General features: G+C 36.0%; 122 protein-coding genes and 2 tRNA genes (2 of these 124 cut by a window edge). 116 read left to right on the forward strand and 8 right to left on the reverse strand.

Features of this window, described 5'->3' with window-relative positions:
• The 19 genes from LY60_RS10440 to LY60_RS10525 form a co-directional block, all read left to right on the forward strand.
• Positions 1–452, forward strand: the 3' portion of a protein-coding gene (locus LY60_RS10440; protein WP_170226177.1) for a helix-hairpin-helix domain-containing protein. It extends 142 nt beyond the left edge of the window; the window shows 452 of its 594 coding nt (coding positions 143–594); the start codon falls outside the window, past its left edge; the stop codon is at positions 450–452.
• Between the two features lie 61 nt (positions 453–513).
• A complete protein-coding gene (gene selD, locus LY60_RS10445) occupies positions 514–1554 on the forward strand; it encodes a selenide, water dikinase SelD (protein WP_145083200.1) in 1041 nt (346 codons plus the stop codon).
• Between the two features lie 35 nt (positions 1555–1589).
• Entirely contained in the window at positions 1590–2990 is a 1401-nt protein-coding gene (selA, locus tag LY60_RS10450) for an L-seryl-tRNA(Sec) selenium transferase (RefSeq protein WP_145083203.1), read from the forward strand.
• Positions 2991–3001: 11 nt separating this feature from the next.
• Positions 3002–4903 carry a selenocysteine-specific translation elongation factor gene (gene selB / locus LY60_RS10455; protein WP_145083206.1) on the forward strand — a complete coding sequence of 634 codons (1902 nt, stop codon included), beginning with the start codon at positions 3002–3004 and terminating at the stop codon, positions 4901–4903.
• Between the two features lie 117 nt (positions 4904–5020).
• Complete coding sequence (locus LY60_RS10460) at positions 5021–5707, forward strand: response regulator transcription factor (protein ID WP_145083209.1); 687 nt, start codon at positions 5021–5023, stop codon at positions 5705–5707.
• 294 nt (positions 5708–6001) lie between these two features.
• Positions 6002–7075, forward strand: a complete 1074-nt coding sequence (gene carA / locus LY60_RS10465) for a glutamine-hydrolyzing carbamoyl-phosphate synthase small subunit (RefSeq protein ID WP_145083212.1) — start codon at positions 6002–6004, stop codon at positions 7073–7075.
• A complete protein-coding gene (carB, locus tag LY60_RS10470; RefSeq protein ID WP_145083215.1) occupies positions 7066–10272 on the forward strand; it encodes a carbamoyl-phosphate synthase large subunit in 3207 nt (1068 codons plus the stop codon). Before carA ends, carB begins: the two co-directional genes overlap by 10 nt.
• A 46-nt stretch (positions 10273–10318) precedes the next feature.
• Positions 10319–10416: transfer RNA gene (locus LY60_RS18050), tRNA-Sec, on the forward strand.
• 16 nt (positions 10417–10432) lie between these two features.
• Positions 10433–10801, forward strand: coding sequence for a universal stress protein (locus LY60_RS10475; RefSeq protein ID WP_246145418.1), 369 nt, complete (start codon positions 10433–10435; stop codon positions 10799–10801).
• Complete coding sequence (locus LY60_RS10480) at positions 10802–11104, forward strand: YkvA family protein (protein WP_019230231.1); 303 nt, start codon at positions 10802–10804, stop codon at positions 11102–11104.
• Positions 11105–11200: 96 nt separating this feature from the next.
• Positions 11201–12694: a hypothetical protein gene (locus LY60_RS10485; RefSeq protein ID WP_145083218.1), complete on the forward strand. Its 1494-nt coding sequence runs from the start codon at positions 11201–11203 to the stop codon at positions 12692–12694.
• Between the two features lie 164 nt (positions 12695–12858).
• Positions 12859–13560 (forward strand): ABC transporter ATP-binding protein, encoded by a 702-nt coding sequence (locus LY60_RS10490; protein WP_145083221.1) that lies wholly within the window; start codon positions 12859–12861, stop codon positions 13558–13560.
• Positions 13553–15352, forward strand: coding sequence for a permuted SH3 domain-containing protein (locus LY60_RS10495; RefSeq protein WP_145083224.1), 1800 nt, complete (start codon positions 13553–13555; stop codon positions 15350–15352). Before LY60_RS10490 ends, LY60_RS10495 begins: the two co-directional genes overlap by 8 nt.
• Before the next feature lie 14 nt (positions 15353–15366).
• Positions 15367–16710, forward strand: a complete 1344-nt coding sequence (locus tag LY60_RS10500) for an ABC transporter permease (RefSeq protein WP_145083227.1) — start codon at positions 15367–15369, stop codon at positions 16708–16710.
• Between the two features lie 92 nt (positions 16711–16802).
• Entirely contained in the window at positions 16803–17861 is a 1059-nt protein-coding gene (locus tag LY60_RS10505; RefSeq protein WP_145083229.1) for a mechanosensitive ion channel family protein, read from the forward strand.
• 20 nt (positions 17862–17881) lie between these two features.
• Positions 17882–18652 (forward strand): epoxyqueuosine reductase, encoded by a 771-nt coding sequence (locus tag LY60_RS10510; protein WP_145083232.1) that lies wholly within the window; start codon positions 17882–17884, stop codon positions 18650–18652.
• 15 nt (positions 18653–18667) lie between these two features.
• Positions 18668–19051 carry a thioesterase family protein gene (locus LY60_RS10515; RefSeq protein ID WP_145083235.1) on the forward strand — a complete coding sequence of 128 codons (384 nt, stop codon included), beginning with the start codon at positions 18668–18670 and terminating at the stop codon, positions 19049–19051.
• Positions 19052–19110: 59 nt separating this feature from the next.
• Complete coding sequence (gene nrdR / locus LY60_RS10520; protein WP_145083238.1) at positions 19111–19572, forward strand: transcriptional regulator NrdR; 462 nt, start codon at positions 19111–19113, stop codon at positions 19570–19572.
• Positions 19573–19587: 15 nt separating this feature from the next.
• Positions 19588–20220: a DUF4241 domain-containing protein gene (locus LY60_RS10525; protein WP_145083241.1), complete on the forward strand. Its 633-nt coding sequence runs from the start codon at positions 19588–19590 to the stop codon at positions 20218–20220.
• A gap of 79 nt (positions 20221–20299) precedes the next feature.
• Here the strand turns inward: LY60_RS10525 and LY60_RS10530 are convergent, their stop codons facing one another.
• The gene (locus LY60_RS10530) at positions 20300–21232 is read right to left on the reverse strand and encodes a magnesium transporter CorA family protein (RefSeq protein ID WP_145083244.1); all 933 of its coding nucleotides are present in this window, start codon (positions 21230–21232) and stop codon (positions 20300–20302) included.
• A 209-nt stretch (positions 21233–21441) separates the two neighbouring features.
• On the opposite strand from LY60_RS10530, the gene LY60_RS10535 reads away from it, so the two are divergent.
• From LY60_RS10535 to LY60_RS10600, 14 genes are all read left to right on the forward strand, one after another.
• Complete coding sequence (locus LY60_RS10535; RefSeq protein ID WP_019229411.1) at positions 21442–21837, forward strand: NusG domain II-containing protein; 396 nt, start codon at positions 21442–21444, stop codon at positions 21835–21837.
• 14 nt (positions 21838–21851) lie between these two features.
• Complete coding sequence (locus LY60_RS10540; RefSeq protein ID WP_019229410.1) at positions 21852–22370, forward strand: Gx transporter family protein; 519 nt, start codon at positions 21852–21854, stop codon at positions 22368–22370.
• Position 22371: 1 nt separating this feature from the next.
• Positions 22372–22614: a DUF4321 domain-containing protein gene (locus tag LY60_RS10545; RefSeq protein WP_145083247.1), complete on the forward strand. Its 243-nt coding sequence runs from the start codon at positions 22372–22374 to the stop codon at positions 22612–22614.
• A 9-nt stretch (positions 22615–22623) separates the two neighbouring features.
• The gene (locus LY60_RS10550; protein WP_145083250.1) at positions 22624–23202 is read left to right on the forward strand and encodes a Maf family protein; all 579 of its coding nucleotides are present in this window, start codon (positions 22624–22626) and stop codon (positions 23200–23202) included.
• A gap of 26 nt (positions 23203–23228) precedes the next feature.
• Complete coding sequence (radC, locus tag LY60_RS10555; protein ID WP_145083253.1) at positions 23229–23918, forward strand: RadC family protein; 690 nt, start codon at positions 23229–23231, stop codon at positions 23916–23918.
• 20 nt (positions 23919–23938) lie between these two features.
• Positions 23939–25000, forward strand: a complete 1062-nt coding sequence (gene mreB, locus LY60_RS10560) for a rod shape-determining protein (protein ID WP_145083256.1) — start codon at positions 23939–23941, stop codon at positions 24998–25000.
• Between the two features lie 9 nt (positions 25001–25009).
• Positions 25010–25849 carry a rod shape-determining protein MreC gene (gene mreC, locus LY60_RS10565; protein WP_145083259.1) on the forward strand — a complete coding sequence of 280 codons (840 nt, stop codon included), beginning with the start codon at positions 25010–25012 and terminating at the stop codon, positions 25847–25849.
• A gap of 28 nt (positions 25850–25877) precedes the next feature.
• Entirely contained in the window at positions 25878–26369 is a 492-nt protein-coding gene (gene mreD, locus LY60_RS10570; RefSeq protein WP_145083262.1) for a rod shape-determining protein MreD, read from the forward strand.
• Positions 26370–26387: 18 nt separating this feature from the next.
• Positions 26388–29816 (forward strand): penicillin-binding transpeptidase domain-containing protein, encoded by a 3429-nt coding sequence (locus LY60_RS10575; protein ID WP_145083265.1) that lies wholly within the window; start codon positions 26388–26390, stop codon positions 29814–29816.
• Between the two features lie 128 nt (positions 29817–29944).
• Positions 29945–30643, forward strand: coding sequence for an AAA family ATPase (locus LY60_RS10580; RefSeq protein WP_145083267.1), 699 nt, complete (start codon positions 29945–29947; stop codon positions 30641–30643).
• A 79-nt stretch (positions 30644–30722) separates the two neighbouring features.
• Entirely contained in the window at positions 30723–31355 is a 633-nt protein-coding gene (locus LY60_RS10585; protein WP_145083270.1) for a M23 family metallopeptidase, read from the forward strand.
• 12 nt (positions 31356–31367) lie between these two features.
• Complete coding sequence (locus LY60_RS10590) at positions 31368–31883, forward strand: zinc metalloprotease (protein ID WP_145083273.1); 516 nt, start codon at positions 31368–31370, stop codon at positions 31881–31883.
• A 9-nt stretch (positions 31884–31892) separates the two neighbouring features.
• Entirely contained in the window at positions 31893–32429 is a 537-nt protein-coding gene (locus LY60_RS10595) for a GNAT family N-acetyltransferase (RefSeq protein WP_145083276.1), read from the forward strand.
• 338 nt (positions 32430–32767) lie between these two features.
• Positions 32768–33505, forward strand: coding sequence for an N-acetylmuramoyl-L-alanine amidase (locus LY60_RS10600; RefSeq protein ID WP_145083279.1), 738 nt, complete (start codon positions 32768–32770; stop codon positions 33503–33505).
• A 44-nt stretch (positions 33506–33549) separates the two neighbouring features.
• Here the strand turns inward: LY60_RS10600 and LY60_RS10605 are convergent.
• Positions 33550–33635 (reverse strand) — tRNA-Leu (locus tag LY60_RS10605).
• Between the two features lie 181 nt (positions 33636–33816).
• Between LY60_RS10605 and LY60_RS10610 the strand changes: the two genes are divergently transcribed.
• The 15 genes from LY60_RS10610 to LY60_RS10680 all read left to right on the forward strand — a co-directional run bounded on the left by LY60_RS10610 (position 33817) and on the right by LY60_RS10680 (position 45934).
• On the forward strand, positions 33817–34692 hold the full coding sequence (locus tag LY60_RS10610) for a PhzF family phenazine biosynthesis protein (RefSeq protein WP_145083282.1): 876 nt from the start codon (positions 33817–33819) through the stop codon (positions 34690–34692).
• A gap of 13 nt (positions 34693–34705) precedes the next feature.
• Positions 34706–35059 (forward strand): DRTGG domain-containing protein, encoded by a 354-nt coding sequence (locus tag LY60_RS10615; protein WP_145083285.1) that lies wholly within the window; start codon positions 34706–34708, stop codon positions 35057–35059.
• Positions 35052–35477 (forward strand): ATP-binding protein, encoded by a 426-nt coding sequence (locus tag LY60_RS10620; protein WP_145083287.1) that lies wholly within the window; start codon positions 35052–35054, stop codon positions 35475–35477. The genes LY60_RS10615 and LY60_RS10620 overlap by 8 nt, the downstream gene beginning before the upstream one ends.
• Positions 35478–35486: 9 nt before the next feature.
• Positions 35487–36734, forward strand: coding sequence for a [Fe-Fe] hydrogenase large subunit C-terminal domain-containing protein (locus LY60_RS10625; protein WP_145083290.1), 1248 nt, complete (start codon positions 35487–35489; stop codon positions 36732–36734).
• A 4-nt stretch (positions 36735–36738) separates the two neighbouring features.
• On the forward strand, positions 36739–37071 hold the full coding sequence (locus LY60_RS10630; protein WP_145083292.1) for a DRTGG domain-containing protein: 333 nt from the start codon (positions 36739–36741) through the stop codon (positions 37069–37071).
• The gene (locus LY60_RS10635) at positions 37068–37757 is read left to right on the forward strand and encodes a PHP domain-containing protein (protein WP_145083295.1); all 690 of its coding nucleotides are present in this window, start codon (positions 37068–37070) and stop codon (positions 37755–37757) included. The genes LY60_RS10630 and LY60_RS10635 overlap by 4 nt, the downstream gene beginning before the upstream one ends.
• A gap of 37 nt (positions 37758–37794) precedes the next feature.
• Positions 37795–38340: an ATP-binding protein gene (locus LY60_RS10640; protein WP_145083298.1), complete on the forward strand. Its 546-nt coding sequence runs from the start codon at positions 37795–37797 to the stop codon at positions 38338–38340.
• Positions 38341–38526: 186 nt separating this feature from the next.
• Entirely contained in the window at positions 38527–39858 is a 1332-nt protein-coding gene (gene rsxC / locus LY60_RS10645) for an electron transport complex subunit RsxC (protein ID WP_145083301.1), read from the forward strand.
• A 12-nt stretch (positions 39859–39870) separates the two neighbouring features.
• Positions 39871–40821, forward strand: a complete 951-nt coding sequence (locus tag LY60_RS10650) for an RnfABCDGE type electron transport complex subunit D (RefSeq protein ID WP_145083303.1) — start codon at positions 39871–39873, stop codon at positions 40819–40821.
• Positions 40811–41377: an RnfABCDGE type electron transport complex subunit G gene (locus LY60_RS10655; protein WP_019228548.1), complete on the forward strand. Its 567-nt coding sequence runs from the start codon at positions 40811–40813 to the stop codon at positions 41375–41377. The genes LY60_RS10650 and LY60_RS10655 overlap by 11 nt, the downstream gene beginning before the upstream one ends.
• Positions 41378–41386: 9 nt before the next feature.
• Positions 41387–41983, forward strand: a complete 597-nt coding sequence (gene rsxE / locus LY60_RS10660) for an electron transport complex subunit RsxE (RefSeq protein WP_019228547.1) — start codon at positions 41387–41389, stop codon at positions 41981–41983.
• Positions 41984–41995: 12 nt separating this feature from the next.
• Positions 41996–42571 (forward strand): electron transport complex subunit RsxA, encoded by a 576-nt coding sequence (rsxA, locus tag LY60_RS10665; RefSeq protein ID WP_145083306.1) that lies wholly within the window; start codon positions 41996–41998, stop codon positions 42569–42571.
• Positions 42572–42583: 12 nt separating this feature from the next.
• Positions 42584–43555, forward strand: a complete 972-nt coding sequence (locus LY60_RS10670; RefSeq protein ID WP_145083309.1) for an RnfABCDGE type electron transport complex subunit B — start codon at positions 42584–42586, stop codon at positions 43553–43555.
• A 272-nt stretch (positions 43556–43827) separates the two neighbouring features.
• On the forward strand, positions 43828–44466 hold the full coding sequence (locus tag LY60_RS10675; RefSeq protein WP_145083312.1) for a cysteine hydrolase family protein: 639 nt from the start codon (positions 43828–43830) through the stop codon (positions 44464–44466).
• A 10-nt stretch (positions 44467–44476) separates the two neighbouring features.
• Positions 44477–45934, forward strand: coding sequence for a nicotinate phosphoribosyltransferase (locus LY60_RS10680; protein WP_145083315.1), 1458 nt, complete (start codon positions 44477–44479; stop codon positions 45932–45934).
• Between the two features lie 72 nt (positions 45935–46006).
• Here the strand turns inward: LY60_RS10680 and LY60_RS10685 are convergent, their stop codons facing one another.
• Positions 46007–47197: a coenzyme F420-0:L-glutamate ligase gene (locus tag LY60_RS10685; RefSeq protein ID WP_145083318.1), complete on the reverse strand. Its 1191-nt coding sequence runs from the start codon at positions 47195–47197 to the stop codon at positions 46007–46009.
• 125 nt (positions 47198–47322) lie between these two features.
• Between LY60_RS10685 and LY60_RS10690 the strand changes: the two genes are divergently transcribed.
• The 23 genes from LY60_RS10690 (at position 47323) to LY60_RS10795 (ending at position 65790) form a co-directional block, all read left to right on the forward strand.
• Positions 47323–47976 carry an FUSC family protein gene (locus tag LY60_RS10690; protein ID WP_145083321.1) on the forward strand — a complete coding sequence of 218 codons (654 nt, stop codon included), beginning with the start codon at positions 47323–47325 and terminating at the stop codon, positions 47974–47976.
• A 159-nt stretch (positions 47977–48135) separates the two neighbouring features.
• On the forward strand, positions 48136–48402 hold the full coding sequence (locus LY60_RS10695) for a pro-sigmaK processing inhibitor BofA family protein (RefSeq protein ID WP_019228541.1): 267 nt from the start codon (positions 48136–48138) through the stop codon (positions 48400–48402).
• Positions 48403–48521: 119 nt separating this feature from the next.
• Positions 48522–48650: a hypothetical protein gene (locus LY60_RS18335; RefSeq protein WP_281291840.1), complete on the forward strand. Its 129-nt coding sequence runs from the start codon at positions 48522–48524 to the stop codon at positions 48648–48650.
• A 124-nt stretch (positions 48651–48774) separates the two neighbouring features.
• Positions 48775–50205 carry an aminotransferase class I/II-fold pyridoxal phosphate-dependent enzyme gene (locus LY60_RS10700; RefSeq protein ID WP_145083324.1) on the forward strand — a complete coding sequence of 477 codons (1431 nt, stop codon included), beginning with the start codon at positions 48775–48777 and terminating at the stop codon, positions 50203–50205.
• A complete protein-coding gene (gene tmk, locus LY60_RS10705; RefSeq protein ID WP_145083327.1) occupies positions 50202–50813 on the forward strand; it encodes a dTMP kinase in 612 nt (203 codons plus the stop codon). Before LY60_RS10700 ends, tmk begins: the two co-directional genes overlap by 4 nt.
• A 10-nt stretch (positions 50814–50823) precedes the next feature.
• Positions 50824–51156, forward strand: coding sequence for a cyclic-di-AMP receptor (locus LY60_RS10710; RefSeq protein ID WP_145083330.1), 333 nt, complete (start codon positions 50824–50826; stop codon positions 51154–51156).
• Between the two features lie 14 nt (positions 51157–51170).
• A complete protein-coding gene (holB, locus tag LY60_RS10715) occupies positions 51171–52151 on the forward strand; it encodes a DNA polymerase III subunit delta' (RefSeq protein ID WP_145083333.1) in 981 nt (326 codons plus the stop codon).
• On the forward strand, positions 52148–53029 hold the full coding sequence (locus tag LY60_RS10720) for a PSP1 domain-containing protein (protein ID WP_145083336.1): 882 nt from the start codon (positions 52148–52150) through the stop codon (positions 53027–53029). Before holB ends, LY60_RS10720 begins: the two co-directional genes overlap by 4 nt.
• A gap of 158 nt (positions 53030–53187) precedes the next feature.
• Positions 53188–53412: a DUF362 domain-containing protein gene (locus tag LY60_RS10725; RefSeq protein WP_376752529.1), complete on the forward strand. Its 225-nt coding sequence runs from the start codon at positions 53188–53190 to the stop codon at positions 53410–53412.
• Between the two features lie 150 nt (positions 53413–53562).
• Entirely contained in the window at positions 53563–54858 is a 1296-nt protein-coding gene (locus tag LY60_RS10730; protein ID WP_145083339.1) for a DUF512 domain-containing protein, read from the forward strand.
• Positions 54859–54869: 11 nt separating this feature from the next.
• Positions 54870–56195, forward strand: a complete 1326-nt coding sequence (gene der / locus LY60_RS10735) for a ribosome biogenesis GTPase Der (RefSeq protein WP_145083342.1) — start codon at positions 54870–54872, stop codon at positions 56193–56195.
• A gap of 62 nt (positions 56196–56257) precedes the next feature.
• A complete protein-coding gene (gene plsY / locus LY60_RS10740; protein WP_145083345.1) occupies positions 56258–56836 on the forward strand; it encodes a glycerol-3-phosphate 1-O-acyltransferase PlsY in 579 nt (192 codons plus the stop codon).
• Positions 56837–56847: 11 nt separating this feature from the next.
• Complete coding sequence (locus LY60_RS10745) at positions 56848–57846, forward strand: NAD(P)H-dependent glycerol-3-phosphate dehydrogenase (protein WP_145083348.1); 999 nt, start codon at positions 56848–56850, stop codon at positions 57844–57846.
• A 190-nt stretch (positions 57847–58036) separates the two neighbouring features.
• Complete coding sequence (spoIVA, locus tag LY60_RS10750) at positions 58037–59551, forward strand: stage IV sporulation protein A (RefSeq protein WP_232233043.1); 1515 nt, start codon at positions 58037–58039, stop codon at positions 59549–59551.
• A 417-nt stretch (positions 59552–59968) separates the two neighbouring features.
• Positions 59969–61228, forward strand: a complete 1260-nt coding sequence (locus tag LY60_RS10755; protein ID WP_145083351.1) for a biotin/lipoyl attachment domain-containing protein — start codon at positions 59969–59971, stop codon at positions 61226–61228.
• Between the two features lie 9 nt (positions 61229–61237).
• A complete protein-coding gene (locus tag LY60_RS10760) occupies positions 61238–61942 on the forward strand; it encodes a YggS family pyridoxal phosphate-dependent enzyme (RefSeq protein WP_145083354.1) in 705 nt (234 codons plus the stop codon).
• Positions 61943–62380, forward strand: a complete 438-nt coding sequence (locus LY60_RS10765) for a cell division protein SepF (protein ID WP_019228526.1) — start codon at positions 61943–61945, stop codon at positions 62378–62380. It abuts the gene before it with no gap.
• Positions 62381–62393: 13 nt separating this feature from the next.
• Positions 62394–62654, forward strand: coding sequence for a YggT family protein (locus LY60_RS10770; protein WP_019228525.1), 261 nt, complete (start codon positions 62394–62396; stop codon positions 62652–62654).
• Between the two features lie 8 nt (positions 62655–62662).
• Positions 62663–63448 (forward strand): YlmH family RNA-binding protein, encoded by a 786-nt coding sequence (locus LY60_RS10775; protein ID WP_145083357.1) that lies wholly within the window; start codon positions 62663–62665, stop codon positions 63446–63448.
• Positions 63449–63460: 12 nt separating this feature from the next.
• Positions 63461–63937 carry a signal peptidase II gene (gene lspA / locus LY60_RS10780; protein WP_145083360.1) on the forward strand — a complete coding sequence of 159 codons (477 nt, stop codon included), beginning with the start codon at positions 63461–63463 and terminating at the stop codon, positions 63935–63937.
• On the forward strand, positions 63930–64886 hold the full coding sequence (locus tag LY60_RS10785; protein ID WP_145083363.1) for an RluA family pseudouridine synthase: 957 nt from the start codon (positions 63930–63932) through the stop codon (positions 64884–64886). Before lspA ends, LY60_RS10785 begins: the two co-directional genes overlap by 8 nt.
• Positions 64887–64905: 19 nt before the next feature.
• The gene (gene pyrR / locus LY60_RS10790; RefSeq protein ID WP_145083366.1) at positions 64906–65436 is read left to right on the forward strand and encodes a bifunctional pyr operon transcriptional regulator/uracil phosphoribosyltransferase PyrR; all 531 of its coding nucleotides are present in this window, start codon (positions 64906–64908) and stop codon (positions 65434–65436) included.
• A 27-nt stretch (positions 65437–65463) separates the two neighbouring features.
• Positions 65464–65790, forward strand: coding sequence for a hypothetical protein (locus tag LY60_RS10795; RefSeq protein ID WP_145083369.1), 327 nt, complete (start codon positions 65464–65466; stop codon positions 65788–65790).
• Between the two features lie 203 nt (positions 65791–65993).
• Here the strand turns inward: LY60_RS10795 and LY60_RS10800 are convergent, their stop codons facing one another.
• Positions 65994–67745 carry an Rqc2 family fibronectin-binding protein gene (locus tag LY60_RS10800; RefSeq protein ID WP_145083372.1) on the reverse strand — a complete coding sequence of 584 codons (1752 nt, stop codon included), beginning with the start codon at positions 67743–67745 and terminating at the stop codon, positions 65994–65996.
• A 269-nt stretch (positions 67746–68014) separates the two neighbouring features.
• Here LY60_RS10800 and LY60_RS10805 point away from each other — a divergent pair, with 269 nt between their 5' ends.
• From LY60_RS10805 to LY60_RS10880, 16 genes are all read left to right on the forward strand, one after another.
• A complete protein-coding gene (locus tag LY60_RS10805; protein WP_145083375.1) occupies positions 68015–68902 on the forward strand; it encodes a YicC/YloC family endoribonuclease in 888 nt (295 codons plus the stop codon).
• Between the two features lie 8 nt (positions 68903–68910).
• Positions 68911–69168, forward strand: coding sequence for a DUF370 domain-containing protein (locus LY60_RS10810; protein WP_019228517.1), 258 nt, complete (start codon positions 68911–68913; stop codon positions 69166–69168).
• Positions 69169–69180: 12 nt separating this feature from the next.
• Positions 69181–69786, forward strand: a complete 606-nt coding sequence (gene gmk / locus LY60_RS10815) for a guanylate kinase (protein WP_145083378.1) — start codon at positions 69181–69183, stop codon at positions 69784–69786.
• Between the two features lies 1 nt (position 69787).
• Entirely contained in the window at positions 69788–70087 is a 300-nt protein-coding gene (gene rpoZ, locus LY60_RS10820; RefSeq protein ID WP_145083381.1) for a DNA-directed RNA polymerase subunit omega, read from the forward strand.
• A 54-nt stretch (positions 70088–70141) separates the two neighbouring features.
• Positions 70142–72562: a primosomal protein N' gene (gene priA, locus LY60_RS10825; protein ID WP_170226178.1), complete on the forward strand. Its 2421-nt coding sequence runs from the start codon at positions 70142–70144 to the stop codon at positions 72560–72562.
• An 8-nt stretch (positions 72563–72570) separates the two neighbouring features.
• On the forward strand, positions 72571–73014 hold the full coding sequence (gene def / locus LY60_RS10830) for a peptide deformylase (protein ID WP_145083387.1): 444 nt from the start codon (positions 72571–72573) through the stop codon (positions 73012–73014).
• Positions 73015–73022: 8 nt separating this feature from the next.
• On the forward strand, positions 73023–73952 hold the full coding sequence (fmt, locus tag LY60_RS10835; RefSeq protein WP_145083390.1) for a methionyl-tRNA formyltransferase: 930 nt from the start codon (positions 73023–73025) through the stop codon (positions 73950–73952).
• 28 nt (positions 73953–73980) lie between these two features.
• Entirely contained in the window at positions 73981–75309 is a 1329-nt protein-coding gene (gene rsmB / locus LY60_RS10840) for a 16S rRNA (cytosine(967)-C(5))-methyltransferase RsmB (RefSeq protein WP_145083393.1), read from the forward strand.
• A gap of 44 nt (positions 75310–75353) precedes the next feature.
• Entirely contained in the window at positions 75354–76382 is a 1029-nt protein-coding gene (rlmN, locus tag LY60_RS10845) for a dual-specificity RNA methyltransferase RlmN (RefSeq protein ID WP_145083396.1), read from the forward strand.
• A gap of 8 nt (positions 76383–76390) precedes the next feature.
• The gene (locus LY60_RS10850; RefSeq protein ID WP_170226179.1) at positions 76391–77143 is read left to right on the forward strand and encodes a Stp1/IreP family PP2C-type Ser/Thr phosphatase; all 753 of its coding nucleotides are present in this window, start codon (positions 76391–76393) and stop codon (positions 77141–77143) included.
• Positions 77133–79181 carry a Stk1 family PASTA domain-containing Ser/Thr kinase gene (pknB, locus tag LY60_RS10855; RefSeq protein ID WP_145083401.1) on the forward strand — a complete coding sequence of 683 codons (2049 nt, stop codon included), beginning with the start codon at positions 77133–77135 and terminating at the stop codon, positions 79179–79181. Before LY60_RS10850 ends, pknB begins: the two co-directional genes overlap by 11 nt.
• Before the next feature lie 8 nt (positions 79182–79189).
• On the forward strand, positions 79190–80071 hold the full coding sequence (gene rsgA / locus LY60_RS10860) for a ribosome small subunit-dependent GTPase A (protein ID WP_145083403.1): 882 nt from the start codon (positions 79190–79192) through the stop codon (positions 80069–80071).
• An 8-nt stretch (positions 80072–80079) separates the two neighbouring features.
• Entirely contained in the window at positions 80080–80739 is a 660-nt protein-coding gene (rpe, locus tag LY60_RS10865; RefSeq protein ID WP_145083406.1) for a ribulose-phosphate 3-epimerase, read from the forward strand.
• The gene (locus LY60_RS10870) at positions 80739–81374 is read left to right on the forward strand and encodes a thiamine diphosphokinase (protein ID WP_145083409.1); all 636 of its coding nucleotides are present in this window, start codon (positions 80739–80741) and stop codon (positions 81372–81374) included. Before rpe ends, LY60_RS10870 begins: the two co-directional genes overlap by 1 nt.
• 21 nt (positions 81375–81395) lie before the next feature.
• A complete protein-coding gene (asnS, locus tag LY60_RS10875; RefSeq protein WP_145083412.1) occupies positions 81396–82784 on the forward strand; it encodes an asparagine--tRNA ligase in 1389 nt (462 codons plus the stop codon).
• Positions 82785–82931: 147 nt separating this feature from the next.
• Positions 82932–83123 (forward strand): hypothetical protein, encoded by a 192-nt coding sequence (locus LY60_RS10880; protein WP_145083415.1) that lies wholly within the window; start codon positions 82932–82934, stop codon positions 83121–83123.
• A 65-nt stretch (positions 83124–83188) separates the two neighbouring features.
• Here LY60_RS10880 and rpmB read toward each other — a convergent pair whose 3' ends face one another.
• The gene (rpmB, locus tag LY60_RS10885) at positions 83189–83380 is read right to left on the reverse strand and encodes a 50S ribosomal protein L28 (RefSeq protein WP_019228502.1); all 192 of its coding nucleotides are present in this window, start codon (positions 83378–83380) and stop codon (positions 83189–83191) included.
• 270 nt (positions 83381–83650) lie between these two features.
• Here rpmB and LY60_RS10890 point away from each other — a divergent pair, with 270 nt between their 5' ends.
• The 6 genes from LY60_RS10890 (at position 83651) to LY60_RS10915 (ending at position 89365) form a co-directional block, all read left to right on the forward strand.
• Positions 83651–84007, forward strand: coding sequence for an Asp23/Gls24 family envelope stress response protein (locus LY60_RS10890; RefSeq protein ID WP_019228501.1), 357 nt, complete (start codon positions 83651–83653; stop codon positions 84005–84007).
• Between the two features lie 13 nt (positions 84008–84020).
• The gene (locus LY60_RS10895) at positions 84021–85637 is read left to right on the forward strand and encodes a DAK2 domain-containing protein (protein WP_145083418.1); all 1617 of its coding nucleotides are present in this window, start codon (positions 84021–84023) and stop codon (positions 85635–85637) included.
• A gap of 156 nt (positions 85638–85793) precedes the next feature.
• Complete coding sequence (recG, locus tag LY60_RS10900) at positions 85794–87848, forward strand: ATP-dependent DNA helicase RecG (RefSeq protein WP_145083420.1); 2055 nt, start codon at positions 85794–85796, stop codon at positions 87846–87848.
• Between the two features lie 30 nt (positions 87849–87878).
• Entirely contained in the window at positions 87879–88439 is a 561-nt protein-coding gene (rsmD, locus tag LY60_RS10905; protein ID WP_145083423.1) for a 16S rRNA (guanine(966)-N(2))-methyltransferase RsmD, read from the forward strand.
• On the forward strand, positions 88440–88916 hold the full coding sequence (gene coaD / locus LY60_RS10910; protein ID WP_145083426.1) for a pantetheine-phosphate adenylyltransferase: 477 nt from the start codon (positions 88440–88442) through the stop codon (positions 88914–88916).
• A 2-nt stretch (positions 88917–88918) separates the two neighbouring features.
• A complete protein-coding gene (locus LY60_RS10915; protein WP_145083429.1) occupies positions 88919–89365 on the forward strand; it encodes an ATPase in 447 nt (148 codons plus the stop codon).
• A 103-nt stretch (positions 89366–89468) separates the two neighbouring features.
• On the opposite strand, the gene LY60_RS10920 is transcribed toward LY60_RS10915, so the two are convergent.
• Complete coding sequence (locus LY60_RS10920) at positions 89469–90209, reverse strand: beta/alpha barrel domain-containing protein (protein WP_019228495.1); 741 nt, start codon at positions 90207–90209, stop codon at positions 89469–89471.
• Between the two features lie 189 nt (positions 90210–90398).
• On the opposite strand from LY60_RS10920, the gene LY60_RS10925 reads away from it, so the two are divergent.
• The 16 genes from LY60_RS10925 to LY60_RS10995 all read left to right on the forward strand — a co-directional run bounded on the left by LY60_RS10925 (position 90399) and on the right by LY60_RS10995 (position 107481).
• Positions 90399–90992: a GNAT family N-acetyltransferase gene (locus LY60_RS10925; RefSeq protein ID WP_170226180.1), complete on the forward strand. Its 594-nt coding sequence runs from the start codon at positions 90399–90401 to the stop codon at positions 90990–90992.
• Positions 90993–91148: 156 nt separating this feature from the next.
• Positions 91149–92489 (forward strand): trigger factor, encoded by a 1341-nt coding sequence (gene tig / locus LY60_RS10930; RefSeq protein WP_145083435.1) that lies wholly within the window; start codon positions 91149–91151, stop codon positions 92487–92489.
• Between the two features lie 77 nt (positions 92490–92566).
• Positions 92567–93151 carry an ATP-dependent Clp endopeptidase proteolytic subunit ClpP gene (clpP, locus tag LY60_RS10935; protein WP_019228492.1) on the forward strand — a complete coding sequence of 195 codons (585 nt, stop codon included), beginning with the start codon at positions 92567–92569 and terminating at the stop codon, positions 93149–93151.
• Between the two features lie 11 nt (positions 93152–93162).
• Entirely contained in the window at positions 93163–94419 is a 1257-nt protein-coding gene (clpX, locus tag LY60_RS10940; RefSeq protein ID WP_019228491.1) for an ATP-dependent protease ATP-binding subunit ClpX, read from the forward strand.
• A gap of 42 nt (positions 94420–94461) precedes the next feature.
• Positions 94462–96789, forward strand: coding sequence for an endopeptidase La (gene lon, locus LY60_RS10945; RefSeq protein WP_145083437.1), 2328 nt, complete (start codon positions 94462–94464; stop codon positions 96787–96789).
• Between the two features lie 121 nt (positions 96790–96910).
• Positions 96911–97507 (forward strand): ribosome biogenesis GTP-binding protein YihA/YsxC, encoded by a 597-nt coding sequence (gene yihA / locus LY60_RS10950; protein ID WP_145083440.1) that lies wholly within the window; start codon positions 96911–96913, stop codon positions 97505–97507.
• Between the two features lie 79 nt (positions 97508–97586).
• Positions 97587–97976, forward strand: coding sequence for an ATP-binding protein (locus LY60_RS10955; protein ID WP_019228488.1), 390 nt, complete (start codon positions 97587–97589; stop codon positions 97974–97976).
• 75 nt (positions 97977–98051) lie between these two features.
• On the forward strand, positions 98052–100388 hold the full coding sequence (locus tag LY60_RS10960) for an ATP-dependent DNA helicase (protein ID WP_145083442.1): 2337 nt from the start codon (positions 98052–98054) through the stop codon (positions 100386–100388).
• Positions 100385–101188 carry an aminotransferase class IV gene (locus LY60_RS10965; protein WP_145083445.1) on the forward strand — a complete coding sequence of 268 codons (804 nt, stop codon included), beginning with the start codon at positions 100385–100387 and terminating at the stop codon, positions 101186–101188. Before LY60_RS10960 ends, LY60_RS10965 begins: the two co-directional genes overlap by 4 nt.
• 329 nt (positions 101189–101517) lie before the next feature.
• Positions 101518–102666: a cysteine desulfurase family protein gene (locus LY60_RS10970; protein ID WP_145083448.1), complete on the forward strand. Its 1149-nt coding sequence runs from the start codon at positions 101518–101520 to the stop codon at positions 102664–102666.
• A 13-nt stretch (positions 102667–102679) separates the two neighbouring features.
• Positions 102680–103840 carry a tRNA uracil 4-sulfurtransferase ThiI gene (thiI, locus tag LY60_RS10975; protein ID WP_145083451.1) on the forward strand — a complete coding sequence of 387 codons (1161 nt, stop codon included), beginning with the start codon at positions 102680–102682 and terminating at the stop codon, positions 103838–103840.
• 91 nt (positions 103841–103931) lie between these two features.
• Positions 103932–104084: a hypothetical protein gene (locus tag LY60_RS18055; protein ID WP_019228483.1), complete on the forward strand. Its 153-nt coding sequence runs from the start codon at positions 103932–103934 to the stop codon at positions 104082–104084.
• Positions 104085–104230: 146 nt separating this feature from the next.
• Positions 104231–105427, forward strand: coding sequence for a 3-phosphoglycerate dehydrogenase family protein (locus LY60_RS10980; protein ID WP_212633477.1), 1197 nt, complete (start codon positions 104231–104233; stop codon positions 105425–105427).
• A 30-nt stretch (positions 105428–105457) separates the two neighbouring features.
• Positions 105458–105898, forward strand: a complete 441-nt coding sequence (gene rnhA / locus LY60_RS10985) for a ribonuclease HI (RefSeq protein ID WP_145083457.1) — start codon at positions 105458–105460, stop codon at positions 105896–105898.
• A 69-nt stretch (positions 105899–105967) separates the two neighbouring features.
• Entirely contained in the window at positions 105968–106672 is a 705-nt protein-coding gene (locus LY60_RS10990) for a LysM peptidoglycan-binding domain-containing protein (RefSeq protein WP_145083460.1), read from the forward strand.
• 20 nt (positions 106673–106692) lie between these two features.
• Positions 106693–107481, forward strand: coding sequence for a patatin-like phospholipase family protein (locus tag LY60_RS10995; protein ID WP_145083463.1), 789 nt, complete (start codon positions 106693–106695; stop codon positions 107479–107481).
• Between the two features lie 53 nt (positions 107482–107534).
• Here the strand turns inward: LY60_RS10995 and LY60_RS11000 are convergent, their stop codons facing one another.
• Positions 107535–108047, reverse strand: coding sequence for a ferritin (locus tag LY60_RS11000; protein WP_019228478.1), 513 nt, complete (start codon positions 108045–108047; stop codon positions 107535–107537).
• A 124-nt stretch (positions 108048–108171) separates the two neighbouring features.
• On the opposite strand from LY60_RS11000, the gene LY60_RS11005 reads away from it, so the two are divergent.
• Positions 108172–109062, forward strand: coding sequence for a YncE family protein (locus tag LY60_RS11005; protein WP_145083466.1), 891 nt, complete (start codon positions 108172–108174; stop codon positions 109060–109062).
• Here the strand turns inward: LY60_RS11005 and LY60_RS11010 are convergent.
• On the reverse strand, positions 109055–109585 hold the full coding sequence (locus LY60_RS11010) for a DUF4364 family protein (RefSeq protein WP_019228476.1): 531 nt from the start codon (positions 109583–109585) through the stop codon (positions 109055–109057). The genes LY60_RS11005 and LY60_RS11010 overlap by 8 nt on opposite strands.
• 139 nt (positions 109586–109724) lie before the next feature.
• On the opposite strand from LY60_RS11010, the gene LY60_RS11015 reads away from it, so the two are divergent.
• From LY60_RS11015 to LY60_RS11040, 6 genes are all read left to right on the forward strand, one after another.
• Complete coding sequence (locus LY60_RS11015) at positions 109725–110834, forward strand: polysaccharide deacetylase family protein (RefSeq protein ID WP_145083469.1); 1110 nt, start codon at positions 109725–109727, stop codon at positions 110832–110834.
• 105 nt (positions 110835–110939) lie between these two features.
• Positions 110940–111848 carry a GNAT family N-acetyltransferase gene (locus LY60_RS11020; RefSeq protein ID WP_246145419.1) on the forward strand — a complete coding sequence of 303 codons (909 nt, stop codon included), beginning with the start codon at positions 110940–110942 and terminating at the stop codon, positions 111846–111848.
• On the forward strand, positions 111841–112059 hold the full coding sequence (locus LY60_RS11025; RefSeq protein WP_145083475.1) for a (2Fe-2S)-binding protein: 219 nt from the start codon (positions 111841–111843) through the stop codon (positions 112057–112059). Before LY60_RS11020 ends, LY60_RS11025 begins: the two co-directional genes overlap by 8 nt.
• Positions 112056–112757, forward strand: a complete 702-nt coding sequence (locus LY60_RS11030) for an NAD-dependent protein deacylase (protein ID WP_145083478.1) — start codon at positions 112056–112058, stop codon at positions 112755–112757. The genes LY60_RS11025 and LY60_RS11030 overlap by 4 nt, the downstream gene beginning before the upstream one ends.
• Positions 112758–112774: 17 nt before the next feature.
• Complete coding sequence (locus LY60_RS11035) at positions 112775–114760, forward strand: transporter substrate-binding domain-containing protein (protein WP_145083481.1); 1986 nt, start codon at positions 112775–112777, stop codon at positions 114758–114760.
• Positions 114741–115343 carry the beginning of a sigma-54-dependent transcriptional regulator gene (locus LY60_RS11040; RefSeq protein WP_342783532.1) on the forward strand. 762 nt of this gene lie beyond the right edge of the window, so only the first 603 of its 1365 coding nucleotides appear in the window; it begins with the start codon at positions 114741–114743; the stop codon falls past the right edge of the window. Before LY60_RS11035 ends, LY60_RS11040 begins: the two co-directional genes overlap by 20 nt.

A 115343-nucleotide genomic window follows, 5' to 3' on the forward strand; every position in this document is an offset into this window, starting at 1 on the left:
CGGTCTTAGATAATGCGGAAGAAGAATTGTCATGTATTTATGTGGACATTGACGGTGCCGTGAACAATCCCGGCGTATATGAATTTACAAAAGGAGACAGGGTCATTGATGCCATTGATAAAGCAGGAGGCCTGAAAGACACCGCATACACAAAAAACATAAATAAGGCCAGAAAATTAGTTGACGGTGAAAAGATATACATTTTTGATGAAGGGGAAAATATTGTTCCTCTGAACTTGTATAATGATGGCAGTGAAGGTAAAATAAATATAAACACAGCAACGAAGGACAATCTCATGTCACTGCCGGGTATCGGAGAGGTTTATGCACAAAGAATCATAGATTACCGAAACGGCAAACTTTTTTCTTCTATTGAAGAAATCAAGGAAGTACAGGGTATAGGCGATAAAATATTTGAAAAAATAAAAGATTCCATAACAATAAATAATTAGCAAAGGAACCGGTATTGTATCGGGCATTACAATTTATAATATGTGAAAATGAGGTGATTATATGTCAGTTGAAGAAATAAAATTAACACAAATGACTAAGGCATCCGGCTGAGCAGCCAAAATAGGTCCTGAGACCCTTGCTCAAGTTTTGAGCAAGCTGCCAAAATTTAAAAACGATAAATTAATTGTAGGATTAGAAACATCAGATGATGCCTGTGTATATAAAATTAATGAAAATTTGGCAATGATTCAGACGGTGGATTTTTTTACTCCCGTTGTTGATGATCCGTACACATTCGGGCAAATTGCAGCAGCAAATTCACTAAGCGACATATATGCCATGGGAGGAGAACCTGCCATAGCTCTTAATATCATTGGATTTCCCAACTGTCTGAGCCCAGACATCATGGCTGAGATATTAAAGGGAGGAGCATCAAAAGTAATAGAAGCAGGTGCGACAATTGCAGGAGGCCACTCCATTGAAGATGACGAACCAAAGTACGGCATGTGTGTTACAGGTTTCATTGAACCTTCAAAGGTTTTGAAAAACTACGGTGCAAAAAAAGGAGATGTTCTCATAGTTACAAAGCCCTTGGGAACTGGAATTATTAATACTGCCTTTAAGGCAGGAATGTGTTCAGAAAAAGATGAAGAAGAAGCTATACATGTAATGGCACAGCTTAACAAGAAAGCAAAGATGGTAATTGAAAATTATCCAGTGAACTGCTGTACGGACATTACAGGATTTGGACTTGCAGGACACGCTGCAGAAATGGCTGAAGCAAGCAATGTCACATTTGAAATAAATGTGAAAAGTCTTCCGTTTATAGGAGATGTGTTTGAATATGCCCAGATGGGGCTGGTACCTGAAGGATCTTACAGAAACAGAAAGCATTTTTCAAACAAAGTTGAAACAAACAACATTGAAGAAGATTACATAGACTTGTCATTTGATCCTCAGACTTCAGGAGGACTCATGTTTTCTGTACCTGAAAAATATGCTGATGAAATAATGCTTAAACTAAAAGAAAATCTTGACACAACCTTTGCCTTAATAGGATATGTAACAGAGAAGAAAGACAAATTCATCAACTTGATTTAAAATTTGTTGAAGATATAAATATAACGGGGAGAATTATGGATAAAAACAAATATTACAGAAGCATTCCCAAAGTCGATATGCTTATGGAAACTGATGAAATAAAAGTATTGTTTGAAAGCTGCAGCAGAGAATACGTTCTTGAATCCGTAAGGAATAAAACCGACCAGCTAAGGGAATTTATAAACAACTCCATGAGCGAAAACGAAATAGAAAATAAAATTAGTCTCTTGACGGACGACATAATCAATGATGTTGAAAAGCTTACATCTCTTAACATGAAAAAAGTCATAAACGGAACAGGAACAATTCTTCACACAAATCTTGGAAGAGCAGTTATAAATGAAGAAACAGCAGAAAGAATAAAAAATCTTGTAACTGGATATTCAAACCTGGAATATGATTTGGAGGAAGGCGCAAGGGGCTCAAGATATTCACATTTTGAAAAAATCATAACAAAAATAACCGGAGCAGAAGCAGCTATGGCAGTCAACAACAATGCAGCTGCAGTACTTCTTATTTTATCTGCCATGGCAAAGGATAAGGAAGTTATAGTTTCAAGGGGAGAACTGGTGGAAATAGGAGGCTCTTTCAGAGTTCCTGATGTCATGATGCAAAGCGGCGGAAAACTCATAGAGGTGGGAACGACAAACAAAACTCATCTTTATGATTATGAAAATGCCATTACAGAAAACACAGCGGCACTTTTGAAAGTTCACACAAGCAATTATAAAATTGTAGGTTTCACTGAGTCTGTTCCTGTATGTGAAATTGCAGAGCTTGCACATAAACACAGCATTCCGGTAATAGAAGACATAGGAAGCGGTGTTCTAGTAGACCTTGCCAAGTATGGATTAGGCCACGAGCCAACAGTGCAGGAATCTGTTCAGGCAGGGGCAGACATTGTATGCTTCAGCGGCGACAAGCTTTTAGGAGGCCCTCAGGCAGGAATAATAGTCGGAAAAAAACATCTTATTGATAAAATAAAAAAACACCCTCTTACAAGGGCTTTGAGGATAGACAAGTTTACTGCCATAGCACTTGAATCCGTGTTCCACGAATATATTGACGAAGAAAATGCAGTGAAAAACGTTCCTGTATTAAAATTGATAAACAGAAACATTCAAGAAATAAAATTAGAAGCCGAAAAGCTTTATGAAAAGCTCATTCCTGAAATTGGAAAAAGCTGCCTGATGAATATAGAAGAATGTCAGTCTCAAATAGGAGGAGGGTCTCTTCCTCTTGAGAGAATAAAAAGCTTTGCTGTTTCATTTAAACCGCTTACAATGACAACATCTCATCTTGAAAAACAACTGAGAAAATTAAAAACACCCATAATAGGAAGAGTTGTAAATGATCTGTTCATCATAGACATGCGCACGGTGCTTGAAGGCGAAGCAGATCAAATATTTGAAACTTTCATAAACATTTTTAACTAACTGGAGGCACAATGAACATAATAATAGGAACGGCAGGACACATAGACCACGGCAAAACAACACTGATAAAGGCCTTGACCGGAAGGGACACAGACAGATGGGAAGAGGAAAAAAGAAGAGGAATAACCATAGATCTGGGCTTCACATATTTTGACCTGCCCGACGGCAATCAGGCAGGCATTATTGACGTGCCCGGACATGAAAAATTCATAAAGAACATGCTTGCCGGTGTAATAGGAATGGACCTGGTACTTTTAGTAATTGCCGCAGACGAAGGAATAATGCCCCAGACAACTGAACATTTGAACATTTTAAACCTGCTTGGGTTGAAAAAAGGAATTGTAGTTCTTACAAAGTATGACTTAATTGATGCTGAATGGCTTGAACTTGTAAAGGAAGACATTAAGGAAGCTCTTAAAGACACTTTCCTTGAAAATGCTCCTATGGTTGAAGTTTCTTCCAAGACAGGTTACGGAATCGACAATCTTGTAAATGTAATATGCAAGACAACTGAAACTGAAGTTGAGCAAAGAGACTTAAGCACCATACCAAGGCTTCCCATAGACCGCGTGTTTTCAATTACAGGATTTGGAACTGTAATCACAGGTACCCTCATATCAGGGACGTTAAAAAAGGGTGATGAAGTTGAAATATATCCCGTAAACAAAATAAGCAAGGTAAGAAATATTCAAGTTCATTCCCATGATGCTGAAAAAGCATATGCCGGGCAAAGAACTGCAATAAATCTTTCCAATGTAAAAAAGACAGACCTTTACAGAGGATGCGTCATCGCTCCTGTGAATGCCATGAAAAATACCATGATGCTTGACGTTAAGCTTAATCTTTTAAAAAGTTCAAGACGAATAGTTGAAAATCGCTCAAGGCTTCATCTGTATACAGGAACAAGCGAGATTCTGTGCAGAGTTGTGCTGTTAGACTGCGACGAACTGTCACCGGGGGAATCATGTTATGCCCAATTAAGGCTCGAGCAGGAAATTGCCGTGAGAAGAGGCGACAAATTCATAATTAGGTTTTATTCTCCCATGGAGACCATTGGAGGCGGAGAAATCATTGAGCCAGTTCCTCTTAAAAAGAAAAGATTTGACGACAAGCTCATTGAAGAGCTTAAGGTTAAGGAAAAAGGCTCAGGCACAGATGTAATTGAAAAAATAATAAGAGAAAATTCTAAAAATGTTCCTTCGATTTCAGAACTGGCAAAACTCACGGCTCTTCGGGAAGATGAAATTAAAAATAGTATTGAAGTTCTTGAGGACGAAGAAAAGATTACCACATTCAGGCTTAAAAACGATATTTATCTGTGGCACAAAAGTTTTGAAAGAGAAATAGAAGAAGGAATTGAAAAATACCTTTTTGATTTTCATGAAAAAAACAAATATCAAAAAGGAGCAAAAAAATCAGAAGTTAAAAGCAAATTCCTGCCTGCTATAAAACAAAACGTCTTTGATTTGGCAATTATGTCTTTTGTTCAAAAAGGAATGCTTAAAATGGATGGTGAATTTGTTTCATTAGCATATTTCAGCATTCAGCACGACGAAGCATATGAAAAAACTGCAGTGGCTGCGGAAAAAATACTTGAAGAAGCAAAATTTGAGTTTTTAAAACAGGATGAGCTGATTCAACGATTGAACTTACATAAATCCGAAGAAATCATCTCTCTTCTCATTGATGAAAAGAAGCTGGTTAAAATAGGAGAGCTTGGCATAACAAAAATGGAAATTTATGATGAAGCAAAAAATATATTAGTAAACTTTATTACAAAAAATCAAAAAATTACTGCAGCGGAATACAGAGATCTCCTCAACTCGAACCGCAAGGTGGCCATAGGCCTTCTGGAGCATTTCGACATCATAAAGGTAACGAGAAGGGTTGGAAATGACAGGGTTTTATTCTAGAATTTACAATGAACATTTTACTTTAATTTAATATTTTTCTTGACAATTTTTGCGTTTCAATGTAATATTAATAAAAAGTTTAATTTTTGTAACAAACTAATTTAAGGAGCGTAACAAATGAAGGTGTTGATTGTAGATGACGAGCTTTTGTTGATTAAAGGACTCAAATTTAGTCTGGAACAAGATAATTATGAAGTCGATTCGGCCCTGGACGGGAACGAGGCATTAAGAAAAATTGCATTGACCGAGTATGATATAATCATACTTGATTTGATTCTGCCTGAGGTAGATGGACTTGAAGTTTGTCAAAAAATCAGAGAAATAACAAATGCTCCTCTTTTAATATTAACAGCCAACAATGAAGACATGAACAAAATCCTTAGTCTTGAGTACGGTGCTGATGATTATGTAACCAAACCTTTTAATATTTTGGAGCTTAAGGCAAGACTTAAGGCAATATTAAGAAGAACAAAAGGAGTTACACAAAAACCAAACGAACAGACAATCATCGTTGATGATTTTATAATCAATGCGCTGGGAAGGAAAGTAAGCCTTCATGGGCAGGAAATAAACCTTACTGCAAAGGAATTTGACCTATTGCTCCTCCTTGCAACTAACCCCGGAAAAGTTTTTTCAAGAGAAGAACTTCTTGAAATAATTTGGGGCTATGAATACTTCGGGGATTTGAGAACCGTTGATGTGCACGTGAGAAGACTTAGAGAAAAAATTGAAAACAAAGAAAAAAATTATGAATATATTCTCACAAAATGGGGTGTGGGATATTATTTCAGAAACAAACATTAGGGCAATTGTTTGCCTCGGAAGTATTTTTTGTTTTTTGCAGAATTTAAAAATATTCTTAAAATATTTTAAAAATTCATATTGACAAAGGCGCCGACTTATGATATTTTTTTATAAATAAAAAAATAGAGGTGCAAAAATGAACTGCAAAAAGAGCAAATTAATCTGTAAGAAAAAAAATTTAATATATATAACGAATTATTTAGATTTTATGGATAGCTGTTTTCACTTTTAAATTGTGAAGCAGCTATTTTTTTGCATATACAGGTTTTTAATAAATATATATTGGAGGGAAATATGAAAGGAAAGTTAATACTGGAAAACAAGACTGTATTTGAAGGCGTATGCTTTGGCAAGATATCCGAGACAGTGGGGGAAGTAGTTTTTAATACTGGAATGACAGGGTATCAGGAAATTTTAACAGATCCGTCTTATTACGGTCAAATAGTTACCATGACATATCCGCTCATAGGAAATTATGGAACAAATCTTGAAGATTCTCAATCATCATCACCGAAAGTAAAAGGCTTCATAGTGAGAGAAGCTTGCAGAGTACCAAACAATTTCAGATGTGAAATTGATCTTGATGTATATCTCAAGCAAAACAACATAATGGGCATTGAAGGAATTGACACAAGAGAGCTTACAAAAATATTAAGAAATGCCGGCACAATGAAAGGAATAATAACTACAAAAGAATTAAGCGAGGCAGAAATTCAGGAAAGATTTGATTCTTTTTCAAATACAGATGCAGTGGACAAAGTTACTCCAAAAGAAATAAAAACAATTGGTGATGGAGATCTTCACATAGGGGTTTTAGACTGCGGAATTAAATCAAACATTTTAAATTCCTTTGTAAACAAGGGATGTAAACTCACAATTTTTCCGGCCCACACATCAAAAGAAGAAATAATGAAATATAATTTTGACGGCATATTTCTTTCAAACGGACCTGGCGACCCAACGGACCTTCCTGATGTCATAGATACAGTGAAATCTCTAATAGGAGTTATACCTGTGACAGGAATATGCCTCGGTGTTCAGATTATTGCTCTTGCCATGGGAGCCGAAACAGAAAAAATGAAATTCGGCCACAGAGGCTGCAATCATCCTGTGAAGAATCTCATGACGGGAAAGGTAACAATAACTTCTCAAAACCACGGTTACATGGTTAAAAGAGATTCCCTTCCTGAAGAACTTGAAATAACCCATGTGAACATTAACGACAACACTGTGGAGGGTGTAAGGCACAAGACTCTTCCAGTCATGGGTGTTCAATATCATCCGGAAGCATGCCCGGGTCCTCACGACTCAAACATAATTTTTGACGATTTCATAAAAATATATAAAGGAGAACAAATATGGGTTTAGATAAAAGCATAAAAAAAGTACTGGTTATAGGCTCTGGACCTATTATAATCGGTCAGGCAGCAGAATTTGACTATTCAGGAACCCAGGCCTGCAGAGCCTTACGAGAAGAAGGAATAGAAACTGTTCTCGTAAATTCTAATCCTGCAACAATTATGACTGATGCAGAAATTGCCGACAAGGTTTATATAGAACCGCTTACAGTGGAATATGTTGAAAAAATCATTGCAAAGGAAAGACCTGACAGCGTAATTGCAGGAATGGGAGGACAAACAGGCCTTAACCTTACGGTTGAATTATACGACAAGGGAATTCTTGACAAATACAACGTAAGAGTTATAGGAACAAGCGTTCAGTCCATCAAGTACGGTGAAGACAGAGAACTTTTCAAGGAAATGATGAACAAGATAGGCGAGCCCATAGTTGACTCTGCAATTGTAACAGATCTTGAAACTGGCAAAAAAGTTGCTTTAAGAATCGGCTATCCTATTATAGTAAGGCCTGCCTACACTCTCGGGGGAACAGGAGGAGGAATTGCAAACAATGAGGATGAAATGACAGAAATTTTATCTGCAGGTCTGCAGCTAAGTATGAACGGACAGGTTCTCATTGAAAAAAGCATCAAGGGATGGAAAGAAATAGAATATGAAGTTATGCGCGACAAAAACGGAACATGCATAACAATCTGCAACATGGAAAACTTTGACCCTGTGGGAGTTCACACAGGAGACAGCATAGTTGTGGCTCCTTCACAAACTCTTTCAGATGTTGAATACCAAATGCTTCGTACGGCTTCCATAAAAATAATAGACGCCATAGGAATTGAAGGAGGATGCAACGTACAGCTTGCACTTAATCCAAACAGCTTTGAATATGCCGTAATAGAAATCAATCCAAGGGTCAGCCGTTCTTCGGCGCTTGCTTCAAAGGCTACAGGATATCCAATAGCAAAGGTTGCAACTAAAATTGCGCTGGGATACAATCTGGATGAAATTGTTAATGCAGTAACCGGAAAAACTTATGCAGCGTTTGAGCCTACTCTCGACTATGTGGTTCTTAAAATTCCAAAGTGGCCTTTTGACAAGTTCTTCAAGGCGAAAAGAAGTCTTGGAACAAAAATGATGGCAACAGGAGAAGTTATGGCCATTGGAAACAGCTTTGAAGCTGCTCTTCTTAAAGCTGTTCGTTCTCTTGAAATAAAACAGTACAGCCTTTACAGCAAAAAAGCCGCAGAAAAGAGTCTGGTGGAGCTTAAGGCAAGGATACAGACTCCGGATGATGAAAGACTGTTTTATCTTTCAGAACTTATAAGAAGAGGATACAGAATAGGAAAAATTGCCGAGCTTACAGGAGTGGACAAATTCTTCCTCCACAAAATTTACAACATAATTGAAGAAGAAGAACTGTTAAGAAATGCATCATTTGATGAGCTGGATGCAACATGGCTTAAAAAGCTTAAGAAAATGGGATTTTCTGACAAGGGAATAGCAGATCTTATAAAGGCTGAGCCCGGGGATATTTACAATCTGAGAATGAAAAACAACATAAAGGCAGTTTACAAGATGGTTGACACATGCGGCGGAGAATTTGAAGCCGTATCTCCATATTATTATTCAACCTATGATGAATATGATGAAGTTGTAACTTCAGACAAGAAAAAAATTCTTGTAATAGGTTCAGGACCTATAAGAATAGGACAGGGCGTTGAATTTGACTACTGTTCGGTGCACAGCATATTTGCACTTGAAAAATCTGGAATTGAAACAATAATAGTAAACAACAATCCTGAAACCGTGAGCACGGATTTTGACATAGCAGATAAATTGTACTTCGAGCCATTGACTGAAGAAGATGTTTTAAATATTGTAGAAAAAGAAAATCCTGACGGAGTGGTGCTGCAGTTTGGAGGACAGACTGCCATAAAGCTTGCAAACTTCTTTAAGGAAAAAAACATACCCATACTGGGTACTGACCCTGAACAAATAGATATGGCAGAAGACAGGGAAAAATTTGATGAAATACTGGAATCCTTGGGTATTAAAAGACCAAAGGGAAAAGCTGTAATGAATATAGAAGACGGCAAAAAAGCAGCAGCAGCCGTGGGATATCCTGTACTAGTAAGACCTTCCTATGTCCTTGGAGGACAGGGTATGGAAATAACATACTCAGAAGAAGATCTTGTGACTTACCTGCAGGGAGCCTTTGACATGAGCACGAAAAATCCTGTCCTCATAGACAAATATCTTGTGGGAAGAGAAATTGAAGTTGATGCCATATGCGACGGAGAAGACATTTTGATTCCGGGAATAATGGAGCACTTAGAAAGAGCCGGCATTCACTCAGGAGACAGCATATCCATTTATCCTCCTATAAATTTAAGCAATGAAATAAAAGAAAAGCTTGCAGTCATAACAAAAAATATTGCAAGGGCACTTAAGACCGTGGGCATGGTTAACATTCAGTTCATTGAGTTTGAAAATGATCTTTACATCATAGAAGTAAATCCTCGTTCGAGCAGGACTGTTCCTTACATCAGCAAGGTTACGAAAATTCCTATGATTGAAATTGCCACAAGGGTAATGCTTGGAGAAAAACTTAAAGACATGGAATACGGCACGGGTCTGTACAAGGAATCTGAGCTTGTTGCAGTGAAAGTTCCTGTTTTCTCAACTCAAAAGTTAGACGGCGTTGATGTGAGTCTCGGACCTGAAATGAAATCAACGGGAGAGGTGCTGGGTGTAGGAAAAGACTACAAAGAAGCCCTTTACAAAGGATTTATTGCTGCAGGAGTAAAGATGCCGGAGAAGGACAAAATGATATTGGCTACTATAAGAAACAGAGATAAAGAAAGCTTTAAGCCTATTGCGTTAAAATTGAATAAAATGGGATTTGATTTTGTAGCAACGGAAAACACAGCTAAATATCTAAATGATAACGGAATCCATGCTCAAACAGTCAAGAAGGTAAGAGAAACCAAACCAAACATAATAGATTTAATAAGAAGCGGAAGCATTGGATTTGTTGTTGACATACCTACAAAAGCAAATGATGTTAACACAGACGGCTTCAGAATCAGAAGAACTTCTGTTGAGGCTTCAATCAATGTTTTCACTTCTCTAGATACGGTTTCTGCACTGACTGACATAATGGAAACAGGCATTTCAGGAGAGAACGTGGACGTTTACAATATTTCAAGATAAAATAAGCTTGAAATTTTTTAGAAATTATGTTATCATTATTTCCGATGGGGATAGATAGGTGCTGGTGTGCCTCCTGGTCTTCAAAATCAGTCGCGGGGCGTTAGTAGCGTCCTGGGTGGGTTCAATTCCCACATATTCCCGCCATTTAAGGAGAATAGCGATGCATAAAAATGTATTGGTATGTGTAACGCAGCAAAAGACATGTGAAAATCTCATAGAGCATGGCGTTGAGTTGTCCAGGGACGAAGGAAGCCAGCTTTATGTCATACATGTGGTCAATGAAAATGATAAGCTTTTATACAATTTAAGCGATGGAGATGCATTAGAGTATTTGTTTGAAATTACAAAAGATGTTGGAGCTAATCTAGTAGTGAAAAGATCAAAAGATGTTGCAAAAGCAATAGTGGATTTCGCTGTGGAAAAAGATATTACCCACATTGTTTTAGGTAATTCTAAAACAATAGACACAGCCAACAATTTCTCCATGAAGCTTCAGAAAAAATTGCCGGATGTAGTGTTTGTTTCATAGATGAACAGATTTTATATTATCATAAAATTCCTTTTAGACAAATCAATACCTTTAAAGGAAAAATGGTGGGTTATCATTCCTTTGATATATATAGTAAGTCCGGCGGATTTAATACCGGCTCCGGTCCTTGGTTTTTCAATTATTGATGATGCAGTGGTGCTTGCGTTTCTTTTAAGCATTGCATCGGGGAAAACCAAAAAATATTACAATGAACACGGTGCTGAGTATAAAGGCAAAGAAAAAGAAGACATTAAAAATGTTGTTGAAGATGTAGAATATGAAATAAAAAAGGATGAGGATTGAGCCTCATCTTTTTAATTGCAAAAAATTACAAAAATGTCTTTATTTTTGTCGAAATTATTGTTAATATAATATTAAGAAATATTCGGAGGTAGGCTTATGAACAACAACTATAAGATTGTCCGCACTATTTTTGAAAATGTGTTCCAAAGAGTTTTGGAATGCAAGGACAATGATTCGGGCGAAATATTTTACAGCAATGTAATAACTAGCCAGAAGGTTATTAATCTTATTAATATAGAAGAATTAAGAGCGATTCCATCCAACATATTGGAAAGCTATAATACCGAAGACCGCATATATATTTACACAAAGCCTTTGAAGACCGAATACACCGGATTAAGAGAATATTCGGCGAAAAACCTGACTCTCAAGCATCAGTTCAATCTGGCTGAAAAAGTTATTGAACTTGCTCAAAACATTTTCAACATGACAGATGTGGTGCAGCAAAAAATTCTTGACCTGGACAGGTTGTATGTGGATGAAAACGATAAAGTGGTTGTGGACTGCAATCTTGTTTTCGAACAGGAATATGACATAGCAGACAATGAAACTTTTAAAAGGCTTGGAAACATGATTCACTACATATTTTCCGGAACAGAAATTGTCGATTACAACATATCCGACACCATACCGCCGGATATATTAAAAATAATTGTAAGATGTCTAACAAGAGAGTACATCTTTCCAAGAGATGTTCTTGCAGAACTTAAGGGTTCGCCCATATTTGCCATGATATTCGGCACTGAAACTATAGCTCCAAACAAGACTGCTTTAAAGGCAATTATACAGGATGAAGAGACAAAGCCTTCTGACAGCAGCACAGAGGCATTTGAACATGCCTCACAAGAACAGACACCGGATGACAAATCAATCTTCGATATTTATGTAAATGACAATAATCCTAAATCAAGAAAAAAAATCAAGACGTCAGGAATTGTTCTTGGCAAGGAAATAAAAAGGGCTGTTCTTTCCATAGCAATAGTTGTGTTGGTGTTGCTTCTGGGAAACATGATTATAAAAAAATTAAGCAATACACAGGAAGTTTCAGCCGGTGGAAATGGTGACACTGCCGGTGAACAAGGAAAAACCCCAGGTACAGAATCTCCCGAACAAAACAATACAGATGATTCAGCTTCTTCCATAGCTGATTCCACTGAAATGTATTTTAACGACAAGCTCATTGAAAAAATAGGTTATACAGGAGAAAAAGTAAAAATTGACAGCGACATTTACGTCGAAGGAAAAAATTCACTTGTTGCAGAAAATACTGGAGACGGAAAACTTAAAAGCTTATTTGCAGTTGTTGATTTTACGGATGAGAAGTTCAGTTACATGCTTAAAAAACAAATTGGAATTTCTGCGAAGACAAAATCAGAAAAGGATGTTGAGGCTCTCATAGTTCTTGAGGCTTACAAAGGCGGAGTTCTCACTTCAAATTTTCACACATCTGTCAAAGTGTATGACGACATGTGGTCTCAGGTGACAGTTCCAATAAATGTAACTGATGCAGACTCCCTAAACATATACATAGAATACCAGGGACAAAACAAGGTTTGGATAGATTCCGTATTCATAGATGTTATAAAGTAAATCTCAAGATTGCAAAAGATCGTATTCCGGTCTTTTGTTTTTGTAAATTACGAAATCTTTTTTAAAAATAACAACCAAAATTTTTAAAAATTACAAAATTATGCGAACTTTTTATATTCGTATACGTCTAAATATTAGTACCAACATGAGAAAAGAGGTGAAATATGGAAATCATTAAAATGGAGAATATCTCCAAGCTTTATAAATCAGGACAAATTCAAGTGGAAGCACTTAAGGACATTTCTTTTACAATACTTGAAAAAGAATTTGTTTCTATAATGGGGCCTTCAGGTTCCGGAAAATCTACACTGCTTAATTTAGTTGGGTGTCTTGATCATTCAACCAGCGGAACTTATGAACTATCGGGAACAATGGTAGATAGACTGAGCGATTCTAAAATGTCAGATATCAGGAATATGTTCATAGGGTTTGTGTTTCAAAACTTTCATCTTCTGCCAAGGATGAATGCCATAAAAAATGTGGAAATTCCTTTGATATACAGAGGCATGAACACAAAAATGAGAAAAGAGCTAGCTGAAAATGCTCTTGAATTGGTAGGCCTCAAGGAAAGGATGCATCATCTTCCAAGTCAGCTTTCAGGTGGTCAGCAGCAGCGTGTTGCAATAGCAAGAGCCATAGTCGGAAATCCTGCAATAATTCTTGCAGATGAGCCGACAGGAGCTCTGGATACAAAGACCGGTGACATGATTATGGAATTGTTTGTAGAGTTAAATGAAAAAAAATCAATGACAATTGTTCAAGTAACACATGAGGAAGAAATTGCAGAATACGGAAGCCGCATAATAAGGCTGGTGGACGGAGAAATAGTATCTGATGTAAGCAGTGGAGGGAAATCAAATGTATAAAAAAATTATTTCTATAGCACTAATTTTAGCTATTGTATTTTTGGGAGGGTATATTACAGCAAAGCAGCTCATTCCTGATGCTTCTGAAGTGTCCACTGGCCCAAGATATGCTACAAAGCCAGTGGAAAGAGGAGACATAAAGCAGGGCGTGAACATAACAGGTCAGCTGAACGGAAACTGGGGAGGGTCCATAACAGCTCCAAAGCCTGAAGGAATAACAGATTCAAATGGATCCAGCGTGTCAGTTACATACACAATTGAAGAAGTCTTTGTAGAGCCTAACCAGATGATTAAAAAAGGCGATAATCTTATACGTCTGTCAGCAGCAAACCTTGGGGAAATAATAGAGGATTTAACTGACAGCATTCAAAAAAAGCAAGATGAAATAAGGGAAATAAATGAAACAATAGAAGGAAAAATTGATGATCTTGAAGATAAATTAAATCAGGACATTACAGACATCGGACAGATTAATCCATATGACGGAATAGTTATCACTGCTCCCATTAAGGGTCGTCTTTCTGAGTTTACAGTGGAAGAAGGAGACAAGGTAGAAGATGCCCACATTGCCACTATAGTTGACGACAGCAAGCTTAAAATATCTTTCAAAGTAAATACATATGAATATTCAAGCCTTAAGGTAGGACAGAAAGTTCTTCTTCAGTACAGAAGAAAGCTTGAAAACGGCGGAACACAGACAGCATTTGATGGTTTCTACACAGGAACAATCAAAAAACTTAACTCAAATGCTGTACCAGGCGAAAATTCAATGACATATGTGCATATGGGAGAAATAGAAGCAGACAATCCGGGCCTTGTTCAGCCGGGAATGGTAACAGCCATCTACACTGAAAACAACGGCATACCTGTTACAGGCCTTTCATACAACGGAACAGTTGTTTCATATGTAAACGAAAAGAAAGTTTATTCAACACTTTATTCAGACAGCGACAAAACAACAATCATAGCAACAGATGTTCCTGTAAATTCCAACGAGTTTGTGGAAAAGGGACAGATTCTTGTGAGAATTGCCGGAGCTGATGTTACAAAAATGATTCAAAGTGATGTTGAAAGCATTATGAATGAATATAAAAAAATAAATGATATCAATGATGACATCGAAAATATTTACAAAAAAATTGACAAGGTTTCGCTTCTCACAACAAAGATGATGGTAACTGCACCTTCTGACGGAATGGTATCCTATGTGAACTACAGAGTTGGAGACACCATAGTTGCATCTGAATCAAGCGATCAGTGGTCACTGCAGCTCATGGATATGTACAACACTGATGAAATGTACATTTACACAACAGTAAGCGACCTTGATGTATTGTACATAAGCCAGGATGCTCCTGTTACGGTAACTGTTGATGCCCTTCCGGGAGAAAAATTTGAAGGAAGCGTTATGAGCCTCAACCAGTACACAGACAGAGACGGAAAGACTGTTTACAATGTTCAGATAAGAGTTATGGGAAGAGAAGGGCTAAGACCTGGAATGAATACAAACTGCTTTGTTAATTCAGGAGAAGCTTTTGATACGCTTTTAGTTCCAATTGAAGCTGTATTTGAAGAAAATGGAATTCAAAAAGTTGAAATTATAAATGCACAGGGTCAGCCTGAAGTAGTTGAAATTGAAGCAGGCCTTATGAACGACATGTATGTTGAAGTTTTAAGCGGGCTTGAAGAGGGGCAGCAGGTTGTAACAGGAAGCACTAAAGACTTAATGCCAAGTGAGAGTGTTCCTGAGGACGATTCGTTTCTGCCGAGCAAAAATCAGGGAACTAATTAGTGAGGGGTGATGAAATGCAGGAAAGAGGAAAAATTTCTTCCATTCTTGTAAGGCTGAAATTTTCTGCAGTGATGGCATTTGACGGCATAACATCAAATCTTCTGAGGACTTTCTTGACGGTTCTTGGCATTTCGATAGGTGTTGCAGCTGTAATAAGTCTCATGGGCATAGGAGAAGGTGCAAGAAGATCTATTGTTTCTCAGTTTGAAAGCCTTGGGGAAAATGTAATAGTCATTAAATCAAATGCGGAAAATGTGACATTTGAAGCTGATGAAGCTGAAGATCTTCCACTGAGAGTAACGGGCGTTGATTATGCCACACCTGTTGTTTACACGGAAGAAACACCCATAAGGTGGAGAAGAGATGAAAGTAAAATGAACATTGTGGGTGTGAATCAAAATTATCCTGAAATAAAAGATCACAGAGTTGTTTCAGGAAATTTCTTCACATCGCTCCATGTTAAGCAAAGAGCCCCTGTTGCTGTTCTTGGATACAATGTAGCACAGAATCTTTTAAACGGAAGAAGCCCTGTGGGACAGACTTTAAAAATTGATGGAATAAATTACCGTATAGTAGGAGTGCTTGCTGAAAAGGGAGAAGGAAAAGGTGACGGCATAGACGACAAAATAGTTATTCCGTACACTTCTGCCATGAAAATTTCAAAAACAAAAGATATTCTGGAAATTTGGGCGAAGTCACCAAGCGCTGAAGAGGCTGAACTGGCCATGGTTCAGCTTGGAAGAATTTATAAAAGAAAAGTAGGTGTAGGCAGTAACATAACACCAGGAACAGGAGAGGGAGAAGCTCCTGTTGAAGGGGGAGGGGACATATCAGTTCCTGTTGAACCTGTTCCAGAGCCTGTGCCTGAACCAGAGGTGCCGGGTGAAGATAAAAATGTTTTTGAAAAAGGCGAAGAACCTCTTACAATTACAAGTCTTAACAACCTGGTAAAAGAAGCCGATCAGGCAAACAGGGTTATGACTGTACTTCTTGGAGGCATAGCTGCTGTATCACTTCTTGTTGGTGGTATTGGAATAATGAACATAATGCTTGTGGCTGTAACGGAAAGAACAAGCGAAATCGGTGTTAGAAGAGCCCTTGGAGCAAAGCAGGAGGACCTGCTCATTCAGTTTCTCCTTGAAGCAGTGTATGTAAGCATCATAGGCTGCATAACAGGAATAGTAATCGGAGCATGGGCGGTAAGCCTTGTGGCAAGCTATGGGCTTTCAGCAGTTGTAAGCTTCGATTCCATTAGAATAGCAGTGTTTGTTGCTCTTACATCAGGACTTTTGTTTGGTGTTTACCCTGCAATCAACGCTTCAAATCTTCCGCCTGTTGAAGCATTAAAAAGACAATAACAAATTTGAGGTTTTGATTTATCAAAACCTCTTTTAAATTTACACATTTTATTATATAATCTTAATAACAAGAAAATAAAGGAAGGAATATCATGGTCTTTATCAGAGAAATAGATGCTGCTCAAGTAGCAAAATCAGTTATGATTTTGTTCGCGGTCTTAATGTTCAGAAATATCATAGCAAACATAATCATTAAAGCTTTAAAAAAATTATCAGGAAAATATAATTTAAAAAACATTGTACTGGTCCTTGATTCCATTGAAAAACCGCTGGTAAACTTCTTTACATACACCGGACTTTATTTTGCACTGATTATTCTACCGTTTAATGCAGACATAAACATATTCCTGAACAGGGTATACAGGACTTTTGTTATAATAACCATAACCCAGGGACTTTTAAAAATTATATCTGCTTATGCTGAAGAACTTAACAATCAGTATTTGAACAAAGAAGAAAAAACAGAAAGAACTCAGATGTCAAAGACTGTTTTTCCTCTTCTTGCAAAGCTCATAAAAGCAATAATAATTATTATTGCAGTAGCTGCAATAGCAGTTGAATTCAACTTTGAACAGCTGTCGAGCATTCTTGCAGGACTTGGAATAGGAGGAGCTGCTCTTGCATTGGCTTCACAGGATCTCATAAAAAACTTCTTTGGAGGTTTTGTTATACTTGCAGATAAATCTTTCAGCGTCGGCGATTGGATCAAGGTTGACTCATTTGAAGGAACTGTTGAGGAACTGGGACTTCGCAGCACAAAGATACGAACAATTGACAAGGAGCTGGTGACGGTTCCCAATTCAAGGTTTGCAGACAGGGAACTCATAAATTTCAGCGCCAGGGCAAACAGAAGAGTTAATTTTACTGTGGGAGCCGTGTACGGCACAAGTTCTGAAAGCCTGAAGGCAGCAATTTCTAAAATAAAAGAAATGCTTGATCAAAATCCAATGGTTAAGAACGATTCAGCTCTTGTAAAGCTTGACAAGTTCGGGGCAAGTTCACTTGACATTGTTGTTCAGTACCTTACAACAACTGATTACACGGAATTCATGGCAATAAAAAATGATATAAACTTTAAAATAATAGACATATTCAATGAAGAAAAAATATCATTTGCATTCCCGAGCATGAGCGTGTACATGGAAAAATAAATCTAGCAATGGAGGAAATCATGAAAAATCAAATAAAGCAGATGATTATTGATTTCGTAAGAGAATACAAAAACAATAACAACACTTTTACCCAGTGGCAGGAACCATTAGTTGGTTTTGCAGACAGTGAAAATGCCCTTTTTTATCTGTACAGGGAAATGATTGATGAAAATCACCTCATTCCCAAAGACATTCTGCCTGGAGCAAAGACTGTGGTATCTTATTTCATCCCATTTACTGAAAAATTGGTGCGAACAAATTATAAAGGGGATGCTCCTTCCAGAGAATGGGCTGTTGCATATTCAGAAACCAACAAACTATTAAAGAGTCTTGGTGAATATTTAATAGAGAAGTTAGATAAAATAGGAGCAGGAGCAAACATGGCTAGATTTGATGATCCTGGCTTTGACACAAACAAGGTCATAAGCTATTGGTCACAGCGCCATATTGCATATGCAGCAGGACTTGGAACATTTGGACTGAACAACATGCTCATAACCGACAAGGGATGCTGCGGCAGATTTGGAAGTATTGTTACAGACATTGTAATTGAACCTGATGCGGTTATTACGAAAGAAAGATGTCTTTATAAATACAGCTCTACATGCAAAAAATGCGTTGAAGCGTGTCCTTCAAAGGCTCTTACTGTAAATGGATTTGACAGACACAAGTGCTATGAACTGCTGCTGGAATATGATAAATTGTTCAGCGATTTGGAACTTACGGAAGTATGCGGAAAATGTGTGGCCATGATTCCATGTTCATTCATAAATCCGCTAAAAAATAAATAATAATGAGGAGAAATTATGGAATTCAATTTAAATACAGGATTAAAAAACAAGGAAGAAAAAACAGTAACCATGAATGACACAGCGAAGGTTTTTGGAAGCGGTGCAGCCGAAGTATTTGCAACCCCAATGATGATAGGACTTATGGAAGGGGCTGCCATGAATACCGTAAGAAATTATCTTCCGGAAGGATATTCAACAGTTGGAACTATGATCAATGTAAAACACCTGAGCGCAACAGCAGTTGGCAAGAAAGTGTGGGCTGAGGCTGAACTTATAGAAGTTGACAGAAAAAGACTGTTTTTTAAAGTTGATGCATATGATGAAGATAAAAAAATCGGTGAAGGAACACACGAAAGATTCATAATTGAAGAAGCAAAATTCATGAGCAAATTGAAATAAATTAATAATTTCTTTACTTTGTGTTATATATTTAGTAAAATCAATTAGAGGAGATTAATATGAAATGTCCAAAATGTAGTTGTTCTGAAAGCAAAGTGGTGGATACAAGACCCACGGATGATGGTTTTAAAATAAGGCGTCGCAGAGAATGCATTGAATGCGGACATCGATTTACAACCTACGAAAAAATTGAAGAAACTCAAATTGTGGTAATTAAAAGAGACGGAACAAGGCAGGGCTACAACCGTGATAAAATAATAAACGGAATAATAAGAGCCTGTGACAAGCGTTCTGTCAGTCTAGAGCAAATAGAAGGTATAGCAGACAAGGTTGAAAAGCAGCTTATGAACAATTTTCAAAATGAAGTGTCAACTGAGGTAATCGGAGAACTGGTCATGAATGAACTTCAAAGCGTGGACGATGTTGCATATGTAAGGTTTGCTTCTGTATACAGGAAGTTTAAAGATATTAATACTTTTATGGATGAGTTGAAAAAAATTCTCGATGAAAGAAAAAAATAATCAAAGGAGCAATTTATGTATATAAATTTAGATGTGCTTAATATAACAAACGGCAATACCAGCATGATTGATACCGAATTTGGAAGAATGAATATTGAAAAAATTGAAGCAGGCAAAATAAAGCTTGCAACAGGTAAAATCATTGCAACTGATCCAATTTTGATGTATGATGACGAAAGCTATTCTGTGCATGTAAAACCGGGAGAATATCCTGTATTCATATATGTTGGGAAAACAGAAAATAGAAAAAAACAGACTGTTGTTGCAGAAATAAGGTTCAGCGACAACGATCCTGTAAAATGGGAAATGGCCTTGCTTGCCGGAGAATCTTCAAAAGGCTTCGGTCACGACGAATTCATGGGATATGAAGTTGAAAACGGTCTTGGATGTTTCATGGACGAATCTGTAATGGAAATTCTTGATGTAATGGATGAAGAAGAACTTGAAGAATATGAAAACAATATTAGAAATTCTGTAAGAAACAGCGAGTGTTCCTGTGCAAATGTAGTGATAGACAAGAAAAAGGGAAGCAACATAATTATATTTGCAAGCGGATGGAACGAAGGAACATTTCCTACATATTACGGATTTGACTCAAACAACAAACTTTCAAGGCTGGTTACAGATTTTATGGTAATTGAAGCATAATAAAAAATTGCAATGTATATTGCAATTTTTTTATGAAATTTATTATTAGATATCACTGTAACATAGACGGTTACCTAGATTACATTAACTTCTTTTTCTTGAAAAACCATATGCAGATAATAAAAACTGAAATGCTGAGGGCTATTACAAATGCATAGCCGTATTCCCAGTGAAGTTCCGGCATGGTTGAAAAATTCATTCCATACCAGCCCACTATTAGCGTAAGCGGAAGAAAGATTGCAGTTATTACTGTAAAAAGTTTCATTGTGTTGTTTAAATTAAGGTCCAGCTGAGCCTGGTAGGATTCTCTTATCTGAGTTACATAATCCCTTAAATTTCCTACTTTTCTGTTGAGACGCTCAATCCTGTTGAACAAAATAATAAAGTAAGTTGTAGATTTGTCGTCTAGAACATTGTTGCTGTTTTCTGTAATATCTTCTATAATGTCTAAAAGCGGCTCATAGTGTTTCTTTAAAAATAAGAGCTTTTTTTTTAGATTTACAATATCTGAAATATAGTCCTTTGTTTTGCCTTCAATTACATCGACCTCTACATCCTGAATTTCCGCTTCAAGGTCTGAAAGCATCTGATAGTCTTTAGCTGACATTTTGTCAAACAATGTGTACAATATTCTGTCCAGGCTTAAAATCATGGACCCTTTTGAATTCACATCTTTTATTACATCACCAATGATGCTTAAGTCTGTTTTAGTCACAAGGAGCAGACAATTTTTTGTTAAGTAAAAATCAAGTTCGTCAAAGGAATATGTATCTTGTGATGCATCTATTATGTTAAGAATTCCAAAACTGTAATTCTCGTAAATTTCAACTTTTGGAGTGTCATCATTGTGTATGCAGTCGTTAATTGTTTCATAGTTGAAATGGAAATGACCGTTTATATCCATAAGCTCATTGGGATTAAGAATAAAAAGAAATATACTTTCTTCGTCTCGGACAAAGCTTTCATAATCTATTTCTGAAAGTTTATTCTGATTTATTTTGAAAATTAACAAATTATCACCTCAATTTAAGATTTTATTATGGAAAATGAGTTATATTAGTTATTATCTTAGCAGTTTTATTGTTCGCTGTAAATTGGAATTTAATCATTAGTTAAATTTTTGTTCAGATACAAAAATGTTTATAAAATATATATACAATCTTGAAATAACTATTAATTGATGATAAAATGAATAATCTAAAAAATATTAAAGGGCGTAAAATGAAAACTAAAATTAACAGGTACGATATTGCACTGATTGCAGCAATAGTATTAATCAATGTGGTGATACTTTTTTCCGGAGGAAGAAAGGCTGTACATGCTGATGAAAAAATTGCCTACGTCTACTCCCACGAGGAACTTGTGGGGGAATATGTCATGTCTGATGACTATGAAACGGAATTTACTGTAGGCGACGAAAAATCAGGTTACAACACGGTTCACATTGAAAACGGAGAAGTATGGATACACGATGCTTCCTGTCCCGATAAAATATGTCTTTCACAAGGCAAGATTTCAAGAGACGGTGAAATAATAGTTTGTCTTCCAAATCAGTTTATGATTCAAATTGAAGATAAGTCCGAGGAAGAAAATGACGTTGATTTTATGGCACAATAAGGAAAAGGAAAATTATGAATAAATTACAAAGATACATTTTTTTATCTCTGCTTACTGCAGCTGCTTTAATCTTGAGCATTTTAGAAGGAATGATTCCTTTGCCATACATAGCACCCGGTGCAAAGCTGGGACTTTCTAACATAGTTACAATGACAGTAATAGTTGTTTTTGGCTTTAAAGATGCAATGCTTGTGGTAATACTCAGATGCATTCTTTTGATGCTGGTTGCAACAAACCCTGTTACATTTATTTACAGTCTGGCAAGCGGAATTATGAGCACAGTGGCAATGAGCCTGGGACTTAAATACTGCAAAAAATTAAGTTTCATAGGTGTGAGTGTTCTTGGAGCAATGACCCACAACGCAACACAGGTTACTGTTGCTGCCATAATATTCGGAACGTTCAACCTGTATTATTACATGCCTGTTTTATCTCTTGTAAGCATTTTTACAGGCTGTTTTGTCGGGTATTCTTCAATTTTTGTTTCTGACAATTTAAACAGGACACTATTAAGATTGCGAAGAGAGGTATAGCATGAAGAAGGGAAATACCATTTACTTGGTTTTGTTGATTTTAACGTCAGTAATCATTGGCACAATTTTGGGTCAAGCCTTAGCCGGTACATTTCCTATTTTGAATTATGGAGAAGGAATTGGATTCGGTCCGGCAACTTTAGACTTGAACATATTCACTCTAACATTTGGTTTTAGTGCAAATCTAACAGTTGCAGGAATAATTGGATTGTTAATTGCAATAATAGCTTATAGAAAACTTTAAGGATGAACGATGAAAAATATAATACTAGCTTCTAAATCACCGAGAAGGATTGAGATGCTATCAAAATATCTGGAAAACATAATTGTTTTTTCACCTGATACGAATGAACGGGTAAATGACCTGGATCTTCCGGAAACAACAGTCATGAAAATTGCTTTTGAAAAGGCATGGAAAGCCTCGTGCGACTTTGAGATAAAAGGAATCATAATTGCAGCTGACACAGTAGTATTTCTTCATAAGATTATGGGAAAACCAAAGGATTATGAAGAAGCATTTTCAATGCTTAAATCACTGTCCGGAAAAACTCACAGCGTTTATACGGGAATATGCATCATAGACAGTGAAAATGGAACAAAGGTTGTTGATTATGAAAAAACATTTGTTGAGTTTAACCATCTTACTGATGACTTTATCAGACGTTATCTTGAAACAGGAGAACATTTAGATAAAGCAGGAGCATATGGAATTCAGGGCTTTGGAGAGCTAATGGTTAAAAAGATTGATGGCTGCTACAACAATGTGAAGGGTCTTCCGCTTACAAAACTGAATACTATTCTTACAAAACATTTTTCTCTTAAGCTGCTTTAATGCAAAATTGCATATTGGAGGATAAAATGGACAATACTAACTACACCATAAAATCAATGCCCAGAGATGAAAGACCTCAGGAAAAATTGCTGAAATATGGAGCTAACTATTTGTCCGACTCAGAACTTATTGCAGTTATCATAAGGACAGGAAACAAAGACGAAAATGCAGTTATGCTCGCCCAAAAAATTTTAAAGAAAGAAGGAAAAGGCTTAAGAAACATTGCCGAATCTACTCAAGAAATTTTGCGGTCCTACAAGGGCATAAACGATGTAAAATCTGCACAGCTTCTTGCTGTGGCGGAATTAAGCAAAAGGATAAGCACTTTAAAAATTGATAAAATAAAAATATCTTCCCCCGGAGATGCAGCTGTTGTGATGATGGAGGAAATGAGATATTACAAAAAAGAATACTTTAAAATCATATTGCTAGACACTAAAAACAACATAAAAAAAGTGTCGCAGATTTCAGTTGGAAGTCTGAACAGTTCCATTGTACACCCTAGAGAGGTGTTTTATGAAGCTGTAGCAAATTCATGCTCTTCAATAATTCTTGTGCACAATCATCCAAGTGGAGAAACAGAACCAAGCCATGAGGATATAGTGCTTACAAACAGACTGGATGAATGTGGGAAAATATTGGGAATAAAGGTCTTAGACCACATTATCATAGGTGATGGAGTTTTTTACAGCTTCAAAGAAGAAGGTTTAATTTAAAATAGCGAAAGGAAACAAATATGGGATTTTTCGATTTTTTTACTCAAAAAATAGGAATAGATTTAGGAACTTCAAACACTTTGGTGTATGTGAGCAACAAGGGAATAACAGTAAATGAACCATCAGTTGTTGCTATAAACACTGGCTCCAACGAGGTGTGCGCTGTGGGGGAAAATGCCAAGGCAATGCTTGACAGAACTCCAAAGACAATAAATGCAGTAAGACCTCTTCAAAATGGCGTTATAGCTGATTTTGAAATTACAAGTGCAATGATAAAATATTTTATAAACAAGGCTTTGAACAAAAGAAGATTCATTAAAGCAAACATTGTTATTTGCTTGCCGGTGGGAGTTACTTCGATTGAAAGAAAAGCAGTAGAAGATGTGGCATATGATTCAGGTGCAAGAAAGGTTAAGCTTGTGGAAGAACCAATGGCTGCTGCCATAGGAGCAGGGCTTCCTGTTGAACAGGCTGTTGGAAACATGATAATTGACATAGGCGGCGGTACAACAGAAATTGCCATAATTTCCCTTGGAGGAATAGTTGAAAGCGACTCATTAAGAATTGCCGGAGATGACATGGATGTGAACATAAAGGAATACATCAAATTGAAATACAAAATGGACATAGGCCTTGTTACATCAGAAAAAATCAAGATGGTTCTTGGAAATGCAAGCAAGGATTATTATGACAAAAAACACAGGGCTAGAAACAAATCTAAAGACAATGAAGAAAATACAGATGAAAGTACAGATAATTATACCCAGGACATGGATATAAGAGGAAGAGACATTGTTTCAGGACTTCCCCTTCACATAACCGTAACAAGTGATGAAGTGAGAGAAGCCATTATAGAAACAGTAAACAGCATTGTTAATGCCATTAAAAGAGTGCTGGAGAGAACACCTCCTGAACTTTCATCAGACATTTATGCAAACGGCATTTATTTGACCGGGGGAGGAGCACTTCTCAAAGGGCTTGACATTTATATAGAAAAAGAAACTGGACTAAAGGTTTATATAGCGGAAAACCCTCTTCAGTCTGTTGCTCTGGGGGCAGGCAAAATTTGTGAGGAAATGTAGCGGTGAGAAATGAATTTTATTAGGAAATATATCAGAAGGATATTGTTTTTAATTACAATATTTGTATTGATTATTATGATTGGTCTGTCTTCCATAGGAAGGGTTGATGACGTGAATTTAGGATTTCTGGGAAGTGTTGTGTCAGGATTGCAAAAACTCACGTTCAACACAGGACAGACATTGACCAGTTCTTTTTATTCTGTTCAGGAAATTGTAAGAATGCGTGAAGAAAACATAATGCTCACGGACACTGTCCATGAATTAAAGGAGCAGGTCAGACTGCTTGAAAACATAGTTAACAAGTCTGATGCTTTAAAAACAGAATATGAAATGAAGAAAAATCTTTCTTATGACTATACAGTTGGACAAGTAATCGCTTTGGATGATTCAAACTGGTTCAGCAGATTTACTATTGACAAGGGTACCGATGATGGGCTTAAGGTAAATGACATTGTCATAAGTGCTGTTGAAACAGATAAGGGTGTGGTGCAGATAGGTCTGGTGGGAATAGTTGCAGAAACATCTTCCAATTGGTCAAAAGTAATCACTGTACTGGACGAAAGCTGCAAAATAAGTTTCAGGGACATTGACAGCGATGAAAGCGGTATTGTTCAAGGCAGCATTGACGGCACCGTAACGGGGTATTTTTTCAACAGCAAGGCTGTAGCAAACAAGGATGAATTTCTTGTAACTTCAGGAATAGGGGAAGTGTATGTTCCTGATATTTATATTGGGAATGTTACAGAGGTTGTTCCAACAACAGATGCATCCACTCAGAGGATAGTAGTGGAACCTGCTGTGGAATTTACAAAACTGAGCAGAGTTTATGTTCTCAAAGTAAACAGATAATGAAAATGCAAGATGAAAGGTAATTAAAATGAAAAAATTCGGCATAATGGCTGCTATGGTTGCTGTAAGTTTTATTTTCCAAACATCCTTTTTCGGCTTTTTTAATATTTTTGGTACAATTCCAAATGTTTCATTGATATTGGTTGTAATATTTGCAATGATGACTGACGGGATTACAGGAGGAATATTAGGCATCATAACAGGAGTTTTGTACGATGCAATGCTTTATGATGTTTTTGGAGTATACACACTGGTATATTTTTTAATAGGAGCCGTCATAGGAAACTACAGCGACAGCATGATGAGAGAAAATTATACTGCATATTGTGCTGTAACAGCAGTTTCAACCATTGCAATGCACTTGCTTTTGTACCTTGTTTTGTATTTTTTAAAATACAGCGTGGGAAATGCAGCCTTTATTTTTAAAAGCATCTTTGTTGAAGCTGCGCTTAACACGGTGCTTGTAATTTTTGTATTGAAATTGACAGTCTTCATATTCAACAAACTGAATATGAAGTAAGGAAAGTAGAGGTGCAAATTGAATTTACAGAAGTTTTTTAAAAACAGATTCAATATTTTATACATGATAATTGTGTTGATGCTTTGTCTCCTTGGATTCAGAATGGCTGTTTTGACTGTTGTTGAAGGTGAGGAATACAGAAAGACTGCTGATATAAAAAAAATCAAGGATATTCCGGTTAAAGCGCCGCGAGGCAAGATATATGACAGAAACGGAAGTGTACTGGCTGACAATGTATCGAGCTTTACGGTGCAAATGTACACTGATGAGATAGATAGCAAAAACTTCATTGAAGTTGCTCAAATATTGTCTTCAATTCTTGATAAAAACGGCGAAAAGCCAATAGATGAGTTTCCTATTGAACTGGACACCTTTGAGTATATTGACGAAAACCTTGAAAGAATGCAAATTGTTTCATCTAATTCTGAAAATCAGGATTTTGAAGATGAAAGTTTTCAAGCTGTTACATATACAACGGCTGAAGAAAGGGCAATAAAATCAGTTTCAGAAAATCTGAAGGACTGGCTTAATTTCAGCATCAATATTTATGGTGAAGATTTCAGTCCAAAGTCAGCTGTCTTAAATGCTGTGTTAAAGGACATCGAGGCTCCTGTTAAGCTTGTTGACGGTAATTTTGTTTTCGATGAAACAGTTTTAAATCCTGAATCGGGTACTATAGAAAATGTAAAACCGCCTCAAGCACAGGAACCCCTTAAGAATCAGGGAACACCAGAACAAAATCAAACGCAAATTGCAGATCCTTTAAAGGTGTGGAAGACTGAACAGGGTATGAATGAAAATCTTACTGCTGATGAAGTTGTAAAGGAACTGTTACTTAAAAACAGCAAGTATTTAAACACATTGTTTTCTAATTCCAAAATCAGACGTCTTTCCTATGAATTTCTCAAACAGAGAAACCTTGCAGCAAACATTAATCTTGTGGATTATTCATTTGTACAGGATGAGGAATTCAAGTATATAAAAAGAAACCTTAATTTAAACCATGAAGAAATAACAATGGATACAACTGCAAAGGATGACTTTGTGCTCATGACCATGAAGTACTCCATAGACAACCTTCTTCAGGCTGTGTATCAGGCAGGAAACGAAAAAGTTATACCGGGGGCAATTCTTATCGAAAGGCTTAAGGAAATATACACTGATTTGCCCGTTCAGGCAGTTGAAAATGAAGGGTTTGTATCATTTGAATTCACTGACGAAGAATTGAAGAACAAATATCTTAATCAACAGCATCTTGATCTTTCAACAACAGCTTATGACTTTATCAAGGAAACTGCATTTAAAAACTATGATGTTCTCTACAATTTAATCACAGATGAAGCGGTGAAATACTACGCTCAGGTGGAATTGTTAAAATATGAAAATCCGTACATTTCCATTGCTGAATGGGAATATACGCCTTTCAGGGACAAAAGAAACTGGATCAATAAAAATGTGAAGATTGAACACAACACAGATGATGTTAAAAATTATTCTGCTGAGGAAGTCTTTTCAATGCTTCGCGAATCCCTTAAAATAAGCAGTGATATCAATGATTATGAAATGCGAAACATTCTGGTCATAAGGGAGCGTTACAACAAAACAAGCTATCTTTCTTACCATCCAGTTGATGTATGCTACAGCATTTCGGAGAAGACTGTGGCTATGATTTCTGAAAGATCACATGAACTCAATGGTATTAATGTTGAAATAGAACCTTTAAGATATTATCCTGGGTATGATACTGCAGCCCATGTGCTTGGATATCTGGGTAAAATCGCACAGGATTATGAAGTTCAGGACTATGTGGTTAACAAAGGCTACAGTACTGACGATATAATAGGAAAAACAGGCCTTGAAGAAAAGTTTGAAGATTATTTAAGAGGAGAAAAGGGTAAGAAGACAGTTGAAGTAAATAATGTGGGAAAAACTATAAGATCAGTGTCCAGCCAGGCTCCTGTTCCCGGTGATGATTTGTACCTTACAATCGATTCAAGATTGCAAAGAAGTGCAGAAGAATCACTTAAGAAGGGACTTGAACAAATTCAGGTTGGAGGGGTTTTTGAAAGTGAATGGGGTAACTTTGTATTTAAAGATAAGTATAAAAATGCCCAATCAGGTGCATTGGTAGTTCTTGATGTGAAGACAGGAGAAGTTTTGGCTTTGGCCAATTATCCGTCCTACGACCTTAACATGTTTTCTACAGGAATTTCAAGTGAAGACTGGAACAGTCTCATGAATGATTCAAAGAATCCACTGGCTCCAAGACCTCTTTACAACATTGCCATGCTCACTGCAATTCAACCCGGTTCTACATTTAAAATGGTAACTTCTCTTGCAGCACTGGAAAAAGGTGTGGATCCCAACAAGACTGTGTACTGCGCAGGAACAATGGAAGTGGGCGACAGGCATTTCAGCTGCTGGATTTATAACATGTTTGGAGGAGCACACGGTTCTCAGACAATGTATGAAGCAATCATGAATTCATGTAACTTTTATTTTTACACAACTGTCCTTGGAGAAAATCTGGCAACCGGACAGAAACATACAGTTAAGGTAGATGCGGAAGACATTATAGAAATGGCTGATAAGCTTGGACTTGATGATAAAACAGGAATTGAAATCGACATACCTCAGGAAGCTTCGGGTGGAGCTCCCAGCATTGAAGGTAAGAAACTCAATATAAGAGTTTATTTAAGAATTTTCCTCGAGGCAAACATTGAAAAGTATCTGCAAGACGGATATTCAATTGATGCCGGTATGAAAAATGAAATAGTTGAAGAAATAGTGAGTTGGATTGACAGGGATGAGCCCATGACAAGGGGCGAAGTATACGACGGATTGATAAAACTTAAGCTTAACCCTGATAAAACAAATGACTACAATGTTCCTTTGGTTGACATTCTCAAGTATTCATATATCAATCAGGCTGTATGGAATGTCGGAGACAACTTAAACATAAGCATTGGCCAGGGCAACAATTCTTATACAACATTGCAGATGGCTAATTATGTGGCCACAATTGCAAACGGAGGCTACAGGAGAAATGTAAGCCTCATCAAGGAAATAAAAACTTACGATGGAAAAAATTCAGATTATGTTCCTTTAAGAGAATCTGAAAGAATAGAACTTTCTGACTACAGCCACCTGGATGTGTTGAAGGAAGGAATGAGAATGGTTTCCGAAAATGACAGTGCAAAGCCTTACAAAAATTTCCCTGTTCAGGTTGGAAGCAAGACAGGAACTGCTCAGAAGGAAGGAACAAATCCTGACACTGGCGAACCTTATGCTGATTTTGCATGGTATGTTGCCTTTGCACCCTACGACGACCCGCAGATAGCAGTTGCCTGCGTTTTGTTTGAAGGAGGATCGGGACGTTATCCTACTCCCATAGTAAGAGAAGTGATTGGTGAATACCTTAAGATTAACGGTCTTACAGGAAATTAAATAATTAAATTAAGAATTAAGAGTGAAGAGTGAAGAATTAAATGATGGATTTGCCTTGAGGGCAAATCCTTACAATAATTCTTAATTCTTAATTCTTCATTCTTCATTATTTTAGAAGGGGTGACAGAATGGGCAGAGTTGTATTAGTCGGTTCGCAGAAAAGCGAAATTGGAAGCACTGTATTGAGTATAAAAATGGGAATTGAATTGTCTCAAGACAAAAAAAAGGTTCTTCTTGCAGATTTGTCAGGGGGCAAGAAAAAAATGTCCGAATATTTAAAGGTAAACGAAGATATTATCTATGACATAAAGGATGTGCTTGACGACACATGTTCACTGGAGCAGTCTGTTATAGAAGTTGTTGAAAATTTAAATCTTGCTCCGTATCCAAGAATTCATGGGAAGTTGGACCATATTAAAAAGGAAAAATTATCAAAGATTATAAATGCAGCAAAAACATCTTATGATTATGTAATTGTAGACATAGGAAAATTTTCTTCAAGCTTCATTGATTTTGACATTGCTGATATGGCAGTGGACATAAACAACAACGACTTTTCTTGCGTCAGAGAAATTAATAATGACAAGATTATTGCAGAAATGTCAGGACTAAAAGAATTTACAGCTGTAATCAACAAATTCAACAAAAAAAATGCAGTGCGCGGAACAATGATGAAAATAAAAGACATACAAAAAATGACAATGATAACCCCCATAGTAATAGAAGAAAACACAAAATTCCTTGATATGGACAGCTACTTTCTTTTTGGTTCAGAAGATAACTCATTTCAAAGAGCTGCAAAAAATATAGTGTCAAAAATAAAATAACTTTTGCTCATGCAAAAGTTTTTTATTTTGTAATAAAGCTTGTAACATTTTAATAATATGTAGTGAAGGGGTGGGTGAAATGAATAAAATAACAAGAAAAAGAATCAACATTAAAAGGAAAGAAAACATAAATAAAAAATTGGCGCTTCAGGTAATTTTCAGTATTGTTTTGGTGGCCGCAGTCATAATTACAAAAAACATTGATTCAGAAGCATCCAGAAAGTTTATTAATGCAGCTGACCAAAAAATAACACAAAGCTTAAATTTGAAGGAAGTTAAAAGCACCATAGGGGAAGCAGCTCTCGGCATAAAAAACCGTCTGCCTTTTATTAACGGCAAAGCTTCTGACTTTGCAGCTCCTGTAAACGGTAAAATTTATAAAAATTACGGTATTAACAAAGGCACAGAGGCTAATTATTACAATCATGGATTGGACATAATATCCAACACTCAATCTGTTAAGTCCATATCAAGCGGAACGGTTGTTCAGCTGGGGAACAACGAAAAGCTGTCAGATTACGTTGTTGTTGAAAGCAAGGGTAAGACAATTATATACGGACAAATAAAGGAAGCATTTGTAACTGAAGGAGAACATGTTGCTGCAGGAGACGTAATAGCTGCTTTAAATGAAGAAAGCATGATGCTTCATCTTGAAGTGTGGGAGGACGGAGAATCAGTGAACCCTGCTAAGCTATTTAACATCGTTGACTAGCCCTAAGGGGAAATGTTTATTATTATTGCATTGACAGCTCATGAGGCAGCCCATTTGTTTTGTGCAGTCTTGCTTAACATAAAATTTGACAAGGTGAAAATAACGCTGTTCGGATTCACTTTTAATGCAGATTTGGAAAGGTCAAGTTTTTTAAAAAAGTTGATTTTATTCCTGTCAGGACCAGTGTGCAATGCATGCCTATATTTAGGATTTCGCAATACTAACTACAGCGATTTTGCAAATATTAACTTATTTCTGGCATGCATTAACATGATCCCAATTGTACCTCTGGACGGCGGAAATGTATGCAAGTGTTTTTTTGAATTGTTTCTGGACATGAAGACACTGTGCAGATACATGATTATGACAAACACATTTTTTATTGTATGTTTTCTTTCCATAATTTACACTTACAAAAACTATATTTATTTTTTATTGATTGTGATGGCTCTTAAAGGTATAATTGAAGAAAACAGGAACATGCTGGAAAAAAGCATACGATTAAACTACAGAAATATGAAATATTAGGAGCCAAAAATGATTTCTAAAAACATTGAATTGAGAAAAAGTACCTTTGAAGACTGCACAAATTTTTCTCGCTGGGAAGAACAGGATTACATCAAGGAATTTCTGACTATAAATGCAGAACGTTCCTATGAGGATGTTGTGCGCGAATTCATCACAAGAGAAAGTGATCCTTCAAAAGAGCAGTATACTATTGTTCATAATGTTACAGGCAATGCAATTGGGAGAGTATATTTGTCCAATATTTCATATTCTTCAAATTCCATGGACATCACAAGAATTTACATAGGAGAAAGAAATTACCTTAAAAAGGGTTTCGGAAGGGAAGTTATGATGATGCTTCTTGATTACTGCTTCAATTCTCTTAACATGGAGAGAGTGACACTTGACCATTACCCTGGCAACAAGGCCTCTTGTCTTTACCTTGATCTTGGTTTTAAATATGAAGGAATAATGAGAAATGCAGCAAAAAAAGACAATAAATATTATGACTTACACCTTATGTCCATATTAAAGGAAGAATATAATCAAATTATTCAAAAAATATAAAAAAATATTTGAATTAATTGAAATATCGGTTATAATATAATTACATTTGTAAATGAGAATTTATAAATGCCTCTTAAATTTTTTGCCTCAAGCCGTGGTTATCCACGGCTTGCCCTTTTTTTGTCATCTTACCATAGCAATAGACACCATTGCCACAAGAAAGCAAAATATGAATATTAAAGCTACAATATTTTCCTTAATATAATTGATTGTTTTTCGAATCATACAACTCCCCCCATACATTATATGATGATTAATTAATAAATTACATAACTAAAGCTTTAACAGTATGGAAAAATCAGCATAAAATGAAATATACAAAGAAATGGAGGGGTATTATGCCTAGAATATATTTAAGTCCATCTACACAGGAATTCAATCCATATATAACAACCGGAAACGAAGAATATTGGATGAATTTGATTGCAGATGCCATGATTCCTTATCTTCAGCAATACGGCATAGATTACAGCAGAAACAGGCCTGATATGACTGCAGGATCATCCATAAGAGAGTCAAATGCAGGAAACTATGATTTTCATGTGGCAATACATTCAAATGCTTCTGGTGCAGGCCAGGCAGGAAATCAAAGAGGAACGGTAATATTTTATTATCCTTCAAGTGCAAACGGCTTAAGGATGGCAGAACTCATAAGCCAGCAGTTCAAGGAAATATATCCAAATCCCGAACGGGTGAGAATTACACCCACCACAAGTCTAGGAGAAGTTTCAAGAACAAGCGCACCATCTGTTCTAATTGAAGTTGCATTTCATGACAACGTGGAGGATGCCAACTGGATTACAAACAACATCGATCCAATAGCAAAAGCAATTGCAGATGCAATTAACCAATACTTTACTTCCTCGGCAGGTGCAGCATCCGGTCAAACCGGAAGAGTTAATCTTACCAGCGGTTATTTGAACATAAGAAGCGGCCCGTCATTGAATTCTCCTGTTACAGGAATGGCACCTAACGGTGCGACATTAAGAATACTCGGCAGGTCAGGAGATTGGTACAACATTGAGTACAACGGTCAAAACGGATTTGTGAGCTCAAATTATGTGGTTTTGCAGTAAAATAAAAAAACAAGAGAAATTTCTCTTGTTTTTATTTTTCATTATGGTGCGGTCGGGGGGATTTGAACCCCCACGAATATACATTCGCTAGCCCCTCAAGCTAGTGCGTCTGCCGTTCCGCCACGACCGCATTGCTTTATTATTATAGCGGATGTTTTATAATTTGTAAAGAGGAATTTTAAAAAATATTCATGGCATTTTATGGAATATATTTTTGATGAAAATGCCATTAAAGTTGATAAGTTTAAATTTTCTTGTAATATGTTATTTTTTAGATTATAATTATAATAATAATTATTGTGAGGTGCACCATGTATGGAGCTGTTTTAAATTCCTTTACCTATGAAAATTCAGGTGGAAACGGAGCAGGAGTCATAATTCTAGAGCATGAAATCCCGGACAGTGAAAAGCGAAAAATAGCAGGAGAAATAGGTCTGTCTGAAACGGCATTTATAAAACAAATTGATGAGACGCACTTTGATGTGAGCTTCTTCACTCCTTTGTGTGAGGTTGAGTTATGCGGACATGCCACAATTGCAGCTTTTTTTTATCTGGGACATGAGGGTATTATTAATGGATTAAATGAAACAAAAAAGGTTTATCAGAGAACAAAGGCTGGAATGCTTGAAATTGAAGTGAATTTTAAGGACAGTATTCCTCAGTACGTCTTGATGCAACAATCGCAGCCTAAAATTTATGAAGAGCTCGAAGGCGTAGATGTGACAAAAATAGCAAAATCTTTGAATATTGAAGAAAGACAGATTGGGCTTGAAGGACATGACATTAAATCTGCGATAGTTTCTACGGGGCTTAAGGACATTATAATACCTGTTAAATCAAGGGACGTTCTGAACAATATTCAAGCAGATTTAAACTTAATTGAAGACTTTTCCATTGAAAAAGGTGTTGTGGGTTACCACGTTTATTCAATGGAAAGAAATCAGTTTTTTGCAAGAAATTTTGCTCCTGCTGTGGGCATAAACGAAGAATGTGCAACTGGTACATCAAACGGAGCTCTGGGAAGCCTTTTGTTTATGAAAAAAATTACTCATGGAATCATGGAAGTAATCCAAGGGGAATCAATGAAACAAAAAAGTTTAATATTTGTGCAGGTTTCAGAAAATAACCACATAATGGACGTTCGTGTGGGAGGAAAAGCTTCGATTCTTAAAAATATATATTTTTAATATGGGGGTTTTTATGAGAATTAATGAGATGGCGTCAATTTTAAATGCAGAAATCATTACAGACTTCAGCGATGAAAATACAGATATCAACTATGGATTTGCCAGTGACTTAATGAGTGATGTTTTGGCGTTTGCAACAAGTGAATCAATTCTTATTACAGGTCTTAACAACCAACAGGTTATAAGGACTGCTGAGATGATGGATATTACCACTGTTATATTTGTAAGGGGTAAGAAACCGTGTAAAGAAATAGTAGATTTGGCTGTAGAGAATAAATTGACAATTTTGGCGACAGACTATACCATGTTTAAAACCTGCGGTCTCTTGGTTATAAATGGAATGAAGGGAATTGAAGGTAATGACTGAAAACTTTTTAAAAAGGTACAGTTTCAACATTGCTGCAAATGATTTCATAAATGCAGGTAAAGCTTCCAGTGCTATAAAGGGCAATTTAAAATCAATGGGAATTAATGCGCATATTGTAAGAAGAATTGCTATAATATCATATGAGGCAGAAATAAATATTGTAATCCATTCACTTGGGGGACAGCTTCACTGCGACCTATACCATGATAGAATAGTGATCACTTCAAATGACGTGGGACCCGGAATAAATGATATTGAAATGGCAATGACGGAAGGATTTTCAACTGCTCCGGAATCCGTAAGGGAACTAGGTTTTGGAGCCGGCATGGGTTTGCCTAACATGAAAAAATATTCTGATGATTTTAAAATAACCTCAGGCAGCAATGGCACAGAAATTGTAATAACTATATTCCTATAGGAGGCTAAAATGAATTTTTCTATTATGTTCGATAAGGAAAAATGCAAGGGTTGCACCAATTGTATGAAAAGGTGTCCTACCCAGGCTATAAGGCTCATCGACGGCAAGGCATTCATAAACAGCACTAAATGCATACATTGCGGGGAATGCATAAAAATATGTCCATACAGTGCATATACTCCTGAACCTATAGAATGGTATGAAGAAATGCATTATTCTTCTTATAAATACAAAATTGCAATTCCGGGTACTCCGCTGTATGGTCAGTTTCCAAAAAAAATAGACATATGCAGAGTTCAAAATGCCATATTGAAACTTGGTTTCGATTATGTATACGATGCAAGCTGGGCAGCAGAAATAGTTGCAAAAGCCATAGCAAAAAAAATCGGCAAGGAAAAAATGATAAGACCTTTGATTTCTGCAAACTGTCCGGCAGCAGTCAGGCTAATTAAAAACAGATACCCATCTCTTATGGACAATTTAATACTACTTAAGGAACCTATGGAAATAGGAGCAATGATGGCAAGGGAAAGGGCAAAGAAACTATATAACCTCAAGGATGATGAAATAGGAGTTTTTTATATATCACCATGTCCTGCAAAACTTTTAGCTGTAACAGACCCCATAGGAAATTACAAGCCTTCTGTTGACTGGGTAATTCCATTGAACACTATTTATGGTGATTTGTACAGAGAAGTTCTCTCTCAGGATAACAAGACGTGTTCATATCCTTCTACAAGCGGAATTAAATGGGCTGTGTCCGGAGGTCAATCGGAATCGGCAGGTCTTAACAATTACATTGCCGTGAATGGAATGGAAAATATAATTCAAATACTGGATGAAATAGAAAACGGAAGATTAAACGATGTTGATTATGTGGAAGCTTTAGCCTGTGTACAGGGGTGTGTCGGCGGAACATTCAACGTTGTAAATCCTTTTGTTGCAAGCAGCAACATTAAAAATATAATAAGCTGTGCCGATTACGAATGCATAAATCCTGATCTTGACAGATTTGAAGAACTGTATGAATCGGGAGTGCTAAAGTACAGGCTCATGGAAGAAAACAATCCAAACAATTTCAACATGAAAGAAGCAATTGAAAGAAGTGAAAAAATAAAGGAAATAACAGATTTGCTTCCCGGACTTGACTGTGGTTCCTGCGGAGCGCCCACCTGCAGCGCTCATGCTGAGGATGTTTATAACAACCAGTCAAAATTGTATGACTGCGTTGTATTAAGAGCTAACGAAAAGAGGTAGAACTATGAAGACAATGGAATTTGCTCAAAGTTTAAATTTGCAACCTTTGTTCAGTACAGACAAGGACATGAATGTTGAAGGTGTTTATGTAGGGGATTTATTAAGCATAGTAATGGCAAAGGCAAAACAAAATTATGCCTGGATTACCATACAAACTCACATAAACATTGTTGCTGTTGCCGATCTTTTGGATTTGTCATGCATAATTGTAGTGGAAAATATGGAAGTGGAGGAAGAAACGCTTGAAAAGGCCAGGGAGCTTGACATACCTATTTTTAAAACAAAGGAAAGCGCCTACAGTGTTGCATGTAATCTTTTTAAAATGGGAATAAAATGAAATTTTATTACGACCTTCACATTCATTCTGATTTGTCGCCCTGCGGCAGCAGCGATATGACACCAAACAATATTGTAAACATGTCATATATAAAAGGACTTAATATCATATCAGTAACAGACCACAACACTGCAAGAAATTTACCTCCGGTAGTCATGCTTGGAGAAAGAGCAGGCATAAAGGTGGTGCCGGGAATTGAAGTAACAACAAAGGAAGAAGTCCACGTTCTTTGTTATTTCAGAAATCTTATTGATGCTCTTCAATTCGGTGATATTATTTATTCTTCGTTACCCGACATGGTGAACAATCCAATTATTTTCGGAGAACAGAACATTTATAATGAGTTGGACGAAAAAACAGGGAGTCTTGGAAAGCTTTTGTTAAATGCTGTATCATTGTCAATTGGGGAAGTGCACAGCATGGCTGTTTCTCATAACGGCATCATGGTGCCTGCCCACATAAATAAAAAATCAAACAGCATATTAGGAGTTCTTGGATTTATTCCAAAAAATTTATGCATTGATCTTGTGGAGATTTATGATAAAACAGCAATTGATGAAAAGTATGTTGAAGGATTAAGAATCTTAAGAAATTCTGATGCTCATCAGCTTGTGGACATATCTGAAGCAAAGAATTTTTTTGAGCTTGATGACATTGAAAATATTTACGATTACATGAACATATAAAGTCGCAGATGCGACTTTTTATGTTAACGGAGGAATTATGAAAGAAATTTCAATGCATATATTGGATATTGTAATGAACAGCGTTAAAGCCAAATCAACGCTTATTGAAATAGAAGTTGAAGACAGCGTGAAAAAAAACTGCCTGAATATTATAATCAAGGACAATGGTATAGGAATGAGCGAAGAAATGCTTAAAAAAGTCACAGACCCTTTTTTTACTACACGTACAACCAGAAAGGTCGGTCTGGGTCTTCCCATGCTCAAAGAATCATGTGAAAGATGCAACGGAAAATTGACCATTGATTCACAATTAGGAGCAGGAACCGTGCTGAAATGTTTCTTTGAAAGAAATAATATTGACCGTGCCCCCATGGGAAACATGGGTGAAACTATTATGACAATAATTAATTCTTTGCATGATTGTGAATTAATTTACACTCATTACACAGACTGCGGAATGTTTTCTCTTAGCACTGAAGAAATAAAGAATATACTGGATGGAGGAGATATTTTAGACAGCTCTGTCCTCCTTTGGATCAAGGATTACATCAATGAAAACATTAGAGAATTATCTATAAATTAACAAGCAAATTCATGGAATTTACATCCATTGCTTGCAAATTAACAAAAATGATGATAGAATTTTTAAGAATAACAAAAAAAGATGTTTAAAAGTTAAATATAATCTGTTATAATCGTTATGTTTGATTACTAAATATTCTTTTATATAATTCTTTTATATAAACAATTAAAACAAGAGGTGGTAAATATGAGCACAAAGTTGTTTACTTTTAAAGGTGGAGTACATCCCCCTCAAAACAAGACATTTACGCAAAATGTGCCGATTGAAGATGCAGTTGATCCTAAAATTGTTGTTATCCCATTATCACAGCACATAGGAGCACCGTGCGATCCATTGGTAGCTGTAGGCGATACAGTTAAAGTTGGTCAAAAAATAGGCGAATCAAAAGCCTTTGTTTCAGTACCGGTTCATTCAAGCGTATCTGGAACAGTTAAAAAAATTGAACAGCATCAAGTTCCCGGAGGTTCGAAAGTTAATTGTATAATTATAGAATCTGATGGAAAGTTTGAAGTTCATGAATCTGTTCAGCCAAAAGGCAGTTTAGAAAGTCTTTCAAAAGATGAAATTTTATCAATCATCAAAGAAGCTGGTATGGCAGGTATGGGCGGAGCAGCATTCCCTACTCATGTTAAACTTGCTCCTCCAAAGGACAAGGTTATAGACGTGCTGTTGGTAAACGGAGCTGAATGTGAACCTTATCTCACAGCAGACCACAGAATTATGCTTGAAAAGCCTGAACTTGTAATGCTTGGCATAAAAGCCATAAAAAAGGCTCTTAGTGTTGAGAAATGCTATATTGCTATTGAAAAAAATAAACCGGATGCAATTGAAACATTGCAAAAATTAGCCCAAGGCGAAGACGGCATTGAAGTATGCCCTATGGAAGTAAAATATCCTCAAGGGGATGAAAAGAGAATTATCAATGCAATTACGGGAAGAATAGTTCCTTCAGGCGGACTTCCTATGGAAGTTGGCTGTGTTGTAGAAAATGTTGGAACAGTTGCTACAATTGGAAATGTATTTTTGACAGGCATGCCTGCAGTACAAAGAGTTGTTACTGTATCAGGAAGCGCTGTAAAAAATCCTAAGAATATTTACGTAAGAATAGGTACATTATTTAAAGATGTTATTGAACAGTGCGGCGGTTACTCTGAAGAACCTGGAAAAATATTAAATGGCGGACCTATGATGGGTATTGCGCAATTTACAGATGAAGTTCCGGTTGTTAAGGGGACATCAGGTATATTGGTATTCAACAAAAAGGATGCACAGATTCCTGAGCCTTCAAATTGTATTTTGTGCGGCAGATGCGTTGAAGCATGCCCTGTTTATCTGCAGCCATACAAGATCAGCAGATTTTCAATGTTGAAAAAATTCGACGAAGCTGATGAACTGCATGGAGCAGATTGCATCGAATGCGGCGGTTGTTCTTATGTATGTCCTGCAAAGAGACCTTTAAAAGAGACAATCAGCATCGCTAAAAAAGAAATATTAACAAGACGCAAAAAGGCAAAATAGGAGGAAATACAGATGGAAAATAAATTGATTGGTTCATCGTCACCTCATATTAGATCCGATGAAACAACTCAAAAATTAATGCTGGACGTTATTATTGGATTAACACCGGCATTGGCAGCAAGTATATTTTATTTTGGATTTAATTCAATTGTATTATTGGTGGCTTCTGTTGTAGCAGCTGTAGTAACAGAGTATTTGTGCGAAAGAGCCATGGGCAGAGCTATAACAGTTACAGATTTGAGTGCTGTTGTAACAGGTATATTGTTGGCTTTTAACTTGCCGGCATCAGCACCATGGTGGGTTGCTGTGGTTGGTGCTGCATTTGCAATAGCAGTAGTAAAGCAGGTTTTTGGTGGACTTGGTTTTAACTTTTTGAACCCGGCATTAGCTGGAAGAGCATTTTTAATGGCATCATGGTCAACACATATGACATCAGGATTTATAAATCCGGTTACGGATGTTGTTGCTTCTGCAACACCATTAGCAATATTAAAAGGTACAGCAACAGGCACACTTCCATCAGTTATGGACATGCTGCTTGGTAATATACCTGGAGTTATCGGAGAAACTTCAGCAATACTTCTTTTAATAGGTGGTATTTATTTAATATACAGAGGAACCATAAAGTGGATTATTCCTGTAGTGTATATTGGCACAGTAGCTGTAATAGCACTAGTTGTTGACGGAGGAGGCATGCTTTTATATCATATATTAGGCGGCGGACTCATGCTTGGAGCATTTTTTATGGCAACTGACTATTCAACAAGCCCAGTTACTGACAAGGGTAAAGTTATTTTTGCTGTGGGAGCAGGTGTGCTGACAATGCTTATCAGAAAAGTTGGCGGATATCCTGAAGGAGTAAGCTATTCTATACTTCTTATGAACATTTTAACTCCTATGATAGATAAGTATGTTACACCGAAAGTTTTTGGAGTAGCAGGAGGTGTAAAGAATGAAAAATAGTTATGTACGTTTAGGCGGTATTTTATTTTTAATTGCTGCAATATCAGCAGGTGTGCTTGCATTTTTGAATGATTCTACAAAGGATTTAATTGCTAAAAACGAAGCCATGGCTGCCACAAGCCCTGAAGTTTTGGAATCAGTAATGCCTGGTTCAGTAATGTTCAATGACTATGCAGATGCAGCTTTAGTTGAAACTATAAAATCAGAAAACGGAAAATTCGTAAATCTTCAAACAGCTGTAGATGCTTCTAACAATGAACTTGGTTATGTTGTAAGAACATTCAGTACAGTTGCTGGTTATGGCGGAGATATGGAATTGTTTGTGGGTATTTCTCCAGAAGGCAAAATTACAGGCGTAAATGTAGTTTCACATTCTGAGACTTCAGGTCTTGGTTCAAGAACTACAGAGCCATCATTCACATCACAGTTTGCCGGCAAGGATGCAACTGCAGAAATTACTGATTTTGATGCTATAACAGGAGCTACTAAGTCTTCTAAATCATTCCTGAGCGCAGTTAACAACGCAATAAGCATCTATGATCAATATTTAAAATAGGAGGAAGACATGAACAAATTAGATATATTTAAGAATGGTATTACCAAAGAGAATCCTATTTTAGTTCAACAGGTTGGTATGTGTGCAACACTTGCTGTTACAACTTCTCTTTTAAACGGAATAGGAATGGGAATCGCAGTTATAGCTGTTTTGACAGGATCAAACATAGTTATTTCTCTTTTAAGAAAATTTATACCCGATGAGGTACGTATACCTGCATTCGTTATAATAATAGCAGCATTTACAACTATAGTTGACTTATTGATGCATGCATATACTTTTGCATTATATCAGGCACTGGGTGTATTTATACCTTTGATAGTTGTAAACTGTTTAATTCTTGCCAGAGCAGAAGCATTTGCATTTAAAAACGGTGTAGTTGATTCTATTATTGACGGTCTTGGAATGGGAGCAGGCTACCTGGTTGCAATGATCTTATTAAGTTCAGTAAGAGAATTTTTAGGTAATGGAACACTTTTTGGAATAAATGTCCTTCCGGCATCTTATGAGCCGATGATGATTGCAATTCAACCACCGGGAGCTTTCATTATACTTGGATTACTGATAGGTCTTGTAAATTACCTTTCAAGAAGAAAGAAAGCATAGGGGGTACGATAGATGAATTTGATTAGTTTATTTATAACATCTGCGATTGTTAACAACATAATATTTTCGCAGTTTTTAGGAGCATGTCCTTTCCTTGGAGTTTCTAAAAAAATAGATACAGCAGCAGGTATGGGTGTTGCCGTAATATTCGTTATTACATTGGCTTCCGTTATAACTTACATTGTTCAGAAAGCAATTTTGGATACATTGGGATTACAGTATCTGCAGACAATTATGTTTATATTGATTATTGCAGCATTGGTTCAGTTTGTTGAAATGTTCCTGAAGAAATCAGCTCCTGGTCTGTATCAGGCACTTGGTATTTATTTGCCGCTGATTACTACAAACTGTGCAGTTCTAGGTGTTGCCATCATAAACATTACAAAAGAATATAACTTCATAGAAGCTATGGTAAACTCTGTTGGAACTTCATTGGGATTTTTCATTGCAATTGTGTTGTTTGCAGGAGTGAGAGATAAAGTTGATAATGCAGATTTGCCGGAATCATTGAAGGGTTCAGCTATTTCTTTGGTTGCAGCGGGTCTTATGTCTATTGCATTCCTAGGTTTCTCCGGATTGCAATTATAGGAGGGTAAAAAAATGGTTATAGTTAGTGCAGCAGCGGTAACTGGCGGAATAGGTGTTGTATGCGGTGTCTTGTTGGCAGTTGCAGCAAAGCTATTTGCAGTTGAAGTTGATCAAAAAGTAATAGAAGTAAGAAATGCATTACCTGGAGCAAACTGCGGCGGATGTGGATTTGCAGGATGTGATGCATTGGCAAATGCCATTGCAGCCGGAAAAGCTCCTGTTAACGGATGTCCTGTTGCAAACAAGCAGGCTCATGAAAAAATTGCTTCCATCATGGGAGTAACTGCAGATGAATCAGAAAAGAAAGTTGCACATGTAATGTGCCAGGGCTGCGATACAGTAGCAAAACAAAAATATGAGTATAACGGAGTTCCTGACTGCAAGGCAGCAGCAGCAGTTATGGGCGGAAACAAATCATGCGACAAAGGCTGTCTGGGATTTGGAAACTGTAAAGTAGTATGTGCTTTTGATGCTATTGAAATAGTTGACGGGCTGGCAGTAATAGATAAAGATAAATGTACTTCTTGCGGAAAATGTATTGAAGAATGTCCAAAGGCTGTTATTGAATTTGTACCTTACAAAAACAATGTAATAGTTGGATGTCACAACAAGGATTTCGGTAAAGCAGTAAAGGATGTTTGCTCAGTAGGCTGCATCGGATGTAAAATCTGTGAAAAAAACTGTGCATTTGATGCAATTCACGTAACAGACAACCTGGCAAAAGTTGATTATGATAAGTGTACACACTGCATGGTTTGCGTTGAAAAGTGCCCTACAAAGGCAATTCAAGGAGATTTGCTTTCCAGAAAGAAAGCTAATATAATTGAAGAAGGCTGTATAGGATGTACAATATGCGCAAAGAATTGTCCTGTAAGTGCAATCGAAGGCGAACTGAAAAAGACACACAAGGTTGACCCGGAAAAGTGCATTGGCTGCGGTGTATGTGCTACAAAATGTCCTAAGAAAACAATTGAAATGAAATAGTAAAAAAACTGTGTCTTAATGGACACAGTTTTTTTATAGAATAGGAAAGTATTTTCCTATTCTATAAAAAACGAGGATTGCAAAGGGCGGGACGCCCTTGCCGTCAAGGGGGGTGCGGAGTCTAAAACGCGTATGCGTTTTAACGCCGAAGGGGGACATAGGTCCCCATAGCGGGAGTTGCGTAGCAACTCTTTTACTTGCAATTATTTTTTGACAAATGAAGAAATTGAAATTATAATGTAGTAAATTATAATTAACCGAAGGAATGAATTATGGAAGCTTTGAAAAATATAGAAAACGATTTAAAAGGAAAAACTATTGAACTTTCAGAATTTGAAAAAGACAAAACTGTATTGATTGTCATTGACATGGTCAATGGTTTTGTTTATTCAGGACCTTTGTCTTCGCCAAGAGTAGCAGGAATTGTAAAAAATATTACTGGATTAAATGAAAAAACCAAAGGCTTTAAAAAGGTTTTTTTCATGGACAGTCATGAAGAAAATTCAAAGGAATTCGGAAGTTTTCCGCTGCACTGCATAAAGGGAAGCCATGAAGCAGAGCTTATACCGGAACTGAAAACTGAATTTTCAGAAGGACCGGATACATTATATATTGAAAAAAACAGCACCAATGGTTTTTATACCGATGAATTTCAGCAGTGGCTTGAGAAAAATATAGATGAAGTTGATAATTATATTATAACGGGCTGTGTAACAGACATATGCGTGCTTCAGTTTGCCTTAAGCCTTAAGGCATATTTCAACGAAATGAACAAATGTAAAAGAATAGTAGTGCCCAAAGATTGTGTTGAAACATATGACGGCGGTTCACATGATGGACACCTAATGAATTTATTTGCTCTTTACAACATGCACACAAGCGGCATAGAAATAGCAGATAAAATAAACTAAGGAGAATAATATGTATTATAATAATTTTGGCGACAGAAAATTACCCATGCTGATGGATTTTTACGAGCTCACCATGGCAAACGGATATTTTGCTAACGGTATGAAAGAAGACATCGTATATTTTGACATGTTCTTCAGAAAAAACCCAGACGGAGCAGGTTTTTCCATTGTTGCGGGATTAGAACAGGTTATTCAGTACATAAAAGAATTGAAATTTAACGATCACGACATAGAATATTTAAGAAGCAAAAATATGTTCAAGGAAGAATTTTTACAGTATCTGAAAAACTTCAAATTTTCAGGAGATATTTACGCTATTCCTGAAGGTACTCCTGTTTTTCCAAACGAACCTCTCATAACAGTAAGAGCAAAGTCCATCGATGCTCAGCTCATTGAAACAATGCTTCTTTTGACCATTAACCATCAAAGTCTCATAGCCACAAAGGCAAACCGTGTTGTGAGGGCTGCCAAAGGTAGACCAATCATGGAGTTTGGAGCAAGAAGAAGCCAGGGCTACGACGGTGCCATTTATGGAGCAAGAGCTGCCTACATAGGAGGAGTTGTGGGAACTGCCACAACGTTGGCTGATGAAGCATTTGGCGTTCCTGCCTTAGGCACAATGGCTCATTCGTGGGTTCAGATGTACGAAAGTGAATATGAAGCCTTTAAAGTGTATGCAGAGAACTACCCTGACAGCTGCACACTTTTAATAGATACATACAATGTAATAAAAAGCGGAATTCCTAATGCCATAAGAATTTCTAAGGAAATCCTTGAACCGATGGGAAAGAGGCTTAAGGGAGTACGAATTGACTCAGGAGACATAGCATATTTAAGCAAAAAGTGCAGGAAGATGTTAAATGAAGCAAATCTTCACGACTGCGCCATTGTAGCTTCAAACAGCCTTGATGAGTTCATCATAACGGATCTTTTAGACCAGGGAGCAAAAATTGATTCTTTTGGAGTTGGTGAAAGACTTATAACAGCGAAGTCAGAGCCTGTTTTCGGCTGTGTATACAAGCTTGCAGCCATTGAAAAAAACGGTGAAATCATACCAAAAATTAAAATATCTGAAAATGAAGAAAAAATTACCAACCCCGGCTATAAAAAAGTATGGAGATTGTATGACAAAAAAGCTGACAATCCAATTGCAGATGTTGTTGCTCTGCATAATGAAGTCATTGACGATACAAAACCATACACCATATTTGATGAAATTCATGTTTGGAAAAAGAAAAAAGTTACAAGGTTTTATGCCAAAAATCTACAGGTACCTGTCTTCATAGGGGGCGAATGTGTTTATGAAAGCCCGAGTTTAAATGAAATAAGAGATTACTGTAAAAAGGAAGTTGACAATTTGTGGAATGAAGTAAAGAGGTTTACAAATCCTCACACATATTATGTTGACCTTTCATCTGATTTGTGGATTTGCAAACAGGATTTAATAGGGCAATACAGCTTTAAATAAAATATCCCCCACAACGGGGGATATTTTTAATTAAGAAATGAATAATACTGCGTATTAATGTTATAGCCGTTGTTATTTTGAGTAGCTGTCAAAATATCCCTGTATGTATATGATGGGTGTTCCTTTGTCTCCGCTTCCTGAAGTCAGGTCGCACAATGAACCTATGAGGTCTGTGAGTCTTCTTGGAGTTGTTCCCTGAGATTCCATGCTGTCTTTAAGATCACTTTTTTTATTTTCAATGTATTTTGATATTTCGTTTCTAAGCTCTTCGCCTTTAAGGTGTGAAAATTGATTGTCTGCCAGATATTTAAGCTTCAGTTCGTTTGGTGTTCCTATTAATCCATCAGTATACCCCGGTGATACTACAGGGTCAGCAAGTTCCCATATTTTTCCCACAGGGTCCTTAAATGCTCCGTCCCCATAAACCATAACTTCGATTTTTTTGCCTGACATTTCAAAAAGTTTGTCTTGTATGTCAATAACAAGTTCCCTGCAGTTTCTCGGAAAAAGTTTCACTGTATCTTCCTTGGCCTTGTTTGATCCTAAAAGTCCGTAGCTTTCGTTATAGCCGCTTCCGTTAACGGATGAAGTGAGAATGTCGTCAAGACCATACACTTTCTTAGCTCCTGCAGCCCTTAACAATCTCTTGCTCCTGTTTCTTGTGTGAATGTCACATGTTATGACGCTGTCCGTATATTTAAGAATGCTTGCGGGATTGTTGGAAAATATTACTTCAACTTCTGCACCGCTTTCACGTATCAGTTCTGAATAATATTCAATATAATCAATGCCAGTAAAAACGTGGCGTGTATTTTCAAAGTTTTTTCTGAACTGTTCTTCTGTCAGAACATCTGCCCATGGATTAATGCCCTTTTCATCCAACATATCAATGTCAACCAGAGCATTGCCCACCTCATCAGAAGGATAACTGAACATAAGGTATATTTTTTTAAATGATTTTGCAATTCCTTTTAAGCAAATAGCAAATCTGTTCCTGCTAAGTATTGGAAAAATTAATCCTACAGTATCTTCTTCAAACTTTTGCCTTACATCATGTGCAATGTGTTCAATGCTTGCATAGTTGCCCTGAGCTCTGGCAACCACAGCTTCTGTTACAGCTACAATGTCTCTGTCTCTCAAAGAAAAACCTTCTGCCGAAGATGCCCTAAGAACCGAATCAACAGTAATTTGAACTATATCATCACCGCTTGATATTATTGGAGCTCTCAATCCCCTTACAACTGTTCCGACTGTTCTATCCATTTTTTCTCCTTAAAAAATTTATTTAATAATTTATCTTTTTATATTATAATACAAATCAAGAAAGCTGTAAACCATGCTTAAGTAATAGAAAATATGTAGTATTTCGAAAAAGAATTGGAGGATATATGATTTTACCCAAAATTGGAATGCGAAATATTAAAACAACTTTATCGGTTTTTTTATGTCTTTTGCTGTTTGATTTAATAAGCAGGGAGAATTCAATTTATGCCTGTGTAGCTGCTGTAATATGCATGCAGAATACAATTGTGGATTCCTTGGAAAAAGGTGTTTCGAGAGTTCTTGGCACAATTGTTGGAGGACTTGTTGGAATATTTGTGCTGTTTGTTGTAAGTGAAGTCTTTGTTGTCAGTGAAGAAATGATGATTTTTATAATTCCTTTGGGAATAATACTTCTTATTGAAATTTGCGTTATGATTGACCAAAAGCAAGCTGTCGTAATAAGTTGTGTTGTATACTTGAGTATTTTAATTTCAAAAAACCGTGACGGAGGATATGTTCTTTATACTGTAAACAGAGTGCTTGACACTTCTGTTGGCATTATAATAGCACTCTTGGTGAACAAGTATGTGGTAATGCCTGAAAGATTGAGGAATTTTATTAATTCTTCAAAAAATAATCAAGATGAAATAATTATTGATGTTATTGAAGGTGAAAATCATATAAAAACAGAAGATATGGATTTAAATGAACCGATCAAACAAACAGATGAGACTGATTTAAATGAAAAGCTGAATAATCAAAAAAATGAAAAAAATTAAATAGTTAATTTAAATGATAAATGATAAATGATAAATTTATTATTGACAACAGCCTCTCATTAATGTAATGTATGTTATTGTCATAATGGAATAAAAACGAGGACAACTTCATAAGATTAACTAACCGGAATACCGGAAAGTCAATGAGGAGGAGTCTTTGTGGGTGCTGATATAGGAATAGTAATGGCATATTCGGCTGGAATTATGTTAATATTCATGATATCCTGGCTATTTGTAAAACCACTGAAGTTTTTAGGCAAATTGATATTAAATTCTTTACTGGGTGCATTGTTTTTGATTGTATTTAATTATTTCGGGCAGTTTACAGGCGTTTACATCGGAGTGAACGAACTGACGTCATTGATTATAGGACTGCTTGGCATACCTGGATTTGTCGCTATACTTGTCGTTAATTTGCTTGTATAGAAGAACATCAAATTTTAATTCTTAAAATTTTTGTTGGACAACGAAATGCTGCTGTTATATAATAGATTATCATTAGCCTTTTGGCTGTGTATATTATTAATATGCGGAAGGTACAAATCATGTGGATAGAATACATTGTTCTTTTTTCTATTGCAATAATGGTTTTTTCAATTATGGTTGTTTTAACCGTTGAAACTGTGCATACTACTAAGAGAATTTCAAAGAAACGAAGCAGCAACACCAAGTAAACTGCATAGCAGTTAAATTATAAAAAGAGGAGATGAGCACTAATCCCAATATACAAGGCATAATATAACTTATGTGAGTATAAATTATTTTATTCAAAAAAGTAATTTTAACGGGAGATTAACAATGAAAAAACTGAACATTATTTCGGGGATAAAGCAGTATCGAAGTGAAGTAGATACAAATTTTCACATGCCTGGTCATAAAGGTAAAAATGGTATTTTAGATGAAATAGGAAACAATCTAAATTTTTATGACATTACAGAAACATTAGGTACAGACAATTTACATTACCCGACAGGATTTTTAAAAGATGCCATGGAATACATTGCAGAATCATATGGCTCTAAAAAATCTTATATGGTTGTAAACGGGACATCCTGTGGAATCATATCGGCAATAATGGCATGTACTAACCCTGGAGATAAAATTCTTGTGCAAAGAGATTGTCACAAGTCTGTTTATAACGCTTGTATATTAGGAGATTTAAAATTATTTTATTTATATCCTGAATTCAATAAAAAACATGGTTTGAATTTCAGTATCAGCCTTGAAAAGCTGGAGCAGATGCTCATTGACAACCCTGATATAAAAATGGTTGTATTGACTTATCCTACATTCTACGGAATTTGCTTTGATGTTAAGAAAGCAGCTGAAATAGTTCACAAGTATGGTAAAATACTCATGATAGATGAAGCCCACGGCTCACACCTGCATTTTTGCAAGGATTTGCTGCCTCCATCAGCTGAAAGTTCAGGTGCTGACATAGTTACACAAAGCACTCACAAAACATTGCCATGCATGACTCAAGGTTCTATTATGCATATATTGTCAGACAGAGTTGACTTGAACAATGTTGAAACTATGCTTAGAATGCTTCAGACAACTTCGCCTTCATACATTTTGATGGCATCTATAGAAAATGCAGTACATTGGATGAATGAAAACGGAGAAGAAAGACTGAAAAGAAATATTGAAGTTTTCAAGAGAAGAACTTTGGAACTTAGAAACATGGGTATAAATGTATTAGAAGATGACTTCCTTATTGGTGAAGGATGCTTTGACTTTGATGCAACACGTGCAGTAATCAGCATGAGCGAGCTTGGAATAACAGGAACCGAGCTGCAGGAAATTTTAAGATATGAATATAAAATTCAAATGGAATTTGCTGATTTAATGTACACTGTAGGTTATATCACAGCTACCGATGAACCAGAAGATATTGATAGATTATTTGATGCTGTAAAGGAAATTTACCTTGACAGAAGCCAAAGTAACGAAAAAAGAGAAATTGTACAAATAGAAGCATTTCCTCAGCTTCAGCATGAAAGAAAAATGCGTAAGGCATTTTATTCAGAAAACATGCTGGTAGATATGGATGATTCAATAGGAAAAACAGCAGCTGAATTCATTATTCCGTATCCACCGGGAATACCTCTGGTTTGCCCGGGTGAAATAATAGTGCCTGAAACAATTGAGTATGTTAAGGTTATGCTTGAAAACGGAATTAACGTAAACGGCGTTGATAAAAATAATCAGTTGAGAGTTGTAAAATGATTGGAAAATTTATAGTATTAGAAGGTCCGGATGGTTCAGGAAAAAGCACTATGGCTCAAAAAATAGGCCAGCATTTTCGTGAACAAGGAAAACAAATTGAATTTACAAGAGAACCTGGGGGAACTGACATAAGTGAAAAGATCAGGGAACTTATCCTGGACAGAAATAATACTGAAATGGATTACAGAACAGAAGCTTTGCTCTATGCTGCGGCTAGAGCACAGCTTGTTCATGAAAAAATAATTCCGTGGCTTCAGGAAGGTAAAGTTGTAATAAGTGAAAGATTTGTTTATTCTTCACTTGTATATCAAGGCCTCGGAAGAAAACTGGGAATTGAAGAAATAGAAAAAATCAATGATTTCGGAACAAATGCTCTTAAGCCTGACATGGTTTTGCTTTTAGACGTAAACCCAGAAAAAGGTTTAAAAAGAAAGCTCTCCATTGACGGAGGAGACAGACTTGAAAATGAAAACATTTCCTTTCACCAGAAAGTCTATGAAGGATATAAGAATCTGGCAGAGTTTTGTCCTGAAATCAGAACAATAAATGCCGAAAGAACAATTGATGAAATTTTTAATGAAATTAAAGACATTATAAATTCATTATAGGAGGAACAAAATGAAATTAATAACTGCCATAGTGCAAAATGATGATGCAAACAAATTGATAGCAGCTTTGAGAGAAAGTGGGTTTTCTTCTACGAAGATGTCATCCACCGGAGGATTTTTAAGCTCCGGCAACACTACAATAATTTCAGTGGTGGAAGATGGAAAGGTTGATGAAGAAATCGAAATCATCAAGAAAATATGCAAAGTTAAAAAGAAGATTACGGCAGCTATTCCTCCAAGTTCATTCAGCACAGTGGGAGGATATTTACCTCAGACAATAGAGGTAACTGTAGGCGGGGCTGTAGTGTTTGTAACCCCTATAGAGAGATTTGAAAAGATTTAGAAAGAGGTGTCAAAATGCTTTACAGCCAGGTAGCAGGACAGGAAGAAATAAAGACATCATTAATTAAATCAATAAGATCAAAACAAATATCCCACTGCTATATATTTGAAGGGCCAAAAGGCATGGGTAAGTATGAGCTTGCTTTAATATTTGCCCAGTCTTTGTTTTGCAGCGATTTTCATGAAGAACCATGCAACAGCTGCCAGGACTGTATTAAAATGAATTCATTGAATCATCCTGATTTACACATAGTGAATCAGGATGAAATTACAATTAAAAGAGAAGATATTGATGAACTTGTAGAGTCGGTTTATAAAAAACCCTACGAATCAGACAAAAAAATTTACATTATCAAGGATGCCTACAAAATGACAACTCAGGCAGCCAACACATTTTTAAAAACTCTGGAAGAACCACCGGGAGATGCGGTAATGATACTTTTGACAACAAATGTCAATTTGCTTCTTCCAACAATAGTTTCAAGGTGTCAGACAATTAAATTCAGAAACATCAGCAAAAAAACAATTAAGACGTACTTGATTGACAAGTATGATCAAACAGATGTCATGGCAGATTTAGCTGCAAATTATTCAGGAGGAATCCTTAATAAAGCAGTTAACATAATCAATGGAAAAGATGACGTGCTGGAAAAAAGAAAAGAAATAATAAATCTGTTTGACAAAATAATCAAGACAGATTCAGAAATAATATATGAAGTAGAAAATTACTTTGAAGATAATAAAGATGATATAGATACAATTATTGAAATAATAATGATGTGGATTCGCGATGTTATTTTTGCAAAAAATAACATGACTAATCTCATTATAAACAAGGATTTTACAAACTTGGCTGTCTCACAAAGCGAAACAATGAAAGAAAGTTCAGATATAATCGAATATCTTCAGGCAGCAAGTGACAATATAAAGAGCAATGTTAACTATAAACTTGCTATAGATAATATGCTTTTAAAGATTCAGGAGGTCTTTAAATGATAAAGGTAGTTGGTGTCAGATTCAAGAAGGCTGGTAAGATCTACTATTTTGATCCGGATAAAAAATGGATCAATGACGGTGATTTTGTAATAGTGGAAACAATCAGAGGAATTGAATTCGGGCAGGTGGTTGTAGGACCTAAAATGGTGAAGGAAGAAGACATAGTCCAGCCTCTCAAAAAAGTTTTAAGACTTGCAACAGAAGAAGATATAAAATGTAATCAGGAAAACAAGGAAAAAGAGCAGCAGGCTTTTGATTTGTGCTTGAAAAAAATCGAAGAGCACCAGCTTGAAATGAAGCTTGTTGACATAGAATACACATTTGACAACAACAAAGTCATTTTTTATTTCACGGCAGACGGCCGTATTGATTTCAGGGAACTTGTTAAAGACCTGGCATCAATTTTCAGAACAAGAATTGAACTCCGTCAGATAGGTGTTAGAGATGAAGCTAAAATGATAGGAGGACTCGGACCTTGCGGAAGGCCAATGTGTTGTTCATCATTCTTAGGGGAATTTTATCCTGTTTCAATAAAAATGGCAAAGGAACAAAAGTTATCATTGAATCCATCAAAGATATCCGGAATTTGTTCACGCCTCATGTGCTGTCTTAATTATGAGCACCAGGTTTACGAAGAAAATATCAAGCTTCTTCCAGATGTTGGGGACAGAGTTTCCATAGCAGGAACAAAGAAGACAGGAATTGTTCTTGATATTAATCCGTTGTTCAAGACAGCGAGAGTAAATGTTACAAAAACGGACGGAACCGTTGAAATAGAAGAAATAAGCGGTGAAGACCTCAAGGTTGTTGAAGAAGGTGTCTTGAAACAAAAACACGAAGATATTAACATGGCAGAGTTAAGAGAATTAGAAGATTAATTATTATGAAAGACTCCTTATTTCCATAAGGAGTTTTTTTTCGCATTTTATTACTGTTCGTCCAGCTTTTTTTGCTTTATTTAAAAATTATCAATTTATTACATAAAAATAAGGACTAAATAAAATATTTATGCTATTTGATAAAAAAGTACTTTAAAATGTGGACAAATAATGTTAAAATGTTGAATGACAATAATAGGGAGGTGAGTTCAATGGCTTACAAAATTACAGATGCATGCATAAGCTGCGGCGCATGCGAGGCAGAATGCCCAGTTGGCGCTATTTCTGCAGGTGATGACAAATATGTTATAGATGCTGCTACTTGTATTGATTGCGGAGCATGCGCTAGCGTATGTCCAGTAGAAGCTCCTCAACAGGATTAATAAAATAACACTAAGACATAGACAAACAGGACGGTTCTTTAGAACCGTCCTGTTTGTGCAATAAATTCAAAATGGTATTATAAAATTACATTGCAGTGGACGAAACAGTTATGTTATAATGTGCGTGAAGTATAGATAAAGGACAACGAAATGAAAAATATAATTGTAAAGGTATTGAAAAACAGCATAGCTGAAGAAATGGAACTTGAGCCGGGCGATGAGCTTGTGTCTGTTAACAATTGCAGTGTAAAAGATTACATAGATTATAAATATCAAATTTCTGATGACGAGATAGTGCTTGAAGTAAAGAAAAAGGACGGAGAAATCTGGGAATTGGAAATTGAAAAAGACTATGACGAAGACATCGGCATAGTGTTTGAAAACCCCCTCATGGACAACATAAAGGTATGTTCAAACAAGTGCATATTCTGTTTTATTGACCAGATGCCTAAGGGAATGAGAAAGTCTCTTTACTTGAAGGATGATGATACGAGACTGTCGTTTCTTTATGGCAACTTTATAACGCTTACAAATCTTTCTGACGATGAAATTAATAGAATTGTAAAGTACAAAATAAGTCCTATTAAAGTTTCTGTACACACAACGGATTCTGAACTGAGAAAATACATGATGGGAAACAACAAGGACATTGATATACTTGTTTATCTTAAAAAGTTAATCGATGCAGGCATAACCGTTGACTGCCAGATAGTTCTGGTAAGAGATGTGAATGATGGAACGCAGCTTGAAAAAACAATAAGAGATTTGTCTTCTCTTCATCCGGGTCTAAGAAGCGTAGCAGTTGTTCCTGTGGGTCTTACAAATTACAGGGAAAAACTTGCAGATTTGAAACCTTTTGACGAAGAAAGCGCAATGAAAGTTGTAGAGCAGGTTACAAAGCTTCAACATGAACTTTATAAAAAGCTTAAAACCCGCTTCATATTCATTGCCGATGAATTTTACATTCAAAGCAAGATTGATTTTCCATCTTACGATGAGTATGAGGAATTTGATCAGCTTGAAAATGGAATAGGAATGTGCAGGCTTTTTAAACAGCAGATTATAGACAATTTGGATGATTATGAAAATCATAAGCCAAAATATGATGAAATAACATTTGTGACCGGAGCTGCTGCTTATGATTTGATGATTGAACTTTCAGAAAAAATAATGAGTAAAATTCCGGTTAAAATAAACACTGTAAAAATAATCAACAAATTTTTCGGAGAAAAAATCACGGTTTCCGGACTGACTACCGGAAAAGACATACTAGAACAGCTTAAGGGTAAAAATTACAAAAACATAATATTGCCTATAAACATGATAAATGACAACAATGTAATGCTTGACGACATGACGGTGGAAGATTTAAAGAGAGAATTAAATACGGAAGTTCAGGTATGTGACGTGGATGGTGAAACGTTACTTAATCTGATAACAAAATAACGGAGGAAAAAATGGCAAGACCAATAGTAACAATAGTGGGCAGACCTAATGTAGGAAAGTCTACGCTTTTCAATAGAATGGCCGGCAAAAGAATATCAATTACAGAAGATACACCGGGAGTGACAAGGGACAGAATTTACGCTGAATGCGAATGGCTGGACAATCACTTCACTTTAATTGACACAGGCGGTATAGAGCCAAACACAACAGACACAATTTTTGCTCAGATGAGACTTCAGGCTGAAATAGCCATTGACATGGCTGATGTGGTTTTGTTTATGGTTGACGGAAAAGAAGGTGTCACTGCTGCGGATGCGGAAGTTGCACAGATGCTGAGAAAGGCAAAAAAAGAAATCATACTGGTTGTTAACAAAATGGATAAGTTTGTAAACAACAACAACATCTATGAATTTTATAATCTTGGGCTTGGAGAGCCTGTAAGCATATCTTCTTCTGAAGCATTGGGCATCGGGGACCTTCTTGACATCATAATTGAAAAGTTTGATGACACAATGGACACAGCTGATGATGATGACAGCATTAAAATTGCTGTAATCGGTAAACCTAATGCAGGAAAGTCATCCATAATCAACAGAATCATAGGTGAAGACAGAGTAATAGTAAGCGACATTCCCGGAACAACCAGGGATGCCATAGACACAAAGTTTGAAAGAAACGAACAAAAATATACAATAATAGATACAGCAGGAATAAGAAAAAAAAGCAAAGTGAGCGAGACTGTGGAAAAATACAGTGTCTTGAGGGCATTTGCAGCTGTTGAAAGAGCAGATATTTGCATTCTTGTAATAGATGCAGACAAGGGAGTTACAGACCAGGACATAAGAATTGCAGGCTATTCTCACGACAACAACAAGGGAATGATAATTGTTGTGAACAAATGGGATTTAATCGAGAAGGACAACAGCACTTTCAATGAATTCCAGGATGAAATAAGAAAAAGTCTTGCATATGCAACGTATGCACCTATAATGACAGTTTCAGCCCTCACCGGTCAGAGAGTCAACAAAATTTTAGATGCGGTGGATGAAGTTTACAGCTTCAGAAACTTAAGAGTTTCAACAGGCGTCTTAAATGACATCATAACAGAAGCAGTTCTAATGAATCAGCCTAGAATGGTTCGAGGAAAAAGGCTGAAAATATTTTATGGAACACAGGTTGCAGTTAATCCACCAAAGTTTTTGATATTCGTTAATGACAGTGAAATAGTGCATTTCTCATATCAAAGATATATTGAAAACAAAATAAGAGACTCTTTTGAATATAAGGGAACACCAATAATAATTGAATTCAGAAGCAGAGGCGAAAAGGGCAACTAAATTAATATAGAGCAGCAAAAGTTTATCTTTTGCTGCAGAATTTTTATAGCGAGAGGTGTTTTATGAATTACTTTTTTATAGCAATCATATCTTATTTATTGGGAAACATTTCATTTGCTTACATTCTTGGCAAGATTTTTACAAAAAAGGACGTCCGTGACTACGGAAGCGGCAATGCTGGAGCCACAAATGCAATAAGAGCTTTCGGTAAGAAAATCGGAGCAATGGTTTTTATTGGTGACGTTTTAAAAGGTGTAATAGCAGTATTGATTGGAAAAACTTTAGGAGTTACCGGAATGTACCTGGCTGGAGCCATGGTAATAATAGGACACAACTGGCCGGTATTTTTGAATTTCAAGGGAGGAAAAGGAGTTGCCACAACTATAGGCGTAATGATAATCGCCAGTCCTTTTGTAACCATGATATGTTTTGTTTTGGGGCTTGTGGTTATAATAGCTACAAGGACTGTGTCACTAGGATCTATAATCGGAATGGCAATGGCGCCTCTGGCAGCGGGTATTTTTGTAAGACCGTTTGATATGTCATTGTTCATTTTTTGCTTGTTTATAGGAACCATGGCTATTTACAGACATAAGGAAAACATAAAAAGAATTTTAAATGGCAAAGAAAACAAATTGTAGGAGATGATGACTTGAAGAAAAGAATAACTCTGCTTGGGGGAGGAAGCTGGGGAACAGCCCTTGCCAAACTTCTTTCTGAAAACGGACACATGGTTACTGTATGGCTTCGTGATGAAGAACAATGCAGGGAATTAACAACAGAAAGAGAAAACAAGAAATATCTTCCGGGTGTAATAATTCCGGACAACATAGTGTTTACATCCCAAATAAACGAATCATTAAAAGACGCTGAATATATTTTAATTGTTACGCCAACACAAAAAATAAGAAGCGTTCTTAAACAAATTAACAGCGAATACAAAAAAAATAAAATTATAATTAATGCTTCAAAAGGAATAGAAATGGGAACTATGTGCCTTGTTTCAGACATAGTCAGGGAAGAAACGGAAGACTGCATTTTTGCAGATCTTACAGGTCCATCCATAGCAAAGGAAGTTGTGGCTAAAATGCCTACAGCAATTACAGTTGCCTGTGAAGATAAAAAAGCCGCATCTGAAATTCAGGATATGTTCATGTCATCTTATTTCAGGGTTTATACAAATGATGATGTGGTAGGGGCAGAACTTGGAGGAGCGCTTAAAAATATCATTGCTTTGGGAGCCGGAATTTCTGACGGAATAGGATACGGAGACAATGCAAAAGCTGCTCTCATGAACAGGGGAATTGTGGAGATAGCCAGACTTGGAATTGCAATGGGAGCTGATGTTGAAACATTCTTTGGATTGTCCGGAATAGGCGATTTGATGGTAACGTGCATGAGCAAGTTTTCAAGAAACTGGAATGCAGGATACCTAATCGGACAGGGTTATTCAAAGGAAGAAGCTGCAAAAAAGGTGGGCATGGTGGTTGAAGGAATTTCAACAACTTATGCTGCATATGAGCTTTCAAAAAAACTTAATGTTGAAATGCCCATTGTAAATGCAATGTATGACTTGCTCCAAAACAATGCAGACGTCAAGGAAACGGTCAACAAGCTAATGCTCAGAGACAAAAAAGAAGAAAAGCTTTAATCAATTAAGAATTAAGAATGAAGAATGAAAAATTATTGTGAGGATTTGCCCCAAAGGGCAAATCCTTTCTTTTAATTCTTAATTCTTAATTCTTAACTCTTAACTCTTAATTCTTAATTTTACTAAATTTTTTATAAAATAATTTGTACATTTTTTGGAATAAACAGATTATGGGGGGCATATAAATTAATTGTATACGAAAGTGCATAACGGAGGAGGGATTATTATTACGAATTTAGATATATATGAGGATATAGCTAAAAGAACCAAGGGCGAAATATATTTGGGAATAGTGGGACCGGTAAGAACCGGAAAGTCTACATTTATCAGAAAATTTTCTGAGAATGTAATGCTGCCGAATATAGAAGATGAATATATCAGAGAAAGAGCAAAGGATGAAATGCCTCAAAGCGGTACAGGCAAGACTGTTACAACAACTGAACCAAAATTTGTTCCTGGAAATGCTGTAAAAGTTACTTTCAAGGACAACATTCATGCAAGTTTAAGACTCATAGACTGCGTAGGATATATGATACCCGGTGCAATAGGAAACATGGAAGGTGAAGTTCCAAGATTGGTAAGCACTCCTTGGAACGAGGACCCGATTCCTTTTGCCGAAGCAGCAGAAATTGGAACTAGAAAAGTAATAAAGGATCACTCAACAATAGGCGTATTGGTAACAACAGATGGAAGCATTACCGACATTTCAAGAGACAACTACATCATGGCGGAAGAAAGAGTTGTGAAAGAGCTTAAAGAAATAAACAAACCATTTGTAATTATTTTAAATTCTATGCATCCTTTGAATGAAAACACTCAGGCTCTTTCTGTCCAGCTCAAGGAAAAATATGATGCTCCAGTAATGGTTTTAGACTGCATGAACCTTAAAACAGAAGACATTGACAATGTACTTGAAAATGTTTTGTATGAATTCCCTATAAAAGAAATCAATGTTGATCTTCCAAGGTGGTTTGACGGACTTACATATGATTATTCTTTAAAACGAGATTTAATCAATACATTGAAGGAAGATTTCAGCGACTACTACAAATTGAGCGACTTCAATGCAGACAACATTTTTTCTGCAGAAAATGACTATGTTGAAGATTATTTTGTAAAAGACATAGAGCTTGGAACAGGATGCATAAACTTGAAAATCGATCTTGACAATTCATATTACTACAAAGTTATAAGTGAACTGTCCGGTGAAGAAATTACTGGAGAGCATCAGATTTTGAAGCTCATAGGCGATTTATCAAAATCAAAAGATTCCTACAGCAGGGTTGAAGCTGCAATTAATGACGCCAAAACAAAGGGTTATGGATACGTGTCTCCGGGCATTGCAGACATGATAATCGACAAGCCGGAAGTTTTCAAGGAAGGCAGCAGGTATGGAATCAAAATAAAAGCTCAGGCACCTTCGCTTCATATTTTCAACGCAGGCATAAATACTGAGGTTTCGCCTGTCATAGGAAGCAAAGCACAAAGTGAAGACCTTATGAATCATTTAATGGAACAAATGAAAGACAATCCACAGTGCATATGGGATGCTGAAATATTCGGGAAGACACTGTACAGCCTTGTGGATGAGCAGCTTGAATCAAAACTTACTGCAATGCCTGAGAATGCAAGGAAGAAACTTAAAAAGACAATTGAAAAGATTGTGAATGACGGTTCCGGAAGTATAATATTTTTAATAATTTAAATGGGGGAAACCCCATTTTTTTATATACTTTAGTATATAAAACGGGGATTGCAAAGGGCGGGACGCCCTTGCCGTCAAGGGGGGTGTTCAGCAAAAAATACGTTAGTATTTTTTGCGCGGTCGGGGGACATAGGTCCCCCTAGCGGAGTTGCGGAGCAACTTTTTTTTATATATTTAATTTTGTAGCAAAATATATAAAAATGTCATATATATTGAAATTTGTCAATAAATATTGTAATATTAATTGTTAAACATGCATATATAACTTGCAAAAACAATGAAATTCGTGCTATAATGTATTTATGGCATATAAAGGCTTTTTTATGATGCAGCACATAAATGCAGCAACAATAAAATCAGTAATTAAAAGTCAGGCTGATTGTTATGATCAGTACATAAAAAATTTGGGGCTTGAAAATGGCAAGAAAAAACTTTGGGTTGAAAAATTTCTTCTTTTCTTTCGCAACAGTTTGCCTGGTTATATATATATTTAAAAATATTAACGGTTCAGTTGACATAATGGTTGCGGAAGACGGCAATCTGGAAGACGTAATCGAATCTTCCGGAATAGTGGTAAAAGATGAAGAAGTGTATACTGCATCACTTGATGGCAGTGTCACATATTATTTTGATGACGGAACAAAAATAAAAGAAGGACAGCTTGTGGCAGATCTTAACACGGACACAAACTCTGCCCAGATAAATAAGCAAATCGAAGAAGTACAAACTGCCATTGACTTGAAAAAAAGCAAAGATAACAGTGCTTCATCTGAAAAAGCATTGTCAATTGAAGCTCTTTCTTCATATGAAACAGAAATTCAAGCAAGTATCTTAAACAATGATCTGGATGCAATGTATAATATTGTTGGACAAGTAGATAATAACAGCATAGAAACTTATTCCGGCGGAGAATATGAACAATATGATGTAAAGCAGCTTGAAGACATGAAAAAAAGCCTTATGAGCAGCGTATCCACAAACAAGGTTCCTTACTATTCCGGCATGGCCGGAATAATCACATACAAAATAGACGGTTTGGAAGACGTGTATAAATTTCAGGATGTTTTAAACATCACTCCAAGCGGTACAAAAGAACAGGAGTATACTATTTCAGACAAAAAACAGAGCGAAACTGTTGCAAGGGATGAAAAGATTTATAAAATAATTAGAAATTTCGAGTACTACATAGCAGTTACCGTTGATAACGAAAAAGCAAAAATGTTTGAAGAAAACAAGTACGTAAAGATAAGGGTTCTTTCAGATGGTTCTGACCATGAATTATGGGGTTATATTAAAAAAATTAATTACGGAAGCGAAAGTTCAGTGCTTATTTTGTATTTTGACGATTATTTTTATAAAATATATGATAAGCGGTATGTAAATCTGCAAATTATAACCGATATACATGATGGGCTTAAAATTAGTTCAGCTGCCATAACAAAGAAGGATGGTCTGGACGGAGTTTACGTGGAAGATGCCAGCAACATAATTAAATTTTTCCCGGTTGAAATACTTGGTCAAAACGGTGACGTCACAATAGTTTCTAGCGGAGAATATTCAGGGGAAAATGAGAGAAGAATAATAAACATAAATGATAAAAGTTACTCCACAATTAAGACTTTCGACAAGGTGATACTTGAACCTGACAAGGTTTATGAAGGTCAGATTGCAGAATAGGAGGATAAAGTGAGCATAAAGGAAAATATTGACGAAATATTAAAAAGAAAAAATGAAGCAGCCTTAAGATGCGGGAGAAGTCCTGAAGACATAACAATAATAGCGGTATCTAAGACTGTTGACGGTTCAAGAGCAAGGGAAGCTGTTATGGGGGGGCTTGAAAACCTCGGGGAAAACAGAGTTCAGGAAATCATGAACAAGTATGATGAACTTCAGGACCTTCAGGTGAAATGGCACATGATAGGACATCTGCAAAAAAACAAAGTTAAGTACATAATTGACAAGGTAGAGCTCATTCATTCAGTCGAGAGTATTGAACTGGCTGCTGAAATCAACAAAAGAGCTTCCCAGCACAACATAATTTCAAACATACTTATTGAGCTTAACATAGGTGAAGAAGAAAGCAAGTTTGGAATAAATGAAATCTCAGTATACGATTTTGTCAGCTCCATGGAGCAATTTGAAAATATAAAGGTTATGGGACTCATGACGGTGGCACCTTACTGCGAGAATCCCGAAGATGTAAGGTGGGTTTTCAAGAAGATGAAGGATATATTTGATAAGATTTCTTCTATGAACCTCAAGAACACCCAAATGAAGTATCTTTCCATGGGCATGACAAATGATTTTGAAATAGCAATAGAAGAAGGATCAAATATAGTCAGAATTGGTACGGCTGTATTTGGCAAACGAATATACAAGGAGGATAAGTAAATGGGAGTAATGGACAAAGTAAAGGATTTTATCGGCATCAATGATTTGGAAGATGATTATGAAGAGGAGGAAATTGTTGCTGAAGGTAAATTCGAGAGCAGCAAAAATGACAGAATGGAAACTTATACAAAGAAAAACAATGTAATTAAGGTTCATTCTAACACTGACATGAAAGTCTTCATTTGTGAGCCTCAAAAGTACGAAGATTGCACTAAGGCTGTTGACGAACTGAAAAACAGAAAAGTTGTAGTCTTGAACATCGAAGGAATGGAACTGGAAAATCAGAAACAAGTATTTGAATTCATCAAAGGTGCTGTATATGCACTTGAAGCAAGCATTCAAAAAATATCAAACGGAATTTTCGTTATAGCTCCTAACAATGTTCAAATTGACGGAAGACTTAGCGACAGATTTGAAAGGAATTTTAATTACAAATAATTAAGGAGCGCTTATGTACACTATTAAATTGGCTCTTGGCATACTATTGAGAATTATAGATTCTTTAATACTAGTCAGAGTACTGCTTTCATTTTTCCCAACCCTACAATACTCAAAGGTTTCCAACTTTATCTATCAAATGACAGAGCCCATAATGGCTCCTTGCAGAGCAATTTTAGATAAACTTGGATTAGGCATGGGAATGATTGATTTTTCTCCTATACTGGCATTTTTATTAATAAATTTGTTGCAGAATTTGGTTTATGCCTTATAAGGTGCGAGATGAAAGATTTTGAAAAATATTATGATTTTATAAAAGATGATGAAACAAAAAACACTGTGAAAAAAATAGCTGACAAAGCTTTGCAGGTGAGCAAAAATTATGTTCCTGTTGTTACGGAATTTACAAATCCTTATGTTGCAGAGCTTTGCAGTCCGATTATAAGAAATTTTGACGTTAAATTTGAACTTTTCCCCTCATCTGAACTCTGTGAGAGGAAAGTTTTCATTTTATACCCTGATTATCTTGAGGAAATAAATGAGGATGATTACATAACAACCATTCGCATCAGGAACAAGTCAAAGTTCAAGAAATTAAATCACAAAGATTATCTGGGTTCCATAATGTCACTGGGTATAGACAGAAACAAAACAGGCGATATTTTTGTTTATGAGGATTTTGCTGATGTTGTTGTTAATAGTGACATTGCCGACTACATTATTTATAACATGGATTTAATCGGGCACAATAAAATAGAAACAGAAAAAGTAAAACTTGAAAACACGTTGTTTAAAGAACAGGAACATGTGATTTTAAACATCACAAGCTCATCCATGCGCCTTGACAGCATTGTGAAGCACGTTGCCAATAAATCCAGGGAAGAGGCAGCAAACATGGTAAGAGGAGGAGCGGTAAAGGTCAACTTCAGAGAAGAAGACAAAATCTCTCAGGAAGTAAAAGACGGTGATATGATTTCCATAAGCAAGTTTGGCCGCTTTAAAATTTCCAGACTGTCCGGTGTCACCAAAAGCGGCAAATATAAAATAGAAGTTAAGCATTATGTTTAAGAAGAGGTACATATGAATATTTTAGCAGGAATTATATTTTTGTTTTCCATAGTTTCAGATCAGCTTACAAAGCTTTGGGCTGTAAATCAGCTTAAAGACGGAGAATCCATCAAATTAATAGGAAATTTTCTAAGATTTACATACGCGGAAAACAAAGGAGCAGCTTTCAGCATACTGCAAAACCAGCTGTGGTTTTTTATTATAGCAACTGTTGTGATGCTGATTATTTTAGGTTACATGTTTTTTATGGCAAAGAATTTGACACCTGTGTCAAGGCTTTCAATTTCCATGATTGCCGGAGGAGCAATAGGAAATTTCATCGACAGGCTGAGGCTTGGACACGTGGTTGATTTTATAGATGTGAGATTCGGAAGTTTTTACAATTTTCCAATATTCAACATTGCTGACAGCTTTGTTGTGTGCGGAACTATTTTAATGATTATATTGATTCTTTTTAACAAATTTGAAAAGAGTGATATTAATGGATGACAGCAAATTTTTCATTGATGATTTTGATGAATTGTCCGAAGAAGATGAAAATGAAACAGTGATTGTGGCGGACAAAAATGGTGAAAGAATAGATGTATATATTTCTATGTCACTTGAAGACATGTCAAGAAATTCAGTGCAGAAACTAATTGCTGATGGCAGGGTAACAGTTAACGAAAAACTCATTAAGTCAAACTACAAGATTAAAATAAATGATGTTATTAAAATAATAATTCCGGAACCTGAGCTTCTTGACGTGAAGGCAGAAAACATTGATATAAATATAGTTTATGAAGACAACGACCTTGCAGTAATAAACAAGCCCCAAGGAATGGTTGTTCATCCTGCTGCAGGGCACTATGGAGGAACATTGGTCAACGGTCTTATGTATCATCTTAAAGATCTTTCTTCCATAAACGGAGTCATGCGCCCGGGCATAGTGCACCGCCTTGACAAGAACACTTCAGGCCTCATGCTTGTGGCGAAGAATGACAAGTCCCACAATTTTCTTGCTGCTTGTTTAAAAGAACATTCAATCAACAGAATTTATTATGCGCTGGTAGAAGGAAATGTAAAGGATGATGTTGGGAAAGTTGATGCTCCTCTTGGAAGAAGCGAGAAGGACAGAAAAAAAAGAGCGGTCACAACGAAAAACAGCAAAAATGCCGTCACAAACTACCAGGTTGTGAAAAGATACGGCAAGTACACCCTTTTAAAGCTGAAACTTGAAACCGGAAGAACTCATCAAATAAGGGTGCACATGAAGTACATTGGCCATGCAGTAGTAGGGGACGATGTATACGGAAGCAAATTAAATAAGTTCGGTCTGGAAGGCCAGCTTCTGCATTCAAAGACAGTGGGCTTCATACATCCCACAACCGGAGAATACATGGAGTTTGATTCAGAACTTCCTGAATATTTCCAAAGAGTTTTAAAAATAATAGATTAGTATCAGAGAGGAAAATTCAATGAAAGCAAAAGCTTTGATAATGGATGAAAAAGCAATAGAAAGAGCCGTTTTTAGAATTGCCCATGAAATTATAGAAAAAAATAAGGGCGTTGACAATGTTGTGCTTGTTGGAATTAAAACCAGGGGATGGCCTTTGTCATTAAGATTTGCAAAAAAAATAGAAGAAATTGAAGGCTCAAAGGTTCCTGTTTTTCCTCTGGACATAACATATTACAGAGATGATCTGGAAAAGGACGATATGGCTCCCATGTCTGTAAAAAGTTTTGATTTTGACATAAAAGACAAGACTGTGGTCCTTGTGGATGACGTTCTTTATACAGGAAGAACCGTAAGGGCTGCCCTTGATGCCATAGTTGACAGGGGAAGACCAAAGAATGTTGAGCTTGCAGTGTTAATAGATAGAGGACACAGAGAGCTTCCCATACGTGCAGATTTCATCGGTAAAAATGTGCCCACATCAAGAAGTGAAAGAATTAGTGTTCATTTGGAAGAAACAGACGGAACAAGCCAGGTGCTCATTAACGAATAATTTTAATGATATAATCATGGAGAGAATATGTACAAATATTTTTATATAGTCAGAATGTGGGTGAACGTCCTGCTAATAGGAACCTTAAACTTTTTCATTTTTTTTGACGATGTAGACTATGCCGTATATTCACTTGCTGCAATTGTAGTAACGCAAATTTTGTTTGCACTTACAAAAAAATATAAGTTTCCTCAGGAACACGAAGAAAAAAACAACAAAGTGCTTCAGATTCTCATGATATTGTTATTGTGGGCAGGATTGTATGTAAACAGACTGTTTTTACTGGGAGCCTGGATTATTTATGTTGTTATAGAAGCAATAATGTATGTTGCTGTAAAAGAATATTTTTATTGAAAGAGTAAACTGCCAAGGAAAATATAAATCCTTGGCAGTTTTTTATATACTAGGAAAGTTCTCTTTCCTAGTATATAAAAAACGGGGATTGCAAAGGGCGGGACGCCCTTGCCGTCAAGGGGGGTGCTCAGCCAAAATACGTTAGTATTTTTGGCGCCGAAGGGGGACATAGGTCCCCCTAGCGGAGTTGCGGAGCAACTTTTTTATTGTTTTAAATTTATCGCTGAAATATCAGGCTCCACAAGCATGGAGTAGTTTGTGTCATATATTACAAAGCCCGGTTTTGCACCGGCAGGTTTTTTGACGTTTGACTTTTTTGTGTAGTCAACTTCTACAAAACCGGAATTTTTTCCTTTGCTGTAAAATGCAGCAACTTTTGCAGCTTCCACATATTCATCATCTTCAAGTTCATCACCGTTTGTTCTTATTATTACGTGTGAACCGGGCATGTCTTTGGCATGGAACCAATAATCTTCCTTTTTGGCTATTTTAAATGTGAGCATGTCGTTTTGAATGTTGTTTTTTCCTACAATTATTTCATGTCCTTTTGACGAAACATATGTTGCAAATTCTTTTTTGTATTCCTTGGATTTTTTTATTTTTCCCTTTTTCTTCATGAATCCTTCATCAATAAGTTCGGTGTATATGTCATCTAAATCCTCTGTTGTTTCGCATGTTTCAATTGAATACAATATGTTTTCAAGGTAATTGATTTCTGACAGCGCAGTTTCAATAAATTTTTGAAGCTCTTCTTCGGCATTTTTAAGCTTGTTGTACCGTTTGAAAAATTTCTGGCTGTTTTGGTTAAGATTAAGCTTTGGATCCAGGGGAATTGTGATTTCCTTCATTTCAGGGTCGTAGTAATTTACAACTTTAAGCTTGTGATTTTCAGGTGTAACGTGAAGGTTTGCTATTATAAGCTCTCCGTAAATCCTGTATTTGTCACGGTCTTCAGCATTTAACAGCTCGTTTCTTTGCTTTTCAACCTTTTTTTTGTCTCTGTCTATTTTTGTATTTATACTTTTTAAAAGACTTGAAACTTTCTGATTAATTTTATTCTTGTTATCCTGTTCGAAATAATAATCATCAAGCATGCTGCCTGGCGAAGGGTAGTTTTTTTTGTCCATGGATTTAAGATACTCCACATCAAGGCAGTAAAAGTCAAACAATCCTTTTTTTTCATCTAAATATACATTAAAAGAATAATGGCCGCTTATAGTTTTTTGGATTATGCTGTTAAATGCAAACCATAATTTTTCTGTTTGAAGCTCAGTGATTTCTCCCATATAAGTGCTTTCATTTATTTCTGCCAAAAAGCAAATTTCCTTGCTTATGAAAGGACTCATTCCTATGAAATTTTTATACAAAAAATCATAGACATACATACCTTTAAAAGAGAGTCTAACTGCTTCATAAAACTTTTCTCTGCTTGTTTCAAGCGGATTTCTTTTGTCAGCAGGGGGAGTGACGTAAACAAGGCCTGGATAAACCTGTCTTACGCTGCTTACATTTTCTGCCACTCTTTTAATGGAGTCAATTATAATCCTTGAGTTTTTATTTATGAATATTATGTTGCTGTGTTTTCCCATTATTTCAATAATCAATGATTTATGCACAGTTGTGTCAAGCTCATCCTTGCACTCAAAAGAAATTTCAAGTATCCTGTCCATATTGAGCTGATTTATTTCTGTTATGTGAGCACCCGTCAGATGTTTTCTAAGAAGCATGCAAAACATGGGAGGCTGCTCTGGATTTTTTCTTGTAACGTCAGTGAGGTGAATACGAGGACTGCTGCTTGCGGCAGTTAAAAGCAGCTTATAGTTTTCTCCGCCGTTTCTTATAGAAATTACAATTTCATTTTTATCAGGCTGGTAAATTTTATCAACCCTTGCACCTATTAATTTATTGTTAAGTTCATCATTTATACTATGTAAAAAAATACCGTCTAAAGACATATTATCCTCCTATCAATTAATAATTAAGAATGAATAATTAATAATTATGGTTAGTTGAATTTTTAAATGTTGAATTTAATTCTTAATTCTTAACTCTTAATTCTTAATTAATAATAGTATTGTACAGCAAAAAGCTTATTATGTCATGGAAATTATTTATTTTTTGTTTACTATTTGCATTTTGATGTTATAATAAGAATAAATAAGAAAGTCGCTCTGCGGCTTTTATAATGAATATGCACTTATAAATAAAAATATTGGAGATTAAAATGGCTAATATAATAAGTATGACCGGTTACGGCAAAGGCGAACACAATGACGGCAAAAGAAGCATTACTGCAGAAATAAAGACAATCAACAACAGATATTGCGATATAAACATTAAAACACCAAGACATTTGCGCTTTTTTGAAGATAACATCAGAAAAATCTTGAAAAATGGAGTGCAAAGGGGTAGAATAGACGTATATATCAATATTGACTACATAAGTGAATCAGATACTGTCATAGTTCCGAATATGTGCCTGGCAAAACAGTATAAAGACGCCATTGATGAAATCAGAAATGAACTGAATATTACAAGCAGTGCATCCCTTGATACAATAATAAAATTCCAGGATGTACTCGTGGCTAAGGAAGACACTCAAGACGAAGAAGAGCTTCGCATATGTGTTGAAGCTGCCATGAACAATGCGGTTAAGAATCTTATTGCAATGAGGCTTATTGAAGGTGAACAGCTGGAGAGCGATATTAGGTCAAGCATGGCAAAAATTCTTGAGCTCATGGATGAAATAGCCAAGAATTCGGGAACAATTGTACAGGATTACAAAACAAAGTTTGAAGCAAGAATAAAGGAACTTCTGGGAAGCACCTATGAATTGGATGAAAACAGATTATACAACGAAATAGTCATATATGCGGATAAAAGCGATATAAACGAAGAAATAGTAAGATTTAAATCCCACATGTCTCAGCTTGATGCAGCTCTTAGAACAGGTGGGTCTGTAGGAAGAAAGCTTGATTTTATTATTCAGGAAGCAAACAGGGAAATAAACACAATAGGTTCTAAGATCGGGAACCTGGATATTATTCAAATGGTTATTGAAATAAAAAACCTTCTGGAAAAAGTCAGAGAACAAATACAAAACATAGAATAGGAGATAATATGTCAAATAATACTATTAACATAGGATTTGGTAATATAGCATTGTCAAATAGAATTATTGCAATTGTTAGTCCCGAGTCAGCACCTATAAAGCGTGTTATACAGGAAACAAGGGAAAAAGGAAAACTAATTGATGCAACATATGGAAGAAAAACAAGGGCTGTAATAATAACAGACTGCGAATATGTTATTTTGTCAGCTATTCAGCCTGACACAATGGCTCAGAGGTTTGATAACAACAACCACAATATAAAGTAACAGAGGTGTACAATGGACGACGGATTATTAGTGGTGATATCAGGACCTTCAGGTGCAGGAAAGGGAACTATCTGCTCAAGGCTTAAGGAAGAGTTCAAGGATTTAAAAGTCTCGGTGTCGGCTACTACTAGAAAACCAAGAGAAGGTGAAGAAGAAGGAATAAGCTATTTTTTTATAAATGAAGAAGATTTTATAAAAAGAATAAATAATGATGAATTTCTCGAATATGCTAAAGTGTACGGGAATTATTACGGAACTCCCAAGAGCGAAGTATTCAGACAGCTTGAGGAAGGAAATGATATAATTCTTGAAATAGATATTCAAGGAGCATTGCAGGTGAAGAAAAACTATCCAAAGGGCGTCTTCATTTTCATCCTGCCGCCTTCTTTGTCAGAACTCAACAAGAGAATAGAAAACAGAGGAACTGACTCAAAGGAAGTTATAATGAAAAGAATGCAGTGCGCTTACGATGAGCTAAACTATGCTTTCGAATATGACTATGTGGTTGTAAACGATGAGGTTGAGACTGCAGTTGATAAAATAAAACACATCATATTTGCGGAAAAAAACCGCGCTGTAAGAAAGAAAGCAATAATAAACAAAATAAGAGAGGTATAATATGAAAAAAATTTCCATAGATAAACTAAATGACATGGTTGACAGCAGCTATTCACTTGTAACAATTATTTCAAAAAGAGCAAGGCAGATAATTGACGGTTCTGACATACTCATTAAAACTCCTACAAATAAACCTGTGGGAATTGCCATAGAAGAGTTCTATGACCATCAGTTTGATGCAATTTACAATTATGACCAGTTCAAAAAAGAACAGGAAGAAAAGGAAGCTTTAGACTTAGAAAATTCAGAATCTGAAGATTCAAATGAAGAATTAGATATGCAAGAGGAAGATGAACAATAAATATAATCAGTCTGTTGACTGATTTTTTTCTGTATGTCTGATATCGGGGGTAACATGTATAATATTTGTGTGCAGCTAATTTTAAACAACAATTCAAAAAGCACGGACCAGCTATACACCTACGGTGTTCCGGCTGAACTTGAAGAAAAAGTCCAGGCAGGAAAAAGAGTTACTGTCAATTTCGGAAGAAACAGGCATATTATTGACGGTCTAATAGTTTCAGTGTCATCATCATGGGACATTCCGGACAATAAAATCAAAAGCATTATTGATGTAATAGATGATATGCCGGTGGTGTCTTTAGAGATGATAAAGCTCATATCATGGATAAGAGAAAGATATGTGTGCAAGTATTCCGATGCCGTAAAACTCATGATACCTTCCATGATTAAGTACGAGCACAGCATTTTAATCAGTGCAAAAGAAGAATTGTTCGCTGAAATATCATTGAGCGAAAAAGAACAGTCTCTCTTTGAAATAATTAAAAATGGATCTATTGAACTTGAAAAACTGAAAAAAATCTATGCAGGAAAAGACATTTACGCACTTCTTGACAGCCTGAAGGATAAAAACATAATAGACATGACAAGCAGTGAGCAGCAAAGTGGGAAAAGATCCTATGAAAAGCTGTTAAGCCTCAGGGAATATAAAACAATAGATGAATATGACATAAACAAAACACCCAGCCAGATTAAAATAATAAATTATCTGAAACAAAACAAAAAAGTCAATATCAAAAAAATAGTCAATGACTTGGATGTATCTCAGGCAGTAATAAACAACCTCCTTAAAAAAGAAATTTTAACTCAAGACCTTGTTTTGTACGAAGAGGAAGAAGAAACAAAAAAGGAAGAAGCTCTCATGCTTAACGAAGAACAAACATATGCATGTGAAGACATATTGAATTCCAAAAATAATGTTTTTCTTCTCCATGGAGTAACAGGAAGCGGAAAAACCGAAGTGTACATGAATGTCATAGAGCATTACAGAAAACAAAACAAACAATCAATTGTGCTTGTACCTGAAATTTCTCTCACAGTACAGACAATCAAACGATTTAAAAAAAGATTCGGCAATAAGATTGCGGTTTTTCACAGCAAACTTGGTAAAAAAGAAAAATTTATTCAGTGGAACAAGGTATACAACAAGGAAGTTGATGTTATAATAGGTGCAAGATCTGCAATATTTGCTCCCGTTAAAGATTTAGGGGTTATAATAATAGATGAGGAACATGAAGACAGCTATGTGTCAAGCACAACTCCAAAATATGATACAATAGAAGTTGCCATAAGGATGTCTGTTATTTTAAACGCTAAAGTAGTGCTTGGCTCTGCTACTCCTTCTCTAAACACATATTCAATGGTACTAAAAAATCAAGTTGAACTTCTTGAGCTTAATCAAAGAGCCAAGAACAGTGAAATGCCTGATGTTGAAATAATTGACATGTCAAAGGAACTTGACAAAGGAAACAACACTATTATAAGTGAAAAACTTTATGAAAGCATAAGGTTATCCTTAGGAAAAAAGGAACAGGTTATTTTATTCCTGAACAAAAGAGGATACTCGGGATTTGTTTCCTGTAAAAAATGCGGATACGTGGCAAAATGTGACCATTGCGATGTTTCCATGACATACCATATTAAGGGAAATGTTCTTAAATGCCATTACTGCGGCAGGACAAGAATAATGACATATACATGTCCCAAGTGCGGCAGCGATAAAATAGAGCAGTTCAGCGCCGGAACTCAGCAGGTTGAAAACCTTGTGAAAAAGTTGTTTCCAAAAGCCAATACAGCCAGGATGGACGTGGATTCCATGTCAGGAAAGTCTAGCTACGAAAACATATACAATGATTTCAAGGATGGAAAAATTGATATACTGATTGGAACCCAAATGCTTGCAAAGGGATTCGATTTTCCGGAAGTTACAACAGTTGGAGTTTTGTCGGCAGATGCTCTTTTAAACCTTCCCTTTTACAATTCAAGCGAAAAAACATTTCAGCTCATAACTCAGGTCAGCGGAAGGGCCGGCAGAGGAAACAAAAAGGGAAAGGTGTTCATTCAGACATATGAGCCGGAAAATTATATAATCAATGCTGCAAAAAACAACGATTATGAAATGTTTATGAAGGAAGAATTGCGCTTAAGAAAAGAATTTGCTTTTCCTCCGTTTATAAATATAATAAATATATGTGTAATTTCAAAAAATGAAAAACTTGCAGTTGATACTGCCAATGAAAAATATAATGAGCTGCAAATAAAAGTTAAAGACATGGTAAAGGAAAGGATGGTATTGTTGTACAGACCAATACCACATTCTATTTACAAAGTAAATGATGAGTACAGGATAAACTTGTTCCTGAAGGTTTCAAGACGCAGTCTGCAGTATGTAAAAGACATCATGCGAACTGTTTACTTGGACAAAGACATTGAAAATATAAAAATAAGCATCAACATCAACACTGATACAGTATAGGAGGAAATATGGCTTTAAGAAATTTAAGATTTAACGGAGACGAAATATTAAGAAAAAGAAGCAGAGAAGTAAGTGTCATTGACAATAAAATAAAGATGCTTCTTAATGACATGCTTGATACAATGTATGAAAATGACGGTGTGGGACTTGCTGCTCCACAGGTAGGGATTTTGAAAAGAGTGGTGACCATAGACGTTGATGACGGTAACATTTACAAAATGATAAATCCAAAGATCATAAAATCTTCAGGAGAGCAAACCGATCAGGAAGGGTGTCTCAGTGTACCGGAAACAAAAGGAATGGTAAAAAGACCTATGAATGTTACTGCAGTATACACAGATGAAGATGGCAATGAAGTAACAGTTGAAGCTGAAGGACTTTTAGCAAGAGCAATATGTCATGAAATTGATCACCTTGATGGTGTGTTATTCATTGACAGAACAGAAAAATAGGTGATAGTATGAAAGTTATATTTATGGGAACACCTGATTTTGCAGTTCCGACACTGACGAAGCTTCACGAAAGCGGTCATGAAATAAAACTTGTTGTGACACAGCCAGACAAACCGTCAGGAAGAGGAAAAAAATTAAAAAAATCCGCTGTCAAGGAAAAAGCAGAACAGTTAGGGTTAAATGTTTTTCAGCCGGATAAAATCAAAAAAAGTGAAAATATAGAGGTTTTAAGGTCTTGTGATGCAGACATCATTGTTGTTGTTGCCTATGGACAGTTATTAAGCAAGGAAATTCTTGACATGCCTAAATTTGGCTGCATCAATGTCCATGCATCAATTCTTCCTGAATTAAGAGGCGCAGCTCCATTAAACTGGGCACTCATAAACGGCCATAAACACGCAGGTGTCACAACAATGATGATGGATGTTGGACTTGACACAGGAGACATGCTGCTTAAGGATGAAATTGAAGTTGACAGATATATGAACGTAGGACAGCTTCACGACATTCTCATGGAAAAGGGAGCACAGCTTCTTATAAAAACTCTTAATAAAATACAAGACAATTCAATAACAAGAACAAAACAAGATGATGCTCTTTCAACATATGCTCCAATGCTTAACAAAGAAACTCAAAGAATCAATTGGAATGACAGCGCGGAAAATATACATAATTTAATCAGGGGACTTTCTCCGTGGCCAACTGCATTTTTCAGTCTTGATGACAAATTTGTTAAAGTGTATGGCTCTGATTTCAATGATGAAGAAACTCGACATGAGCCCGGATATGTTGAGAAGGTTCAAAAGGATGGAATTTACGTATCATGCAAGACTGGAACACTTATAATAAAGGAAATTCAGATGCCGGGTAAAAATAAGGTGGATGTTGAAGCATATTTAAGGGGAAACAAATTTCCGGAAAATGTGATTCTCAAATGATAAATTTTAATAAGCTACCGAGGTACATATGGACAGCTATAGAATAAAGGTTGTAGAAACATTAAAAAAAATATTCAAGGATAAATCCTATTCAAACATTGTAATAAGCAATGACATAAGAAATATAGATTTAAGGCATCAGGCTCTTTACAGGAAATCTGTGCTTGGTGTTGTAGAACATTTGATGTTTATCGACTGGATAATAAATCAAATGTCAAACACCAAGACAAAAAAAATGGAGACAGATGTTCTTGTTGTGCTTCGCCTTGCTGTGTATCAGATGTTTTTCCTCGACAACTCTTATGAAAACATGGTTGTGAGCGAATCAGTGCAGTACATTAAGGACAAGGGAAACATAAGGGCATCAAAATTTGTAAATGGTGTATTAAGAAACATATTAAGACAAAAAAAAGAACTGCTTGAAAAAATGGAACATTTACCACGGGAAGAATATTTAAGCGTAAAATATTCGTACCCCGCTGAACTGATAAAAAGGTGGCAGCTGCAGTTTGGAAAAAATAAAATCGAGGAAGTTTTGTCAGCAAACAATGCTGAAGCTCCACTTGAAATAAGAGTGAACAACATGAAAATTTCAAGAGATGAACTTTTGAAAATTTTCAATGAAAAAGGAATAATTGCAGAAAGATGCAAATATGCTCATAAGGGAATACGAATTTTAAATCCTATTGAAACAGACAAGACCGAAGAATACAAAAAAGGTCTTTTTTCCATACAAAGCGAAAGCTCCATGCTGGCCGGACAAATATTAAATCCGGCTGAAGACAGCCTTGTTATAGACATGTGTGCAGCTCCTGGAGGAAAGTCTTTAAACGCTTCAGAAATCATGAACAACACTGGTAAAATCTTAAGCAGGGACATTTATCCGGGAAAACTTTCACTCATTGAAAAAGAAAAACAAAGGCTTGGATTAAACAATATAAAAGCTGAGGCATATGATGCCACTGTTACTGATGAGACATTGATTGAAAAGGCTGATTTTATAATTGCCGATGTGCCTTGTTCAGGACTTGGAATAATAAGACGAAAACCTGAAATCAAGTACAACAGGACAGAAGCTGAAATAAAAGAAATTTTAAACATACAGTTAAAAATACTTGAAAATGCTGCTAAATACCTGAAAAGGGGTGGAATGATGGTGTATTCCACATGCACAACAAACAAGGAAGAAAATCTCGACATTGTTATGGAATTTTTAAAGCATAACAAAGGTTTTGCACTTGAAGATTTTTCAGACAAAATAAATGACTTTCCTGATGCAAAAAAAGGATACATAGAAATATATCCACACGTTCATGGTATGGATGGCTTTTTTATTGCGAAAATTAAAAGGTTATGATATAATTTGGGCAACTGTACGAGATTAAACAAGAAGGTAAATATATGATAAAAATAGATGAGTTAAGCTTTGAAGAACTGGAAAAGGCAATGACAGAACTTGGTGAGCCGAAATTTAAAGCCAAACAGATTTTTGACTGGATACATGAAAAGACTGTTGACTCTTTCGACAAAATGTCAAATGTAAGCAAGAAGACGAAAGAAGAGCTTGCAAAAAAATATGAATTTACAAAATCAACAATAGAATTGAAGCTTGAGTCCAAGCTGGATGAAACAAAAAAATATGTTATTATGTTTGAGGACGGCAATGTGGTTGAAAGCGTGTATTTGAAATACAAGTTTGGAAACACCGCATGCATTTCATCCCAGGTGGGATGCAAAATGGGCTGTCATTTTTGTGCATCCACAAAAAACGGGTTTTTAAGAAATCTTACTGCAGCCGAAATGCTCAGACAAATATATCTTATTCAGGAAGATACAGGGGAAAAAATATCAAATGTTGTAATAATGGGTTCCGGAGAACCTCTGGACAATTATGACAATGTAATACGATTTTTAAAACTTATAAATGATGAAAGAGGTCAAAATATATCCATGAGAAAAATTACTCTTTCAACATGTGGTATAGTACCAAACATTTATAAGCTTGCGGATGAAGATATACCAATCACATTAGCCATATCACTACATGCTCCTTCTCAGGAAAAAAGAGAGGAAATACTTCCAACAGCAAAGAAGTACAAACTTCCCGAGCTTATGAAAGCCTGCGACCACTACATTAATTCCACAGGAAGAAGACTTACATTTGAATATATAATGATTAAAGGCTTCAATGATTCTCCAGAAGATGCAGTGATGCTTTCTCATCTTTTGAAAAACAAGCTTGCAAATGTTAATTTAATACCATGTAACTATGTGAAGGAGGCCGACATAAAGCCTTCTGAAAATCTAAATATAGAAAAATTTAAAAAATTGCTGACAGAAAACGGAATAAATGCCACAGTTAGAAGAGAACTCGGAAGCGACATCAATGCTGCATGCGGTCAGCTCAGAAATAATTTTTTAAAAATATGAGGTGCCTTATGAAGGTGTACTATGAAACAAACAAGGGATTAAAGCGGGAAAACAATGAAGACAATTTAATAGTTGAAGAAACAAACAGGTATAACCTTTATGCTGTTGCTGACGGCATGGGCGGACACAAGGCCGGGGAAGTAGCAAGCTCAATAGCCATTGACACCATAAGAGAATGCTTCAAACAGGACTGTGAAAAAGAAAATTTTCTTCCGCCGTCATTTATAATGAAAAGCGTTGAAGAAGCAAATACTAAAATAAGAAAAGAAGCCCTTGTGAAAGATGAGTGCAACGGAATGGGAACTACTGTTACCATGGCTGTTATAGATATTGAAATGAATATTGCATACATAGGAAATGTTGGAGACAGCAGGGCATATGTAATAAGAGGCAATGAAATTACTCAGCTCACAGACGATCACACATATGTGAACGAACTTTTGAAGGATGGTAAAATAACAAAGGGAGAAGCAAAGCATCATCCCAAGAGGAATGTTATTACAAGAGCTGTAGGCAGCGAAGAAACTGTACAGGCAGATATATTTGAAATAGAAATTTTTGAAAATGATGTGATTTTATTGTGCACCGACGGTCTGACAACTCATTTGTCAGACGAAAAGATTCTTGAAACCATAATGGAATACGGCTGTTCTTCAAGCGTGCAGAAACTGATAAAAATGGCCAATGATAATGGAGGAACTGATAATATTACCATAATTATTGTTGACAATATCACTAGAGGTGAAGCTTATGATAGGTAGAATATTAGGAAATAGATATGAAATTATAGAAAAAATAGGCGGCGGAGGAATGTCTAATGTTTATAAGGCAAGATGTAATGTCTTAAATCGCTTTGTAGCCATTAAAATACTTAGGGACGAACTCATATCAGACCCTGATTTTGTTGCAAAGTTTAAACAGGAATCACTTTCAGCAGCAAGTCTGGCTCATCCTAATATTGTAAACATTTATGATACGGGAATCGAGGGAGATATTTATTATATTGTTATGGAATATGTAAAGGGAGAAACCCTTAAGAAATACATCAACAAAAAAGGAAGACTTTCAGAAACTGAAAGTTTGAAAATTTCACGTCAGGTTGCTGAAGCATTAAAGCATGCTCATTCAAACAACATAGTTCACCGGGACATAAAGCCCCACAACATTCTCATAACCGAAGAAGGAATTGCAAAGGTAACTGATTTCGGAATTGCAAGAGCTGCCACAAGCTCCACAATAAACAACACTTCAAATGTCATTGGTTCAGTTCATTATTTTTCTCCTGAGCAGGCCCGTGGCGGATATGTTGATGACAAATCCGACATTTATTCACTGGGTATTGTAATGTATGAAATGATAACAGGTGTTGTACCTTTCGATGCAGACAATCATATTTCTGTTGCAATGAAACAAATACAGGAAAAACCGGTGCCTCCATCAAAGAAAGTTAAAAATCTGCAAATATCAAAGGGATTTGAAGACATAATAATGAAGTGCCTGGAAAAGCACCAGAGCTTCAGATTTCAAAATACTGATGAATTAATAAGAAAACTTGATTCATTGAACGGAATTTCATCATCCGTTAAAACAGATGAAGAAATAATTGATTCACCTACAATGGTTTTGCCTGTCATAGGTGATATTAAGGAAAACAAAGTAATTGACATCGACATAATAGACCAAGAATCGGACAATGCATTCAGAAGCTTTTTCGGAGAAACTGATTCGACGGGCAATGAGGATAAACATAAGGAAAAAAAGACAGACATGGAAGATAAAGCACAAAAAAGCAAAAATACAAAAATTACAGTGGCTGCAATTTTAAGCGCCTTGGTTGTTGCTTTAATAGGAGGAGTAATTGCATTCAGGGCATTTTTATATGTGCCTGAAATAACCGTTCCAAATTTAATCGGAAGAAATGAAGATGAAGCTAAACAAATTGTAGAAGGCTTAGGCCTGGAGTTTAAGGTATCTGACAGACAATTTTCAACGGAGTTCAAGGAAGGTGAAGTAATTGAACAAAGTGTGGATGAAGGCGCAAAGCTAAAGGAAGATTATCCTCTTGAAGTTGTTGTGAGCATGGGTATAAAGGAAATAACTGTTCCTAACCTTGTGGGAAGATATGCAATCGAAGCAGGAATAATACTTGCTGATGCAGGACTGTCTGAAGGAAGAGTCACTGAAGAAAATTCAGACAAATATGCTGCAGGTCAGATTATTGAACAATATCCTACAGCAAACAATCCAGCTGAGGCAAAGGATAAAGTTGACTATGTTGTGAGCCTGGGACCTAAGGTTGTTTATGTGAAGATGCCAAATCTTGCAGGGCTTGGACTTGAAACTGCAAAACTTCTCATAGTACAGAACAATCTTGCAGTTGGAGAAGTCACTGAAGAGCCAAGCGATGAAGTACCAGCAGGCCAGGTCATGAGACAAAGTGTTACTGCCGGACAGGAAGTTGAACAGGGAACATCAATATGGATGACCGTAAGCTCAGGAAAAGCTGAAGAACCCGGCACAGAACAACCTGGAACAGAACCTGGCACACAGGAACCTGGAACAGAAGAACCGACATATGAAGGAATATATCCTTTGACTATTGCTCTTCCAAAAGACAAGGATAAAGTAACTGTAGTTATTCAGAGAGTTACAGACGGCGGACGTGAAGTTGTTTATTCACAGGAGGTTAAAACTTCAGAACAGAGTATAATTGTAAACCTAAAAGGTTCAGGAATACAGGTGTTTGAAATTTTTATGGATAATGAGCCGTATGTAACAAAAGAAATAAATTTTGAATAGGAGCTGTTATGATTGATGGTATCATTATAAGAGGCGTGGGGGGAAACTACTGCGTTGATACAGGAGAAAAATTAATCGAATGCAGAGCCAGAGGACTGTTCAGGATTAAAAATATAAAACCCCTGGTTGGTGACAGGGTCAAGATAAGAATAACAGAAGAAGATGAAAATAACGGTTATATTGAGGAAATTGAGGAAAGATTCAATGAAATAAAAAGACCGCCCATTGCAAATGCAGAGCAGCTGTTGATATTTTTCGCAGTCACAAATCCAGAACCAAGCTTTCTTCTTCTTGACAAACTTTTGATTGCAGCTGAAATAAACAACCTTAAGCCGGTTATCTGTTTCAACAAGTGTGATCTGGCAGATGATGAAAAAAAGACAGAACTTGAACAAATTTTTATAAACACAGGCTACAAGGTGATTTTCACAAGCAAGAAGGATGAAAAATCCATTGAAAAATTAAAAGAAATATTGAAGGATAAATTAAGTGTTTTTTCAGGACCGTCAGGTGTAGGAAAATCCTCGATCATGAACGCCGTCCAGCCTGATTTTCATCTTAAGACAGGTGAAATAAGCGATAAGCTGAAAAGAGGAAGACACACCACCCGCCATGCGGAAATTTACAAACTTAGCTTTGGAGGATATGTTGTTGACACTCCCGGCTTCAGTTCATTTGAATTGTCAGGAATAGGCGAATATGAACTCAAGGAATATTATCCTGAAATAAAGAAATTTGATGAAGGCTGCAGATTTGCTGATTGTCTTCACAACAAAGAACCAAATTGTGTAATAAAGGACTCCGTCAGTGAAGGAAAAATAAGTGAAACTCGTTTTTCCAACTACAGAAGACTTTTAGAAGAAATACAAAAGGCTAAAAAAATTTACTAGGAGGTACCATGAATAAGCTATCACCATCCATATTGTCTGCTGATTTTTCAAAGCTTGGAGAAGAAATAAAGCTTGTTGAAGCAGGTGGAGCAGAATATATTCATATAGATGTAATGGACGGACATTTTGTCCCTAACATAACAATAGGTCCGGACGTTGTGAAGTCTCTGAGGAAAACAACGGAACTGACATTTGATGTCCATCTCATGATTGAAAATCCGGACAATTTCATTGAAGATTTTTATAATGCAGGAGCAGACATAATAACTGTCCACCAGGAATCTTGTGTTCATCTTCACAGAACAATACAAAAAATAAAATCTTACGGATTAAAAGCAGGTGTTTCAATAAATCCTGCAACTCCTGTAAGCACTCTGAAAGACATTATAAGAGATGTTGACATGGTTTTAATAATGAGCGTCAACCCTGGATTCGGCGGACAGAGCCTCATAGAAAACGTGAAATACAAGGTTTTTGAACTTAAGTCAATGATTGAGGAATTAAATCTTCAAGTGGATATAGAAATTGACGGCGGTGTTACCCTTAACAACTTAGAGGAAGTTTTGAGCTGGGGAGTTAATGTAATAGTGGCTGGCTCGGCAATTTACAAGGCTAAAGATGTGGCTGAAGAAACAAGGAAGTTTAAAAAAATAATGGAGTCAAAATAATGGTTGCTCTTATTATTGCAAACGGCGATGACGTTGACAAAACCTCTTTTGAAAATATGAGCATTGATTATGTCATATGCGCTGACGGAGGACTTGAAAAGGCTGAAAAGCTTCAGGTCGTTCCGGATTTGATCCTTGGAGATTTCGATTCCGTTCATGGGGATGTTCTTGAAAAATACAAAAAAAGTTCTGAAATCATGAAGTACCCTGCAGAAAAAGATTTTACAGACATGGAACTGTCAATTGAAATAGCTGTAAAAAAAGGCTTCAGGGATATTGTGTTGGTTGGAGCCACAGGCGGACCAAGACTTGACCATTCTCTTGCTAACATGATGCTGCTTGAAAAATACTATAAATTTGGTATAAACATCATCATAATTGACAACAACAACAAAATACAAATAATTTCAGACAATTGTAATATGCTGCTAGAAAATAAAAGAGAAACTTTTGTGTCTCTTATACCGCTTACTGAAGAAATAAACGGACTAACACTTGAAGGATTCAAGTATCCTTTGGACAGGGTGGTCGTTAAACGAGGATCTACACTTTGTGTAAGCAATGAAATAATTTCAGACAAAGGAAGAATAATACTTGAAAGAGGAACAGCACTGCTGTTTATTTCAAGGGATTAATATATAAACCTAGGAGGATTCATGAAGGCAATAGACTTTAGAGATTTATTCAAATCTTATGAAAATTACAATGAAAAAGAAATAGAAATTGAAGGATGGATCAGGACCATAAGAGATTCCAAAAATTTTGGATTTATAGAATTAAATGACGGTACATATATGAAAAATGTGCAGGTTGTTTTTGAAAGCCACCTGGAAAATTTCGAAGAGGTTAAGAAGTATTCAACAGGCAGCGCAATTTCAGTAAAGGGCATACTTGTTATGACTCCTGAAGCAAAGCAGCCATTTGAAATAAAGGCTACAGAAATAACAATGGAAGGCGAATCAGACCCAAGCTATCCTCTTCAGAAAAAGAGACATTCTCTTGAATACTTGAGAACCATTGCTCACTTAAGACCCAGAACAAACACATTTTCTGCAGTTTTCAGGGTTAGAAGCCTTGCAGCTTTTGCAATACATAAGTTTTTTAACGAGAGGGGATTTGTGTACGCTCATCCGCCAATCATAACAGCAAGTGATGCTGAGGGAGCAGGAGAAATGTTCAGAGTTACTGCTCTTGACCTTGACAACGTTGAAAAGGTTGACGGTAAAACAGATTATACAAAGGACTTTTTTGGGAAATCTGCAAACCTTACAGTAAGCGGACAGCTTGAAGCTGAAATATTTGCACTGGCATTTAAGAATGTGTACACATTCGGACCTACATTCAGAGCAGAAAATTCAAATACAACAAGACATGCTGCAGAGTTCTGGATGATTGAGCCTGAAATAGCTTTTGCAGATCTGAGTGACAACATGCAGCTTGCTGAAGACATGGTTAAGTATGTTGTGAATTATGTATTGGAAAATGCTAAGGAAGAAATGGAGTTTTTCAACAGTTTTGTAGAAAAAGGACTTCTTGACAAGCTTGACAATGTTGTAAGTTCAGAATTCGGAAGAATCGACTACACTGATGCCATTGAAATTCTCATGAAAAACAATGACAATTTTGATTATTCCGTTCAGTGGGGAACAGACATACAGACAGAACATGAAAGATATTTATCGGAAGTAATATTTAAGAAACCGGTCTTTGTAATAAATTATCCAAAGGAAATAAAAGCATTTTATATGCGCATGAATGAAGATGACAAGACTGTTGCTGCCATGGACCTTCTTGTTCCGGGCATTGGAGAACTTATTGGTGGATCCCAAAGAGAAGAACGCCTTGACATGCTGGAAAAAAGAATGGAAGAAATGGGAGTGCCAAAGGAAGACATGTGGTGGTATTTAGAGCTTAGAAAGTACGGCGGAGTTAAGCATGCAGGATACGGCCTTGGATTTGAAAGACTAATTATGTACCTGACAGGCATGGGCAACATAAGAGACGTTATACCGTTTCCTAGAACTCCTAAAAATGCAGAATTCTAGTTGCATATAAAAATTACCTATAATTAAATTGACAATTAAAAAGATACGCAAAAATGAATTTTATGCGTATCTTTTTTTATTGCTTTGAATACAATGTACAAAGGCATTGAGAATTAAATTTCATGCCAATCATACCCGGAGGTACTTATGAATTATTTCAAACGCAAAAATAAATGCTGTCCATCTAATAATAAATTTAAATTTACTGAAATTCTTGGACTTATGATTGCTGTAATAGGAGCTATTATTGTTGTACAGATTCTGCCGGTTAAAATTTGGCTTTTTATACTTGGAATGCTACTTATTATATTGGGCAGCACCCTGTTCAAGCTCCTTTGATTTAATGTAATATTTTATTGTGCAAAAAATAAAAATAATGGCGTAAGCCACTATTTATTATTGCCTTATATAGCACGTTGTACTTTTCCAGATCTCATGCATCTTGTACAAACAAACTTTTTAGAAGAAACTCCGTTTTCCACAACATTAATTCTTCTTACGTTTGGTTTCCATGTTCTTCTTATTTTTCTATCAGAATGTGTTATACTGTTTCCTGATATAGATCCTTTTCCGCATACTTCACAAAACTTAGCCATGCTATACACCTCCCATTTATCTAAACATTTACTATCTATCTATTTGCTTAAACAGAATCTGTTTAACAATTTTAACTTTATAATTCTACCATTAAAATATAAATATTGCAATATTAAATTTAAATTAGTATAATAAAAATGCTTATTTTTATTATAATCGCCCGGACTAAGCGTTTTCGTCCATATTTTGTTTGTAAAATTGTAATAAAAAGGTTATAATAAGCTAGATAATTAAATAATATTTAAGAAATTAAAATATAGGAGGGTAATATGTCAGTTAATATGTCAAATGAAAATGGAAATATAATAATAGATGATCAAGTATTTGCTACTCTTGCCGGTCTAGCTGCTATGGAATGTTACGGCGTTGTAGGTATGGCTTCCAAAAATGCAACTGAAGGAATCTTTGAGCTTTTAAAAAGAGAACAGCTTACTAAGGGAATAAAAGTTACTGCCGCAGAAGATAAAATAAACATAGATTTATATATAGTGCTGCAATACGGAGTTAAAATTTCTGTGGTGGCAGACAATATTATTTCCAGGATAAAGTACAGCGTGGAGAATTTTTCAGGTGTTTTTGTAAATAATGTGAATATTTTTGTGCAGGGCGTCAGAGTACAAAAATAATTAGGAGGCTAAAATGAATATAAAATATATTGATAATATTACTTTTAAAAAGATGCTTTTAGGTGCTGCCGCAAACCTTGAAAACAACAAGGCAATCGTGGACTCCCTGAACGTATTTCCTGTTCCTGACGGAGACACAGGCACAAATATGAACCTTACTGTTCAGTCTGCAATGAAGGAAATAAGCTCATTGTCTGAAAGCACAATAGTCCATATTGCTGAAGCAGCAGCCAACGGCTCTTTGATGGGAGCAAGAGGGAACTCAGGAGTAATATTATCACAGTTGTTCAGAGGCATGTCAAAAGGACTTGCAGGAGCAGTAAAAATTGACTGCAAAGTAATAGCTGAAGCGTTCAAGTCAGCTTCTGACACTGCATACAAGGCTGTAATGAGGCCTGTTGAAGGAACTATTTTAACAGTGGCAAGGGAAACAGCAGAAAAAGCCATGGAAGTGTACGCAGATTATGATGATGCTGATGCTTTTTTGGAAATGTTAATTGAACAAGCAAAGGACACTTTAAGGCGCACACCTGAAATGCTCAAGGTTTTAAAGCAGGCGGATGTAGTGGATGCAGGAGGAAAAGGTCTTGTATTTTTGCTTGAAGGAGCTCTTTCAGCACTCAGAGGAGTTGAAATAAAACAGGAAAAATCAGAAATGCAAATAGTTGAAACTGCAGTTGAACTGGAAGAGTTCACCAGTGAAGATGAAATCATATTTGCATACTGTACTGAATTTTTTATAAAAAATCCAAAGGGAACATCTGATGATTTTTTAAGTAAAATCTATGATAAGGGTGATTCCATTGTATGTGTTGGAAATGAAAATCTTATAAAAACTCACATACATACAAACAATCCGGGTCAGATTCTTGCAATTGCAGTTAAATATGGAGAACTTTCCAAAATAAAAATAGATAACATGAAGGAACAGTTCAGGGAAAGAGTTAAAAATTCAAAGAAAAGTCAGGAAAAGAAAAAATATGGCTTTGTTTCCATAGGCATGGGTGAAGGAATTAAAAAAGTATTCACCGACCTGAACGTGGATGTTTTCTTGTCAGGGGGACAGACTATGAACCCAAGCACTGAAGACATACTTGAGGCTGCTGAAAACATAAATGCCGACCATATAATAATATTCCCAAACAACGGAAACATAATACTTGCTGCAACTCAGGCGAAGGAAATTTCTAAAAAAGACATTCATGTTATTCCAAGCAAGAGCATTCCTCAGGGAATCACAGCATTGCTTGCATTTAAGGAAGAAAATGATGTTGAAGAAAATGTAAAGGCCATGACTGAAGCAGTGAAGGAAGTTAAGACAGGGCAGGTAACATATGCTGTAAGAGACACTGTGTTCAACGATATGGAAATTAAAATAGATGAAATAATTGCACTTTCTGACGGAGACATAGTTTCACACGGAAATAGTCCTGAAGATGAAGCAATAGAACTCATCAAGGAAATGGTTGACGAGGACAGTTTCCTGGTTACATTGTTTTATGGCGACAGCGTAGACAAAAAGACAGCTGAAGGAATGAAGGAAAGAATTGAAGAAATTGCTGAGGAATGTGACGTTGAAATAATATACGGAGGCCAGCCTCTTTACTATTATATCATTTCAGTCGAATAATCTACTTTCTGACTGAAAAAGATTGACTAATTAAAACTATAAATTAAGAATGAAGAGTGAAGAGTGAAGAATTAAATGAAGAATTTGTGCTCTGCACAAATTCAATCAATAATTCTTAATTCTTAATTCTTAATTCTTAATTGATGAGGGGTGCGTATGCTGGATGTGGATATTCAGTTTTTAAAGGGAGTGGGTCTGGCCAGAGCTGAAAAACTTCATAGACTGGGCATATACACAATCAAGGATTTGCTTGATTATTTTCCTTTGAAATATGAAGACAGAAGATCTGTGAAAAACATAATAGATGTTGAAGACGGCAAAAAGTGCCTTTTAAAGGTCCAGCTTTTTGAGCAGCCTAAAAATACAAGAGTCAGAAAAAATATGAACATTATAAAGGCTGTTGTAAAGGATGACACAGGATTTGCAGCACTGACATTTTTCAACCAGGATTTTCTGATGGATAGGCTTGTTCTTGATAAGTGGTACTATGTGTTTGGGGTGATTAAACAGTCTTTCGGTAAACTTGAACTCATAAGTCCTGAAATAGAATTTTGTGAAAAAGACTGGAAAGCAGGTAAAATAACCCCTGTGTACGGCCTCACATACGGCCTTACAAACAATGAGCTCACAAAACTAACAAGACTTGCACTGGAATTATATTATGACAAAATTGAAGATGTTGTTCCCGATGAAATAAGGGAACAGCACAATCTTATACATAGAAAGAGTGCAATAAAAAATCTTCATTTTCCTGAAAACGGAAGGAAGTATAACCAGGCCAAAAGGTCAATGGCTTTTGAAAAGCTTCTTATAATGCAGCTTGGCCTCTTGTCAATAAAAAGCAGCCTAAGAAGCAGTTTTTCAGGCAATGTTATAAATAATACGGAAATTTCAGACAAGCTCATGGAAAAAATTCCTTATGAGCTTACTGCTGCGCAGAAAAAAGTTATAGATGAAATCAAAGAAGATTTGAAAAAGCAAAAACCAATGAACAGGCTTGTTCAAGGTGATGTGGGTTCTGGAAAAACAGTGGTTGCCATTTACGCCATTCTTTCTGCTGTGGGGTCAGGATATCAATCTTCCATGATGGCTCCCACAGAAATTCTTGCTCTTCAGCATTATGACACAATAATGGAATACCTTAAGATGGCAGATTTAAACATCAATGTTGCTTTTTTATCAGGTTCCACAAAAGCCAAAGAAAAGAAAAAAATTCTTGAAGACCTTAAAAATGGCGAAATACAAATTATAGTAGGAACACATGCCCTCATTGAAAAAGGCGTTGAGTTTAAAAACATAGGACTGGTGGTAACAGATGAACAGCATCGCTTTGGAGTAAGGCAAAGGGCGATGATATCAAACAAGGGAAACAACCCTGACATACTTGTAATGACAGCAACACCAATACCTAGGACACTGGCTCTCATGATTTACGGTGACCTTGACATTTCAATTATAGATGAAATGCCTCCTGGAAGACAAAAGGTTATTACTACGGTCTTAAAGCAAAGCGACAAACAAAAAGCATATGACTTCATAAGAGCTCAGGTTGCTGAAGGAAGACAATCATACATAGTTGCACCACTGGTGGAAGAATCAGAAACAATGGAGCTTGATTCAGCCGTTGAAATTTTTAATACTCTAAAAGATTCTCATTTTTCTGATCTCAAATTAGGTCTTTTGCATGGAAAAATGAACAGCAAAGACAAGGAAAAAATAATAAATGAGTTTTATGAGGGTAAAATAAATGTGCTGGTATCAACCACAGTAATAGAAGTTGGTGTAAATGTGCCAAATGCCGTTGTAATGCTTGTTTTAAACGCTGAAAGATTCGGACTTGCTCAGCTTCATCAGCTAAGAGGAAGGGTAGGAAGAGGAAAATATCAGTCTTACTGCATTTTGGTAAATGAAAACAAGTCAAAAAAATCAGCAGACAGAATGAATATATTAAAAAAAACAGACAACGGATTTTTAGTAGCCGAAGAGGATTTAAAAATCAGGGGACCGGGAGATTTTTTTGGAACAAGGCAACACGGCTTGTCAAAATATGAAATACAAAATATAATTAATGATGTGGAAGTTGTAAGAGAAGTTCAGGACCTTTCAAAAAATATTCTTGCTGAAAACCCGGGACTTAATGGAAAAAGTTTTGAAAATTTAAAAAAAGAAATAATAAATTTGTTCAAAGATGAAAGCATCATATTTAATTAAGTTTCTATAAACAGCTAAAAGAGGATACATATGAGAATTATTTCCGGTACAAACAAGGGAAAAAAACTTTATGCGCCTGAAGGAATGAGCGTAAGGCCTACAAGCGATAAAATTAAGGAAGCAATATTTAACATACTAGGTTACATAGACGAGGATTCAAATGTTCTTGACTTGTTTGCAGGTTCCGGAAATGTTGGTATAGAATTTCTCGCAAGAGGTGCAAAAAGCTGCACGTTTGTGGATTTGTCCAATAAAAGTCTTATGTTTGTGAGAAAGAATCTGGAACTCTGTAATTTTAAAGACAGGGCGAAAGTTGTGCAAAGCGATTATGAAAAGGCAATTGAAAACTTTGCAGCAAAAGATGAAAAATTTGACTACATTTTTGCAGATCCCCCTTACGACTTGAACTGCGGAGCAAACATAGCAAAGAAAGTTTTTGAACATAATATTTTAAAACCCGGGGGAATGCTTGTGATTGAAACAGACAAGTCAGAAATAGTAATTGATTGTATTGATACTAATGTGATAAAATATAAAGAAAAAATCTATGGAAGAACAAGAATCAGCATTATAGAATGCTCGGAGGAATAAATGAAAGTTTTGTATGCAGGCAGCTTTGATCCTATTACATGCGGCCATCTTGATCTCATAAAAAGGTGCTCTGAAAAGTTTGATGATGTTGTTGTTACAGTTTTCAACAATGTTGCTAAAAAATATATGTTCACCTGTGAAGAAAGAGTTGAATTTGTAAAAGGTGCAGTAAGCGGTTTAAAAAATGTGACTGTGGATAGTTCCAGCGAAATGGTAGCGAATTATTGCAGAAAAAATAATATTAAAATTGTTATCAGAGGACTAAGAGCGGTATCCGATTACGAATATGAACTCAGCATGTCTGCTTATAACAAGTTTTTAAATGAAAACTTAGAAACGGTATTCATGGTGTCTTCGCCAGAATATTCATTTGTAAGCTCCAGCGGTGTTAAAGAAATTGCAAGATATGATGATAAATTCAAAGAATTAGTGCCGGAAAATGTAGCAGAGGCACTAAGAAAAATAATGGGGAGGTAAAAATGGACATATTAAATTTATTGGAACGAATAGAAGATATAATTGAAGAAGCTTCTAAGTTTCCCTTATCAAACAAGGTGATGATAGACAAGGATGAAATTTTAGAGGTTATCAATGAAATCAGACTGAAGCTGCCTGATGAAATAAACAGAGCTTCATGGGTTGCTAAGGAGCGCCAGAGAATTTTAAACGAAGCTCAGTCAGAAGCGGACGAGCTTATTGAAAAGGTTCAGGACCAGCAAAGATATCTCATAGAAGACAATGAAATAACAAAACAGGCTCAAAAACATGCAAATCAGATTATTCAGGAAGCAGAAAGAAAAGCAAATGAAATGAAATTTGGTGCATATAGCTACAGCGATGAAATATTGTCCAAGCTTCAGGAAAAAATAGGAGAAATAAACAACATAATAGAACAAAACAGAGAAGTTCTGAAAAACATGGAATAAACGGAAAACGGAATACATAAATAAAACCTGCTTAGAAGTACAGACTTGACAACATAAAGTACGTTGTCTTTTAATCTGACTTGCATAAGCAGGCTTTTTATTTTTAAAATAGTTTTTCTCTGTAATTGTCCATAATTTCCGAAAAAAGCTCTCCTGTTGTGGGAGGAGTGAATGTTATGGTGTTGGCACCTGCGGCAATGGTTGCAGAAATATGCTCGGATTTAGGTCCGCCGGTTGCAATTATAGGAAAATTAGGATGTCTTTCACGGATGAGCCTTACGATTTTTGCTGTGTTTGCTCCGCCTGAAACGTTGAATATTGAAGCCCCTGCCTCAATTCTTGACTCAAAATCTTCCTTTTCTGAAACAATTGTAATGATTATTGGAATGTCCAGTCTTTTTTTCATTTCAGAAATAAGAGCATTTGATGTTGGAGCGTTCATTACAACTCCGTAAGCTCCTGTGAGTTCTGCGTTGATGGCAATGTCTATGGACCTTTGCCCTGTTGTTATGCCTCCTCCCACACCTACAAATACAGGAGCCGAAGAAAGCTCAATTATTGCCTGGTTAATGGCTATTTGAGGTGTGAAGGGATATACTGCAATAACCCCGTCAGCATTGTGATTTTTTACTATTGCTAAATCTGTTGTAAAAATCAGAGATTTTATTCTTTTTCCAAAAATGTTTATGCCGCTGGCATCATAAATTTCCTTAGGCATTTCAATAGGTTTCTTTTTAAGTACAGACTCTATGGTAGGTATGAATTTTTTATCTTTTTTTTCTGTATTGTTTCTCACAGCATTGCTGTAATTATCTTCTATGTTGCATTTAATGTAATTATCCATTCTTCCTCCAATGTGTTTTATGTTGCGACGAAGTAATATTTGTATCATTATTATACAATTATATTGACAAAAGCACAATTATAAAATTTCGACTAAATAAAGCTAGGCATTTTAGATTTTAAAATGTATAATGAACATAGTTTAAACAGCATATGCTGTATTAATTTTTGGCTAATGGGGAGATTACCAATGCAGCTTAATTCTGACAGTATTAACAGCGTCTTAAATCATACAGGCACTTTGAATTTAGAAACAGACAGGTTTATTTTGAGAAAATTTTATCTTAGCGATGTTCATGATGTTTTCACAAACTGGGCAAGCGACAAGGACTCTGCTAAGTATAACGCATGGAGTGTACATACAAGTCAAGAAGTAACAAAAGAATATGTTACCGAGTGGGTTGAGTGGTACAAGAAAAAAAATTATTACCACTGGGCAATAACAGATAAAGAAACTGATGAAGTCATAGGATCTGTTTCCGTTTCAAACATAAGGGAAAGAAAAAAATATTGCGAAATTGGATATACAGTTGCTCAGAAAAGATGGAATCAAGGCATTGCCACGGAAGTACTGATAAAAGTGCTTGATTTTCTCACAGATGAAGTTGGATTTGAAACAATACGAGCGCTTCACGACATAAGGAACATTTCATCAGGAAGAGTCATGAAGAAGGCAGGAATGGTCTTTGTAAAAAACAAGACACAGATATTTTTAAGCGGACAGAATCTCGTTATGAAATGTTCAGTTTATGAATATAAAAAAGTTGCTCCGCAACTTCAATAATAGACTATAAAAAATACTAAAATATTCAAAAAACAGTAATAATTTATTGCTTTTAAAAAGAATTGTGGTATAATATAATGGTTAATTATGAAATTCATTAAAATGAAACAATATTGACTGTTTAACATAAAATAATTAAGAATCCAGGAGGATAAAATGAGTTCAAAATTACTTAAAAAAGAAAAAAATGTGGTAACACTGGAATTTACTGTTTCACCTGAAGAATTTGAAAGTGCTGTGAATAAAGCATATTTAAAAGCAAAAAATAATATTAATGTTCAAGGTTTCAGAAAGGGTAAAGCTCCAAGACATATTATTGAAAAAAAATATGGCAAGAGCATTTTTTATGATGAAGCAATGGATATTGCAATTCAGGAAGAATACCCTAAAGCAGTTGCTGAACACAAGCTTGATGTAATTGACAGCCCAAAAGTTAATGTTGAAAAATTCGAAGAAGGACAGGAAATTGTCATTACAGCTGATGTTGAAGTAATGCCTGAAGTTGAACTTCCAGAGTACAAGGGAATAGAAGTTGAAAGAACTGAAATAAAAGTTACAGATGAAGATGTTGAAAAAGAAATTACAGCAGTACAGGAAAAAAATGCAAGAATAGTTGAAGTAACTGACAGAGCAGTTCAAAACGGAGACTTCCTCACTATAGATTATGCAGGATTTGTTGGAGACGAACAATTTGAAGGTGGCACAGCTGAAAACCAGGCCCTTGAAATAGGCTCAAACACATTCATTCCTGGATTTGAAGAACAGCTTATAGGCAAGAACAAGGATGAAGAAGTTGAAGTTAATGTAACATTCCCTGAAGAATATCATTCAGAAGAATTAAAGGGTAAAGCGGCTGTATTTAAAGTAAAAATTCATGAAATCAAATCAAAGGAACTTCCGGTAGTAGATGATGAATTTGCAAAAGATATCAGCGAATTTGACACTTTGGAAGAACTAAAGGCTGACACAAGAGCAAATCTTGAAAAGAAAGCTTTAGACCAGGCAAAAATTGCCAATGACAACAATGTAATCACAAAAATAGTAAATGAAGCTAAGGTTGAAATTCCTGAAGTATTGATCCAACGTGAAATTGACTACTTAGGAAGAAACTATGAGCAGCAGTTCCGTCAGCAGGGATTTACAGGCAAGGAATATGATGACATAATAACTAACTTTGTTAACCAGTACAAGGAAGGAGCAAGAAATCAGGCTGAATTTAATGTTAAGGCTGAGCTTGTTCTTGAAGCTCTAATTAAAAAGGAAGATATAAAGGTTACTGAAGAAGAACTTGCTGAGGAAGTAAACAAAGTTGCAGAATCTTACCAGGTTGAAGCAGACAGACTTGAAGCTTTCAAAACGAGCATTCTTGAATCAAGCAAAGGCTATATTGAAGAAACTCTACAAAAAAGAAAGATTATCGATATGCTTGTAGAAAATGCTGTATTTGTTGAACCTAAAGCAGTTGAAACAACAGAAGATGTTCAGGAAGAAAAATAATTAATTAAAATTAAGCTTATATTAAGATAAATAAGTACAATAATAGTAACAGGAAATATAATATAGGAGGAAATAAAATGGCATTAGTTCCATATGTAGTTGAACAAACTGGAAGAGGCGAAAGATCTTATGATATATATTCAAGACTTTTAAAGGACAGAATAATCATATTGAGCGATGAGGTAAATGATGCAACAGCAAGCGTGATTGTAGCACAGCTGTTATTTTTAGAATCAGAAGATCCAGACAAGGACATACAATTATATATTAACTCACCTGGAGGATCTATTACAGCAGGAATGGCAATTTATGACACAATGCAGTATATTAAGCCGGATGTATCAACAATTTGCATCGGCATGGCAGCAAGCATGGGAGCATTCCTCCTTTTGTCAGGAGCCAAGGGAAAAAGATTTGCACTTCCGAATTCAGAAATAATGATCCATCAGCCGCTAGGCGGAATGCAGGGTCAGGCATCTGATATTAAAATTCATGCAGACAGAATTATCAAAATAAGAGACACTTTGAACAACATTATAAGTGAAAGAACTTCTCAGCCTATTGAAAAGGTTGAAAATGACACTGACAGAGATAACTTCATGACAGCGGAGGATGCAAAAGCCTATGGCATAATAGACGATATTATAGCCAAAAGAAAATAAGGAGTGTTTTAATGAGCAAAGTCAATGAAAAACAAATCAAGTGCTCGTTTTGCGGGAAGTCGCAGGAGCAGGTCAGAAGGCTCATAGCAGGTCCAGATGTTTATATTTGTGATGAATGCATTGAACTGTGCCACAACATAGTTGATGAAGACGTGGATTTATTCGAAGAATATGACTTCACCGAACTTCCTAAACCAAAGGAAATTAAAGATAAACTTGACGAATATGTTATTCAGCAGGACCAGGCAAAAAAAGCATTGGCAGTGGCTGTTTACAATCATTACAAAAGAATAAACTTTAAAGGTAAAGATGAAGGAATCGACATTCAGAAAAGCAACATCCTTTTACTGGGACCAACCGGAAGCGGAAAGACATATCTGGCTCAAACTCTTGCAAGACTTTTGAATGTGCCGTTTGCCATTGCAGATGCCACTTCATTGACGGAAGCAGGGTATGTTGGGGAAGATGTAGAAAACATATTGCTTAAACTTCTGCAGGCTTCAGATTTCGATGTGGAGAGAGCAGAAAAAGGCATAATTTATATTGATGAAATTGATAAAATTTCAAGGCGATCTGAAAACCCTTCAATAACAAGAGACGTAAGCGGAGAAGGCGTACAGCAGGCTTTGCTTAAAATTCTTGAGGGAACTGTTGCAAATGTGCCTCCTCAGGGAGGAAGAAAGCATCCGCACCAGGAATTTATTCAGATCGACACAACAAACATATTGTTTATACTGGGCGGAGCTTTTGACGGAATTGAAAAAATCGTCCAGAAGAGAGTTGGCAAGAAGAGTATTGGTTTTGGTGCAGATATTTCAGGAAACACTGTTGATACAGATAAGCTTTTAAAGCAGGTACAGTCACAGGACTTGTTGAAGTTCGGTCTCATACCGGAATTTATTGGAAGGCTGCCGGTTGTTGTTGCCTTGGATAAATTGGATAAAAAAGCTTTGGTTTCAATTTTGACAGAACCAAAAAACGCCCTTGTGAAACAATACAAGGAATTGTTCAAGATGGACAATGTTGAATTGGAAATTGAAAAAGAAGCATTAGAGGAAATTGCCAGCAAAGCTTTGGAAATTAATACAGGTGCAAGAGGTCTTCGTGGTATACTTGAAAGTACAATGACTGATGTCATGTATGAAATACCGTCAAGAAATGATATTAAGAAATGTGTCATCACAAAAGACACTATCATAAATAAAAGCGAGCCTAAATTAGTTTTAACCAAAAAGCCTCTGTCTGATAATAAAGAAAATGCTTCATAAAACTGCCTGCCTTCGCAGGCAGTTTTTAATAAGGAGAAAAATATGATTGATAATTACAGTACAGAAAACAGAAACCTGCCTCTGATACCCATCAGGGGAATTGGTATTTTTCCGGACACAGTGATTCATTTTGACATAGGAAGGGAAAAGTCAATCAATGCATTGGAAGAAGCCATGCTCGAAGATTCTGACATTTTTCTTACAGTTCAAAAAGAAGCTGACATAGATTCCCCTAAGGAAGATGATTTTTACGAAGTCGGAGTTATCTGTAAAATAAAACAAATGATAAAAATGCCCGGTGACAACATAAGAGTGCTGGTGGAAGGAATACGAAGAGCTAAAATTGTTTCCATAATACAGGAGGAACCTTATTTTGAAGTTGTGCTAGATGAATATATCTACAACTTTGAACTTCCTCTTGACGACAGAATGGAAGCCATGGTAAGGCTTACCATGGACAATTTTGAAGAATATTCATCAGTGTATCCGAAAATTTCACCGGATGCAGCAATAACACTCAAGGAAATAAACAATCCTGACAAGCTTGCAGATGTGGTTTCATCATATATTTATTTGAAGACTGAACAAAAGCAAAGCCTTCTGGAAATATTTGACCCTTACAAAAGACTTGAAAAAATAAATTCAATTCTTGCAAAGGAAATAAAAGTTCTTCAGATAGAAAGCGAAATAAGCGAAGTTGTAAAAAAACAAGTAAGCGAATTTCAAAGGGATTATTATTTAAAAGAACAGTTAAGGGCAATTCAAAAAGAACTTGGTGAAGATGAATCTGCTGAGTTTGAAGTTGATGAATACCTAAAGAAAATAGAAGAAGCACATATGCCTAAGGAAGTTAAGGAAAAAGCTGAAAAAGAAGTCAGCAAGCTCTTGAAAATTTCTTCTTCATCTCCTGACGCCGGAGTTATCAGGACATATGTGGACTGGCTCATAGACCTGCCATGGGACAAGAAAACCAAGGACAACACGGATTTAAAAAAAGCAAGGGCAATTCTTTCTGAAGACCATTACGGACTTGAAGAAGTGAAAGAAAGAATTCTTGAATACCTTGCTGTCAAACTTATTAACAAAAACATGAAGGGCCCCATACTATGCTTTGTGGGACCTCCGGGAGTTGGTAAAACTTCCATTGCAAAATCTATTGCAAGGGCTATGAACAGAAAATATGTGAGAATATCTCTTGGTGGTGTAAGGGATGAAGCTGAAATAAGAGGTCACAGAAGGACATATATTGGTGCAATTCCGGGAAGAATAATTTCATCCATAGCAAAAGCCAAAGTGAACAACCCTGTATTTTTGCTGGATGAAATTGACAAGCTTTCAAGTGACTTTAAAGGAGATCCTGCTTCGGCGCTTCTTGAAGCACTGGATCCTGAACAGCACGGCACATTCACGGATCATTATATTGAAGCACCATTCAGTCTGGAAAATGTCATGTTCATAACAACGGCAAACTCCACTTCTACAATTCCCGAGCCTCTTTTGGACAGAATGGAAGTAATTGAAATATCCGGTTATACTGATATTGAAAAAAGAAATATTGCTTTGAAATATCTTGTTAAAAAGCAGGTTTCAGAACACGGGCTCAAGGAAAAACAAGTGAAAATTTCTGAAAATGCAATAAATGAAATTATTGAAAGATACACAAGGGAATCCGGAGTTAGAAATCTGGAAAGAAATATAGGAAAACTTGTGAGAAAATCTGCAGTACAAATTGCAGAGAAAAAGAAAAAGACAGTTGCTATTAACAATTTGAACCTTAAAAATTATCTTGGAATACCAAAGTATGACTATGATCTGGCATATGAGGAAGACCAGGTGGGTGTTGTAACAGGGCTTGCATGGACTCAGTCCGGCGGAGAGACTTTGTTTATTGAAGTCAACACCATGAAGGGAGACGGAAAACTTCAGCTTACAGGTCAACTGGGCGATGTAATGAAGGAATCTGCCATGGCTGCGCTGAGCTATATCAAGGCGAATGCAGAAAAATTCAACATAGATTATACAATGTTCAAAGAAACTGACATACATGTCCATGTTCCTGAAGGAGCCATTCCAAAGGACGGTCCTTCAGCAGGAATAACCATGGCGACTGCTATAATTTCGGCTCTTACAAAGAAGCCTGTAAGAAAAGATGTGGCCATGACAGGAGAAATTACAATAACAGGAAGAGTTCTCCCAATTGGAGGACTCAAGGATAAGCTTCTGGCTGCAAAAAGGGCAGGTATAAAGAAAATTGTTCTATGCTCTAAAAACAAGGCTGATGTTTCAAAAATTGACAATAAAATTCTGCGCTCAATGGAAATTGTGTACGCGGACAGAATTGAAGATGTTGTTAAGGAAGCACTTAGATAAAATGAATAGTGAAGAATGAAGAGTGAAGAATGAATTGAAGGATTTGTGCCTGGCACAAATCCAACATATAATTCTTAATTCTTAACTCTTAATTCTTAATTTCATTAGGAAAGAGGAAAATATGATAATCAGAAAAGCTGAAATAATAATGACAGCTGTAAAGAAGGAACAATATCCGGCAACGGTTGTACCGGAAATTGCATTTGCAGGAAAATCAAATGTCGGAAAATCATCAATGATAAATGCGCTTTTAAACAGGAGAAGTCTGGCCAGGACCAGTTCTCAGCCTGGAAAAACTCAAACAATCAATTTTTACAACATAAACGACATGCTAAACTTCGTGGATTTGCCTGGCTACGGATATGCAAAGGTATCAAAGACAGAAAAAAGCAAGTGGGGCGCAATGATTGACACATATCTGCACAACAGAAACCAATTGAGAGAAGTTTTTCTTTTAGTTGACATCAGACATGAACCGAGCCAAAACGATATTCAGATGTACAACTGGATAAAAGAATGCGGCTACACTGGATATGTTATTGCATCTAAAGCAGATAAACTTTCAAGATCTCAGCAGATAAAAAGTATAGCAGTAATTAAAAAAACACTGGAAATTAAAGAAAATGGATTAGTATATCCTTTCTCAGCCACTTCAAAGGCAGGGGTTGAAGAAATATGGAACTTGTTTGAAAATGTGCTTGGAATAAAAGAAGAATAAAAAAATCATCTTCCGCAATAATCGCTCTGGGTGATTAAGCAGCCAAAAACAGGGTATATTATTATCAACGGGAGGAGTAATGATGGATTATATACTTGAAAAAAAAGTCCATAGCGATTTAAGCGGTGTTAAGAATATAGTTGAAGACATCTTGCTTAATATAAGGGACGTAATAAATGAAAACATATTTTTTAACACGAAGATAATTCTTTATGAGCTGCTCATTAACGGCGTCATGCACGGTAACAGTCAGGATGTGAGCAAACTTGTGAGCGTTAGAGTTTTAATAAACAACAGATGTATTATCATTGAGGTTGCTGACGAAGGAAAAGGTGTTAACTATATTCATAAAGAACTGGGAGAATACGACTTTTCAGAATCAGGAAGAGGGCTTATGCTTGTAGAAGGACTTTCTGATAAATTTTCCGTTGAAGGAAACAGAGTTACTTGCATACAATATATAAAATAAGCGTTTTAAATCTAGTTAACATTTGATATAATAGACACGAAGGTGTTTATTTTTTTGCATCTGCAGGAGATAATTATGGATAACATTAAACTTTCGGTCAGGGAGCTGGTTGAATTTGTATATAAAAGCGGCGACATAAATGTTAAAAACCTGAGTCCCGACAGAGCATTAGAAGGCATGAAGGCACACAAGCTGCTGCAGTCAAACATGGGTGAAAACTATAGTAAAGAATATTACCTCAAAAATGAATTTACTCTTGGAGATATTTTGTTCATTGTTGAAGGCAGAGCAGATGGGGTAATAACAGAAGAAAGTCAGACAACAATTGATGAAATAAAGTCCACATACACGGATCTTGAACATATAGATGAGAATTACAATGCTGCTCACTCTGCCCAGGCCAAATGCTATGCCTACATGTACAGCATTGAAACCGGTAAGGAAGAGTTGACAGTCCAGCTTAGATACTTTAATCTTGACAGCGGTAAAACCAAAGTATTTGCTAAAAAATACAGCGCATTGGAACTTAAGTGTTTTTTCTATGAACTTCTTGAAATGTATTTAGATTGGGCACAGACAATCATAAGGCTCAAAAAAGAAAGAGAACAGTCAATTGAAGAACTTGATTTTCCTTTTTCCGGCTACAGGCAGGGACAAAGGAATTTTTCTGTTGCTGTGTTCAGGACAATAAAAGAAGGAAAAAAACTGTTCGTACAGGCTCCCACAGGCGTGGGCAAGACTGTGTCATGCCTTTTTCCTGCAATAAAGTCCATGAACACAAAACAAAATTCCAAAATATTTTATCTTACAGCAAAGTCCTCAACAAAATCAATTGCATTCAACACCATCAAAATGATGGTAAACAAAGGGCTGAAGCTTAGAACAACAATAATAACAGCTAAGGAAAAAGTATGCTTCATGGAAGAAACAAAATGTGATCCTGAATTTTGCCCATATGCTAAAGGATATTTCGACAGGCTGAATGTGCCTCTTAAAAAAGCACTTAAGGAAGAATGCCTTTATTCAAGGGAATACATTGAACAAACAGCCAGGGAACACCAGCTTTGCCCTTTTGAGCTAAGCCTTGATTTAAGTTACATGTCAGATGCAGTTATATGTGACTACAATTATTATTTTGATCCAAGGGTTGCTCTTCAAAGAGATGATGTCTTTAAAAATTCTAACGACATACTTCTCATAGATGAAGCCCACAACTTAGAAGACAGAACTCGCAGCATGTATTCTCCATGTCTTGTAAAGGAAGAATTTTATGAGACATGCAAAATAATGAAAGAAATAGATAAAAAAATAGCCAAGCTGCTTACAAACATAAACAAGAAATTCATAGAAATTAAAAAATCATTAAACGAAGAAACTTCTGAACTTGAAGACGAGCCGTCAGAACTCATCAATGGACTTAGAAAATTCACAGCGGAAGCTGAAAAATATATAAATGACAGAAACAATGAAAACATTCCGGAAGAGTTAGTAGACTTATATTTCAAAAGCAATTTTTTTATTAAAATATCTGAAATTGCAGACAGCAATTTTTGTTACTATGCTGATTTTAACAAGAAGGAAACAATCATCAAATTATTTCTCATAAATCCGTCAGACATCTTGAAGGAAATTGAAAAAAATGCCTGGTCTTGTATTTTCTTTTCAGCCACACTCACACCTCTTAAATATTTCAGGTACATGCTAGGGGGAGAAGAAGATGATTACATATTAAAAATCAAATCACCTTTCAGGGAAGAAAATTTGAAATTGTTAATAACAAGCGGCATTTCCATGAAGTATGCTGTTAGAGATGCTAATATTAAACAGTCATGCTCATTTATAAACGCAGCAATAAACGGTAAAAAAGGAAACTACATGGTGTTTTTTCCTTCATACAGCTTCATGGAAAAAGTGGTTGAAACATATGAGGATATGTTTGGAATTGAAAACATCATTGTACAAACTCAGGGAATAAATGAGGATGAACAATCAGAAATAGTTGAAAAATTCAAAACAAGGACAGATGTGGTTCTTTTCACTGTTGTGGGTGGAGTTTTTTCAGAAGGAATTGATTTGCCCCTTGAAAAATTAATCGGCGCGGTTATAATAGGTACAGGAATACCGCAAATTTCCTTTGAAAGAAATTTAATCAAATCATTTTTTGATGAAAAATTCCATTCAGGATATGATTTTGCATACAAATATCCCGGATTTAACAAAATACTTCAATCAGCAGGCCGCGTAATTAGGACAGAAAATGACAAAGGTGTTGTCATGCTTATAGATTCAAGACTTTGTCAATCAACATATTTAAAGTTATTTCCTGACCACTGGAGGCATTATAAAAAGACAATGAGCTTTGACCATGCACAGGAAGATATAAATTTATTCTGGAAGGAAGAAAACATATGATAAACATCGTATCACATAAAAATGTTGCAAACAACAAATTGGTTTCAAAGGAAGAAATGGAAGAGCTTTTAAAAAAAGACAGCGCAAAAATTTACGAAGTTATAAGAGTCGTGGAAGGACGCCCTGTATTTTTGAGAGAACATTTCGACCGCATGAATGAAAGCATACGCTTAAGCGGATTAAAAGGCGTCTTGGACTATGAATATTACATGCGCTCTGCAGAAATGCTCATAAGTGCCAACAATCTCTTAAACTGCAATATAAGGGTTTCATATTATTTTACTCATGAGGATGTATTGCTCTTTTATTTTATTGAAAGCCACTATCCTTCAAAAAAACAATTTCAGGAAGGTGTGGACACTGTCACTGTAAAGATGCACAGGAAAAATCCAAACGTTAAGGCTTTTGAAAAAAACTTCAAGGAAGAAGTACAGAAAGTAATTGATGAAACCGGATCATTTGAAGCAATTCTTGTAAATGATGACAACACTGTAAGCGAAGGAAGCAAATCAAACATATTTTTTGTCAAAAAAAATAAAATAATAACTTCTCCTGATGAGGCTGTTCTTCTTGGAGTAACAAGAAGCAAGGTAATTGAAGTGTGCATGATGAACAACGTGGAAGTGGAAAAAAGAACTGTTCATTTTGACGAACTTAATAGTTTTGATGCAGCATTTATTACAGGAACTTCAAACGATGTGCTTCCAATAAGGAAAATAGATGAAAAGCTGTACAATTCAGCAGGAAATGATGTTGTAAGAAAAGTATCAAGATTGTATCTGGAAGAAATGAAAAAATAGGATTAAGAGTGGTCAATCGCAGTTTCGTTCACCAAATTATCAGCTCCCTAACGGTCGCATAATTTGGGAACTCATTGCGTTTGACCTACCATCAATTCTTGCTTCCCTACGGTCGCAACAATTGGGTTATGTCATAAAACACAAAAATGGCCTCGTGGCCATTGTTGTGAAGCATTAATATGCATAAAAGGGGTATTGGGAATATATTTTGGTTATCGGGGGGGATAACCAAAATTATTATAGCAAAGAAAGAAATATTATGCAAGCTTTTTTTACAAATTTCTCAATCATATGAAAAATAAATTAAAATAATTCGATAAGAGGTTAATATGGAAGTTTATTTAGACAACAGCGCAACAACAAGAGTAAGACAGGAAGTAATGGATGAAGTTACAGATGTAAATATTAATTGTTACGGAAATCCTTCATCAATACATAGAATGGGTCTTAAAACAGAAAAAAGAATTGAAGAAGCAAGAAAATATGTTGCAAAAATAATAAATGCAAAGACAGATGAAATATTTTTTACCGGAGGCGGTACAGAAAGCAACAATATTGCTTTGCTGGGTCATTTATACGGTATTGAAGGAAAGAATAACGTTGTTACCACCAGTATTGAGCATCCGTCAGTCTACAATGTTTTAAAGCATTTTAAGGACAATGTGGAAATAAGATACCTGGAGACAGACAACTTTGGAAGGGTGAATCTTGAGCAGCTTGAAGATTTAATTGACGAAAACACATTGCTTGTGTCAATAATGCACGTAAACAATGAGCTGGGAATAGTGCAGAATTTAAGTGAAATATGCAAAATTACAAAAAATAAGAACAAAAATACAAAAATACATGTTGATGCAGTACAATCCTATGGTAAAATAAAAATTGACACGAACAAAATTCCTGCTGACACCATTTCTTTCAGCAGCCACAAAATACACGGGCCAAAAGGTGTCGGAGGGCTGTTTATAAGATCCGGAGTTAAAATAAACCCGATTATTTTCGGCGGAGGTCAGGAAAAAAACATAAGGCCGGGAACTGAAAATACACCTGGAATTGTAGGGTTTGGGAAAGCATGCCAGCTTGTTTATGAAAATTTTGAGGAAGAAACAACAAAACTCAGGAACCTAAAAAACTTGTATGCAAAAAGGCTCACAGAAGAAATCAAGGACATGAAAATAAACAGCACTCTTTCAGATGACGGGGCTCCTCATATTTTAAACGTATCATTCAAGAATGTAAGAGGAGAAGTGCTGGTGCATTTTCTGGAAATGAAAGGTGTTTATGTTTCAACAGGTTCTGCCTGCTCTTCAAGAAGCAAGTCCAACAGGATTCTTGAAGCTATACAACTTGATCAGGATTATGTGGATGGAACCATACGAATAAGCCTTGGACATTTCAACAACGAAGATGAAGTTGAATATGTGGTCGAAAGCATTAAACAGTCAGTTGAAGAAATACGAAAAATCATGAAGTTATAGGAAAGGAAAAAACATGTACAATATAGTTGCAGTGAGCTTTGGAGAAATATTTCTAAAGGGAAAAAACAGAGGCTCCTTTGAACACAAACTCATAGAACAAGTTAAATTTGCCTTGAAGGAATTCAAGGACATTGTTGTCTACAAAGAACTGGGAAAAATGTTTATTGAAACATCCCATGAAGAAGACATGGACAGCATATTAGAAAAAACAAGGAAAATATTTGGTATTGTTGCAATAAGTCCATCCATAAAAACAGAAACAGACCCTGAAACAATGACATTAAAGGCAATTGAGCTTTTTAAATATTTAAAGGATACAAGAGATTTCAAGACATTTAAAATTAACACAAAAAGAGGGGACAAGAAATTTCCCATAGGTTCCATGGACTTCAGCGCAGCTGTGGGAGGGAGAATACTTGAGCAGTTTCCTGATGTAACTGTGGACGTGCACAATCCTGAAGTAGAAATTAACATTGATATCAAAAAGCACTGCTTCATATCATCTGAGAAAATAAAAACAGCCGGTGGACTTCCCATTGGTTCAAGCGGCCGTGCTCTTCTTCTTTTATCAGGAGGAATTGACTCTCCAGTAGCGGGTCACATGATTGCAAAAAGAGGCGTTGAAATAAATGCTCTTTATTTTCACACATATCCTTTCACATCTGAAAGGGCCAATGAAAAAGTAAAGCATCTGAAAGAAATTCTTGAAGAATACTGCGGCAATATAAAACTTTACAGCATAAACATCCTTGAGGTGCACAAAGCCATCAAAGAATTCTGCAGAGAAGAAGAAACAACAATTCTTGCCAGAAGATTCATGATGCGCATAGCTGAAAGAATTGCATCAAATAACAACATGGATATGCTCATAACAGGAGAAAGTCTCGGACAGGTTGCAAGCCAGACAATGAAATCCATGGCTGTAATAGAGGAAGCAATAAATATGCCCATTCTAAAACCGCTGATTGGTATGGACAAAACTGAAATAATGGAAAGGGCAAGAGAAATAAACACATTTGAAACATCAATTCTTCCATACGATGATTGTTGTTCAGTGTTTGCTCCTAAGCATCCTCTCATAAATCCAAAACTTGAATCTATTAAAAATTCTGAAAGCAAATTGGACATAGAGCAGCTTATTGAAACGGCAATTTCCACAATAGAAATTCTTTAAATTCTGCACACAATTGATTTGATGACATATATTGAGTTAAAACAAGAAATGGCATGCCAGCTTGTTTATAATATTAGAAGAGGTGAAATATATGTCAGATGAAATAAGAGCAACAAACTTTGACTGCTGCGACCGTATAGGCGGAATAGGCGGAAACGACTGGCTAGAGTGGATAATCATAATTGGTATTATTTACTTCCTGCTGTGCGGCAATAATTTCTTCGATAGAGGTTGCTGCAGATAGAGTACTTATGGAAAGGCCAGATGCATATGCATCTGGCTTTTATTGTATTTTATTGAAATTATATTGTTAATTATAACATTTTTCTTGATTTTAAAATATATCGGTTGTATACTAAGCTTTAATAATGTAAAATAAGGAGGATGAAAATGAATAAAGTAGCACTGTTTTGTAAAATTCCTAAGGAAACTTTAAATTTGTTTTCCGAAGAGAAATATACATTGATAGAACAAGAAACAAGCGAAGCAGACGGAATAGTAATGAGAAGCATGGACATTCATGACATGAAGTTTTCAAAACAACTGAAGGCCATAGCAAGATCCGGAGCAGGAGTTAACAACATACCAATAGAAAGATGCGCTGAAGAAGGAATCGTCGTATTCAATTCTCCCGGAGCAAATTCAAATGCAGTTTGTGAACTTACATTCCTGGGACTTTTGATGAGTTCAAGAAAAATAATCGACAGCATAGACTGGACGAGAAACATAGAAAAAAATGTCGTGGAATCAGTGGAGAGAGGCAAATCTAAATTTGTTGGGCCTGAACTAAAGGGAAAAACTCTTGGGGTAATAGGTCTGGGAAATGTGGGACACCTTGTTGCAAACATGGGTGTGAAGCTTGGAATGGAAGTTATAGGATTCGATCCGTACATATCTGTAAAAAATGCTCTGGCTTTGTCATGGGATGTTCAGTACACAAGCGATATAAACGAGCTTTACAGAAGAAGTGACTACATCACTCTTCATGTTCCTTACAGTGATGAAACTAAAAATTATATAAACAAAGAAAATATAAAATTAATGAAGGACGGTGTGAAGATACTCAACCTTGCAAGGTCAGGCATTATTAATGACGATGACCTCATAGAAGCATTAGAAAGCGGCAAGGTAGGATATCACGTATCAGACCTTCCTACAGAAAAACTTTTGGCTGCTAAAAATGTTGTGTGCATACCTCATCTTGGCGGTTCAACTTTTGAAGCAGAAGAAAACTGCGCAGAAATGGCTGTAACTCAGCTTACTGAGTATCTGGAAAGAGGAAACATCACAAATTCAGTTAATTTTCCTGATTGCTCAATGGACAGATATCCCGGAACTGACAGAATTGTGGTATTGAACAAAAATATTCCAAATATGATAGGACAAATGACTACAGCCCTGGCAAGCCACAACGTAAACATAATAGGAATGGTCAACAAGAGCAGAGGCGATTATGCCTGCAACATAATAGATGTTGTTGGGGAAATAAATGAAGCAAAACTTAAAGAGCTGGAAGAACACTACGGAATATTGAGAGTAATGCTCATAAGACAGAAGACAGAACAAAAAACAAATAACATACAATAGCATTAGATAGTAGTAAAAGGCGGAGAAATAATGAAAAAAGTCAACATATATTCAGACGGAGCCTGCAGCGGAAATCCCGGTCCGGGAGGATACGGTGTCATACTTGAATACAACGGCAAGGAAGCTGAACTGAGTGGGGGAGAAGAAAACACAACAAACAACAGGATGGAGCTCATGGGCGTAATCATAGGCCTTGAAGCATTAAAACAGCCCTGTGAAGTAACTGTAACTACGGATTCCAAATATGTGACAGATGCATTTAATAAAGGGTGGCTTGTATCCTGGCAGAAAAAAAACTGGAAAAAGTCTGACGGTAAGCCGGTTTTAAATTTAGAGCTATGGCAAAGGCTTTTGAAAGCTGCAAGCATTCATAATGTTACGTTCATTCACGTCCTTGGACACAACGGGCATCATTACAATGAACGCTGCGACAAGCTTGCTGTAAGAGAAAGGGATAAATTTTCTAGTTAACTATTAAGAAACATTCATAGCCTCATGAATATTATAAATTAACAAATTATATTATGAGGTGATTATATAATGATTTATAGACAAGATCAAAATTTATGCCCCAACAAATTTACCATGCCCTATGTGGTTCAGCCCGGTGATACTTTAAATTCCATTGCGGCAAGATTCGGAACAAATTTAGTTGGACTTCTGGAACTTAATCCTACACTGAGACTTCGCACCTTGACTGAAGGAATGTCTCTATGTGTTCCAAGGGTTCCTGAAAGACCATCATGCATTAACGGAGCATATTATACAATTGTTGAAGGAGACAGCTTTTACAACATTGCCCTAAGGTATAGACTGCCTTTGAATATACTCCTTGAAGCTAACCCGGAAGCAAATCCATATGACTTAAAGGTTGGCCAGGAGATATGCATTCCTAATGTGCCCGCAGGCTGTCCTTTTGGAACAGTTGTAGTAATTCAGGAAGGAACAAGATTAAGCGACATTCTTATATCTTACAATTTAAGCCTTAATGAACTGGTGGAAGCTAACCGCGAATTTAATCCGAACATAATAGTTCCCGGAACAGAACTTTGCATACCTCCTGAAAACTTTCAGGAATGTGACACAGAAAACTCAAGAGAATATATTATAAAACCTGGAGAAAGCCTGGCAACGGTGGCAATTGCACACAACATTTCGCCATCTGCATTACTTACTGCCAATCCAAATTTAAGGCCGTCAAACTTCCTTATTTCTGGAACCAGGGTATGTGTACCAAATGTATAAATAGATAATAGGAGAAATAAATGAACAGCAAAAAAAAAGTAGGAATTGCTTTAGAGGGCGGGGGAGCAAAGGGTGCTTACCAGATAGGTGTCTTGAAAGCTTTAAAGGAACTAGACATCCATTACCAATGCGTGGTCGGCACATCAATCGGAGCTCTTAACGGAGTGTCCTACGTATTGGGCGATTATGATAACAGCACTGAACTGTGGAGCAAATTTGATTTTTCATATTCGGACAATAAAAAAAAGAAAAGCAAAAATTCTCAAGATATATTTGATAAAATAACAAGAAACATCGACAAATTTGAAAATAGCTATTTGAAAAGCTCAGGTGTGGATCCTGAGCCCATCATTGAATTTTACAAGGATGTGGTGAGAGAAAAAGATATTCGTGATTCAGTGATTGAATACGGACTTGCAACATACTGCCTCACTGACAGAAAACCATTGAAGCTTTTTAAGGAAGATATACCGGAGGGTATGCTTCACGAATTTGTTTTTGCCAGCTGTTATCTGCCGGTATTTACACCAAGGCCCATAGGAGATAAGTATTATCTTGATGGAAGCATGTTTTTAAAATTACCTGTGGAAATGGCGGCTGATAAGGGCTGTGATATAATAATTGCAGTACGCCTGAGACCTGAAAAGTATGATTACAGCAGTTTTGAAAATGTTGAAATAATAGACATAGCACCTGATGAATATTTAAGCAGTACATTAGAAGCAAGTTCGGAAAGAATAAAGTGGATGATCCGTCAAGGTTATGAAGATGCAAAAAGAATACTTGATGAAAGACGCCAGATATTTTAAATATCGGCGTTTTTTAAATAAAAAAACAGCAGAATTTTCTGCTGTTTAATAATTTATAAAACAAGTGAAGGCGGAGCATAAACTCTTGCAGCCAGCTCCTGGTTCAGCATGTAAAGACCTTTTGCATCTGATCCGAAAACATTGTATTTTAAAATCAAATCTTCTGCATTTTTTTCTTCTTCGCCTTGTTCCTTAATGAACCAGTCTAAGAATTGTGTTGTACGATAGTCCTTTATATTGGAAGCTTCACTGTAGATATTGTTTATGGAAGCTGTAACAAACTGCTCATGTTTCAAAGATTCCTGAAGCGGTGACATGAAACTTGAAAAAGTGATGTCTGGAGCCTTGATTTCTGTGAGTGTCACTTTTTCGCCGTTGTTTTGCAGGTATTGAAGGAATAAAAGTGCGTGGTCTCTTTCTTCCTGTGCCTGAACTTTAAACCAGTTTCCAAAGCCGTTAAGCCCTGCTTCATTATAGTAATTTGACATATCCAGATATAAATATGCCGAGTAAAATTCTTTATTAATTTGTTCGTTAATCAAACTTGATACTTTTTCATTCAACATGATAATCTCCTTTAAGTAATCTATTTAGTATATAGATACCCAAAAATATTCAAACAAAACAAAAAATAAAAATTCATATTAACTTATTTTGCTCTTTGTCATATACTACATGGAGGTGATTGCTATGATATGTGATGAAAAGGTGGCTGCAACGGGCATGAGCAATGGACGATTGATGCTTTTCTTACTGGAACTATTTGGCGATGATTACATATGTAAAAAGGCGGTTGATTTAAGCGGTCTTGAGAAGGCTTCTATACACAGCATCATTACCTATGAAAATTGTGTGTATCTGGCCGATTCATTCAACAATAAAATTTACAAATATGGCTATAATGATGGTGATTTTCTAGAAACAACGGTAGGAAGAGATCCACGCCACATGTTCATTTACAATGATACCATGTATGTTTCAAATTTTGATTCCGACAATATTTCTGTAATTGATTTGTCAACATTCACTTTGACAGAATCCATACCTGCAGGAATAAAGACACACGATGTAATTGTAGCTGAAGACAGTAAAATGCTGTATACAACCTGCTATGAAGAAAATTTGGTTATAGAATACAGCCTGATAAGTGAAAACAAACGCTATTTCACCACAGATGGAAAGCCTATGCACCTGGTTTTGTCAAATGACTGCCTAGTAGTGATGACATACTTTGTAAACGGAAATGTTCACACAAAAATAAACTTTATGGATTTGCAAAAGGCAGCTGTTAATGATGTAATAGAACTAGAAGGACTTGCATCTGATTTTTTAATTGACAAAAATATGATTTATACAATTAACATAGTTGATAAGAGCCTTTATGTTATTGATGTCTTTAAAAGAAAAATAATAAAGAAAATCTTTCTGGGCGGTTATCCTGAAAGTATTGCCGTCGGTAAAAATAACATATATGTGTCAAATTCCAAAAAGAACCAGATTGTATCCGTTGACAAGCAAAGTCTTACAATAAACGAAACAATAGAACTAAATTTTATTCCGGACTGCATAAAGATTATTTAAGGTCTGAAGTCAGTGTATTTATGATGCTGCCGAATATTTCTTCAGGATTTGAATCCCATTTTTTGCATATGTTTTTTGCTAAATCTTCTGTTGGAACATTTATGCTTAAGCTGAAAATGATGGATTCATTTTCCATGACCTGAAGAGTCACAATATACTCGTCTTCTTTTCTTTTGTAATAGTGTCCAAGCAGTTCCCTCTGTCTTTTAATCTGCTTTTTTAAAAATGAAAAGTTTGTTTCTACTTCCTTTGTGAAATAATCGGGAAGCTTATCTGCGAACATTTCAAGTGCAGCAATGCCTGCTTCTGATATGGAATAATACTCATTGCCATTTTTAGAGTTTAGTACTACAAACTTTGCATCACACAAGTCACCTAAAAGCTGCTGAAGGGTAAAATAATCCATGATGTTATGATCTAATATGTAATTTGTAAGCTCAATATTAGTAAGAGGGATGTTGATGTAATTGAGCATATATAACAATTTTAATTTATCCTGTGCAATTTTGTTGCCGTTTCCCAATTTAGTCCTCCTGGATAATATATATTATTTATTATACCAAAATATAAATTAATAACAATATAAAATATGAAAATTCTTCATGTGGACATTATTGTTGTTATGATATAAAATTGATATATATAAAAAAAAGGGGTATGAAATGAAAAAAGCGTATTTGTTATTGACAGTATTATCATTTGTGTTGCTTACATCTTGCAGCAACATTCAGGGGGAAGTTCCATCATCAGGCAGCGCTACGGAGCAGGAAGCACCTGTTGAAAATGAAGACATCACACTTCCAGAAGAAACGGTAAGTAATAATGATAATAAAAACAATGAGGATGAAGTAATTATTGATCCTGTATCACAAATAGATTTATCATTAAATCCAAATGAACTTGGTGAAATAATGATTTTAATGTATCACGGAATAGGGGATACTGAATCAGACTGGCAGAGAACTCCGGAAAATTTCCGAAAAGATCTGGAATACATGTATCAGAACAAGTATCAAATGATAAGCCTTAATGACTATGCCAAAGGTGAAATAAAAACTAAGGCTGGATACACACCTATAATTCTGACTTTTGATGACGGAAGGCAGAACAATTTTAACTACATTGAAGAAAATGGGCAGCTTGTCATAGACCCTGACTGTGCTGTGGGTATACTTGAAGAGTTTAAAAACAAGTACAGCGATTTTGATGTTACGGCAAGTTTCTTCCTTGGCACAAACCCTTTCGGACAAAAAGAATACGTAAATGATAAAATGAACTTTCTTGTTGATAATGGTTATGACATCGGAAATCACACATACAGCCACGAAAAGCTCGAAATGCTGGGAAGTGATGATATTCAGGCTGAAATAGGAAGCGTGAACAACATAATAAACTCATACGTGCCTGACTATAATATTGAAACATTGGCTCTCCCTCACGGAAGCAACCCAAAAGATGAATATTTAGACTACATGCTTGAAGGAAGTTACGAAGGCAGGGAATATAAAAACATTGCAGTTCTTGACGTGGGCTGGAGGCCTGCATATTCGCCTTTTGACACCATGAACAACTTCAAGAGCCTGTACAGGGTTACTGCAAGCGAAATAAAGGTGGACAACTGCGGAATGTATGATTACTTCAAACAATTCGAAGCAGGTTCAAGAGAAAAATTTATAAGCGATGGAAACAGCAATGTTGTTACAATACCAAAAAAACATGAAGAATATCTGAACAAGGAAATAACAGGAGAAAAAATAATAAACGTATATTAAGGGAGGCTTGCCTCTCTTTTTTGTTCGCCATTAATTTAATAAATAATATTGAGAACTTCAAAAAAATCGAGTACAATAGAGTAAATTGAAATGTAGGGGGAAATGATGAATATAATAAATCCAAGCATTAAGCTTAAAAGTATCATAGACCGAAATGATTACGAGAAAATAAAGTACTTAGAAAATATATGCCATGAACATGATAAAACATCACTTAAACTTGAACTTGATTATAAATTAAGTAACTTGAAGTCACCAGAAACAAATTTAGTTAACATAAATGAATTTATGTATTTTAACAATGATGAGCTTATAGGGTACTTAGGAATCTGTGATTTCGGAGGGGACGAAATCGAAGTGAACGGAATGGTTCATCCCCAGTATAGAAGAATGGGTGTTTTCAAAAGACTTTTTTCACTGGTTCGTGATGAATGGCAGAAAAGAAAATCCGTTTCCATGCTGCTTATAAGTGACCATCAATCAACTTCCGGAATTGAATTCATAAAAAGTGTATGTGACGGGTATGCTCATTCTGAATATGACATGATTTTAAACATTGAAAGTTTTCAAAAATTACAATCTAAAACTCTTAAGTTAAGAAAAATCACAAAAGATGATGCATCAGAAATTGCAAGACAAAATTCAATGTATTTCAATATGGAGTTCTCAGAAGAAGATAACATTGAAACAGAGGGCGGAAGCTATAAAAACATTACATATATGGCAGAAAAAGAACATGAAGCAATTGGCAAGGTAAGGATTGAAATCAACAACAAACAAGGAGGAATTTATGGATTGGGTGTATTGCCTGAATACAGGGGCCTTGGTTACGGACGTCAAATACTTTCAATGGCAATTGAAGAACTCTTGAAAAACAATGCTGAAAGTATTTTTTTGCAGGTTCTCACAAATAACAAAAATGCACTTAATCTTTACAAGTCCTGCGGTTTTTCTGAAAGATACACCATGGATTATTATATTATTAGAAATGACAATGGAGAGAATTATGGATGATAACAAAAAATCCGAAATAATGGACAAAATGACAAAGGTATGTATCTGCAAGGGAATTTCAAGGTCTTCAATCAAGAAAGCCATAAAGGAAGGTGCCCTTACAGTTGATGAAGTAAACAAAATTACCGGCTCAGGCGGAGGTTCCTGCGGAGGAAATAAATGCAGGGAAAAAATTCTCATGCTTATTAATGAATGGGAGGAAAATCAATGAATCAGGACTTACAAAATATAATTGAAGAAAGCGACAACATAGTATTTTTCGGTGGAGCAGGTGTGTCAACTGAAAGCGGCATACCGGATTTTAGAAGTGTTGACGGGCTGTACAGCACAACATACAAATATCCGCCTGAAACAATCATTTCTCACAGTTTTTTTGTGAGAAACACATCTGAATTTTATGATTTTTACAAAAATAAAATGATATTTTTAGACGCTTTGCCAAATCAAGCTCACATAAAGCTTGCTGAACTTGAAAAAAGAGGAAAGCTAAAATGTGTTATAACACAAAATATTGATGGACTTCATCAGGAAGCCGGCAGCAAAAATGTTCTGGAGCTTCACGGTTCAGTCAGGCGCAATTACTGTATGAAGTGCGGTAAGTTTTATGACGTGTACAGCATAGTAAATTCAAAGGGTGTTCCAAAGTGCCAGTGCGGAGGAACTATAAAACCCGATGTAGTGTTGTATGAGGAAAGCCTTGATAGTGAAATTTTAGAAAAATCTGTGGAATACATAGAAAAAGCCGATGTGCTCATAGTTGGGGGAACTTCACTTGTTGTGTATCCTGCAGCAGGTCTCATTAATTATTTTAAGGGGAAAAAGCTTGTGCTTATAAACAAGTCTTCAACTTCACTGGATAAAAGGGCTGATTTGGTAATCTGCGACAATATCGGAAAAGTATTTCAATAAATCAAAATGAGGATTAAATGTACAGAAGAAAAGAAATATTAAGCATACTTGCAGTAATGATTTTAGTAGTTGTAATTATAATATTTGCTTATGAAAGAGATGTAAGGAAAAACTTGACAAGCTCTGAAATTCAGTGGCTCAAAGAGCAGGACTCCATTATTTATGCAGCAAACGACAATGCTCCGCCACTGCGTTTTGTAGACGAAATTGATGATCAGTACAAAGGTGTTGTGGTGGACTACATCAATCAGCTGTCTCTTGAACTTGGAGTTGACATTCAGACTGTTCCCATGGAGTGGAATCATGCATTGGAATCACTGAAAAATGGAAATACTCACATATGTGATATGTTTGTTAATGAGGAAAGAAGCAGATATTATTTGTTTACAGACCCCATTTACAATTTAAGGACAGTTCTTCTTACAAAAAACAACAAAAGCTTTGAATTAGAACAAATTAACAACATGGTAATTGCAACAGAAAAAGGTGATTATGCCAATGCATACTTAATTGAAAATTATCCTGCTGCAAATCTTGTGTACACTCAAAATGTTGAAGAAGGACTTGAAATGTTTTTATCAGGTAAAGTTGATGCAGTAATTGGCGATGAGCCAATTATAACATATCTTCTTGTGGAGAGGGGTCAAAATACAAATCCTAATTATATCAATCAGGTTCTCTATGAAGAAGAGGTTGTTCTTGCTGTATCAAAAAATAAGCCTGAGCTTGTTTCCATACTCAACAAGGCTATTTTGCAGATGAACAAAAAAGGACAACTTGAAAAAATTCAGCAAAAGTGGTTTGGAATATCAACGCCTCTCATTGCAAAGAAGACTGACGCAGAAATGATTGAAAATATAATTATTTCCGTTATAATAGCTTTAATTGGTTTCACAGTGATAATTTTAAACAACTATTCTCTAAAAAAACAGGTGAGACGTAGAACCATTGAACTTGAAAGCAGCCGCAATGAGCTTAGGATAATTTTTGACGGCATGACTGAATACATGATTGTAGTTGACAAAAACAAAAATATTATAAACTGCAATAAAAGTTTTGCTGATTTTTCTGGAACTACAAGAGAAAAAATTGCAGGAGAAAACTGTGAAAATTATTTGAAAAATTTCTGCAACGGCTGCACAGGCTGCATGGCTGATGAAACTCTCAAATTGCAGAAAACAATCAAAAAAGAAGTAATGGCTGGCAAGGATGTTTATGAAATAACTTGTCAGCTGCTAAAAGGAGCAGAAGACACTGTACTCATTTCAATAAAAAATATAACAATAGATAAAATAAACAGAAACCAAATGCTTCAGACAAACAAAATGATTGCAGTGGGGCAGCTTGCAGCAGGCATGGCTCACGAAATCAGAAATCCGCTGGGGATTATCAGGACACAGAGTTACTTGCTTCGTTTAAATGAAAATCAGGAAGAAACAACAAACAAGTCTCTGGATTTCATAGATTCAAGCGTGAACAGGGCAAGTTCGATAATAGACAACATACTTAGTTTTTCAAGACTTACGGGAAACAAAAAAGATTTTGTAAATCTGAAGGAAATAATTCAAAAAATAATAGAGATGCACAATGATATAATCAAAAAAGAAAATATAAGAGTTTCTCTAGAATGCAGTATTGATGAAAAGCTGAAATTGAGCACAGAAAGCATGGAACACATTTTGCTTAACCTTATTTCAAACGCAGTAGAAGCAATGGAGCATGGGGGAGAAATTAAAATAAACGCCAATGTAGAAGAAGGCAATATCATCATTGTGTGCGAAGATACAGGATGCGGAATTGACGAAAAAAACATGAACAACATATTCAATCCTTTTTTTACAACGAAGGAACTTGGAAAGGGAACAGGCCTTGGGTTGTTTATTGTTTATTCGGAAGTGGAAAAAATGGGCGGCAAAATTCATGTATCCAGCAAACTTGGAGAAGGAACAAAGTTTACCATAACAATACCAGCAGAAAGGAACAATGATGACAGGATTATTTAAAATATTAATAGTTGATGATGATGCAGATTACAGAGAAACATATAAGATGCTTCTTAAAAGAAAAGGATACAATATAGAAGCCGCATGTTCTGCCGAAGAAGCATTAAATGTAATGGATAAGGAATTTTACCCTCTTATTATTACAGACATTATGATGCCCGGTAAAGACGGAGTGAGCTTTTTAAGGGAAGTAAAGGACTTATATGACAAAAATGTTGAAGTTATAATGGTAACCGGCTACGGCAGCATTGAGACAGCAGTACAGACAATGAAAATGGGAGCCTTTGGTTATTTTATCAAAAGTCATAACCCGGAAGAGCTGATACTTGAAATAGAAAAAGTTTATAAAATATTTTCTCTGCAAAACATCAATAAAATCAACAAAAACAATGAAAAGGGCAGACATCTTTGTACCAGCAAAAACAAGAAAATGCAGAAGGTTTTTGAAATGGTTGAACTTGTGGCTGCAAGCAACTCAAACGTACTGATTACAGGAGAATCAGGAGTAGGTAAGGAAATAATTGCCCATTTGATTCATGAAAAAAGCCCACGTGCTCAAATGCCGTTCATACCAATAAACTGT

The sequence above is a fragment of the Sedimentibacter saalensis genome (genome assembly GCF_007830175.1).
Lineage (GTDB): Bacteria > Bacillota > Clostridia > Tissierellales > Sedimentibacteraceae > Sedimentibacter > Sedimentibacter saalensis.

Excerpts from the sequence above, each read along its gene's own strand:
- selA (WP_145083203.1), top strand. The coding sequence starts at position 1,590 with ATGGATAAAAACAAATATTACAGAAGCATTCCCAAAGTCGATATGCTT.
- selB (WP_145083206.1), top strand. The coding sequence starts at position 3,002 with ATGAACATAATAATAGGAACGGCAGGACACATAGACCACGGCAAAACA.
- LY60_RS10460 (WP_145083209.1), top strand. The coding sequence starts at position 5,021 with ATGAAGGTGTTGATTGTAGATGACGAGCTTTTGTTGATTAAAGGACTC.
- carA (WP_145083212.1), top strand. The coding sequence starts at position 6,002 with ATGAAAGGAAAGTTAATACTGGAAAACAAGACTGTATTTGAAGGCGTA.
- carB (WP_145083215.1), top strand. The coding sequence starts at position 7,066 with ATGGGTTTAGATAAAAGCATAAAAAAAGTACTGGTTATAGGCTCTGGA.
- LY60_RS10475 (WP_246145418.1), top strand. The coding sequence starts at position 10,433 with ATGCATAAAAATGTATTGGTATGTGTAACGCAGCAAAAGACATGTGAA.
- LY60_RS10480 (WP_019230231.1), top strand. The coding sequence starts at position 10,802 with ATGAACAGATTTTATATTATCATAAAATTCCTTTTAGACAAATCAATA.
- LY60_RS10485 (WP_145083218.1), top strand. The coding sequence starts at position 11,201 with ATGAACAACAACTATAAGATTGTCCGCACTATTTTTGAAAATGTGTTC.
- LY60_RS10490 (WP_145083221.1), top strand. The coding sequence starts at position 12,859 with ATGGAAATCATTAAAATGGAGAATATCTCCAAGCTTTATAAATCAGGA.
- LY60_RS10495 (WP_145083224.1), top strand. The coding sequence starts at position 13,553 with ATGTATAAAAAAATTATTTCTATAGCACTAATTTTAGCTATTGTATTT.
- LY60_RS10500 (WP_145083227.1), top strand. The coding sequence starts at position 15,367 with ATGCAGGAAAGAGGAAAAATTTCTTCCATTCTTGTAAGGCTGAAATTT.
- LY60_RS10505 (WP_145083229.1), top strand. The coding sequence starts at position 16,803 with ATGGTCTTTATCAGAGAAATAGATGCTGCTCAAGTAGCAAAATCAGTT.
- LY60_RS10510 (WP_145083232.1), top strand. The coding sequence starts at position 17,882 with ATGAAAAATCAAATAAAGCAGATGATTATTGATTTCGTAAGAGAATAC.
- LY60_RS10515 (WP_145083235.1), top strand. The coding sequence starts at position 18,668 with ATGGAATTCAATTTAAATACAGGATTAAAAAACAAGGAAGAAAAAACA.
- nrdR (WP_145083238.1), top strand. The coding sequence starts at position 19,111 with ATGAAATGTCCAAAATGTAGTTGTTCTGAAAGCAAAGTGGTGGATACA.
- LY60_RS10525 (WP_145083241.1), top strand. The coding sequence starts at position 19,588 with ATGTATATAAATTTAGATGTGCTTAATATAACAAACGGCAATACCAGC.
- LY60_RS10535 (WP_019229411.1), top strand. The coding sequence starts at position 21,442 with ATGAAAACTAAAATTAACAGGTACGATATTGCACTGATTGCAGCAATA.
- LY60_RS10540 (WP_019229410.1), top strand. The coding sequence starts at position 21,852 with ATGAATAAATTACAAAGATACATTTTTTTATCTCTGCTTACTGCAGCT.
- LY60_RS10545 (WP_145083247.1), top strand. The coding sequence starts at position 22,372 with ATGAAGAAGGGAAATACCATTTACTTGGTTTTGTTGATTTTAACGTCA.
- LY60_RS10550 (WP_145083250.1), top strand. The coding sequence starts at position 22,624 with ATGAAAAATATAATACTAGCTTCTAAATCACCGAGAAGGATTGAGATG.
- radC (WP_145083253.1), top strand. The coding sequence starts at position 23,229 with ATGGACAATACTAACTACACCATAAAATCAATGCCCAGAGATGAAAGA.
- mreB (WP_145083256.1), top strand. The coding sequence starts at position 23,939 with ATGGGATTTTTCGATTTTTTTACTCAAAAAATAGGAATAGATTTAGGA.
- mreC (WP_145083259.1), top strand. The coding sequence starts at position 25,010 with ATGAATTTTATTAGGAAATATATCAGAAGGATATTGTTTTTAATTACA.
- mreD (WP_145083262.1), top strand. The coding sequence starts at position 25,878 with ATGAAAAAATTCGGCATAATGGCTGCTATGGTTGCTGTAAGTTTTATT.
- LY60_RS10580 (WP_145083267.1), top strand. The coding sequence starts at position 29,945 with ATGGGCAGAGTTGTATTAGTCGGTTCGCAGAAAAGCGAAATTGGAAGC.
- LY60_RS10585 (WP_145083270.1), top strand. The coding sequence starts at position 30,723 with ATGAATAAAATAACAAGAAAAAGAATCAACATTAAAAGGAAAGAAAAC.
- LY60_RS10590 (WP_145083273.1), top strand. The coding sequence starts at position 31,368 with ATGTTTATTATTATTGCATTGACAGCTCATGAGGCAGCCCATTTGTTT.
- LY60_RS10595 (WP_145083276.1), top strand. The coding sequence starts at position 31,893 with ATGATTTCTAAAAACATTGAATTGAGAAAAAGTACCTTTGAAGACTGC.
- LY60_RS10600 (WP_145083279.1), top strand. The coding sequence starts at position 32,768 with ATGCCTAGAATATATTTAAGTCCATCTACACAGGAATTCAATCCATAT.
- LY60_RS10610 (WP_145083282.1), top strand. The coding sequence starts at position 33,817 with ATGTATGGAGCTGTTTTAAATTCCTTTACCTATGAAAATTCAGGTGGA.
- LY60_RS10615 (WP_145083285.1), top strand. The coding sequence starts at position 34,706 with ATGAGAATTAATGAGATGGCGTCAATTTTAAATGCAGAAATCATTACA.
- LY60_RS10620 (WP_145083287.1), top strand. The coding sequence starts at position 35,052 with ATGACTGAAAACTTTTTAAAAAGGTACAGTTTCAACATTGCTGCAAAT.
- LY60_RS10625 (WP_145083290.1), top strand. The coding sequence starts at position 35,487 with ATGAATTTTTCTATTATGTTCGATAAGGAAAAATGCAAGGGTTGCACC.
- LY60_RS10630 (WP_145083292.1), top strand. The coding sequence starts at position 36,739 with ATGAAGACAATGGAATTTGCTCAAAGTTTAAATTTGCAACCTTTGTTC.
- LY60_RS10635 (WP_145083295.1), top strand. The coding sequence starts at position 37,068 with ATGAAATTTTATTACGACCTTCACATTCATTCTGATTTGTCGCCCTGC.
- LY60_RS10640 (WP_145083298.1), top strand. The coding sequence starts at position 37,795 with ATGAAAGAAATTTCAATGCATATATTGGATATTGTAATGAACAGCGTT.
- rsxC (WP_145083301.1), top strand. The coding sequence starts at position 38,527 with ATGAGCACAAAGTTGTTTACTTTTAAAGGTGGAGTACATCCCCCTCAA.
- LY60_RS10650 (WP_145083303.1), top strand. The coding sequence starts at position 39,871 with ATGGAAAATAAATTGATTGGTTCATCGTCACCTCATATTAGATCCGAT.
- LY60_RS10655 (WP_019228548.1), top strand. The coding sequence starts at position 40,811 with ATGAAAAATAGTTATGTACGTTTAGGCGGTATTTTATTTTTAATTGCT.
- rsxE (WP_019228547.1), top strand. The coding sequence starts at position 41,387 with ATGAACAAATTAGATATATTTAAGAATGGTATTACCAAAGAGAATCCT.
- rsxA (WP_145083306.1), top strand. The coding sequence starts at position 41,996 with ATGAATTTGATTAGTTTATTTATAACATCTGCGATTGTTAACAACATA.
- LY60_RS10670 (WP_145083309.1), top strand. The coding sequence starts at position 42,584 with ATGGTTATAGTTAGTGCAGCAGCGGTAACTGGCGGAATAGGTGTTGTA.
- LY60_RS10675 (WP_145083312.1), top strand. The coding sequence starts at position 43,828 with ATGGAAGCTTTGAAAAATATAGAAAACGATTTAAAAGGAAAAACTATT.
- LY60_RS10680 (WP_145083315.1), top strand. The coding sequence starts at position 44,477 with ATGTATTATAATAATTTTGGCGACAGAAAATTACCCATGCTGATGGAT.
- LY60_RS10685 (WP_145083318.1), bottom strand. The coding sequence starts at position 47,197 with ATGGATAGAACAGTCGGAACAGTTGTAAGGGGATTGAGAGCTCCAATA.
- LY60_RS10690 (WP_145083321.1), top strand. The coding sequence starts at position 47,323 with ATGATTTTACCCAAAATTGGAATGCGAAATATTAAAACAACTTTATCG.
- LY60_RS18335 (WP_281291840.1), top strand. The coding sequence starts at position 48,522 with ATGTGGATAGAATACATTGTTCTTTTTTCTATTGCAATAATGGTTTTT.
- LY60_RS10700 (WP_145083324.1), top strand. The coding sequence starts at position 48,775 with ATGAAAAAACTGAACATTATTTCGGGGATAAAGCAGTATCGAAGTGAA.
- tmk (WP_145083327.1), top strand. The coding sequence starts at position 50,202 with ATGATTGGAAAATTTATAGTATTAGAAGGTCCGGATGGTTCAGGAAAA.
- LY60_RS10710 (WP_145083330.1), top strand. The coding sequence starts at position 50,824 with ATGAAATTAATAACTGCCATAGTGCAAAATGATGATGCAAACAAATTG.
- holB (WP_145083333.1), top strand. The coding sequence starts at position 51,171 with ATGCTTTACAGCCAGGTAGCAGGACAGGAAGAAATAAAGACATCATTA.
- LY60_RS10720 (WP_145083336.1), top strand. The coding sequence starts at position 52,148 with ATGATAAAGGTAGTTGGTGTCAGATTCAAGAAGGCTGGTAAGATCTAC.
- LY60_RS10725 (WP_376752529.1), top strand. The coding sequence starts at position 53,188 with ATGTGGACAAATAATGTTAAAATGTTGAATGACAATAATAGGGAGGTG.
- LY60_RS10730 (WP_145083339.1), top strand. The coding sequence starts at position 53,563 with ATGAAAAATATAATTGTAAAGGTATTGAAAAACAGCATAGCTGAAGAA.
- der (WP_145083342.1), top strand. The coding sequence starts at position 54,870 with ATGGCAAGACCAATAGTAACAATAGTGGGCAGACCTAATGTAGGAAAG.
- plsY (WP_145083345.1), top strand. The coding sequence starts at position 56,258 with ATGAATTACTTTTTTATAGCAATCATATCTTATTTATTGGGAAACATT.
- LY60_RS10755 (WP_145083351.1), top strand. The coding sequence starts at position 59,969 with ATGGCAAGAAAAAACTTTGGGTTGAAAAATTTCTTCTTTTCTTTCGCA.
- LY60_RS10765 (WP_019228526.1), top strand. The coding sequence starts at position 61,943 with ATGGGAGTAATGGACAAAGTAAAGGATTTTATCGGCATCAATGATTTG.
- LY60_RS10770 (WP_019228525.1), top strand. The coding sequence starts at position 62,394 with ATGTACACTATTAAATTGGCTCTTGGCATACTATTGAGAATTATAGAT.
- LY60_RS10775 (WP_145083357.1), top strand. The coding sequence starts at position 62,663 with ATGAAAGATTTTGAAAAATATTATGATTTTATAAAAGATGATGAAACA.
- lspA (WP_145083360.1), top strand. The coding sequence starts at position 63,461 with ATGAATATTTTAGCAGGAATTATATTTTTGTTTTCCATAGTTTCAGAT.
- LY60_RS10785 (WP_145083363.1), top strand. The coding sequence starts at position 63,930 with ATGGATGACAGCAAATTTTTCATTGATGATTTTGATGAATTGTCCGAA.
- pyrR (WP_145083366.1), top strand. The coding sequence starts at position 64,906 with ATGAAAGCAAAAGCTTTGATAATGGATGAAAAAGCAATAGAAAGAGCC.
- LY60_RS10795 (WP_145083369.1), top strand. The coding sequence starts at position 65,464 with ATGTACAAATATTTTTATATAGTCAGAATGTGGGTGAACGTCCTGCTA.
- LY60_RS10800 (WP_145083372.1), bottom strand. The coding sequence starts at position 67,745 with ATGTCTTTAGACGGTATTTTTTTACATAGTATAAATGATGAACTTAAC.
- LY60_RS10805 (WP_145083375.1), top strand. The coding sequence starts at position 68,015 with ATGGCTAATATAATAAGTATGACCGGTTACGGCAAAGGCGAACACAAT.
- LY60_RS10810 (WP_019228517.1), top strand. The coding sequence starts at position 68,911 with ATGTCAAATAATACTATTAACATAGGATTTGGTAATATAGCATTGTCA.
- gmk (WP_145083378.1), top strand. The coding sequence starts at position 69,181 with ATGGACGACGGATTATTAGTGGTGATATCAGGACCTTCAGGTGCAGGA.
- rpoZ (WP_145083381.1), top strand. The coding sequence starts at position 69,788 with ATGAAAAAAATTTCCATAGATAAACTAAATGACATGGTTGACAGCAGC.
- priA (WP_170226178.1), top strand. The coding sequence starts at position 70,142 with ATGTATAATATTTGTGTGCAGCTAATTTTAAACAACAATTCAAAAAGC.
- def (WP_145083387.1), top strand. The coding sequence starts at position 72,571 with ATGGCTTTAAGAAATTTAAGATTTAACGGAGACGAAATATTAAGAAAA.
- fmt (WP_145083390.1), top strand. The coding sequence starts at position 73,023 with ATGAAAGTTATATTTATGGGAACACCTGATTTTGCAGTTCCGACACTG.
- rsmB (WP_145083393.1), top strand. The coding sequence starts at position 73,981 with ATGGACAGCTATAGAATAAAGGTTGTAGAAACATTAAAAAAAATATTC.
- rlmN (WP_145083396.1), top strand. The coding sequence starts at position 75,354 with ATGATAAAAATAGATGAGTTAAGCTTTGAAGAACTGGAAAAGGCAATG.
- LY60_RS10850 (WP_170226179.1), top strand. The coding sequence starts at position 76,391 with ATGAAGGTGTACTATGAAACAAACAAGGGATTAAAGCGGGAAAACAAT.
- pknB (WP_145083401.1), top strand. The coding sequence starts at position 77,133 with ATGATAGGTAGAATATTAGGAAATAGATATGAAATTATAGAAAAAATA.
- rsgA (WP_145083403.1), top strand. The coding sequence starts at position 79,190 with ATGATTGATGGTATCATTATAAGAGGCGTGGGGGGAAACTACTGCGTT.
- rpe (WP_145083406.1), top strand. The coding sequence starts at position 80,080 with ATGAATAAGCTATCACCATCCATATTGTCTGCTGATTTTTCAAAGCTT.
- LY60_RS10870 (WP_145083409.1), top strand. The coding sequence starts at position 80,739 with ATGGTTGCTCTTATTATTGCAAACGGCGATGACGTTGACAAAACCTCT.
- asnS (WP_145083412.1), top strand. The coding sequence starts at position 81,396 with ATGAAGGCAATAGACTTTAGAGATTTATTCAAATCTTATGAAAATTAC.
- LY60_RS10880 (WP_145083415.1), top strand. The coding sequence starts at position 82,932 with ATGAATTATTTCAAACGCAAAAATAAATGCTGTCCATCTAATAATAAA.
- rpmB (WP_019228502.1), bottom strand. The coding sequence starts at position 83,380 with ATGGCTAAGTTTTGTGAAGTATGCGGAAAAGGATCTATATCAGGAAAC.
- LY60_RS10890 (WP_019228501.1), top strand. The coding sequence starts at position 83,651 with ATGTCAGTTAATATGTCAAATGAAAATGGAAATATAATAATAGATGAT.
- LY60_RS10895 (WP_145083418.1), top strand. The coding sequence starts at position 84,021 with ATGAATATAAAATATATTGATAATATTACTTTTAAAAAGATGCTTTTA.
- recG (WP_145083420.1), top strand. The coding sequence starts at position 85,794 with ATGCTGGATGTGGATATTCAGTTTTTAAAGGGAGTGGGTCTGGCCAGA.
- rsmD (WP_145083423.1), top strand. The coding sequence starts at position 87,879 with ATGAGAATTATTTCCGGTACAAACAAGGGAAAAAAACTTTATGCGCCT.
- coaD (WP_145083426.1), top strand. The coding sequence starts at position 88,440 with ATGAAAGTTTTGTATGCAGGCAGCTTTGATCCTATTACATGCGGCCAT.
- LY60_RS10915 (WP_145083429.1), top strand. The coding sequence starts at position 88,919 with ATGGACATATTAAATTTATTGGAACGAATAGAAGATATAATTGAAGAA.
- LY60_RS10920 (WP_019228495.1), bottom strand. The coding sequence starts at position 90,209 with ATGGATAATTACATTAAATGCAACATAGAAGATAATTACAGCAATGCT.
- LY60_RS10925 (WP_170226180.1), top strand. The coding sequence starts at position 90,399 with ATGCAGCTTAATTCTGACAGTATTAACAGCGTCTTAAATCATACAGGC.
- tig (WP_145083435.1), top strand. The coding sequence starts at position 91,149 with ATGAGTTCAAAATTACTTAAAAAAGAAAAAAATGTGGTAACACTGGAA.
- clpP (WP_019228492.1), top strand. The coding sequence starts at position 92,567 with ATGGCATTAGTTCCATATGTAGTTGAACAAACTGGAAGAGGCGAAAGA.
- clpX (WP_019228491.1), top strand. The coding sequence starts at position 93,163 with ATGAGCAAAGTCAATGAAAAACAAATCAAGTGCTCGTTTTGCGGGAAG.
- lon (WP_145083437.1), top strand. The coding sequence starts at position 94,462 with ATGATTGATAATTACAGTACAGAAAACAGAAACCTGCCTCTGATACCC.
- yihA (WP_145083440.1), top strand. The coding sequence starts at position 96,911 with ATGATAATCAGAAAAGCTGAAATAATAATGACAGCTGTAAAGAAGGAA.
- LY60_RS10955 (WP_019228488.1), top strand. The coding sequence starts at position 97,587 with ATGATGGATTATATACTTGAAAAAAAAGTCCATAGCGATTTAAGCGGT.
- LY60_RS10960 (WP_145083442.1), top strand. The coding sequence starts at position 98,052 with ATGGATAACATTAAACTTTCGGTCAGGGAGCTGGTTGAATTTGTATAT.
- LY60_RS10965 (WP_145083445.1), top strand. The coding sequence starts at position 100,385 with ATGATAAACATCGTATCACATAAAAATGTTGCAAACAACAAATTGGTT.
- LY60_RS10970 (WP_145083448.1), top strand. The coding sequence starts at position 101,518 with ATGGAAGTTTATTTAGACAACAGCGCAACAACAAGAGTAAGACAGGAA.
- thiI (WP_145083451.1), top strand. The coding sequence starts at position 102,680 with ATGTACAATATAGTTGCAGTGAGCTTTGGAGAAATATTTCTAAAGGGA.
- LY60_RS18055 (WP_019228483.1), top strand. The coding sequence starts at position 103,932 with ATGTCAGATGAAATAAGAGCAACAAACTTTGACTGCTGCGACCGTATA.
- LY60_RS10980 (WP_212633477.1), top strand. The coding sequence starts at position 104,231 with ATGAATAAAGTAGCACTGTTTTGTAAAATTCCTAAGGAAACTTTAAAT.
- rnhA (WP_145083457.1), top strand. The coding sequence starts at position 105,458 with ATGAAAAAAGTCAACATATATTCAGACGGAGCCTGCAGCGGAAATCCC.
- LY60_RS10990 (WP_145083460.1), top strand. The coding sequence starts at position 105,968 with ATGATTTATAGACAAGATCAAAATTTATGCCCCAACAAATTTACCATG.
- LY60_RS10995 (WP_145083463.1), top strand. The coding sequence starts at position 106,693 with ATGAACAGCAAAAAAAAAGTAGGAATTGCTTTAGAGGGCGGGGGAGCA.
- LY60_RS11000 (WP_019228478.1), bottom strand. The coding sequence starts at position 108,047 with ATGTTGAATGAAAAAGTATCAAGTTTGATTAACGAACAAATTAATAAA.
- LY60_RS11005 (WP_145083466.1), top strand. The coding sequence starts at position 108,172 with ATGATATGTGATGAAAAGGTGGCTGCAACGGGCATGAGCAATGGACGA.
- LY60_RS11015 (WP_145083469.1), top strand. The coding sequence starts at position 109,725 with ATGAAAAAAGCGTATTTGTTATTGACAGTATTATCATTTGTGTTGCTT.
- LY60_RS11020 (WP_246145419.1), top strand. The coding sequence starts at position 110,940 with ATGAATATAATAAATCCAAGCATTAAGCTTAAAAGTATCATAGACCGA.
- LY60_RS11025 (WP_145083475.1), top strand. The coding sequence starts at position 111,841 with ATGGATGATAACAAAAAATCCGAAATAATGGACAAAATGACAAAGGTA.
- LY60_RS11030 (WP_145083478.1), top strand. The coding sequence starts at position 112,056 with ATGAATCAGGACTTACAAAATATAATTGAAGAAAGCGACAACATAGTA.
- LY60_RS11035 (WP_145083481.1), top strand. The coding sequence starts at position 112,775 with ATGTACAGAAGAAAAGAAATATTAAGCATACTTGCAGTAATGATTTTA.